The organism is Streptacidiphilus sp. EB129 (genome assembly GCF_041262645.1).
GTDB lineage: Bacteria > Actinomycetota > Actinomycetes > Streptomycetales > Streptomycetaceae > Streptacidiphilus.
Map to the genome: position 1 here is coordinate 55,820 of NZ_JBGCCS010000011.1, position 112,993 is coordinate 168,812.

General features: G+C 70.7%; 110 protein-coding genes and 3 tRNA genes (2 of these 113 cut by a window edge). 96 read left to right on the top strand and 17 right to left on the bottom strand.

Annotated elements, in window-relative coordinates; genetic code table 11:
• Positions 1-534: the 3' portion of a GNAT family N-acetyltransferase gene (locus ABH925_RS15960; protein ID WP_370148407.1), read on the top strand. The gene continues 3 nt to the left of window position 1, outside the view; 534 of the gene's 537 nt are visible here — the last part of the coding sequence; its start codon lies off the left edge, out of view; its stop codon occupies positions 532-534.
• Between the two features lie 62 nt (positions 535-596).
• On the opposite strand, the gene ABH925_RS15965 is transcribed toward ABH925_RS15960, so the two are convergent.
• On the bottom strand, positions 597-1,958 hold the full coding sequence (locus ABH925_RS15965; RefSeq protein WP_370148409.1) for a hydrolase: 1,362 nt from the start codon (positions 1,956-1,958) through the stop codon (positions 597-599).
• Positions 1,959-2,251: 293 nt separating this feature from the next.
• On the opposite strand from ABH925_RS15965, the gene ABH925_RS15970 reads away from it, so the two are divergent.
• The 8 genes from ABH925_RS15970 (at position 2,252) to ABH925_RS16005 (ending at position 7,086) form a co-directional block, all read left to right on the top strand.
• Positions 2,252-2,324: transfer RNA gene (locus ABH925_RS15970), tRNA-Thr, on the top strand.
• A gap of 44 nt (positions 2,325-2,368) precedes the next feature.
• Positions 2,369-2,444, top strand: a tRNA-Met gene (locus ABH925_RS15975).
• Positions 2,445-2,534: 90 nt separating this feature from the next.
• On the top strand, positions 2,535-2,699 hold the full coding sequence (gene rpmG / locus ABH925_RS15980) for a 50S ribosomal protein L33 (protein WP_004571794.1): 165 nt from the start codon (positions 2,535-2,537) through the stop codon (positions 2,697-2,699).
• A gap of 129 nt (positions 2,700-2,828) precedes the next feature.
• Positions 2,829-3,284, top strand: a complete 456-nt coding sequence (locus ABH925_RS15985; protein ID WP_370148411.1) for a MaoC family dehydratase N-terminal domain-containing protein — start codon at positions 2,829-2,831, stop codon at positions 3,282-3,284.
• Between the two features lie 2 nt (positions 3,285-3,286).
• Positions 3,287-3,715: a MaoC family dehydratase gene (locus ABH925_RS15990; RefSeq protein ID WP_370148413.1), complete on the top strand. Its 429-nt coding sequence runs from the start codon at positions 3,287-3,289 to the stop codon at positions 3,713-3,715.
• Positions 3,716-3,773: 58 nt separating this feature from the next.
• Complete coding sequence (locus ABH925_RS15995) at positions 3,774-4,331, top strand: TetR/AcrR family transcriptional regulator (protein WP_370148415.1); 558 nt, start codon at positions 3,774-3,776, stop codon at positions 4,329-4,331.
• Between the two features lie 161 nt (positions 4,332-4,492).
• Positions 4,493-5,935: a DHA2 family efflux MFS transporter permease subunit gene (locus tag ABH925_RS16000; RefSeq protein ID WP_370148417.1), complete on the top strand. Its 1,443-nt coding sequence runs from the start codon at positions 4,493-4,495 to the stop codon at positions 5,933-5,935.
• 92 nt (positions 5,936-6,027) lie between these two features.
• Positions 6,028-7,086, top strand: coding sequence for a UDP-N-acetylmuramate dehydrogenase (locus tag ABH925_RS16005; RefSeq protein ID WP_370148419.1), 1,059 nt, complete (start codon positions 6,028-6,030; stop codon positions 7,084-7,086).
• 56 nt (positions 7,087-7,142) lie between these two features.
• Here ABH925_RS16005 and ABH925_RS16010 read toward each other — a convergent pair whose 3' ends face one another.
• Both ABH925_RS16010 and ABH925_RS16015 read right to left on the bottom strand, forming a co-directional pair.
• Positions 7,143-8,180, bottom strand: coding sequence for an adenosine deaminase (locus ABH925_RS16010; protein WP_370148422.1), 1,038 nt, complete (start codon positions 8,178-8,180; stop codon positions 7,143-7,145).
• 178 nt (positions 8,181-8,358) lie between these two features.
• Complete coding sequence (locus ABH925_RS16015; protein WP_370148423.1) at positions 8,359-9,606, bottom strand: pyridoxal phosphate-dependent aminotransferase; 1,248 nt, start codon at positions 9,604-9,606, stop codon at positions 8,359-8,361.
• A gap of 240 nt (positions 9,607-9,846) precedes the next feature.
• Between ABH925_RS16015 and ABH925_RS16020 the strand changes: the two genes are divergently transcribed.
• The 9 genes from ABH925_RS16020 to ABH925_RS16060 all read left to right on the top strand — a co-directional run bounded on the left by ABH925_RS16020 (position 9,847) and on the right by ABH925_RS16060 (position 22,801).
• A tRNA-Trp gene (locus ABH925_RS16020) sits at positions 9,847-9,919 on the top strand.
• A 110-nt stretch (positions 9,920-10,029) separates the two neighbouring features.
• Positions 10,030-10,359, top strand: a complete 330-nt coding sequence (gene secE, locus ABH925_RS16025; protein WP_370148425.1) for a preprotein translocase subunit SecE — start codon at positions 10,030-10,032, stop codon at positions 10,357-10,359.
• Between the two features lie 217 nt (positions 10,360-10,576).
• Complete coding sequence (nusG, locus tag ABH925_RS16030) at positions 10,577-11,476, top strand: transcription termination/antitermination protein NusG (protein WP_370148427.1); 900 nt, start codon at positions 10,577-10,579, stop codon at positions 11,474-11,476.
• 262 nt (positions 11,477-11,738) lie between these two features.
• Positions 11,739-12,173, top strand: coding sequence for a 50S ribosomal protein L11 (gene rplK, locus ABH925_RS16035; RefSeq protein WP_370148429.1), 435 nt, complete (start codon positions 11,739-11,741; stop codon positions 12,171-12,173).
• Between the two features lie 88 nt (positions 12,174-12,261).
• A complete protein-coding gene (gene rplA / locus ABH925_RS16040) occupies positions 12,262-12,984 on the top strand; it encodes a 50S ribosomal protein L1 (protein WP_370148431.1) in 723 nt (240 codons plus the stop codon).
• A gap of 464 nt (positions 12,985-13,448) precedes the next feature.
• Positions 13,449-14,018, top strand: coding sequence for a 50S ribosomal protein L10 (rplJ, locus tag ABH925_RS16045; RefSeq protein ID WP_370148433.1), 570 nt, complete (start codon positions 13,449-13,451; stop codon positions 14,016-14,018).
• Between the two features lie 76 nt (positions 14,019-14,094).
• Positions 14,095-14,478 carry a 50S ribosomal protein L7/L12 gene (gene rplL, locus ABH925_RS16050; protein WP_370148434.1) on the top strand — a complete coding sequence of 128 codons (384 nt, stop codon included), beginning with the start codon at positions 14,095-14,097 and terminating at the stop codon, positions 14,476-14,478.
• An 845-nt stretch (positions 14,479-15,323) separates the two neighbouring features.
• Positions 15,324-18,797, top strand: a complete 3,474-nt coding sequence (gene rpoB / locus ABH925_RS16055; protein WP_370148436.1) for a DNA-directed RNA polymerase subunit beta — start codon at positions 15,324-15,326, stop codon at positions 18,795-18,797.
• Positions 18,798-18,901: 104 nt separating this feature from the next.
• Positions 18,902-22,801 (top strand): DNA-directed RNA polymerase subunit beta', encoded by a 3,900-nt coding sequence (locus ABH925_RS16060; protein ID WP_370148437.1) that lies wholly within the window; start codon positions 18,902-18,904, stop codon positions 22,799-22,801.
• A gap of 108 nt (positions 22,802-22,909) precedes the next feature.
• Here ABH925_RS16060 and ABH925_RS16065 read toward each other — a convergent pair whose 3' ends face one another.
• On the bottom strand, positions 22,910-24,157 hold the full coding sequence (locus ABH925_RS16065; protein ID WP_370148620.1) for a DUF2786 domain-containing protein: 1,248 nt from the start codon (positions 24,155-24,157) through the stop codon (positions 22,910-22,912).
• Positions 24,158-24,665: 508 nt separating this feature from the next.
• On the opposite strand from ABH925_RS16065, the gene ABH925_RS16070 reads away from it, so the two are divergent.
• From ABH925_RS16070 to tuf, 6 genes are all read left to right on the top strand, one after another.
• Positions 24,666-26,147 carry a DUF2637 domain-containing protein gene (locus ABH925_RS16070; protein WP_370148438.1) on the top strand — a complete coding sequence of 494 codons (1,482 nt, stop codon included), beginning with the start codon at positions 24,666-24,668 and terminating at the stop codon, positions 26,145-26,147.
• 245 nt (positions 26,148-26,392) lie between these two features.
• Positions 26,393-27,076, top strand: coding sequence for a DUF1707 and DUF4190 domain-containing protein (locus ABH925_RS16075; protein WP_370148441.1), 684 nt, complete (start codon positions 26,393-26,395; stop codon positions 27,074-27,076).
• A gap of 437 nt (positions 27,077-27,513) precedes the next feature.
• A complete protein-coding gene (gene rpsL, locus ABH925_RS16080; RefSeq protein ID WP_014144289.1) occupies positions 27,514-27,885 on the top strand; it encodes a 30S ribosomal protein S12 in 372 nt (123 codons plus the stop codon).
• A gap of 2 nt (positions 27,886-27,887) precedes the next feature.
• Positions 27,888-28,358 (top strand): 30S ribosomal protein S7, encoded by a 471-nt coding sequence (rpsG, locus tag ABH925_RS16085; RefSeq protein WP_123497064.1) that lies wholly within the window; start codon positions 27,888-27,890, stop codon positions 28,356-28,358.
• A 42-nt stretch (positions 28,359-28,400) separates the two neighbouring features.
• Positions 28,401-30,506 (top strand): elongation factor G, encoded by a 2,106-nt coding sequence (gene fusA, locus ABH925_RS16090; RefSeq protein ID WP_370148444.1) that lies wholly within the window; start codon positions 28,401-28,403, stop codon positions 30,504-30,506.
• A gap of 225 nt (positions 30,507-30,731) precedes the next feature.
• A complete protein-coding gene (tuf, locus tag ABH925_RS16095) occupies positions 30,732-31,925 on the top strand; it encodes an elongation factor Tu (RefSeq protein ID WP_370148445.1) in 1,194 nt (397 codons plus the stop codon).
• A gap of 182 nt (positions 31,926-32,107) precedes the next feature.
• Here tuf and ABH925_RS16100 read toward each other — a convergent pair whose 3' ends face one another.
• The 3 genes from ABH925_RS16100 to rfbA all read right to left on the bottom strand — a co-directional run bounded on the left by ABH925_RS16100 (position 32,108) and on the right by rfbA (position 34,295).
• Positions 32,108-32,731 carry a class I SAM-dependent methyltransferase gene (locus ABH925_RS16100; protein ID WP_370148446.1) on the bottom strand — a complete coding sequence of 208 codons (624 nt, stop codon included), beginning with the start codon at positions 32,729-32,731 and terminating at the stop codon, positions 32,108-32,110.
• A gap of 92 nt (positions 32,732-32,823) precedes the next feature.
• Entirely contained in the window at positions 32,824-33,423 is a 600-nt protein-coding gene (locus tag ABH925_RS16105) for a dTDP-4-dehydrorhamnose 3,5-epimerase family protein (RefSeq protein ID WP_370148449.1), read from the bottom strand.
• Complete coding sequence (rfbA, locus tag ABH925_RS16110) at positions 33,420-34,295, bottom strand: glucose-1-phosphate thymidylyltransferase RfbA (protein ID WP_370148450.1); 876 nt, start codon at positions 34,293-34,295, stop codon at positions 33,420-33,422. Before rfbA ends, ABH925_RS16105 begins: the two co-directional genes overlap by 4 nt.
• Positions 34,296-34,393: 98 nt before the next feature.
• On the opposite strand from rfbA, the gene rfbB reads away from it, so the two are divergent.
• The 7 genes from rfbB to ABH925_RS16145 all read left to right on the top strand — a co-directional run bounded on the left by rfbB (position 34,394) and on the right by ABH925_RS16145 (position 41,771).
• Positions 34,394-35,380, top strand: coding sequence for a dTDP-glucose 4,6-dehydratase (rfbB, locus tag ABH925_RS16115; RefSeq protein WP_370148452.1), 987 nt, complete (start codon positions 34,394-34,396; stop codon positions 35,378-35,380).
• Positions 35,377-36,318 (top strand): dTDP-4-dehydrorhamnose reductase, encoded by a 942-nt coding sequence (gene rfbD, locus ABH925_RS16120; RefSeq protein ID WP_370148453.1) that lies wholly within the window; start codon positions 35,377-35,379, stop codon positions 36,316-36,318. Before rfbB ends, rfbD begins: the two co-directional genes overlap by 4 nt.
• Positions 36,315-37,625, top strand: coding sequence for a lipopolysaccharide biosynthesis protein (locus ABH925_RS16125; RefSeq protein WP_370148454.1), 1,311 nt, complete (start codon positions 36,315-36,317; stop codon positions 37,623-37,625). The genes rfbD and ABH925_RS16125 overlap by 4 nt, the downstream gene beginning before the upstream one ends.
• A 29-nt stretch (positions 37,626-37,654) precedes the next feature.
• Positions 37,655-38,344 carry a glycosyltransferase family 2 protein gene (locus ABH925_RS16130; protein WP_370148457.1) on the top strand — a complete coding sequence of 230 codons (690 nt, stop codon included), beginning with the start codon at positions 37,655-37,657 and terminating at the stop codon, positions 38,342-38,344.
• Positions 38,341-38,784 (top strand): DUF2304 domain-containing protein, encoded by a 444-nt coding sequence (locus ABH925_RS16135; protein WP_370148459.1) that lies wholly within the window; start codon positions 38,341-38,343, stop codon positions 38,782-38,784. The genes ABH925_RS16130 and ABH925_RS16135 overlap by 4 nt, the downstream gene beginning before the upstream one ends.
• Before the next feature lie 54 nt (positions 38,785-38,838).
• Complete coding sequence (locus ABH925_RS16140; RefSeq protein ID WP_370148461.1) at positions 38,839-39,741, top strand: glycosyltransferase family 2 protein; 903 nt, start codon at positions 38,839-38,841, stop codon at positions 39,739-39,741.
• A gap of 221 nt (positions 39,742-39,962) precedes the next feature.
• Complete coding sequence (locus ABH925_RS16145; protein ID WP_370148463.1) at positions 39,963-41,771, top strand: hypothetical protein; 1,809 nt, start codon at positions 39,963-39,965, stop codon at positions 41,769-41,771.
• Positions 41,772-41,869: 98 nt separating this feature from the next.
• On the opposite strand, the gene ABH925_RS16150 is transcribed toward ABH925_RS16145, so the two are convergent.
• The 3 genes from ABH925_RS16150 to ABH925_RS16160 form a co-directional block, all read right to left on the bottom strand.
• On the bottom strand, positions 41,870-43,438 hold the full coding sequence (locus ABH925_RS16150; RefSeq protein WP_370148465.1) for a DUF2142 domain-containing protein: 1,569 nt from the start codon (positions 43,436-43,438) through the stop codon (positions 41,870-41,872).
• 22 nt (positions 43,439-43,460) lie between these two features.
• Complete coding sequence (locus tag ABH925_RS16155) at positions 43,461-45,083, bottom strand: hypothetical protein (protein WP_370148468.1); 1,623 nt, start codon at positions 45,081-45,083, stop codon at positions 43,461-43,463.
• 129 nt (positions 45,084-45,212) lie between these two features.
• The gene (locus ABH925_RS16160) at positions 45,213-47,081 is read right to left on the bottom strand and encodes a hypothetical protein (protein ID WP_370148470.1); all 1,869 of its coding nucleotides are present in this window, start codon (positions 47,079-47,081) and stop codon (positions 45,213-45,215) included.
• Positions 47,082-47,686: 605 nt separating this feature from the next.
• On the opposite strand from ABH925_RS16160, the gene rpsJ reads away from it, so the two are divergent.
• The 32 genes from rpsJ to truA all read left to right on the top strand — a co-directional run bounded on the left by rpsJ (position 47,687) and on the right by truA (position 65,645).
• On the top strand, positions 47,687-47,995 hold the full coding sequence (gene rpsJ / locus ABH925_RS16165; protein WP_020549238.1) for a 30S ribosomal protein S10: 309 nt from the start codon (positions 47,687-47,689) through the stop codon (positions 47,993-47,995).
• Positions 47,996-48,011: 16 nt separating this feature from the next.
• Complete coding sequence (gene rplC, locus ABH925_RS16170; protein WP_370148471.1) at positions 48,012-48,656, top strand: 50S ribosomal protein L3; 645 nt, start codon at positions 48,012-48,014, stop codon at positions 48,654-48,656.
• Positions 48,657-48,660: 4 nt separating this feature from the next.
• Positions 48,661-49,338 (top strand): 50S ribosomal protein L4, encoded by a 678-nt coding sequence (rplD, locus tag ABH925_RS16175; protein ID WP_370148474.1) that lies wholly within the window; start codon positions 48,661-48,663, stop codon positions 49,336-49,338.
• Entirely contained in the window at positions 49,338-49,667 is a 330-nt protein-coding gene (gene rplW, locus ABH925_RS16180) for a 50S ribosomal protein L23 (protein ID WP_123497040.1), read from the top strand. The genes rplD and rplW overlap by 1 nt, the downstream gene beginning before the upstream one ends.
• Positions 49,668-49,709: 42 nt before the next feature.
• Complete coding sequence (gene rplB / locus ABH925_RS16185; RefSeq protein WP_370148476.1) at positions 49,710-50,546, top strand: 50S ribosomal protein L2; 837 nt, start codon at positions 49,710-49,712, stop codon at positions 50,544-50,546.
• An 11-nt stretch (positions 50,547-50,557) separates the two neighbouring features.
• Positions 50,558-50,839: a 30S ribosomal protein S19 gene (rpsS, locus tag ABH925_RS16190; RefSeq protein WP_030251592.1), complete on the top strand. Its 282-nt coding sequence runs from the start codon at positions 50,558-50,560 to the stop codon at positions 50,837-50,839.
• 46 nt (positions 50,840-50,885) lie between these two features.
• Entirely contained in the window at positions 50,886-51,233 is a 348-nt protein-coding gene (gene rplV / locus ABH925_RS16195) for a 50S ribosomal protein L22 (protein WP_370148621.1), read from the top strand.
• A complete protein-coding gene (rpsC, locus tag ABH925_RS16200; RefSeq protein WP_370148477.1) occupies positions 51,233-52,072 on the top strand; it encodes a 30S ribosomal protein S3 in 840 nt (279 codons plus the stop codon). Before rplV ends, rpsC begins: the two co-directional genes overlap by 1 nt.
• A gap of 4 nt (positions 52,073-52,076) precedes the next feature.
• Positions 52,077-52,496 carry a 50S ribosomal protein L16 gene (gene rplP, locus ABH925_RS16205; protein WP_370076072.1) on the top strand — a complete coding sequence of 140 codons (420 nt, stop codon included), beginning with the start codon at positions 52,077-52,079 and terminating at the stop codon, positions 52,494-52,496.
• The gene (gene rpmC, locus ABH925_RS16210) at positions 52,496-52,720 is read left to right on the top strand and encodes a 50S ribosomal protein L29 (RefSeq protein WP_370148479.1); all 225 of its coding nucleotides are present in this window, start codon (positions 52,496-52,498) and stop codon (positions 52,718-52,720) included. Before rplP ends, rpmC begins: the two co-directional genes overlap by 1 nt.
• Complete coding sequence (gene rpsQ / locus ABH925_RS16215) at positions 52,720-52,995, top strand: 30S ribosomal protein S17 (RefSeq protein ID WP_370148480.1); 276 nt, start codon at positions 52,720-52,722, stop codon at positions 52,993-52,995. The genes rpmC and rpsQ overlap by 1 nt, the downstream gene beginning before the upstream one ends.
• 112 nt (positions 52,996-53,107) lie before the next feature.
• Complete coding sequence (gene rplN, locus ABH925_RS16220; RefSeq protein WP_030251577.1) at positions 53,108-53,479, top strand: 50S ribosomal protein L14; 372 nt, start codon at positions 53,108-53,110, stop codon at positions 53,477-53,479.
• Positions 53,480-53,493: 14 nt separating this feature from the next.
• Positions 53,494-53,817 carry a 50S ribosomal protein L24 gene (rplX, locus tag ABH925_RS16225; protein ID WP_030251573.1) on the top strand — a complete coding sequence of 108 codons (324 nt, stop codon included), beginning with the start codon at positions 53,494-53,496 and terminating at the stop codon, positions 53,815-53,817.
• Positions 53,817-54,386: a 50S ribosomal protein L5 gene (gene rplE / locus ABH925_RS16230; protein WP_030251571.1), complete on the top strand. Its 570-nt coding sequence runs from the start codon at positions 53,817-53,819 to the stop codon at positions 54,384-54,386. Before rplX ends, rplE begins: the two co-directional genes overlap by 1 nt.
• A 4-nt stretch (positions 54,387-54,390) precedes the next feature.
• Complete coding sequence (locus ABH925_RS16235) at positions 54,391-54,576, top strand: type Z 30S ribosomal protein S14 (RefSeq protein ID WP_057231320.1); 186 nt, start codon at positions 54,391-54,393, stop codon at positions 54,574-54,576.
• Positions 54,577-54,776: 200 nt separating this feature from the next.
• On the top strand, positions 54,777-55,184 hold the full coding sequence (gene rpsH / locus ABH925_RS16240) for a 30S ribosomal protein S8 (RefSeq protein ID WP_370148482.1): 408 nt from the start codon (positions 54,777-54,779) through the stop codon (positions 55,182-55,184).
• 23 nt (positions 55,185-55,207) lie between these two features.
• Positions 55,208-55,747: a 50S ribosomal protein L6 gene (rplF, locus tag ABH925_RS16245; protein ID WP_370148484.1), complete on the top strand. Its 540-nt coding sequence runs from the start codon at positions 55,208-55,210 to the stop codon at positions 55,745-55,747.
• Between the two features lie 3 nt (positions 55,748-55,750).
• Entirely contained in the window at positions 55,751-56,134 is a 384-nt protein-coding gene (gene rplR / locus ABH925_RS16250; RefSeq protein WP_370148486.1) for a 50S ribosomal protein L18, read from the top strand.
• Between the two features lie 45 nt (positions 56,135-56,179).
• Positions 56,180-56,806 (top strand): 30S ribosomal protein S5, encoded by a 627-nt coding sequence (rpsE, locus tag ABH925_RS16255; protein WP_030251561.1) that lies wholly within the window; start codon positions 56,180-56,182, stop codon positions 56,804-56,806.
• Entirely contained in the window at positions 56,806-56,988 is a 183-nt protein-coding gene (gene rpmD / locus ABH925_RS16260) for a 50S ribosomal protein L30 (protein WP_030251557.1), read from the top strand. Before rpsE ends, rpmD begins: the two co-directional genes overlap by 1 nt.
• A gap of 1 nt (position 56,989) precedes the next feature.
• Complete coding sequence (gene rplO, locus ABH925_RS16265; RefSeq protein ID WP_370148488.1) at positions 56,990-57,445, top strand: 50S ribosomal protein L15; 456 nt, start codon at positions 56,990-56,992, stop codon at positions 57,443-57,445.
• A 256-nt stretch (positions 57,446-57,701) separates the two neighbouring features.
• Positions 57,702-57,986, top strand: a complete 285-nt coding sequence (locus tag ABH925_RS16270; protein WP_370148490.1) for a hypothetical protein — start codon at positions 57,702-57,704, stop codon at positions 57,984-57,986.
• 244 nt (positions 57,987-58,230) lie between these two features.
• A complete protein-coding gene (secY, locus tag ABH925_RS16275) occupies positions 58,231-59,538 on the top strand; it encodes a preprotein translocase subunit SecY (protein WP_370148491.1) in 1,308 nt (435 codons plus the stop codon).
• Positions 59,538-60,200 (top strand): adenylate kinase, encoded by a 663-nt coding sequence (locus ABH925_RS16280; protein WP_370148493.1) that lies wholly within the window; start codon positions 59,538-59,540, stop codon positions 60,198-60,200. Before secY ends, ABH925_RS16280 begins: the two co-directional genes overlap by 1 nt.
• Before the next feature lie 195 nt (positions 60,201-60,395).
• On the top strand, positions 60,396-61,229 hold the full coding sequence (gene map, locus ABH925_RS16285; RefSeq protein ID WP_370148494.1) for a type I methionyl aminopeptidase: 834 nt from the start codon (positions 60,396-60,398) through the stop codon (positions 61,227-61,229).
• Between the two features lie 166 nt (positions 61,230-61,395).
• Positions 61,396-61,617: a translation initiation factor IF-1 gene (gene infA / locus ABH925_RS16290; protein WP_003956442.1), complete on the top strand. Its 222-nt coding sequence runs from the start codon at positions 61,396-61,398 to the stop codon at positions 61,615-61,617.
• Between the two features lie 33 nt (positions 61,618-61,650).
• On the top strand, positions 61,651-61,764 hold the full coding sequence (gene rpmJ, locus ABH925_RS16295; RefSeq protein ID WP_009740505.1) for a 50S ribosomal protein L36: 114 nt from the start codon (positions 61,651-61,653) through the stop codon (positions 61,762-61,764).
• Positions 61,765-61,951: 187 nt separating this feature from the next.
• A complete protein-coding gene (gene rpsM / locus ABH925_RS16300) occupies positions 61,952-62,332 on the top strand; it encodes a 30S ribosomal protein S13 (RefSeq protein WP_370148497.1) in 381 nt (126 codons plus the stop codon).
• A gap of 75 nt (positions 62,333-62,407) precedes the next feature.
• Positions 62,408-62,815 carry a 30S ribosomal protein S11 gene (rpsK, locus tag ABH925_RS16305; protein ID WP_030251538.1) on the top strand — a complete coding sequence of 136 codons (408 nt, stop codon included), beginning with the start codon at positions 62,408-62,410 and terminating at the stop codon, positions 62,813-62,815.
• Positions 62,816-62,973: 158 nt separating this feature from the next.
• The gene (locus ABH925_RS16310; protein ID WP_030251536.1) at positions 62,974-63,993 is read left to right on the top strand and encodes a DNA-directed RNA polymerase subunit alpha; all 1,020 of its coding nucleotides are present in this window, start codon (positions 62,974-62,976) and stop codon (positions 63,991-63,993) included.
• Between the two features lie 158 nt (positions 63,994-64,151).
• Complete coding sequence (rplQ, locus tag ABH925_RS16315) at positions 64,152-64,640, top strand: 50S ribosomal protein L17 (RefSeq protein ID WP_370148499.1); 489 nt, start codon at positions 64,152-64,154, stop codon at positions 64,638-64,640.
• A 105-nt stretch (positions 64,641-64,745) separates the two neighbouring features.
• Positions 64,746-65,645, top strand: coding sequence for a tRNA pseudouridine(38-40) synthase TruA (gene truA / locus ABH925_RS16320; RefSeq protein ID WP_370148500.1), 900 nt, complete (start codon positions 64,746-64,748; stop codon positions 65,643-65,645).
• 102 nt (positions 65,646-65,747) lie between these two features.
• Here the strand turns inward: truA and ABH925_RS16325 are convergent, their stop codons facing one another.
• On the bottom strand, positions 65,748-66,941 hold the full coding sequence (locus ABH925_RS16325) for a hypothetical protein (RefSeq protein WP_370148502.1): 1,194 nt from the start codon (positions 66,939-66,941) through the stop codon (positions 65,748-65,750).
• Between the two features lie 150 nt (positions 66,942-67,091).
• Between ABH925_RS16325 and ABH925_RS16330 the strand changes: the two genes are divergently transcribed.
• From ABH925_RS16330 to glmM, 4 genes are all read left to right on the top strand, one after another.
• The gene (locus ABH925_RS16330) at positions 67,092-68,765 is read left to right on the top strand and encodes an ABC-F family ATP-binding cassette domain-containing protein (RefSeq protein WP_370148504.1); all 1,674 of its coding nucleotides are present in this window, start codon (positions 67,092-67,094) and stop codon (positions 68,763-68,765) included.
• Between the two features lie 296 nt (positions 68,766-69,061).
• Entirely contained in the window at positions 69,062-69,505 is a 444-nt protein-coding gene (gene rplM, locus ABH925_RS16335) for a 50S ribosomal protein L13 (protein WP_370148506.1), read from the top strand.
• Between the two features lie 43 nt (positions 69,506-69,548).
• The gene (gene rpsI, locus ABH925_RS16340; protein ID WP_370148507.1) at positions 69,549-70,040 is read left to right on the top strand and encodes a 30S ribosomal protein S9; all 492 of its coding nucleotides are present in this window, start codon (positions 69,549-69,551) and stop codon (positions 70,038-70,040) included.
• A 154-nt stretch (positions 70,041-70,194) separates the two neighbouring features.
• On the top strand, positions 70,195-71,553 hold the full coding sequence (gene glmM, locus ABH925_RS16345; protein WP_370148508.1) for a phosphoglucosamine mutase: 1,359 nt from the start codon (positions 70,195-70,197) through the stop codon (positions 71,551-71,553).
• 98 nt (positions 71,554-71,651) lie between these two features.
• On the opposite strand, the gene coaA is transcribed toward glmM, so the two are convergent.
• Positions 71,652-72,632 (bottom strand): type I pantothenate kinase, encoded by a 981-nt coding sequence (gene coaA, locus ABH925_RS16350; RefSeq protein ID WP_370148510.1) that lies wholly within the window; start codon positions 72,630-72,632, stop codon positions 71,652-71,654.
• A 223-nt stretch (positions 72,633-72,855) separates the two neighbouring features.
• On the opposite strand from coaA, the gene ABH925_RS16355 reads away from it, so the two are divergent.
• The 7 genes from ABH925_RS16355 (at position 72,856) to ABH925_RS16385 (ending at position 79,408) form a co-directional block, all read left to right on the top strand.
• On the top strand, positions 72,856-73,224 hold the full coding sequence (locus ABH925_RS16355) for a holo-ACP synthase (RefSeq protein ID WP_370148512.1): 369 nt from the start codon (positions 72,856-72,858) through the stop codon (positions 73,222-73,224).
• A 10-nt stretch (positions 73,225-73,234) separates the two neighbouring features.
• Positions 73,235-74,863 carry an NAD(P)H-hydrate dehydratase gene (locus ABH925_RS16360; protein ID WP_370148513.1) on the top strand — a complete coding sequence of 543 codons (1,629 nt, stop codon included), beginning with the start codon at positions 73,235-73,237 and terminating at the stop codon, positions 74,861-74,863.
• A 68-nt stretch (positions 74,864-74,931) separates the two neighbouring features.
• Positions 74,932-75,609 carry a L,D-transpeptidase gene (locus ABH925_RS16365; RefSeq protein ID WP_370148514.1) on the top strand — a complete coding sequence of 226 codons (678 nt, stop codon included), beginning with the start codon at positions 74,932-74,934 and terminating at the stop codon, positions 75,607-75,609.
• Between the two features lie 174 nt (positions 75,610-75,783).
• Complete coding sequence (gene alr, locus ABH925_RS16370; RefSeq protein ID WP_370148516.1) at positions 75,784-76,944, top strand: alanine racemase; 1,161 nt, start codon at positions 75,784-75,786, stop codon at positions 76,942-76,944.
• A complete protein-coding gene (locus ABH925_RS16375; RefSeq protein ID WP_370148517.1) occupies positions 76,941-78,506 on the top strand; it encodes an alpha/beta fold hydrolase in 1,566 nt (521 codons plus the stop codon). The genes alr and ABH925_RS16375 overlap by 4 nt, the downstream gene beginning before the upstream one ends.
• A 44-nt stretch (positions 78,507-78,550) precedes the next feature.
• A complete protein-coding gene (gene tsaE, locus ABH925_RS16380) occupies positions 78,551-79,117 on the top strand; it encodes a tRNA (adenosine(37)-N6)-threonylcarbamoyltransferase complex ATPase subunit type 1 TsaE (RefSeq protein WP_370148519.1) in 567 nt (188 codons plus the stop codon).
• Between the two features lie 111 nt (positions 79,118-79,228).
• Positions 79,229-79,408 (top strand): hypothetical protein, encoded by a 180-nt coding sequence (locus ABH925_RS16385; RefSeq protein WP_370148521.1) that lies wholly within the window; start codon positions 79,229-79,231, stop codon positions 79,406-79,408.
• A gap of 44 nt (positions 79,409-79,452) precedes the next feature.
• On the opposite strand, the gene ABH925_RS16390 is transcribed toward ABH925_RS16385, so the two are convergent.
• Positions 79,453-80,031: a hypothetical protein gene (locus tag ABH925_RS16390; RefSeq protein ID WP_370148523.1), complete on the bottom strand. Its 579-nt coding sequence runs from the start codon at positions 80,029-80,031 to the stop codon at positions 79,453-79,455.
• A 76-nt stretch (positions 80,032-80,107) separates the two neighbouring features.
• Between ABH925_RS16390 and tsaB the strand changes: the two genes are divergently transcribed.
• The 4 genes from tsaB to ABH925_RS16410 all read left to right on the top strand — a co-directional run bounded on the left by tsaB (position 80,108) and on the right by ABH925_RS16410 (position 83,391).
• The gene (tsaB, locus tag ABH925_RS16395; RefSeq protein ID WP_370148525.1) at positions 80,108-80,782 is read left to right on the top strand and encodes a tRNA (adenosine(37)-N6)-threonylcarbamoyltransferase complex dimerization subunit type 1 TsaB; all 675 of its coding nucleotides are present in this window, start codon (positions 80,108-80,110) and stop codon (positions 80,780-80,782) included.
• Positions 80,779-81,303, top strand: a complete 525-nt coding sequence (gene rimI / locus ABH925_RS16400; protein ID WP_370148527.1) for a ribosomal protein S18-alanine N-acetyltransferase — start codon at positions 80,779-80,781, stop codon at positions 81,301-81,303. The genes tsaB and rimI overlap by 4 nt, the downstream gene beginning before the upstream one ends.
• Positions 81,296-82,405 carry a tRNA (adenosine(37)-N6)-threonylcarbamoyltransferase complex transferase subunit TsaD gene (gene tsaD, locus ABH925_RS16405; protein ID WP_370148529.1) on the top strand — a complete coding sequence of 370 codons (1,110 nt, stop codon included), beginning with the start codon at positions 81,296-81,298 and terminating at the stop codon, positions 82,403-82,405. The genes rimI and tsaD overlap by 8 nt, the downstream gene beginning before the upstream one ends.
• Before the next feature lie 95 nt (positions 82,406-82,500).
• Complete coding sequence (locus tag ABH925_RS16410; protein ID WP_370148531.1) at positions 82,501-83,391, top strand: polysaccharide deacetylase family protein; 891 nt, start codon at positions 82,501-82,503, stop codon at positions 83,389-83,391.
• 9 nt (positions 83,392-83,400) lie between these two features.
• Here ABH925_RS16410 and ABH925_RS16415 read toward each other — a convergent pair whose 3' ends face one another.
• Positions 83,401-84,576 carry an SAM-dependent methyltransferase gene (locus ABH925_RS16415; RefSeq protein WP_370148533.1) on the bottom strand — a complete coding sequence of 392 codons (1,176 nt, stop codon included), beginning with the start codon at positions 84,574-84,576 and terminating at the stop codon, positions 83,401-83,403.
• Between the two features lie 243 nt (positions 84,577-84,819).
• On the opposite strand from ABH925_RS16415, the gene groES reads away from it, so the two are divergent.
• Both groES and groL read left to right on the top strand, forming a co-directional pair.
• Positions 84,820-85,128, top strand: a complete 309-nt coding sequence (groES, locus tag ABH925_RS16420; RefSeq protein ID WP_182446158.1) for a co-chaperone GroES — start codon at positions 84,820-84,822, stop codon at positions 85,126-85,128.
• A 150-nt stretch (positions 85,129-85,278) separates the two neighbouring features.
• The gene (gene groL, locus ABH925_RS16425) at positions 85,279-86,916 is read left to right on the top strand and encodes a chaperonin GroEL (RefSeq protein WP_370148536.1); all 1,638 of its coding nucleotides are present in this window, start codon (positions 85,279-85,281) and stop codon (positions 86,914-86,916) included.
• Between the two features lie 174 nt (positions 86,917-87,090).
• Here the strand turns inward: groL and ABH925_RS16430 are convergent, their stop codons facing one another.
• Positions 87,091-87,423: a WhiB family transcriptional regulator gene (locus ABH925_RS16430; RefSeq protein WP_370148538.1), complete on the bottom strand. Its 333-nt coding sequence runs from the start codon at positions 87,421-87,423 to the stop codon at positions 87,091-87,093.
• Between the two features lie 566 nt (positions 87,424-87,989).
• On the opposite strand from ABH925_RS16430, the gene ABH925_RS16435 reads away from it, so the two are divergent.
• From ABH925_RS16435 to ABH925_RS16505, 15 genes are all read left to right on the top strand, one after another.
• Positions 87,990-88,601, top strand: a complete 612-nt coding sequence (locus ABH925_RS16435) for a response regulator transcription factor (protein WP_030251459.1) — start codon at positions 87,990-87,992, stop codon at positions 88,599-88,601.
• A 215-nt stretch (positions 88,602-88,816) separates the two neighbouring features.
• Positions 88,817-89,434, top strand: coding sequence for an RNA polymerase sigma factor ShbA (shbA, locus tag ABH925_RS16440; protein ID WP_370148541.1), 618 nt, complete (start codon positions 88,817-88,819; stop codon positions 89,432-89,434).
• Between the two features lie 329 nt (positions 89,435-89,763).
• Positions 89,764-91,266, top strand: coding sequence for an IMP dehydrogenase (gene guaB, locus ABH925_RS16445; RefSeq protein ID WP_370148543.1), 1,503 nt, complete (start codon positions 89,764-89,766; stop codon positions 91,264-91,266).
• Between the two features lie 102 nt (positions 91,267-91,368).
• The gene (locus ABH925_RS16450; RefSeq protein WP_370148622.1) at positions 91,369-92,496 is read left to right on the top strand and encodes a GuaB3 family IMP dehydrogenase-related protein; all 1,128 of its coding nucleotides are present in this window, start codon (positions 91,369-91,371) and stop codon (positions 92,494-92,496) included.
• Between the two features lie 170 nt (positions 92,497-92,666).
• Positions 92,667-94,376 (top strand): glycerol-3-phosphate dehydrogenase/oxidase, encoded by a 1,710-nt coding sequence (locus ABH925_RS16455; protein WP_370148545.1) that lies wholly within the window; start codon positions 92,667-92,669, stop codon positions 94,374-94,376.
• 52 nt (positions 94,377-94,428) lie between these two features.
• Positions 94,429-96,411: a serine/threonine-protein kinase gene (locus ABH925_RS16460; RefSeq protein ID WP_370148547.1), complete on the top strand. Its 1,983-nt coding sequence runs from the start codon at positions 94,429-94,431 to the stop codon at positions 96,409-96,411.
• A 46-nt stretch (positions 96,412-96,457) separates the two neighbouring features.
• On the top strand, positions 96,458-97,765 hold the full coding sequence (locus tag ABH925_RS16465; RefSeq protein WP_370148549.1) for a hypothetical protein: 1,308 nt from the start codon (positions 96,458-96,460) through the stop codon (positions 97,763-97,765).
• A gap of 151 nt (positions 97,766-97,916) precedes the next feature.
• A complete protein-coding gene (locus tag ABH925_RS16470; RefSeq protein WP_370148550.1) occupies positions 97,917-99,806 on the top strand; it encodes a serine/threonine-protein kinase in 1,890 nt (629 codons plus the stop codon).
• Between the two features lie 134 nt (positions 99,807-99,940).
• Positions 99,941-101,320, top strand: coding sequence for an NAD(P)/FAD-dependent oxidoreductase (locus tag ABH925_RS16475; protein ID WP_370148552.1), 1,380 nt, complete (start codon positions 99,941-99,943; stop codon positions 101,318-101,320).
• A gap of 93 nt (positions 101,321-101,413) precedes the next feature.
• Entirely contained in the window at positions 101,414-103,033 is a 1,620-nt protein-coding gene (locus tag ABH925_RS16480) for a succinic semialdehyde dehydrogenase (RefSeq protein ID WP_370148554.1), read from the top strand.
• A 62-nt stretch (positions 103,034-103,095) separates the two neighbouring features.
• Positions 103,096-104,952, top strand: a complete 1,857-nt coding sequence (locus ABH925_RS16485) for a GMC family oxidoreductase N-terminal domain-containing protein (RefSeq protein WP_370148556.1) — start codon at positions 103,096-103,098, stop codon at positions 104,950-104,952.
• A gap of 1,254 nt (positions 104,953-106,206) precedes the next feature.
• Positions 106,207-106,512: a chorismate mutase gene (locus tag ABH925_RS16490; RefSeq protein ID WP_370148557.1), complete on the top strand. Its 306-nt coding sequence runs from the start codon at positions 106,207-106,209 to the stop codon at positions 106,510-106,512.
• A 143-nt stretch (positions 106,513-106,655) separates the two neighbouring features.
• A complete protein-coding gene (gene guaA, locus ABH925_RS16495) occupies positions 106,656-108,260 on the top strand; it encodes a glutamine-hydrolyzing GMP synthase (protein WP_370148559.1) in 1,605 nt (534 codons plus the stop codon).
• 177 nt (positions 108,261-108,437) lie between these two features.
• Positions 108,438-109,229, top strand: a complete 792-nt coding sequence (locus ABH925_RS16500) for a class II aldolase/adducin family protein (RefSeq protein WP_370148561.1) — start codon at positions 108,438-108,440, stop codon at positions 109,227-109,229.
• A gap of 128 nt (positions 109,230-109,357) precedes the next feature.
• Positions 109,358-109,915, top strand: coding sequence for a DoxX family protein (locus ABH925_RS16505; RefSeq protein WP_370148563.1), 558 nt, complete (start codon positions 109,358-109,360; stop codon positions 109,913-109,915).
• On the opposite strand, the gene ABH925_RS16510 is transcribed toward ABH925_RS16505, so the two are convergent.
• Both ABH925_RS16510 and ABH925_RS16515 read right to left on the bottom strand, forming a co-directional pair.
• A complete protein-coding gene (locus tag ABH925_RS16510; RefSeq protein WP_370148565.1) occupies positions 109,855-110,082 on the bottom strand; it encodes a hypothetical protein in 228 nt (75 codons plus the stop codon). The two genes, ABH925_RS16505 and ABH925_RS16510, sit on opposite strands and share 61 nt — an antisense overlap.
• Positions 110,079-111,545 (bottom strand): PspC domain-containing protein, encoded by a 1,467-nt coding sequence (locus tag ABH925_RS16515; protein ID WP_370148567.1) that lies wholly within the window; start codon positions 111,543-111,545, stop codon positions 110,079-110,081. Before ABH925_RS16515 ends, ABH925_RS16510 begins: the two co-directional genes overlap by 4 nt.
• A gap of 286 nt (positions 111,546-111,831) precedes the next feature.
• Between ABH925_RS16515 and ABH925_RS16520 the strand changes: the two genes are divergently transcribed.
• Positions 111,832-112,993: the 5' portion of a PspC domain-containing protein gene (locus ABH925_RS16520; RefSeq protein WP_370148624.1), read on the top strand. Its footprint extends 197 nt past the window's final position; 1,162 of the gene's 1,359 nt are visible here — the first part of the coding sequence; it begins with the start codon at positions 111,832-111,834; the stop codon falls past the right edge of the window.

The following is a 112,993-nucleotide window of genomic DNA, read 5'->3' on the forward strand; positions in this document are numbered from 1 at the left end:
GGCGAAGCGGTGGAAGTGCGTGAGGCCGACATCGGCGATGTCGACGCGGCGGTGGAGATATGGACGCGGTCCCATGTCGCCCGGCGCAACGGCAGGGCGCTGCCGGAGGCCCACATCGCCACGGCGCACCGACGGATGGCCACACCTGGGGTGCTACTGCTGCTGGCCCGGGACGAGACGGCGGTGCCGGAGCAGACGGACGCCACGGGTGAGGCCGGGGTGATCGGGACGATTCTGGGCGTCCAGGGGCTTGCTGACGACGGCTCGGGTCCGCCGGTACCCGGGCTGCTGCACATCTCGCTGCTCAGCGTCGCCCCGGAGCGGTGGGGACAGCACGTCGGACGGCTGCTGGTGGAGGAGACCCTGGTCCGGGCCACCGCCCTGGGCTTCGGCCAGGCCCAGTTGTGGACCCACGCGGACAACCTCCGGGCGAACCGGCTCTACAAGGTGATGGGCTTCCGCCGCAGCGGGCGGGTCCGCGTGGACGAGTGGGGCGAACTCCTGGTCCACTACCGCCGCCCAATTGCCGCCTGACCGCCCCGCTCCGCGCCGCCTGCTCTGCACGCCCGCCGCTCCGCGCCCGCTCGGCGCCCCGCTCAGGGGCAGCGGCCCTGGCGGGGCACGGCCGCGGCCGTGGTCTCGGCGAACTCCCGCACCGCGCTGGTGCGGCTCACCACCCGGCCGCCGTAGAACACCACGCGGCTGTGACCGCCGGAGAGCACTCCGCGCAGACTGTCGCCGCGCACCGCGAGCAGGTCGGCCGGAAACCCCGGCGCGATCAGGACCGGCGGCAGCCCCAGCACGGTCCGGGCGACACCGCTGACCGTGCCGTAGGCGGCGTGCTCGTCCAACTCGCCCGAGGCCGCCAGCAGGAACGCGGCCTCCAGCGGATCGACCCGGCCCACCGGGTTCGCTGTGTCGCGCAGCGCCCCGCTGCCCGCCGCCACCAGAACGCCCGCGGCACTCAGCAATCCGACCGGCAGCGCCCGGCCGCCGGCCGGTCCCGCCGCGTCCGCCGCCGTGTACGGCCCGACCGTCCCGTTGCCGACGGTCCCGTTCCCGACCGCGCAGGGAAGCCCGTCCCCGGGTGCACCGTCCAGGCCTACGCAGCGGCTGCTCTGCGGCAGGGCCACCACCGCCACCCCGGCCTTGGCCAGCTCCTCGGCGCAGGCCCGCACCGCGCGCGGGGCCAGCCGGCCCAGCGCGGGGCAGGGGCCGAGCGACACCGGGCGCCCCAGTGGCGCCAGCGCCGTGGTCAGCCGGGCCAGCCGGTCGGGCTCGCCGACGTCCAGGTGCAGGTCGAGCGGGATCCCGCCCTTCTCGGCGACGGCGATCACGGTGCGCAGATGGCCCTCCGGGTCCGGGTCGCCGTCCGGGAAGCCGCCGACGGCATGCGCTCCCATCGCCACCGCCTCCCTGAGCAGGTCCAGCCCGGCCGCCCCGGGCCGCCCGGTCAACCGGCCCGGGAGCACCACCACCTGAAGTTCCATCAGTCCGTGCAGCGCCCGCCCCGCCTGCAGCGCCGCGGTGACCCCGGCCAGCCCGGCCCGGCCGCCGATCCGTACCTGGGTGCGCTGCACGACTGCGCCGTAGCCCAGTCCGCTGAGTGCGGCCTCGGTGATGCGGCGCTGCAACTGCTCGCCCAGTGGTTCGTCCTCCAGGGCGCCCTGGCCGACGGCGTCCGCGCCCGCCCCCGGCGCCCGGCCGGGCTGACGCGGGGTCGCGGTGAACGCCTCGTCCAGATGGGCATGCGCCTCGACCGGAGCCGGGAGCAGCAGGTAGCCGGTGAGGTCCAGCCGTTCGGGGGCGCTGAGCCGGCCCGCCGCGCCGACCGCCTCGATCCGGCCGCCGCTGATGCGTACGTCCACGGTGCGTCCGTCGGCCAGGCGGGGGCCGGAGAGCAGCAGCGCCGGCCCGCAGGGCGGCGACAGCTCGTCCGGGGACGGTTCGCTCGGCATCCTGCGCTCCTTCCCTGCGCGGCTCGCCGGTTCCCACCGCGACTGCCGGGACTGCCGGGACTGCCGGGACCACCGGTGACTACCGGGAGCCTAGGCCGTCGTCGCAGGCCCGGCGGGGAGGCGCGCACGGCGGCGCGCACACCCGCGGCGCGCGCAGGCGAACGTCTGAGCTGGGATGGGACGAGCGGACGGGGGATCAGGCCGTCGCGAAGGACCTGCCAGGACCTGGATCCGGGGGCGCCGAAACGGATTTCACGGATCGGCCGGGGACCGTGTAATGTCTTCCTCGGCCAGCCCCTATAGCTCAGTCGGTAGAGCGTCTCCATGGTAAGGAGAAGGTCTGCGGTTCGATTCCGCATGGGGGCTCGGATGAGAGGGTGCCCCGCTTCGGCGGGGCGCTCAATCGTCGTGGCGGTGTAGCTCAGTTGGTAGAGCAAGCGGCTCATAATCGCTGTGTCACCGGTTCAAGTCCGGTCACCGCTACCACGCCTGGTTGTAGCCGATTGTAGGGTAACCCTCCCGGTCGGCTACTCTTGTCTGTGTTCATAACGTTGTCTGTCCGAGGAAGGCACTCCTGTGGCCGCCACTGATGTCCGCCCGAAGATCACGCTGGCCTGCGTGGAGTGCAAGGAGCGGAACTACATCACCAAGAAGAACCGGCGTAACGACCCGGATCGTCTTGAGATGAAGAAGCACTGCCCCCGCTGCAACGCGCACACCGCGCACCGCGAGACCCGCTGACCTCTGCGTTTCACCACGCAGGGCCGGCGCTATCGTCCAGGCCGTCGGCGAAGGCCGTCCCCACCCGTGGGGGCGGCCTTCGTTGCGTTCTCTCCCCCTGACGCCGCACTCTCTGCTGAGGAGCTGCCCATGCCGTTGGATCCCTCCTTCATCGGGCGGACCTACCCGCCCACCACGCCGTACGAGGTGGGGCGCGAGAAGATCCGGGAGTTCGCCGAGGCGGTCGGTGACGCCAATCCCGCGTATCTCGACATCGAGGCCGCGAAGGCGCTGGGCTACCCGGACGTGATCGCTCCGCCCACCTTCCCCTTCGTGCTCGCCTACAAGGCCGCCGCCCAGGTGATCAACGACCCGGAGCTGGGCCTGGACTTCTCCCGGGTGGTCCACGGTGACCAGCGGTTCGTCTACACCCGCCCGGTCCGGGCCGGCGACCTGCTCACGGTGACCTGCGTCATCGAGTCCATCAAGTCGCTGGCCGGCAACGACATCCTCTCCGTGCGCGGCGAGGTCCACGACGAGGGCGGCGAGCATGTGGTCACCACCCACATGATGCTGGTGGCCCGCGCCGCCGCCGAGGGGGAGTGAGCATGACCGCGACTGTGAACTACGACGAGATCGAGGTCGGCGCGACGCTGCCGAGCGCTTCGTTCCCGGTGACCCGCGCCACTCTGGTCCAGTACGCCGGGGCCTCGGGGGACTTCAATCCGATCCACTGGAACGAGGCCTTCGCGACCTCGGTCGGCCTGCCTGACGTGATCGGGCACGGCATGTTCACCATGGCCGAGGCGATTCGCGTGGTCACCGACTGGGTCGGCGACCCGGGGGCCGTGGTCGAGTACGGGGTGCGCTTCACCAAGCCGGTGGTGGTCCCCAACGACGGTGTCGGCGCGGTGATCGAGGTCTCCGCCAAGGTCGCCGCCAAGCTCGACGACCGCCGGGTGCGGGTGGACCTGACCGCGACCAGTGCGGGCGACAAGGTCCTCGGCATGTCCCGCGCCGTGGTTCAGCTCGCCTGACGGACGGTCCGAGCTCTGCCTCTTGACGTAGTTAGTAATCAGCCACTAACTTTGAACCATGGCGAAGACGAGCATGCGGATGTCGGCGGAGGAGCGACGCGAAAGCGTCATCCGCGCCTCCATGATCGAGTTCGCCGAACGCGGCTACAACGGCACCTCGACCCAGGCGATCGCGACCCGGGTCGGGGTGTCGCAGCCCTATCTCTTCCGGCTCTTCCCCAACAAGCGCGCCCTCTTCGAGGCGGCGGTCCGCCGCTGCATGGAGGACGTGATGGAGGCCTTCCTGACCGCCGCCGACGGCCTGGAGGGCGAGGCGGCCCGTGATGCCATGGGCATGGCCTACTTCGATCTGATCGCCGACCGCAGTCGCCTGCTGATGCAGATGCAGATGTACGTCTCCACCGCCGCCGCCGAAGCCGCCGGTGACAGCGAGGTGGGGGAGGCGGTGCGGGAACTGTGGACCGAACTGTGGGACACCGTGGCCGCCGCCGCCGGCATGACCGAGCAGGAAGCCCTCGACTTCTTCGCCAGGGGCATGCTGATCAACGCACTGGTCGCCATGGGCTTTCCGCCGGAGCACCGGCTCTGGCGCGGCCTTGAGGCCGACGCCTCCTGACCGCGGGCCCGCCCGTCGGCTCGCGGTGCAACCGCTGCGGTTCCTGTTCCTGCTGCTTGCTTCGGGGTCGGATGTCGGCGGTGACGTCCGTCCGCAAAAGGTATTGATCAATCACTTATATGGTTCCCCCGAAAGCCGGGGGCTCTGCAAAGGGGACCGTCATGCGCAAGGACCGCACCGCCGGCACCGGCCGGCCAGCCGTCTGGGCCTTCGTGATCACCAGCACCGCCGGCTTCATGGCCGCGCTGGACAACCTCGTGGTCACCACCGCCCTCCCCTCCATCCGGGCCCACCTCGGTGGCGGCATCACCGACCTCGAATGGACCGTCAACGCCTACACCCTCACCTTCGCCGTGCTGCTGATGCTCGGCGCCGGACTCGGTGACCGGTTCGGCCGACGTCGCCTGTTCACCATCGGACTCACCCTCTTCACCCTCTCCTCCCTCGCCGCCGCCCTGGCCCCCGGGATCGGGGAGCTCATCGCGGCCCGCGCCGCCCAGGGCGTGGGTGCGGCACTGCTGACCCCGGTCAGCCTCACCCTGCTCACCTCCGCCGTCCCGCCGGCCAGGCGCGGGCTGGCCTTCGGCGCCTGGGGCGCGGTCAACGGCATGGCGATCGCGATGGGACCGCTGATCGGCGGGACCATCGTGGAGCACCTCTCCTGGCAGTGGATCTTCGCCCTCAACGTGCCCATCGGTCTGGCCCTGCTGCCGCTGGCCCGGCTGCGGCTGACCGAGAGCCACGGGCCCAACGGCCGACTCGACATCCCCGGTACCGTGCTCGCCAGCGTCGGCCTCTTCGGCATCGTCTACGCCCTGGTCCGTGGCAACTCCGACGGCTGGTCCAGCCCCGCCGTGGTCACCGGTCTCGCCGTGGGCGCCGCACTCCTGGTCGCCTTCGTCCTCTGGGAACTGCGCACCGACGCCCCGCTGCTGCCGATGCGGCTCTTCCGCAACCGCGCCTTCGCCGCCGTGAACAGCGCCTCGATCCTGATGTCGCTCGGCATGTTCGGGGCGATCTTCCTGCTCAGCCAGTTCCTGCAGACCGCCCAGGGCTACAGCCCGATGGAGGCCGGCGTCCGGATGCTGCCCTGGACGGCGATGCCCATGGTCGTCGCCCCTGTCGCGGGCATCCTCGCCGACCGCATCGGCGGACGGATCATCATCGCCACCGGACTCGCCCTGCAGGCCGCCGGGCTCACCTGGTTCGCCGTGATCGTCACCGCACACGTCAGCTACGGCTCCCAGGTGCCGGCATTGATCCTCTCCGGCGCCGGCATGGCACTCTTCTTCGCCCCGGTCACCACCGTGCTGATGGGCTCGGTCCGGCCCGAGGAGCAGGGCATCGCCTCCGGGGCCAACAACGCCCTCCGGGAGATCGGCGGGGCCCTCGGCGTCGCCGTCCTCACCTCCGTGTTCACCGCCAACGGCGACTTCAGCAGCCCGCAGCGGTTCGCCGACGGTCTGACCCCGGCGCTCTGGGTCGGTGCGGCGGCCATCGCGGCGGCCGCGGTCGCCGCCCTGATCGTCCCCCGGCGCGGCCGCGGTGCCGCCCGCGAGGACGCCGTCGAGGCCGCTCCGGCTCTCACCCCGGTCGCCTCCTGAGCGCGGCCGCCCGTTCGGCAGGCGGACTGCCGCCGGTCCCGGGGAGCGGGGCTCCGAATCACTCGGAGCCCCGCTCCCCGTAGGGTGGGGGAGTGCAGGAACTCCATGACGCTCCCCTCGCCCCGCTGACCACGTTCCGCCTCGGCGGCCCGGCCGGCCGACTGGTCACCGCCGAGACGGACGCCGAGATCGTCGACACCGTGCGCCGGGCCGACGCGGCGGGCGAACCGCTGCTGATCATCGGCGGTGGCAGCAACCTGGTCATCAGCGACAAGGGCTTCGACGGCACCGTCCTCCACATCGCCACCCGGGGCTACGAACTGCACGGCACGACCCTGGACGCCGCGGCCGGCGAGGTCTGGTCGGACCTGGTCGGCGCCATGGTGCTGGAGCAGGGGCTGGCCGGCATCGAGTTCCTGGCCGGCATCCCCGGCTCGGTCGGGGCGACCCCGGTCCAGAACGTCGGCGCCTACGGCCAGGAGGTCGCCTCCACCATCACCGAGGTGGTCGCCTACGACCGTCGCACCGGCCGTACGGTGACGCTGGCCAACGCCGACTGCGCGTTCTCCTACCGGCACAGCACCTTCAAGGCCCAGCCCGACCGCTACGTCGTGCTGCGGGTCCGCTTCGCCCTGGAGGACGCCGACGGGGCCTCCACCCCGGTGCGCTACGCCGAGATCGCCCGGGCGCTCGGCGTCGAGCAGGGCGAACGCACCGACCTCCGCGCCGCCCGGGACCAGGTCTGGCAGTTGCGTCGGGGCAAGGGCATGGTCCTCGACCCGGACGACCACGACACCTGGTCGGCCGGCTCCTTCTTCACCAATCCGGTCCTGGACCCGGAGCAGTACGCGCTGTTCCTGACCCGGGTCCGGGACCGGCTCGGCTCCGACGCCACGCCCCCCGCCTATCCCGCGAGCGACGGCGGCACCAAGACCTCCGCTGCCTGGCTCATCGACAGGGCGGGCTTCACCAAGGGCTACGGCGCCGGCCCGGCCCGCATCTCCGGCAAACACACCCTCGCACTCACCAACCGGGGCGGGGCCACCACCGACGATCTGCTGGCCCTCGCCCGCGAGGTCAGGGACGGCGTTCACGACGCCTTCGGCGTCACCCTCGTCAACGAACCCGTGCTGGTGGGCGTCGAACTCTGACCCGGCCAGGACCGCCGCCCGCATCGGCGCCGGCCTTCAGCCGGTCAGCCCGGCCTTCAGCCGGTCAGCCAGGCGTCGATCCCCGCCAGCAGTCCCTTCCGCACATCCTCCGGCGCCCGGGAGGCCCGTACCGACTGGCGGGCGAGCTCTGCCAGCTCCGCGTCGCCGAATCCGTGCACCGCCCGCGCCGACTCGTACTGTGCCGTCAGCCGGGAGCCGAAGAGCAGCGGATCGTCGGCTCCCAGCGCCAGCGGCACCCCCGCCTCGAACAGCGTCCGCAGCGGCACGTCCTCGGCCTTCTCGTAGACGCCCAGCGCCACGTTGGACGCCGGGCAGACCTCGCAGGTGATCTGACGGTCCGCCAGTCGCTGCATCAGTCGCGGGTCCTCCGCGGCGCGCACGCCGTGGCCGACCCGCCCGGCGCCCAGGTCGTCCACGCAGTCCCGGACACTTGCTGGTCCGGCGAGTTCCCCGCCGTGCGGGGCGGCCAGCAGCCCGCCCTCCCGCGCGATCGCGAAGGCACGGTCAAAGTCCCGTGCCATTCCCCGTCGTTCGTCATTGGACAGGCCGAAGCCGACCACGCCCCGGTCCGCATAGCGCACCGCCAGCCGGGCCAGCGTCCGGGCGTCCAGCGGATGCTTCATCCGGTTGGCGGCGACCAGCACACGTATCCCCACGCCGGTCGCCCGCTCCGCCTGTGCCACCGCGTCCAGAACCAGTTCGAGCGCCGGGATCAGCCCGCCGAGCCTGGGTGCGTAGGAGGTCGGGTCGACCTGGATCTCCAGCCAGCCGCTGCCCTCGGAACGCTCGTCCTCGGCGGCCTCCAGCACCAGCCGCCTGATGTCCTCGTCGTCGCGCAGTACCGATCGCGCCATGTCGTAGAGCCGCTGGAACCGGAACCAGCCTCGTTCGTCGGTCGCCCGGAGCTTCGGCGGTCTGCCGGAACTCAGCGCCTCGGGCAGGTGCACCCCGTGCTTGTCGGCCAGCTCCCGCAGGGTGGCCGGACGCATGGAGCCGGTGAAGTGCAGATGCAGGTGCGCTTTGGGCAGGAGGCGGACATCGCGGATGGACGGGGGCGTCGATACCTGTTCCATTCGCAGATCTTCGCGTACTCAGCCTGATGGCGGAAAACAACGAGGTCAAGACGCCCGATCGGGTGAACTCAAGCCCTCCGGGCCGGTCCCGTACGCGCGTCGGCCCGCCGTCGCAGCGGATGCGACGGCGGGCCGACCGAGGGTCCGGCAGGGCGGGGCCCCGCGTCAGTCCGGCGCGTCAGTCCTGCGCCTCGCCCAGCAGCTTCTGCATCCGGGCGACGCCCTCCACCAGGTCGTCATCGCCCAGCGCGTACGACAGCCGCAGGTAGCCGGGGGTCCCGAAGGCCTCGCCGGGCACCACGGCGACCTCGACCTCGTCCAGGATCAGCCCCGCCAGCTCCGCCGACGTGGCCGGGCGCCGCCCGCGGATCTCCTTGCCCAGCAGCGCCTTCACCGAGGGGTAGACGTAGAACGCGCCCTCGGGCTCGGGGCAGACCACGCCGGGGATCTCGTTGAGCATCCGCACGATGGTGCGCCGGCGCCGGTCGAACGCGACCTTCATCTCGTCCACCGCCGCCAGGTCTCCCGACACCGCGGCCAGCGCCGCCACCTGCGCGACGTTGCTCACGTTGGAGGTCGCGTGCGACTGCAGGTTGGTCGCGGCCTTGATCACGTCCTGCGGGCCGATCACCCAGCCGACCCGCCAGCCGGTCATCGCGTAGGTCTTGGCGACCCCGTTCACCACGATGCACTTGCCGACCAGCTCCGGCACGGCCACCGGCAGCGAGACGAACTCGGCGTCCCCGTACACCAGGTGCTCGTAGATCTCGTCGGTGAGCACCCAGAGCCCGTGCTCCGCCGCCCAGCGGCCGACCGCCTCGACCTCGGCGCGGGTGTAGACCGCACCGGTCGGGTTGGAGGGGGAGACGAACAGCAGCACCTTGGTGTTCTCGGTGCGGGCGGCCTCCAGCTGCTCCACGGTGACCTTGTAGCCGGTGGTCTCGTCCGCCACCACCTCGACGCTGACCCCGCCCGCGAGCTGGATCGACTCCGGGTAGGTGGTCCAGTACGGCGCGGGCACGATGACCTCGTCGCCCGGATCCAGGATCGCGGCGAAGGCCTCGTAGATCGCCTGCTTGCCGCCGTTGGTCACCAGTACCTGCGAGGCGTCCACGGCCCAGCCGGAGTCCCGCAGCGTCTTGGCGGCGATGGCGGCCTTGAGCTCGGGCAGACCGCCCGCGGGCGTGTAGCGGTGGTTCCTGGGGTCGCGGCAGGCGGCGACGGCCGCGTCCACGATGTAGCCCGGAGTCGGGAAGTCCGGCTCGCCGGCGCCGAAGCCGATCACCGGCCGGCCGGCCGCCTTGAGGGCCTTGGCCTTGGCGTCGACGGCCAGCGTCGCGGACTCGGCGATCGCGCCGATCCGGGCCGAGACGCGGCGGTCGGCGGGACGGATGCTGGGGTCAGGGTGGGGGGAGGCAGCGCTCATACCTGCATGGTCCCAGACAAGGCAACCGCAGGGCATCGATGTTTCACACCGTGAACCCCCGCGAGTGATTCCGGGCCGGTTCCGCAGTTCAGCGCGGCGAACCCATTCGACCAATCCGGGTCCGACCCCCTACACTCAACCCTCGATGGACCCGGCCGAACGCTGGGAGCGCCGCAGACACCACGCGGTGGTCCTCATACGGTAGGTTGGGCCTCGCGAGTCCGGCTGGTACGGATTCAAAGGGTCGTAGCTCAATTGGTAGAGCACCGGTCTCCAAAACCGGCGGTTGGGGGTTCAAGTCCCTCCGGCCCTGCTGTCCGTCCTGTTGCTGGGAGGCAACAGACGGTACCGTCAGCAGTGCATTAACGCGGGTTCGCAATCACTGCGACTCCCGACAGGTACCCGGATTCAGGTGAGGGACGAGTGACGGAGACCGTGGGCTCCACCGCGACACCTGATCGTGGTAGCGCGGAGGACGAACAGGGCGAGACCCTGTCGCGTCGCGACCGCAAGCGCGCCAACAAGGCCGCGGGCAAGGGCAGGCAGAAGCGTGACGGCCAGAAGAACATCTTCGCCAGGGCCGGGCTCTTCTACCGCCAGATCATCGCCGAGCTGCGCAAGGTTGTCTGGCCGAGCCGGAACGACCTCACCACCTACACGACGGTCGTCATCGTCTTCGTCGTGGTGATCATGGCTCTCGTGTACGGCCTGGACACCGGCTTCGTCCAGCTGTCCAAGCTCGTCTTCGGCTGATCCAGCCGGTCCGGCCACAGCGGGACACGCCGTCCCGAGCCGTACCAGGCTCCGTTTCACCGACCCATCACCCTCGCGGGAGATAACTGTCCGGGCGCTCCGTTACCGTTGTGTCGGTATCGTTGAGTCTCCGAGTCGTCCGCAGCCAAGCCCTGCTTCTCCCTGTGGACGGTTACGGAACCGTCCCACCCTTCATCTCCAGGAAGAAGCAGCCAACGTGTCTGAGTCCCACCTGTACGACGCCGCACAGGCCCCCGAGGCTGACGAAGCCGTCGAGTCGGCCGACGCGTCGGAGCAGGACGCGTCTGCGTGGGCCGAGGCCGACGACTCCGCCGAGCAGATCGTCGACAACGTCGATAGTGACGCCGACGAGGTCGAGGCTGCGGACCAGGACGCCGGGCGCTCCGCCGAGGAGGAGGCACTGACCGTGCTCACCGCCGAGGAGTCCGAGGCCCTCGAAGCCAGCGAAGAGGCCGAGGCCGAGGTCACCGAGGCGGACGAGGTCGAGATCGACCCGGTCGCCGCCTTCCGCGAGGAACTGCGCACCGCGGCCGGTGAGTGGTACGTCATCCACACCTACGCCGGCTACGAGAACCGGGTGAAGTCCAACCTGGAGCAGCGCGCCGTCTCGCTCAACGTCGAGGACTACATCTACCAGGCCGAGGTGCCGCAGGAAGAGGTCGTCCAGATCAAGAACGGCGACCGCAAGACCATCCGGCAGAACAAGCTCCCCGGCTACGTGCTGGTGCGCATGGACCTGACGAACGAGTCCTGGGGCGTCGTCCGCAACACCCCCGGTGTCACCGGCTTCGTCGGCAACGCCTACGACCCGTACCCGCTGACGCTGGACGAGGTCGTCAAGATGCTCGCCCCGGACGTGGAGCGCGCCGCGGCCAAGGAGGCCGGCAAGCCGAGCCCGGTCCGTCCGTCCGAGGTCCAGGTCCTCGACTTCGAGGTCGGCGACTCGGTCACGGTCACCGACGGCCCGTTCGCCACGCTCCAGGCGACCATCAACGAGATCAACCCGGACTCCAAGAAGGTCAAGGGCCTGGTGGAGATCTTCGGCCGGGAGACCCCGGTCGAGCTCTCCTTCGACCAGATCGCCAAGAACGACTGAGTCCCTCGCACGACTGAGTCCGCCGCACGACCGAGCAGCACCTCCGAGGGCCCCGCACCGCAGTCGCCGGTACGGGGCCCTCGGCCGTGTGGCGCCCGGCGCCGGAAGCGATTTAGGATCGCCGGTCCTTTCGGGCTATCCTGGTTCGATGTGTGCGCAGAGCCAGGCCGTCCGGCCGGCGAGCCACACGGAAACCCAAGGCCCCGCCGCCGCGCTTTCGCGCGCCGGTCGGGAACACCTCTCGTAAGGACCCGGAGAGAGCATGCCTCCCAAGAAGAAGAAGGTCACGGGGCTTATCAAGCTCCAGATCAACGCTGGTGCGGCCAACCCCGCGCCGCCCGTCGGCCCCGCACTGGGCCAGCACGGTGTCAACATCATGGAGTTCTGCAAGGCCTACAACGCCGCGACCGAGTCGCAGCGTGGCATGGTCGTGCCGGTGGAGATCACGGTCTACGACGACCGCTCCTTCACCTTCATCACCAAGACTCCGCCGGCCGCTCGCCTGATCCTCAAGGCCGCGGGCGTGGAGAAGGGCTCCGGCGAGCCGCACAAGACCAAGGTCGCCAAGATCACGGCTGCCCAGGTCCGCGAGATCGCCACCACCAAGCTGCCCGACCTGAACGCCAACTCCCTGGAGCAGGCCGACAAGATCATCGCCGGCACCGCCCGGTCGATGGGCATCACCGTCGAGGGCTGAGTTCCCCTCAGTACCTGTTCGGTAGTGGTAGGGCCGAGCGCGGCCCGCAGCCACCACAACTCCACGTCTTGAATCCACAGGAGCAGCAGTGAAGCGCAGCAAGGCTCTGAACGCCGCGGCGGAGAAGATCGACCGCGAGCGTCTGTACGCCCCCCTTGAGGCCATCCGCCTCGCCAAGGAGACCTCCACCTCCAAGTTCGACGGCACCGTCGAGGTCGCCATGCGTCTGGGTGTCGACCCGCGCAAGGCCGACCAGATGGTCCGCAGCACCGTCAACCTTCCGCACGGCACCGGCAAGACCGCCCGGGTCCTGGTCTTCGCGACCGGTGACCGTGCCGCGGCTGCGGAGGCTGCGGGTGCCGACATCGTCGGCGCCGACGAGCTGATCGACGAGGTCGCCAAGGGCCGCCTGGACTTCGACGCCGTCGTGTCCACCCCGGACCTGATGGGCAAGGTCGGTCGCCTGGGCCGCGTGCTCGGCCCCCGTGGCCTGATGCCGAACCCGAAGACCGGCACCGTGACCCCGGACGTGGCCAAGGCCGTGACCGAGATCAAGGGCGGCAAGATCGAGTTCCGCGTCGACAAGCACTCGAACCTGCACCTGATCATCGGCAAGGTGTCCTTCGACACCGAGAAGCTGGTCGAGAACTACGGTGCCGCCCTGGACGAGGTGCTTCGCGCCAAGCCGTCCGCCTCCAAGGGCCGCTACATCAAGCGGGTCTCGATCAGCACCACGATCGGCCCCGGCATCCAGGTCGACCCCAACCGCACCCGGAACCTCCTCGTCGAGGAGGACCCCGCGTCGGTCTGATCTCTGATCAGGCATTGACCAGGTTCTGAACGGGCCGGTATCCCCTTCCGCAAGGAAGGGGATACCGGCCCGTTCGCGTGGCCGGCAGGCCGTGGAGGGGCTTGGGATGGGCGATTTGCCCATTGGGCGCCTCGTCACGTACCTTGGGGACTGCCAAAGACCGCTGGTCGTTGCCGCGTGCCCCGCAAGGGGCAGTCCCTGAACAGGCTGAGCCTGAGAAGGGCGAGCGCGGTGGCCGAAGGATCCGCGAACAATGCGGACGACCCGCGCAGGATGGATGAGGAAGGACTCGCGCTCCGGTTGCGTGCCGAAAGGTATGCCGACTGTCGAGCGTGGCGAAGCCCCGTGCGCCTGCGCCGGGGCTGTTCTGTGTTTTCCGAGCACTTTCTTCCGGCGGTAGTGGGCGTAGCAGGTCGACTCAACGGTCGGCCACGCATCGACATCACGGAAGGAGGCGTAAGCCTATGGCAAGGCCCGACAAGGCTGCCGCCGTCGCCGAGCTCACGGACCAGTTCCGTGCCTCCAACGCGGCCGTGCTGACCGAGTACCGCGGTCTGACCGTGGCGCAGCTGAAGAAGCTGCGTCGCTCGCTCGGCGACAACGCCAATTACGCCGTGGTGAAGAACACGCTGACCAAGATCGCTGCCAATGAGGCCGGGATCTCTTCGCTTGACGACCTGTTCGCGGGTCCGACGGCTGTCGCCTTCGTCGCCGGTGACCCGGTGGAGTCGGCGAAGGCTCTGCGTGACTTCGCCAAGGAGAACCCCGCACTGATCATCAAGGGCGGTGTCCTTGATGGTAAGGCGCTGTCCGCCGATGACATCAAGAAGCTCGCGGACCTCGAGTCCCGCGAGGTGCTGCTCGCCAAGCTGGCGGGTGGCCTGAAGGCGTCGATGGCCAAGGCCGCCGCCACCTTCCAGGCTCCCCTCACGGAGTTCGTCCGCACTGCGGAGGCGCTCCGGGCCAAGGTCGAGCAGGGCGGTGCCGGTACGCCGGCTCCCGCCGTCGAGGACGCCGCTCCCGCCGCGGAGTAGCACCCCCTCGCAGCGGGCCCGTACGCCCGCCGTTCCGTACATCCGGCACCTGCCGAAATAGTGGAAGGACGCCATCATGGCGAAGCTGTCCCAGGAAGAGCTGCTCGAGCAGTTCGCCGAGCTGACCCTCATCGAGCTCTCCGAGTTCGTGAAGGCCTTCGAGGAGAAGTTCGACGTCAAGGCTGCCGCCCCGGTCGCCGTCGCCGCCGGTGGTGGCGCTGCCGCCGCCGCCGAAGAGGTCGAGGAGCAGGACGAGTTCGACGTCGTCCTGACCTCTGCCGGTGACAAGAAGATCCAGGTCATCAAGGAGGTGCGCTCCCTGACGTCCCTCGGCCTGAAGGAGGCGAAGGACCTCGTTGACGGCACCCCCGCCACCGTCCTGGAGAAGGTTGCCAAGGACGCCGCGGAGAAGGCCAAGGCTGCTCTCGAGGCTGCCGGCGCTTCCGTCACCGTCAAGTAATCTCGATTACCTGACTCGACCGAGGCAGTCACCCGCTTGGGTGGCTGCCTCGGTTTTTTGTTTGCCCTGTTCCACCTGCCGTACCCTGCCCGTTCTATGACGATTCGCCACTTCTGTCGCCCAGATGCTCCCCAGTGCGGGCCGAGGCGAGTATGGTGATCGTCGTCGCTGCGAGTACGACCTGCGCGCAGCGGGCGCCGCGGAGCGTCCGGGGTTCACCCCCGGAGCCGCACAGCGGTCGCCGTGCGGCCACCCCACCAGGGCAGTCGCCCGGCCCGACCGCTCCGCTCGATGCTCCCGAGGAGCGTCTCCCGAGGGGGCTCCCCGGGAACCCGCCCTTGACGAACCGGGCGCGGCGCGCAATTCTCAGGACGCGAGGTTGTGCCTCCGGGCCTCCGGTCGGAGGCGGCGGCGGGCAGCGCGACGACCGAACCACGATCGAAGCTGCGGCATCGAAGCTGCGACATCGAAAAGCTGGTTCGCAGGCATGGAACCAGGGTGTGGTGGGGAATACACACCCAGTAGGCAGTGACCGCCCCAGGGGGCGCCCTCGGCGAGGGTGGTTCCGCGAGGTAGGGAGTTCGACGATTCGGTCTCCGAATCCGGACTGGACAGCAGTGTGCCGTCTGGCTACACTGTCCCTTTGCGCTGCCTTTTAGCTGCTCCGTGACTCGACCCCCGGAGTACGCACTACCCCGACCAGGGGTGGCACCCCGCCCGCGCACTGGCTCTGAGCTGGAGTAATCCTCCGGCCGTGGAGTCCGTGCGAGAGCGCGGATGCTACCCGTGCGACGGGTGGGCCCGGTACGCGCGTAGTGAGTCCGAGCCCTCGGAAGGACCCCCTCTTGGCCGCCTCGCGCAACGCCTCGAACAACTCCGCATCCACCGCACCGCTCCGTATTTCCTTCGCGAAGATTCGTGAGCCCCTCGAGGTTCCCAACCTCCTCGCCCTGCAGACCGAGAGCTTCGACTGGCTCCTCGGCAATCAGGCGTGGAAGGACAGGGTCGAGGCGTCGCTCGCTGAAGGACACGACGTCCCGCAGAAGTCCGGCCTGGAGGAGATCTTCGAGGAGATCTCCCCGATCGAGGACTTCTCCGGTTCGATGTCGCTGACCTTCCGCGACCACCGCTTCGAGCCCCCCAAGAACTCGATCGACGAGTGCAAGGACCGCGACTTCACGTTCGCGGCCCCGCTCTTCGTCACGGCCGAGTTCACCAACAACGAGACCGGCGAGATCAAGTCGCAGACGGTCTTCATGGGCGACTTCCCGCTCATGACCCACAAGGGCACCTTCGTGATCAACGGCACCGAGCGTGTCGTTGTCTCGCAGCTGGTGCGCTCACCGGGCGTGTACTTCGACACCACCCTGGACAAGACGTCCGACAAGGACATCTACTCCGCCAAGGTCATCCCCTCCCGGGGTGCCTGGCTGGAGCTGGAGATCGACAAGCGCGACATGGTCGGTGTCCGCATCGACCGTAAGCGCAAGCAGTCGGTCACCGTGCTGCTGAAGGCGCTGGGCTGGACCTCCGAGCAGATCCTGGAGGAGTTCGGCCAGTACGAGTCGATGCGCGCCACCCTGGAGAAGGACCACACCCAGGGCCAGGACGACGCGCTGCTCGACATCTACCGCAAGCTGCGTCCGGGCGAGCCGCCCACCCGCGAGGCGGCGCAGACGCTTCTGGAGAACCTCTACTTCAACCCGAAGCGTTACGACCTGGCCAAGGTCGGCCGGTACAAGATCAACAAGAAGCTCGGTGTGGAGCAGCCGCTCGACGGCGGCGTGCTCACCACCGACGACATCCTTGCCACGATCAAGTACCTGGTCCAGCTGCACGCCGGTGAGACCGAGACGGTCGCCCCGAACGGCAGCACGATCGTCGTCGAGGACGACGACATCGACCACTTCGGAAACCGTCGTCTGCGCAACGTCGGCGAGCTGATCCAGAACCAGGTCCGTACCGGCCTGGCCCGGATGGAGCGCGTGGTCCGCGAGCGGATGACGACCCAGGACGTCGAGGCGATCACGCCGCAGACCCTGATCAACATCCGGCCGGTCGTCGCCTCCATCAAGGAGTTCTTCGGCACCAGCCAGCTGTCCCAGTTCATGGACCAGACGAACCCGCTGTCGGGGCTCACCCACAAGCGTCGTCTGTCCGCGCTGGGCCCCGGTGGTCTGTCCCGTGAGCGGGCCGGCTTCGAGGTCCGTGACGTGCACCCGTCCCACTACGGACGTATGTGCCCGATCGAGACCCCGGAAGGCCCGAACATCGGTCTGATCGGGTCGCTCGCCTCCTACGGCCGGGTCAACGCCTTCGGCTTCGTGGAGACCCCGTACCGCAAGGTCGTCGAGGGCATCGTCACCGATGACCTGGACTACCTCACCGCGGACGAGGAGGACCGGTTCGTCATCGCCCAGGCCAACGCGCCGCTGACCGATGACAACCACTTCGCCGAGGCCCGTGTGCTGGTCCGTCGCCGTGGCGGCGAGATCGACTACATCCCCGGTGTCGAGATCGACTACATGGACGTCTCGCCGCGCCAGATGGTGTCGGTCGCGACCGCCATGATCCCGTTCCTCGAGCACGACGACGCCAACCGCGCGCTCATGGGCTCGAACATGATGCGTCAGGCCGTCCCGCTGCTGAAGAGCGAGTCGCCGCTGGTCGGCACCGGCATGGAGTACCGCGCCGCGGTCGACGCCGCCGATGTCATCGCCGCCGAGAAGGCCGGCGTGGTCCAGGAGGTCTCTGCCGACTACGTCACCATCGCCAACGACGACGGCACCTACACCACGTACCGCGTGGCCAAGTTCACCCGCTCCAACCAGGGCACGGCCTTCAACCAGAAGGTCATCGTGGACGAGGGCGCGCGCATCGAGGTCGGCCAGGTCCTCGCCGACGGTCCCTGCACGGACCAGGGCGAGATGGCGCTCGGCAAGAACCTGCTGGTGGCGTTCATGCCGTGGGAGGGTCACAACTACGAGGACGCGATCATCCTGTCGCAGCGCCTCGTGCAGGACGACGTCCTCTCCTCGATCCACATCGAGGAGCACGAGGTCGACGCCCGTGACACCAAGCTCGGCCCCGAGGAGATCACCCGGGACATCCCGAACGTCTCCGAGGAGGTCCTGGCGGACCTGGACGAGCGCGGCATCATCCGCATCGGCGCCGATGTCACCACCGGTGACATCCTGGTCGGCAAGGTCACGCCCAAGGGTGAGACCGAGCTGACCCCGGAGGAGCGCCTGCTGCGCGCCATCTTCGGTGAGAAGGCCCGTGAGGTCCGCGACACCTCGCTGAAGGTGCCGCACGGTGAGTCCGGCAAGGTCATCGGCGTCCGCGTGTTCGACCGCGAGGAGGGCGACGAGCTTCCGCCCGGCGTCAACCAGCTGGTCCGGGTCTACGTGGCGCAGAAGCGCAAGATCACCAACGGTGACAAGCTGGCCGGCCGCCACGGCAACAAGGGTGTCATCTCCAAGATCCTTCCGGTCGAGGACATGCCGTTCCTTGAGGACGGCACCCCGGTCGACATCGTGCTCAACCCCCTCGGTGTGCCGTCCCGAATGAACCCGGGACAGGTACTGGAGACCCACCTCGGCTGGCTCGCCAAGACCGGCTGGGACGTCTCCGGACTCAGCGAGGAGTGGGCCCGCCGGCTGCAGAAGATCGGCGCCGACAAGGCGACCGGTGGCACCAACCTGGCCACCCCGGTCTTCGACGGCGCCCGCGAGGACGAGATCACCGGTCTGCTCGACCACACCACGCTCACCCGGGACGGCGACCGCCTGGTCGGCTCCTCCGGCAAGGCGCGGATGTTCGACGGCCGCTCCGGTGAGCCGTTCCCGATGCCGATCTCGGTCGGCTACATGTACATCCTCAAGCTGCACCACCTGGTCGACGACAAGCTCCACGCCCGTTCGACCGGCCCGTACTCCATGATCACGCAGCAGCCGCTGGGTGGTAAGGCGCAGTTCGGTGGTCAGCGGTTCGGTGAGATGGAGGTGTGGGCGCTGGAGGCGTACGGCGCCGCCTACGCCCTCCAGGAACTGCTCACCATCAAGTCCGACGACGTGCTCGGCCGCGTGAAGGTCTACGAGGCCATCGTCAAGGGCGAGAACATCCCCGAGCCCGGCATCCCCGAGTCCTTCAAGGTGCTCATCAAGGAGATGCAGTCGCTCTGCCTGAACGTGGAGGTGCTGTCCTCGGACGGCATGTCCATCGAGATGCGTGACTCCGACGAGGACGTGTTCCGCGCCGCGGAGGAGCTCGGTATCGACCTGTCCCGGCGCGAGCCGAGCAGCGTCGAAGAGGTCTGACGGAGGTTCCGGGTCGGCGCTGACCTCCAGCGCCGACCCGTCGCCCCCAGGACCCCCTCAGACCAGACGTAAGACTTCGACCCCGAAGGTGGGATTGACGACCCGTGCTCGACGTCAACTTCTTCGATGAGCTGCGAATCGGCCTGGCGACCGCTGACGACATCCGTCAGTGGTCCCACGGCGAGGTTAAGAAGCCCGAGACCATCAACTACCGCACCCTCAAGCCGGAAAAGGACGGACTCTTCTGCGAGAAGATCTTCGGCCCGACCCGCGACTGGGAGTGCTACTGCGGCAAGTACAAGCGCGTCCGCTTCAAGGGCATCATCTGTGAGCGCTGCGGCGTCGAGGTCACTCGCGCCAAGGTGCGTCGTGAGCGGATGGGCCACATCGAGCTGGCCGCCCCTGTCACGCACATCTGGTACTTCAAGGGCGTGCCCTCGCGCCTCGGCTACCTCCTGGACCTTGCCCCCAAGGACCTTGAGAAGGTCATCTACTTCGCCGCCTACATGATCACGTGGGTCGACGACGAGCGCCGCACCCGTGACCTGTCCTCGCTGGAGGCCCAGGTCTCCGTCGAGCGCCAGCAGATCGAGCAGCGCCGCGACGCCGACCTGGAGACCCGCGCCAAGAAGCTCGAGGGCGACCTCGCCGAGCTCGAGGCCGAGGGTGCCAAGGCCGACGTGCGCCGCAAGGTGCGCGAAGGCGCCGAGCGCGAGATGAAGCAGCTCCGCGACCGGGCCCAGCGCGAGCTGGACCGCCTGGACGAGGTGTGGGCCCGCTTCAAGTCCCTCAAGGTCCAGGACCTGGAGGGCGACGAGCTGCTCTACCGCGAGCTGCGCGACCGCTTCGGCACGTACTTCTCCGGTTCGATGGGTGCCGCGGCGCTGCAGAAGCGCCTGGAGACCTTCGACCTGGAGGAGGAGGCCGAGAAGCTCCGCGAGATCATCAAGACCGGCAAGGGCCAGAAGAAGACCCGTGCGCTCAAGCGCCTCAAGGTCGTCTCGGCGTTCCTGCAGACCACCAACAAGCCCAAGGGCATGGTGCTGGACTGCGTCCCGGTCATCCCGCCGGACCTGCGTCCGATGGTGCAGCTGGACGGTGGCCGCTTCGCGACCTCCGACCTGAACGACCTGTACCGCCGCGTGATCAACCGCAACAACCGCCTCAAGCGGCTCCTGGACCTCGGCGCGCCCGAGATCATCGTGAACAACGAGAAGCGCATGCTTCAGGAGGCCGTGGACGCGCTGTTCGACAACGGCCGTCGTGGCCGTCCGGTCACCGGTCCGGGCAACCGGCCGCTGAAGTCCCTGAGCGACATGCTCAAGGGCAAGCAGGGTCGTTTCCGTCAGAACCTGCTCGGCAAGCGTGTCGACTACTCGGCCCGTTCGGTCATCGTCGTCGGCCCGCAGCTCAAGCTGCACCAGTGCGGTCTGCCCAAGGCCATGGCGCTGGAGCTCTTCAAGCCGTTCGTGATGAAGCGCCTGGTGGACCTGAACCACGCGCAGAACATCAAGTCGGCCAAGCGCATGGTCGAGCGTGCCCGTCCGGTGGTCTGGGACGTCCTCGAAGAGGTCATCGCCGAGCACCCGGTGCTGCTGAACCGTGCGCCCACGCTGCACCGCCTCGGCATCCAGGCCTTCGAGCCGCAGCTGGTCGAGGGCAAGGCCATCCAGATCCACCCGCTCGTCTGCACCGCGTTCAACGCGGACTTCGACGGTGACCAGATGGCCGTGCACCTTCCGCTCTCCGCGGAGGCGCAGGCCGAGGCCCGCATCCTGATGCTGTCCTCCAACAACATCCTGAAGCCGGCCGACGGTCGCCCCGTCACCATGCCGACCCAGGACATGGTGCTGGGTCTGTTCTTCCTGACCTCGACCCGTGACCCGGAGACGCTCCGCGGCGTCGGCCGCGCCTTCGGCGCGACCTCGGAGGCCGTGATGGCCTTCGACGCCAAGGACCTGGACCTGCAGTCCGAGATCGACCTGCGCCTCCCGCTGGGCACCGTGCCCCCGCGTGGCTGGACCCCGCCGGTCGACGAGGACGGCAAGGCCACCTGGCAGGAGGGCGAGCAGATCCGTCTGCGGACCACCCTGGGCCGCGCGCTCTTCAACGAGCTGCTGCCCGAGGACTACCCGTTCGTCGAGGACGAGATCAACAAGAAGGCGCTCTCCTCGATCGTCAACGACCTCGCCGAGCGCTACCCCAAGGTCGTCGTCGCGGCGACGCTGGACAACCTCAAGGCGGCCGGTTTCCACTGGGCCACCCGCTCCGGTGTCACCGTCTCCATCTCGGACGTCGTGGTCCCGCCGAACAAGCCCCAGATCCTTGAGGGCTACGAGGCGCAGGCCGAGAAGGTCCAGAAGCAGTACGAGCGCGGCCTGATCACCAAGGACGAGCGCCAGCAGGAGCTCGTCGGCATCTGGACCAAGGCGACCGCCGAGGTCGCCGAGGCGATGAACGCGAACTTCCCGAAGACCAACCCCATCTTCATGATGGTGGACTCCGGGGCTCGCGGAAACATGATGCAGATGCGTCAGATCGCCGGTATGCGTGGTCTGGTGTCCAACGCGAAGAACGAGACCATCGCGCGACCCATCAAGGCGTCGTTCCGTGAGGGCCTCTCCGTGCTGGAGTACTTCATCTCCACCCACGGTGCCCGTAAGGGTCTCGCCGACACCGCCCTGCGTACCGCCGACTCCGGTTACCTCACCCGTCGTCTGGTCGACGTCTCCCAGGACGTCATCATTCGCGAGGAGGACTGCGGCACCGAGCGCGGCCTCAAGCTGCCGATCGGTGACGTGGGCGAGGACGGCGTGCTGCGCAAGCGGGACGACGTCGAGACCAGCGTCTACGCCCGTGCGCTCGCCGAGGACATCGTCGTGGACGGGCAGGTGCTGGCCCCGGCCAACACCGACCTGGGCGACGTCCTGATCGACGAGCTGATCCGTCTGGGCATCTCCGCGGTCAAGACCCGCTCCATCCTGACCTGCGAGTCCGCCGTCGGCACCTGCGCCATGTGCTACGGCCGCTCGCTGGCCACCGGCAAGCTGGTCGACATCGGTGAGGCGGTCGGCATCATCGCCGCCCAGTCCATCGGTGAGCCCGGTACCCAGCTGACGATGCGTACCTTCCACACCGGTGGTGTGGCCGGTGACGACATCACCCAGGGTCTGCCCCGTGTCGTCGAGCTCTTCGAGGCCCGTAACCCGCGTGGTGTGGCCCCGATCAGCGAGGCCGAGGGCCGGGTCCGGATCGAGGACACCGAGAAGACCCGTAAGCTCGTCATCACCCCCGACGACGGCAGCGAGGAGATCGCCTACCCGATCTCCAAGCGCATCAAGCTGCGGGTGTCCGAGGGTGAGCACGTCGAGGTCGGCCAGCAGCTGACCAACGGCACGGTCAACCCGCACGACGTGCTGCGCATCCTGGGCCAGCGTGCCGTCCAGATCCACCTGGTGGCCGAGGTCCAGAAGGTCTACAACTCGCAGGGTGTGTCGATCCACGACAAGCACATCGAGATCATCATCCGGCAGATGCTGCGCCGGGTCACGATCATCGAGTCCGGCGACGCCGAACTGCTGCCCGGCGAGCTGGTCGAGCGGGGTCGCTTCGAGACCGAGAACCGTCGTGTGGTGTCCGAGAGCGGCCAGCCCGCCTCCGGCCGTCCGCAGCTGATGGGTATCACCAAGGCCTCGCTGGCGACCGAGTCCTGGCTGTCGGCCGCCTCCTTCCAGGAGACGACCCGGGTGCTGACGGACGCGGCGATCCACGCCAAGTCCGACCCGCTGCTGGGCCTCAAGGAGAACGTCATCCTCGGAAAGCTCATCCCGGCCGGTACGGGTCTGCCCCGCTACCGCAACATCCGGGTGGAGCCGACGGAGGAGGCCAAGGCCGCGATGTACTCGGCCGTCGGCTACGACGACATCGACTACTCGCCCTTCGGCTCCGGCTCCGGCCAGGCCGTCCCGCTGGACGACTACGACTACGGCCCCTACACCGGCTGACAGTCACCGCAGAGACCGCAGGGCGGCCACCCCATCCGGGGTGACCGCCCTGCGGCGTATCCGGCAACTCCGGTGTTCAGCACCCGCGTGCTCGCGCAGGCGCCCGGGTCAGCGGGGGAGTGACTCGTGGCCGGTCAGCCGGGCGCGGTCGGCCGCGGCGCGGCCCTGGGTCCAGCCCTCGTAGTCGCTGGCCCGCATCGAACGCCCGGCCGTGGTGTTGGGGAACATCCGCTCCGCCGACTCCTGCACGGCCTCCTCGCGGGCCGCCAGGACCGGCAGCAGGGCGGACGCCGCCGAGCCGCCGCCCCGCGCCCGCAGCCCGTCCAGGGCCTCCTCCGTCGCCACCGCCGTGGCCTCGGACAGCCGCTCGCGGATCCGCGCCGCGTAGGCGATCAGGAAGGACTGGCGGAACGACTTGGTACGCGAGCTGCCGGCGCCGCCGCGCTGTGTCCCCGCGCTGTTCATCGCGCCGGTCGCCTGCACCAGCAGCGAGGTGTAGAGCAGCTCCACCGCCTCCAGGTCGGCCGGGAAGCCGACCACGGTGCAGAAGCCCAGGTCCTTCGTCCACACCGACCGGGACCGGTTGGCGCCGGCGACCGCGTCCAGCAGCAGCGCCTTGGGAGCCTCGTAGGGGTTGTCGACGCCGATCCGGCAGGCGCCCGGTTCGGTCCTGCCGCCGGCGGAGGCGGCGAGCAGTGCCTCGTCGATGCTGTGCTGCGCCATCAGCTGCTGTGCCTTGGCGGTCAGCGCCTCGGCCTCCTCCGGGTACTCGGTCGACTCGGCCTTGGCCAGCAGCGCCCGGATCCGGCCGAGCATCCTCGGCTCGCTGCCGGTCTTCGGGACGAAGGAGATCGACGAGGTCGAGCGCTCCGCGCCCGGCGGGGGAGTGAGCAGGGTGATCGGGGGCAGCCGTCCGATCAGCCGGACCAGTTCCAGCAGCAGGGTGGCGACGGTGAAACGGTCGGCGCGCTCGCGCTGGGCGACGCCGGGGAGCAGCAGGTCGTCCTCGCCCCACCAGGCCGAGGCCTCCAACTCCCGCAACTGCCCGGCCCAGCGCGGGTCCAGCGCGGCGGCGGCATAGCTCCGCGACTCGGCGGCGACCAGGTCGACCACCAGCCGGGCGTGACGTGGCGTCAGCTCCCGGCGCACCGCCCGGACCAGGTCGGCGGGCTGCCATCCGGCCCGCCACAGCCGTACCAGCAGGGCGCCGCTGGCCGGCAGCACGGTCCGGCTGGTCTGCGGCCAGCGCGCGGCCGGCTCGGACAGCGCGCTGGCACCGAGGTCCAGCGCCAGGTGGTAGTCCACGTCGGCGGCGTGCAGCACTCCGCCGAAGGCCGCGTCCACGGCCTCCCGCAGGGAGGGTTCGCGGGGCGGCGCACCGGCCGGCCCGCGACGGCCGCCGTTGTCGCGGGAGTCACCGCGTGAGCCGCCGGCGGGGCCGGTGCCGCCACCGCTGCCGGCGCGACGGTCGGCGGTACCGGGGTCGGCGCCGCCATGGGCGGCCTGGGACGGCCGCTCCGGGCGGCCCGCTTCCCGCGCCCGCCGGGCGGCCCCGCGGCGCTCCTGGTTGCGCTTGCCCATCACAGCCCTCCTGTCCTGTTCCCGAATGCGACCGACCCCATTGTCCCGGAGCGCGCCGCACCCGTCCGACATCGGCTGTTCACCGACCGTGTCATGGTGGCAGCAGGGTGTGACAATGCCTGTTCGGTGACCCAGGTGATGCCACGTCAATCCCCGCCGCAGGGCCCGGACGTGGGCGTGAGCCCGGCGGCGGACACCCGCGACGGGCGGCACAGCGCGTTGTGGCAAGCTGTCCTCCGCCTCACGAGCCCCGACGGGGGCACCGTGACCACACACTCCACGGATGGACGGCTCCATGGCAGGCCCCGCGATAACCCGAGCACACCGCGCCCTCATCGGCGTGGTCGCCGCCGGCGCCTTCATCATCGCCGGGATCGGCTTCGCCGGTTCCTACTCGGCGGTGCGCACCCTCGCCCTGCACAAGGGTTTCGGCGTCTTCTCCTATGTGTTCCCGATCGGCGTGGACGTCGGCATCGCCGTCCTGCTGGCCCTGGACCTGGTGCTCACCTGGCTGCGCATCCCCTTCCCGCTGCTGCGCCAGACCGCCTGGCTGCTCACCGGGGGGACGATCGTCTTCAATGCGGCGTCGTCCTGGGGCGACCCGCTGGCCATGGCCATGCACGCGATCATCCCGGTGCTGTTCGTGGTCGTGGTCGAGGCCGCGCGGCACGCCGTCGGGCGGATCGCGGACATCACCGCCGACCGGCACATGGAGTCGGTGCGGCTGATGCGCTGGATCCTGTCACCGGTGCCCACCTTCCGGCTGTGGCGCCGGATGAAGCTGTGGGAGCTGCGCTCCTACGACGAGGTGGTCCGGCTGGAGCAGAACCGGCTCGTCTACCGCACCCACCTGCGGGCCCGGTACGGGCGCGGCTGGCGCCGCCATGCGCCGATCGAGACGCTGCTGCCGCTGAAGCTGGCCAAGTACGGCGTCCCGCTGGATCTGGACGCGGTCCGCACCGCCCCCGCCATCGCACCGGCGGCCGCTCCCGGCTACGCCCAGCCCGGGGTTGCGACTGCAGCCCCGGCTGCGGCCCCGATCGCCGCTCCGCCCGCCGCCCCCGGGTTCGCCCAGCCCGCGCCCGCCGGGGTCGGCCAGGCCCCCGTCCAGCCCGCGCCGCAGCCCGCCGCAGGCCCTGGGTTCGCCCAGCCCGCGGCCGCCGGCTACGCCCAGGTTTCCGGGCCCGCGCCGGTGCCGTCCGCGGTCACCGGTCAGGTCCCCGGTCAAGCCCCTGGGCAGGCGCCCGGGCCGGCACCGGTCGTCGACCCGGTCGCCGTCGGCGTGCTCACCAAGCTCGCCCTGCACCGGCACCGCCGCCCGCTGCACGACCCGGACACCAGCGCCGCCGCCGACGACCCGCAGCACCAGTCCGGGGCCGGCGTGGCCGCGCCGCGCGGTGTGGCCTGGCTGCCGATGCAGCACCCGGCCGACGGCGCCGGCGACGACGGGCCGGAGGCCTGGTTCGCGCCCAAGGTGCTGCCGGAGCAGGAGGCGGAGACCGTGGTGCCGGCCTTCGCCCCGTCCTTCGAGCCGGTCCAGGGCGCGCAGGCGGGACAGGCCGCCGATCCGATCGACACCTACCTCGACGGTCTGCTGAGCTTCAGGGACGCGTACGACAAGGACCCCGACCCGGCCGAGCTCTCCCGCCACCTCTTCACCGCGCACGGCCTCAGCGGCAAGACCGCCGACCAGCCGATCGCCGCCGAGACCCTGCGACGGCACTGGCCCGAACTCCAGCAGCGCTACGCCGCCCGCTACGAGTGAGCGCCGAACGCGGGCGGGTCGAACGCGAGCACGGGCCGAACACGAGCAGCGGTCGAACACGAGTGACGGCGGAACACCTCTGAGCGACGGCTGCTGAGTTTGTGTCACAAGTCCTCGACATGCTTCCTGGGCACGATGCGCTTCTCCCGATCGTCTTGCACTATGGGAACGAGGTCGTGCCACTGCCGACTCGGCAGCGGGCGCATTCGGGGAGGTCGCCGTTGTCCACGCAGCCGAAGCACCCTATGCAGCAGTGGCCCGATCCGGTGCCGCTCCGGAAGACCACGCCGATGGACCGGCGGCAGCCCCCGACCGGCGCCGCTGTTCCGGCGGCGCCGGGAGCGGCCACCGCGATGCGCGCGTCCCACGCGGACCGCGAACGCACCGTGGACGTGCTCAAGGCGGCCTACGCGGAGGGCCGGCTGACCTCGGCGGAGTACGACGACCGGGTCGAGCTGGTCTACCGCTCGCTCACCTACGGCGAGCTGTCCGGTCTGGTGGCGGACCTGCCCAGCGGTCCGATACCGGTGCCGTACCTGACTCCGGCCCCGTTGCTGCCGGCCGCCTTCGTGCCGTACCCGCCGGTGTACCTGGGCGCGCCGCATCCGTACCCCGCCCCCTACGCCAACCCCTTCGCGGCGCCGCCGCGCCGGCGCCGGACGAACCAGCTGTCCGGGGTGGCGCTGGCGCTGGCCATCGCCGAGATACCGACCTTTGGCCTGACCGCCCTCCCGGCGTTGATCTGCGGCCATGTGGCGCGGCAGCAGATCAGGGAGCGGGACGAGGAGGGCGACGGCATGGCCACCACGGCCGTGGTGCTCGGCTGGCTCGGTGTGGCGCTGTGGGTGTTCGTGTTCCTGGTCGCGGTGCTGGCATCCCACGGCGACCCCGGATCCGCCGTCCCGGCCCCGCCGCCTCCCGGCGGCTGACGCCGGGGCCGGTTCCCGCGCGGCGCGGGAGCGCCACGGCGGAGCGGCGCGGCGCCGGCGCCACCTCGCGGCGGCGCCCGGCGGCGCCCGGCGACCCCGCTACCGTCGTGACGTCGATGCACACTCTCGCCGGGGCCGCAAATCGGGCCCCGGGCCTCTCTGCGGCACCACGCTGACCTGCGTCTCCCCATTTGTTTTGACCCGCGCCGATGCGCTAGGTACGCTCTGACCTTGTGCCTGGGGTGTCCCCGGGTCTCTTGTGCGTGCGTGCATTTTGCCAGCCGCCGCGTCATGGGAACCGCGCTTCCACACCGCTCCTCCGCGAGGAGTCGAGGGGAATGGAAAGCGCTCGACACACCCGACCGCGTGGGTCGGACGTCGGCGAGACACAACCAGGGTAGTTTCACCAGAGATGGCACAGAGAAGACGGAGAAACGGTGCCTACGATCCAGCAGCTGGTCCGAAAGGGCCGGCAGGACAAGGTCGAGAAGAACAAGACGCCCGCACTGAAGGGTTCCCCTCAGCGTCGCGGCGTCTGCACGCGTGTGTACACGACCACCCCGAAGAAGCCGAACTCGGCCCTTCGTAAGGTCGCCCGTGTGCGCCTCACCAGCGGGATCGAGGTCACCGCTTACATTCCGGGCGAGGGCCACAACCTGCAGGAGCACTCCATCGTGCTCGTTCGTGGCGGCCGTGTTAAGGACCTGCCGGGTGTGCGTTACAAGATCATCCGCGGCTCCCTTGACACCCAGGGTGTCAAGAACCGCAAGCAGGCCCGCAGCCGCTACGGCGCCAAGAAGGAGAAGTAAGAATGCCTCGTAAGGGCCCCGCCCCGAAGCGCCCGGTCATCATCGACCCGGTTTACGGCTCCCCTGTGGTGACGTCGCTCGTTAACAAGATCCTCCTGCACGGCAAGCGCTCCACCGCCGAGCGCATCGTGTACGGCGCCCTCGAGGGCGTCCGCGAGAAGACCAACGCAGACCCGGTCGTCGCGCTCAAGCGCGCGCTGGAGAACGTCAAGCCGACCCTTGAGGTCAAGTCCCGCCGTGTCGGTGGCGCGACCTACCAGGTGCCGGTCGAGGTCAAGCCCGGCCGTGCCAACACCCTGGCGCTGCGCTGGCTCGTCGGTTACTCCCGCGCCCGTCGCGAGAAGACCATGACCGAGCGTCTGCTCAACGAGATCCTGGACGCCAGCAACGGTCTGGGTGCCTCGGTGAAGCGTCGCGAGGACACGCACAAGATGGCCGAGTCCAACAAGGCCTTCGCGCACTACCGCTGGTAGTCCGAACCCCGTCAGAAATAAGAAAGAGAGAGACGAGCCACCATGGCTGCAACCTCCCTTGACCTTGCCAGGGTCCGCAACATCGGGATCATGGCGCACATCGACGCGGGCAAGACGACCACCACCGAGCGGATCCTGTTCTACACCGGTGTCTCGTACAAGATCGGTGAGGTCCATGATGGCGCAGCCACCATGGACTGGATGGAGCAGGAGCAGGAGCGCGGCATCACCATCACGTCTGCCGCGACGACCTGCCACTGGACCGTTGATGATGTGGACAACACCATCAACATCATCGACACCCCGGGTCACGTCGACTTCACCGTCGAGGTGGAGCGCTCGCTGCGCGTGCTCGACGGTGCCGTCACGGTGTTCGACGGTGTTGCCGGTGTCGAGCCCCAGTCCGAGACGGTGTGGCGTCAGGCTGACCGCTACAACGTCCCGCGTATCTGCTTCGTCAACAAGCTGGACCGCGTCGGCGCGGAGTTCTTCCGCTGCGTCGACTCGATCATCGACCGTCTGGGTGCGACCCCGCTGGTCATGCAGCTGCCCGTTGGCGCCGAGGCCGACTTCCTCGGTGTCATCGACCTGGTGAAGATGAAGGCCCTGCTCTGGTCGGCCGAGGCCGCCAAGGGCGAGATGTACGACACCGTCGACATCCCGGCCTCGCACGCCGAGATCGCCGAGGAGTGGCGGGCGAAGCTCATCGAGACCGCCGCCGAGGGCGACGACGAGCTGATGGAGCTGTTCCTGGAGGGCGAGGAGCCCACCGAGGAGCAGTTGATCGCGGGTATTCGCCGCGGCACCATCGCCGGTAACTTCACCCCGGTGTTCTGTGGCACCGCGTTCAAGAACAAGGGCGTCCAGCCCCTGCTCGACGCGGTCGTGAAGTACCTGCCTTCCCCGATCGACGTCGAGGGCGTCATGGGCCACAAGCCCGGTGACGAGTCGGTGGAGATCTTCCGCAAGGCCTCGGACGACGAGCCGCTGTCGGCGCTGGCGTTCAAGATCATGTCCGACCCGCACCTGGGCAAGCTCACCTTCATCCGGATCTACTCCGGGCGTCTTGAGGCCGGCACCGCCGTCCTCAACTCGGTGAAGGGCCGCAAGGAGCGCATCGGCAAGATCTACCGCATGCACGCCAACAAGCGTGAGGAGATCGACTCGGTGGGCGCCGGCGACATCGTCGCCGTCATGGGTCTGAAGCAGACCACCACCGGTGAGACCCTCAGCGACGACAAGAACCCGGTCATCCTGGAGTCCATGGACTTCCCGGCCCCGGTCATCCGCGTCGCGATCGAGCCGAAGTCGAAGGGCGACCAGGAGCGTCTGGGCGTCGCGATCCAGCGGCTGGCCGAGGAGGACCCGTCCTTCCAGGTCAACACCGACGAGGAGACCGGCCAGACCATCATCGCGGGTATGGGCGAGCTGCACCTTGAGGTGCTGGTCGACCGTATGAAGCGTGAGTTCCGGGTCGAGGCCAACGTCGGCAAGCCGCAGGTCGCCTACCGCGAGACGATCCGCAAGGCCGTCGAGCGCATCGACTACACGCACAAGAAGCAGACCGGTGGTTCCGGCCAGTTCGCGAAGATCCAGATCGCGATCGAGCCGCTGGAGACCGCCGAGGGCTACGAGTTCGTCAACAAGGTCACCGGTGGCCGCGTGCCGAAGGAGTACATCCCCTCGGTCGACGCCGGTGCGCAGGAGGCCATGGAGTTCGGCGTGCTCGCCGGTTACCCGCTCCAGGGCGTCCGCGTGATCCTGCTGGACGGTGCGTCGCACGACGTCGACTCCTCGGAGCTCGCGTTCAAGATCGCCGGCTCGATGGCGTTCAAGGAGGGTGCCCGCAAGGCGTCCCCCGTGCTGCTTGAGCCGATGATGGCCGTCGAGGTCACCACGCCCGAGGACTACATGGGCGATGTCATCGGCGACATCAACTCCCGTCGTGGCCAGATCCAGGCCATGGAGGAGCGCAGCGGCGCCCGGGTCGTCAAGGCTCTCGTCCCGCTGTCCGAGATGTTCGGCTACGTCGGCGACCTGCGCAGCAAGACGTCGGGCCGCGCCAGCTACTCGATGCAGTTCGACTCGTACGCCGAGGTTCCCCGGAACGTGGCGGAAGAGATCATCGCTAAGGCCAAGGGCGAGTAGTCACGGAGTCCGTCCGGCGCCGTGAGGTGCCCGGACATTCCGGGATCTATCACCCCTTAGGCTGTAGGAGGAGTCCCGGGGGCGTCGCGAACAGCGACGTCTCCGGGCCCCCTCCGGCCCCCACCCCAGGGCCGGCACCGCGCGCAGCCCAGCTGCCGGGACCGGCGCGAATCCAGACCACCTGACGTCGTACGGCGTACAGAACCAGTCCTCAGGAGGACCCCAGTGGCGAAGGCGAAGTTCGAGCGGACGAAGCCCCACGTCAACATCGGCACCATCGGTCACATCGACCACGGTAAGACGACCCTTACCGCGGCGATCACCAAGGTGCTGCACGACGCCTACCCGACCCTGAACGAGGCCTCGGCCTTCGACCAGATCGACAAGGCGCCGGAAGAGCGTCAGCGCGGTATCACCATCTCCATCGCGCACGTCGAGTACCAGACCGAGGCGCGTCACTACGCCCACGTCGACTGCCCCGGTCACGCGGACTACATCAAGAACATGATCACCGGTGCCGCCCAGATGGACGGCGCGATCCTGGTCGTGGCCGCCACCGACGGCCCGATGCCGCAGACCAAGGAGCACGTCCTCCTGGCCCGCCAGGTCGGCGTCCCCTACATCGTCGTCGCCCTGAACAAGGCTGACATGGTGGACGACGAGGAGATCCTGGAGCTCGTCGAGCTCGAGGTCCGCGAGCTGCTCTCCGAGTACGAGTTCCCGGGCGACGACCTTCCCGTCGTGCGCGTCTCGGCGCTCAAGGCGCTTGAGGGCGACAAGGAGTGGGGCGACAAGCTGCTCGGCCTGATGGCCGCTGTGGACGAGGCCATCCCCACCCCGGCCCGCGAGGTCGACCTGCCGTTCCTGATGCCGATCGAGGACGTCTTCACGATCACCGGTCGTGGCACCGTCGTCACCGGCCGCATCGAGCGTGGCGTGCTCAAGGTCAACGAGACTGTCGACATCATCGGCATCAAGGAGACCAAGACCACCACCACGGTCACCGGCATCGAGATGTTCCGCAAGCTGCTCGACGAGGGCCAGGCCGGTGAGAACGTCGGTCTGCTGCTCCGTGGCATCAAGCGCGAGGACGTCGAGCGCGGCCAGGTCATCATCAAGCCGGGTTCGGTCACGCCGCACACCGACTTCGAGGCCCAGGCCTACATCCTGTCGAAGGACGAGGGTGGCCGTCACACCCCCTTCTTCAACAACTACCGCCCGCAGTTCTACTTCCGCACCACGGACGTGACCGGCGTCGTGACCCTCCCCGAGGGCACCGAGATGGTCATGCCCGGTGACAACACCGCCATGACGGTCGCGCTGATCCAGCCGATCGCCATGGAGGAGGGCCTGAAGTTCGCCATCCGTGAGGGTGGCCGCACCGTCGGCGCCGGCCAGGTCACCAAGATCATCAAGTAATTGATGCTCTGACCTGCCTGCACCAGCAGCGCACCAGGGGGCCCCGCGGCATCATGTGATGCCGCGGGGCCCCCTGCGCGTTCCGCCCGGACATATGCGCCCGGACACACACGACAGCCCCCTGGGATGCGCCGTCGGCGCTCCCCCAGGGGGCTGTCGCGGTCCTGCCTGCCCTGCCCCGGCTACGCCTCGGGCTTGGCGCTCACGCAGACGAACTCGTTGTAGCGGAACAGCTTCCCGGCCAGCCGCGGCAGCGGGAACGAGTACGTCCTGCGCACGTCGATGCCCGCGTCGGCCGCGATCGCCCGCAGCACGTCGAAGTCGACCCAGCGGATGTGGGTGGCGTCGCTCGCGAAACCCGCCTCCTGCGGGGTGATCATGACCACCCGTCCGCCGGGGCGGACATAACGCAGGTAGTCCTGCAGCAGCGACTCGGTGCCGGCCTTGTCGATGTGCTCCAGCACATGCGAGATCAGCAGCGAGTCGAAGGACCCCGGCACCGCGTCCGCGCTGGCGGCGAACTCCTCGGGCGTGTACGCGGTGAGCCCCCGTGACCGGGCCGTGGCGACCGAGTGGGCGTTGTGGTCCACCCCGACGCCGATGCCCCGGTTGTGCAGCAGATTCCGTCCGAGGCCGCAGCCGATGTCGAGCATCCGGCCGAGCTTGAGCCGGCGCAGGTGTGCGCGGTACGGCGCCTGGGCAGGGATCAGGCGGCGCAGTCCGGAGCTCTCCAGGCTCAGCAGGCGGTCGGTGTACGACTCGTCTGCGGTCGAAGGTTCTTGCTGGATCGCGTCGGGCGACGTCATACCGAACTCCCGGAATAAGGGCTCTCACGCATAGCTGGTGAGAGAGTATGCACATAGACGCGCACAGGGGAGGGGGTTCCTGTTCCGTTTTTTCAGCGGGTGCGCAGGCCCTCGACGAACGAACGGCACTCCTGGTAGCGCGGCAGCAGCCCTGATTCGAGGGCCGAGGCCAGCGAGGGGGCGGCGGCGTCCCGTGCGGAGAGCTGCGGGGCGTCGGTCGGCCAGGCGATGGCCAGGTCCGGGTCCAGCGGGTGGATCCCGTGCTCACCGGTCGGGTTGAAGGTCTCCGAGACCAGGTAGCTCAGCGTGGCGTCGTCGCTGAGCGCGCAGAAGCCGTGACCGAGGCCCTCGGAGATGTAGACCGCGCGGCGGTCCACGTCGTCCAGCCGGACGGCCTCCCAGGTGCCGAAGCTCGGGGAGCCCACCCGGATGTCGACGATCACGTCCAGCACCGCGCCGCGGATGCAGCTGACGTACTTCGCCTGCCCGGGCGGCACGTCGGCGAAGTGGATCCCGCGGACCACGTCGGCGGCCGAGACCGACATGTTGGCCTGGGCCAGCCGGAGCGGGTGCCCCACGGCGTCGGCGAGATGATCGAAGCGGTACCACTCCATGAACATTCCGCGCGGGTCGCCGTGCTGCTGCGGGGTGATCTCCCAGGCGCCCTCGATGCTCAGCGGCCGGATCTTCATGCGTCTTCCTTCTCGCTCAGCAGGCCGAGCAGATACGTCCCGTACCCGCTCTTCAGCAGCGGTTGGGCCAGTTCCCGGAGCTGCTCGTCGGTGATCAGGCCCACCCGCCAGGCGACCTCCTCGACACAACCGACCTTGAGGCCCTGGCGTTGTTCGAGGACCCGGACGTACTCGGAGGCCTGCACCAGCGACTCGAAGGTGCCAGTGTCCAGCCAGGCGGTTCCCCGGTCCAGAACTGTCACCCGAAGTTCACCCTGCTTCAGGTAGACCTCGTTGACGGCGGTGATCTCCAGCTCGCCCCGGGCGCTGGGCTTCAGGTCGCGGGCGATGCCGACCACGCGGTTGTCGTAGAAGTAGAGGCCGGGGACGGCGAAACGGGACTTGGGCTTGGCCGGCTTCTCCTCGATGGAGAGCACCGTGCCGTCGGGGGCGAACTCCACCACACCCAGCGCGCTCGGGTCCGCCACCGGGTAGGCGAACACCCGGCCGCCGACCAGGCCGTCGTTCTCGGCCAGCCGCGTGCCCAGGCCGCTGCCGTGGAAGATGTTGTCGCCGAGCACCAGCGCCACGGACTCGTCGCCGATGAAGTCGGCGCCCAGCACGAAGGCCTGGGCGATCCCCTCGGGGCGCTCCTGGACCGCGTACTGGAGCCGCAGGCCCCACTGCGAACCGTCGCCGAGCAGGCGCTGGAACTGGTCCTGGTCCTGCGGTGTGGTGATGATGAGGATCTCGTTGATCCCCGCCATTATCAGAGTGGTGAGGGGGTAGTAGATCATTGGTTTGTCGAAGACCGGCATGAGCTGTTTGGACACGGCTCGGGTGAGGGGCCAGAGTCGCGAGCCGGTGCCGCCCGCCAGGAGGATGCCACGCATGGGCGTAACTCTAGGTCCCTGCGGAGGGGCGGCGCTCCCTGGGCCCGGCTAACCCTGCTGGGTCAGCGCCGGAGCGGGCCCGTATAGTGGCGGGCACTATGCGCATCCTTGTCACCGGTGGCGCCGGGTTCATCGGCTCCGAGTTCGTTCGTCAACTGCTGTCGTCGTCCCGCGTCGAGCCGGACCTGCGGGTCACGGTGCTGGACAAGCTGACCTACTCCGGCGTCGAGGCCAACCTCGCCGCGGTCGCAGACCACCCCGGCTACGCCTTCGTGCGTGGCGACATCTGCGACCCGGAGGTGGTCGACCAGGTCATGGCCGGGCAGGACGCGGTGGTGCACTTCGCCGCCGAGTCCCACGTCGACCGGTCCATCGCCGGGGCCGGCCCCTTCGTCACCACCAACGTGCTGGGCACCCAGGTACTGCTGGACGCCGCCCGCAAGCACGGCGTGGGCCGCTTCGTCCACGTGTCCACGGACGAGGTCTACGGGTCCATCAGCGAGGGCTCCTGGACCGAGGAGTGGCCGCTGCAGCCCAACTCCCCGTACTCCGCCTCCAAGGCCGGCTCCGACCTGCTGGCGCTGGCCTACCACCGCACCCACGGCATGGACGTGGTGGTCACCCGCTGCTCCAACAACTACGGGCACTACCAGTTCCCCGAGAAGGTCATCCCGCTGTTCACCACCAACCTGCTGGACGGGCAGAAGGTGCCGCTCTACGGCACCGGTGGCAACATCCGCGACTGGCTGCACGTCTCCGACCACTGCCGCGGCATCGAGCTGGCGCTGCGGAAGGGCCGGGCCGGCGAGGTCTACAACATCGGCGGCGGCACCGAGATCACCAACAAGGAGCTCACCGGCCTGCTGCTGGACGCGGCCGGGGCCGGCTGGGACATGGTGGTCCCGGTCGAGGACCGCAAGGGCCACGACCTGCGCTACTCCCTGGACATCAGCAAGATCAGCGAGGAGCTGGGCTACGCCCCGCAGGTCCGCTTCGAGGACGGTCTGGCCGCCACCATCGCCTGGTACCGGGACAACCGGGACTGGTGGGAGCCGCTGAAGCAGAAGGCGGCGCTGGCCCAGTGAGCACGCCGCAGCAGCCGAGCCGCTGGCTCGTGGTCGGCGCGGGCGGGATGCTCGGCCGGGACCTCGTCGAGGTGCTCTCCGCCGACCCCGCGATCGCCGACCCCGCGATCCGGGTGGAGCAGCGGACCCGGGCCGAGCTCGACATCACCGACCCGGCCGCGGTGAGCGCGGCGGTCGCCGGATGCGACGTCGTGGTGAACGCGGCGGCCTGGACCGACGTGGACGGCGCCGAGACGGCGGAGCCCGCCGCCACGGCCGTCAACGGCACCGGGGTCCGCAACCTCGCGGCCGCCTGCGCCGGCACCGGCTCGCGCCTGCTGCACCTCTCCACCGACTACGTCTTCCACGGCGACGGGACCCTCCCGTACCGCGAGGACGCGCCGACCGACCCGATCAACGCCTACGGCCGGAGCAAGCTGGCCGGCGAGCGGGCCGTGGCCGAACTGCTCCCCGAGCACGGCTACACCGTGCGGACCGCCTGGCTCTACGGCGAGCACGGCGCCAACTTCGTCGCCACCATGCTGAAGCTGGCCGCCCAGCGCGACACCCTGGACGTCGTCGAGGACCAGCACGGGCAGCCGACCTGGTCCTACGCTCTCGCCCAGCAGCTGCGCGAGCTGGGCCTGGCGGCCCTCGCCGGCACCGCGCCGGCCGGGGTCTACCACGGCACCGCCTCCGGCAGCACCACCTGGTTCGGTCTGGCCAGGGCCAGCTACGAGCTGGCCGGTCTGGATCCCGAGCGGATCCGGCCCACCGACTCCACCGCCTTCGTCCGCCCGGCGCCCAGGCCCGGGTACAGCGTGCTGGGTCACGACCGCTGGGCGGCGGCCGGACTGAAACCCCTGCCGCACTGGCGGGAGAGCCTCGACGAGGCCCTGCGCCGTCCCGCCTTCGCGGCACTGGCCCGGGCCGCACACAGTCCACAGAGCCCCGGATGACCAACCCGCTGGCGAAGCTGCTGAGGGTCATCCCGCCGGGCACCCACCTGGTCATCGGCGGCACGATGATCCTGGGTGCGGCGTCGTACATCCAGATCTCGGTCGCCGGCCACGCCCTCAGCGGCGATCCCCAGCAGGCGGTCTCCGAGCTCTGGTCGCTGGTGATGACGCTGAGCCTCGGGCTGTTCTTCCCGATCGAGCAGGAACTCACCCGGGTGGTCGCGGCCCGCGTGGTGCGGGGCGAGGGCGTCGCACCGGTACTGCGCCGGGCCGCAGCGCTGACGGTGGGGCTGCTGGCGCTGATCGGCCTGGCACTGGCCCTGGCCGCGGGTCCGCTCGCGGACACCTTCTTCGGCCGGGACCGCGCACTGGTCTGGGCCTTCGCGGCATCGCTGGCGGGCATGGCGCTGGTCTACCTGACCAGGGGCATCCTGGCCGGCCTGGGCCTCTTCGACGCCTACGGCGTCTCGCTGGGCCTGGACGGGCTGCTGCGCATCGTGCTGGCCGGTGCGCTGTTCCTGGCCGGCAGCCACTCCGCACTGGACTACGCGCTGGTGCTGGCCGCCGCCCCGCTGGTGGCGATGCTGGCGACGCTGCGGACCACGCTGCGCGGCTGCCGTCCCGGCCCGCCGATGCCCTGGCGCGAGCTGTTCCAGAACATGACGATGATGATCTGCGGCTCGGTGCTGGCGCAGGTGATCGTCAACGCCGCCGTGATCACCACCGCGCTGGTCACGGTGGACAAGAGCCTCACCTTCGCGCTGCTCAGCGCCGGTGTGCTGTGCCGGATCCCGCTGTTCGTGTTCGGCTCGCTGCAGCCGACCCTGATGACCGGCCTGTCGACCTCCGCCACGGCGGGGGACCGGGCCGGGTTCCGCCGGATGCTGCTGCAGACCTGCGCGGTGATCGGCGGTCTGGGCCTGCTCGGCGCGGTCCCCGCGGTGTTCGGCGGCTCCTGGCTGATCTCGGTCTTCCTCGGCGCCAAGGACATCCTCGGGCCGATGGACTTCTTCTGGTTCTCGGCCGGGACCATGTGCTACATGCTGGCGATGGTGCTGGGCCAGGCGCTGATGGCGCTGGGCCGGCACCGCTGGCAGATGATCGGCTGGCTGCTGGGGACCGCGGTTCTGGTCGCGGTCACGGTGGCCCCGGGTCCGGTTGCCACGAGAGTCGAGGTAGCCTATGCCACTGGTTCACTGGTGACTGCTCTCTGCATGCTGCTCGCCCTGGTCCGAGGCGTCGCCCAGCCGGCCTCCGGTCCGACGAACTACGGAAAAGCGGCAGCTTCGGCGCTGGAGAACGCATGACCCGGCCATTCCCTCACCTCGGAGACGCAGTGAACGATTACCACGACACATGGCTGGTGATCCCTGTCTACAACGAGGGACAGGTCATCGCCGACGTGGTCGAGCAGGCACTCAAGGTCTTCCCCAACATCGTCTGCGTGAACGACGGCAGTTCCGACGACTCGGCGGAGCGGATCCTCGGCACCGGCGCACACCTGGTCCAGCACCCGGTGAACCTCGGCCAGGGCGCGGCGCTGCAGACCGGTCTCGCCTACGCCCTGGCCCAGCCCGGGGCGGAGTTCTTCGTCACCTTCGACGCGGACGGCCAGCACCAGACCCCGGACGCCGAGACCATGGTCGCGCTGCTGCGTTCGGACGCCGCGGACGTGGTCCTCGGCTCCCGCTTCATCGAACAGACCGAGCAGGTGCCGATGCTGAAGCGGGTGGTGCTGCGCACCGCGGCCGCGGTCAGCCCCACGGCCCGCCGGCTGAAGCTCACCGACTCGCACAACGGACTGCGCTCGCTCAACCGCAAGGCGGCCTCGCAGCTCCGGATCACCATGAACGGCATGGCGCACGCCTCGGAGATCGTCGGTCTGCTGGCCCACTCCGACCTGCGCGTCACCGAGGTCCCGGTGGACATCCTCTACACGGACTACTCGCGGGCCAAGGGCCAGTCGCTGCTCAACGGCGTCAACATCCTCTTCGACATCTCTCTGAGGGAGCGTGGGCGCCGATGAAGGGCACCCTGCTGATCCAGCTGATCCTGCTCCTGGGCGCCGGGTCGATGCTGTTCCTGTTCATCTGGCGGTGGCACACGGCGCACACCCGCGCCTGGAAGCGGATCGCCTTCTTCGTCTTCGTGGTCGCCAACGTGTACGCGGTGCTGCGCCCGGACGACGTCACCTGGGTGGCCCACCACCTCGGCGTCGGCCGTGGCACCGACCTGGTGCTGTACCTGCTGGTGGTGGCGGTCTCCTTCTACGCGCTGAACACCTACATGCGGTTCCGCTCGCTGGAGAAGCAGGTCACCGACCTGGCCCGGGCGGTCGCGCTGCGCGACGCGATGCTGCTCAACAGCGAGCGCCTGAGCAGCGGTCAGCTGAGCGGCGGGCATCTCGTCACCGAAAGCCTCGACCCGCAGGCCGAGGTACGGAGCACCGCGTCCTCGTCGTCCTGACTATTGGCGTCCTGAACACCGTCGGCTGAAGCACCCACGAGGCGAGACATTCCCATGCCCCTGTTCGACATCATGTTGCCCTACTACGGGGATGTCGCCCTGATGCAGGGGGCGGTGCGCAGCGTCCTCGCCCAGAGCGATCCCGACTGGCGGCTCACCGTCATCGACGACGGCCGGGAGCCGGGCGTGCCGGAGTGGTTCGCCGCTCTCGGTGACGACCGGGTGCGCTACCAGCGCAACCCGGAGAACCTGGGGATCACCCGCAACTTCCAGAAGTGCGTGGATCTGCTGGAGCTGGAGCGCGCGGTCATCATGGGCTGCGACGACCTGCTGCATCCGCACTACCTGGCGACCGTGCGGTCGTTGCTGGAACGGCACCCGGGCATCGGCATGGTCCAGCCCGGGGTCGAGGTGATCGACGGCACCGGCCTGGTCGTCGACGGTCTGGCCGACAAGGTCAAGAAGCGCCTCTACGCACCCTCGGTCGACGGCAGCCGGGTGATGGGCGGTGAGGAGCTGGCGGCCAGCGTGCTGCGCGGCAACTGGCTCTACTTCCCCTCCATCTGCTGGCGCTCGGACGCGGTCAAGCCGGTCAACTTCCGCGACGGGCTGTCCGTGATCCAGGACCTCGCCCTGGTCATCGACCTGCTGCAGGCCGGCGAGCAGATGGTCGTCGACACCGAGGTGGTCTTCCAGTACCGCCGGCACGCGATCAGCGAGTCCTCGGTGCAGGCCTTCAGCGGCACCCGCTTCACCGAGGCCGAGCGCTACTTCCACGAGGTCGCCGAGCGCCTGGACGCCCAGGGCTGGCCCAAGGCGGCCCGTGCGGCCCGCTTCCACAGCGCCTCCCGGCTGCACGCCCTGACCATGCTGCCGGGCGCACTGCGCCGGGGCGGGGTCGACGGCGTCCGCACCCTCGCCTCCCACGCCTTCAGCTCCGGTTCGTCCACCGGCTGACGGGAGTTCACGGGGGAGTGCGGGGACGGGCTCGCGGCCGTCGCGGCCTGGAGATCACAGGTTAGGCACACAAGGGGGCTCTGCCGGACCGGTCACGGATCCTCCTGCAGGCTGTTGCTAAGTTACCCGAGCGGCAGGCCCGGCCGTTCACGGCAGCAGGACACCTGCCCCGTTCGATGGCCGGAGGTCGTGCACGCCCTCCCCAGCAGAGAGAAGTCGTTATGGAGACCCTGAGCCCGGGGCGGACGGACCGCCCGGAGGGGACGCCGCCGAAGGCGGCGCCGCGTGGCCGGGCGTCGTCGGCGATCGGCGGCAGGCCCCTTCCCGGATGGGCTCCGGCCGCGCTGGAGATCGCCGCGAGCTTCACGGTCGCCCTCGGCTTCCTGCTCTGGATCTACCTCACCGTCCGGGTGAACCCCATGATCCGGATCGGACAGGTGAGCGGTCTCGCCGAGCTCCAGCTCAAGGCGGCGTTCGTCGGTCTGCCGATTCTGGGCGTGCTGACCGCCACCGCCTTCCGCGGCCCGCTGCACCGCTTCGCCCTGGTGCGCCGGCTGGCGTGCGCCGCGCTGGCGGGCCTGGCCAGCGGGATGATCGCCGGTGGCGTCGCCATCATGCTCAACGGCACCCCGTGGGCGCTCGGCGCCCAGTCCGGGGACCCGGGCGGCGTCCAGGGCATGGCCCTGGAGATCATGCGCGGCCACCTGCCCAACATCTACCCGCCGGGCTTCCCGGCGGCGGTGGCCGGCTGGGCCGACCTGTTCCGCAACGGGCACGTCGGCTATGCGATGAAGGACCTGCAGCTGCTCTGCTCCGCGCTCGCGGGTCCGGTCACCTACGTGGTCTGGCGCAAGCTGCTCAGCCCGGTCTGGGCGCTGGTCATCTCCGCCACCGCGGTGGTGGTGTTCCTGGACCCGATCCGGCCGTACAGCCATCAGGTCATGTTCGTGCTGCTGCCGCTGGCGATCATCTTCCTGCGCGGCATCGGTCGGCTTCCGCAGTGGACGACCAGGGCCGCGCTGACCCGGGCCGGGCTGATCGGCGTGGCCTTCGGCCTGCTCTTCCTCTGGTACTCCGGCTGGTTCCTCTGGTCCCTGCCGGGCCTGGTCGTGCTGACCGGCTTCCTGATCCCCTGGCGCGCCGGCAAGCAGGCGCTGGTCCGGGTGGGCACCTACATAGGCGTCACCGCGCTCGCCGCGGTGGTCGTCGCCGCACCGCTGGTCTGGAACGTGCTGCGGGAGGGTGCCAGCACCCCGGACCGCTTCGCCTACTACGACGTCTACATGGATCCGGCGTACGTCATGGGCTGGCACACCGACCGGCCCGGCGTGATGGGCGCGGGGACCTGGATCGCCAACACCGACGGCAGCCTGGCGGGGCAGAGCGCCTTCACCCTGCTGCTGCTGTTCGCGGTGGCCCTCGCCGTCGCCCTGGGCCTGCGGCTGCTGCTGGTACGGGCGACCCTGACGGTGCTGGTCAGCGCCTGGCTGATGCGGTTCTGGTTCGCGGCGCACATGGCGCAGACCCAGAGCGTGCAGCTGTACCCGCGGACCACCTGGCTGATCATGTACTGCCTGATCATCCTCGGGGTCCTGGGGATCATGCTGACCGGACGGGCCGTGCTGCGGCTGCTGGAGCACCTGGGGCAGGACCGTCCCGAGGGCAGCCCGCTGCGCGTTCCCCGCACCCTCGGCCGCCGGCTCGCCGCCGCGGCGGTCTGCGTGACCGCCCTGTTCGGGACCATGGGCGCCTCCTGGTCGGTGAACCGCTACATGCCGGTCGACCCCAGCCTGTCCAGCGCGCAGAACATGGGCGTCGACGCCTGGCGTTCGCAGACCAAGCAGACCTGGGAGGGCACCTGCTCCCGGTTCGCGCCCGGGCACACGTGCACCAAGCCGTGGATCACCACCCCGCCGCCGCGGGTGGCGCCCAACCCGTTGCTGTACTGCTCGGGCATCACCACCGGCGAGTGGTGGGACACCTGCGGCCACTCGATGAAGGCCGCGACCGCCATCCCGAAGAAGAAGTAGGCAGGCGAGGAAGCCGGCTACGACCAACGCCCCCCGGGTCACCCGGGGGGCGTTCGTCGTAGCAGCGGGGCCCGCTCCGCGTGCTTCGTTCGTACGGGTCAGCCGGCGACCGGCTGCGGTGTGCTGGTCTGCAGTCCGTCCTGTCGTGCGACCCCGCCGGACCGCGTCGGCACGAACGCCATCACCAGCAGTGCCTGGCAGCCGAGCAGCAGCCCGTAGGCACAGACCCAGAGCACCCAGGTGCCCGGCGGCTGCCAGTGGGCGTGCAGCGGGATCAGCGACCCGTGGCTGCCGACCAGGTAGCGGCGCAGCGCCCAGAAGAACGCCATCAGGTCGGCGAAGGCGAGCACCACGATCGACACGCCCACCAGCCGGCCGAGGACCGCGGTGGCCAGCGGGTCGTACCTGGCGATGGTGAAGGCCGCGAGGATCGGCAGTCCCGCGGCGAAGGGCAGCAGATAGCGCCCCTGCCAGATCGGGCCGAGCTGGGCCTCGGCCGCGCCGGCGAGCATGGGCACCAGGAAGATCCCGATCGCGATCCCCAGCATCGCCAGGCCTTCACGCCACCGGCCGCAGGCCCAGGCCAGCAGCACCAGGCCGACGATCACGCCGGGCCAGAGCAGCATGGTCACCTCGGGGGAGGGCGCGTCGAGCCAGCCGAAATCGCCGACCATGTGGACGATGAAGCGCGGCGTGAGGTTGAAGGTCCATTTGGCGACCTGGCCCGCGGTCATCATCTTTCCGCCGGTGGACGAGTTGTCCGGGTGCGTCATGTTCCACACCTCGCCGCCGAGCAGCGCCGCACCGGCGATCGCGGACCAGAACCACAGGGCCCGGCGGCGGAGCACCGCCCGGAGGGTTCCGCGTTCGGCGACCAGCAGCGCGCAGGCCAGCGCGGCGGCGACCCAGGCCAGGCCCAGCGGGCGGATGCAGAACAGCGTCGCCGAGGCGATGCCGGCCCTGGCCAGCCGGTGCTTCAGCAGCAGGGGGTCGGGAGCCATGAAGACCGAGAGCAGCGAGGCCCAGGCGAGAATCCCGGCGGAGCACTCGACCGAGTTGGGATTGACCACCCCGCCGAGGAACAGCACCATCGGAGTGGCCGCGCCGCAGACTCCCAGCACCGCCGCCCCCGGGCGGCGCCACTCGCTGGCGGTGACGACCGCGCTCGCCAGCAGCGCGGCGCAGATCGCCGCGGTGAGCAGGCGCATCGCGTAGAGGCCGTCGAGGCCGTTGAGGAACAGCGTGGGCCAGCCGACGGCGAGGTAGTACAGCGGGTTGTAGCGGCCCGCCGCGGTGGTCATGTCGGTCAGCTGGCTGCCGCCGTGGAACGAGGAGGCGCAGCCTGCGGGGATCCACGACCGGTCGGAGTAGCAGTCGTGCATGGCGTTCAGCGACAGGTAGCGTTCGGGCAGCCGGATGCCGGTGACGATCTCCTCGCGGGGGATCCCCGCGACCGTCGTCTCGGAGCGCACGTCCGGGCCGTTGAACTCGCCCCGGACGACCGAGGCGGCGCGGGTGATGTGAGCGGGCTCGTCCGGTGCCGCGGTCATCGGCGAGGCGAAGCTCCAGCACGCCATCAGAGCGAAGAAGAGGGCGAAACCGGCGAGCCAGACGCGACGGCGACTCGCGGTTGCCCTCAGCCCGATGGCGCCGAGTAGCGAGGACATCTTGTACCAGTACCCCTTCGGTTCAGCCCGTGGGCCGGGTGTAGATCATGTTGAGCCAGGACTGGTCGCCGTCTTTCGAGCACTGCCCGTTCGGCGCGTACTTGGGACACTTCCCGTTGACCATGCGCACGGTCTGCGAGACCCAGGGAAGGATCTGGTAGGTGTTGGTCTTCTGCGGCATGTAGCGGTCCGACTGCGCCGAGCCCATGGAGCCGAGCAGCATCAGCAGGCCGCAGAAGACGCCGATCACGGCGGGTCCGCGCCGGGGCAGCCGGGCGCCCCAGCGGCGTACCGCGAGCCACACGGCCAGCCCGACGAAGACCAGGCCGCAGTAGAGCAGCTGGTTGTCGGTGCGGATCCAGAGCTGTACCTGGCCGGTGCTGAACATCTGCGAGGCGAAGTACATCCGCATCAGCCAGGCGCTGGTGAAGATGGCGACGCTGGCCACCACCACGGAGCGCCGCAGCCCCAGCCACAGGGCCACGCCGAGCGCGACGAAGAGCAGCGCGGTGAAGACGCTGACCCCGCCGATCTCGCCGGGTGGCGGCCACTGGCCCACCTGCCCCGGCATGTCGGTCCGCCACATGGAGAAGAAGGCCGGGTCCGTGTAGGCGTCGAAGCCGTAGTCGGTGTCGGCGGTGCCGGAGTTCTGCAGCAGCACCACCACGTACCAGCCGGCCGTCGCGAGGAAGACGGCGGTGGTGGTGCCGAGGAAGGCGAGGCTCCGCAGCCGGCCGGCGCGTCCGTGGGCGCGCCAGGGGAACAGTGCCAGTACCGCCGCGAAGGTCCCCAGGGCGCTCCAGACGAACCAGCCGGAGTAGGTCAGCAGCAGCAGGGCCATCAGCAGGCCGAGGCCCGCTCCGGAGAGCAGCAGCGGACGCCAGTCCCGGGTCGCCGAGCGCCGGAACGCCCGCAGGAAGGCCGCGAGCACCGGCAGCAGCAGGATCAGCACGGTCGCGCTGTAGGGCTTGTAGGAGTCGATCAGCGCCATCATCGGGACCAGGCCCACGACGACGGACCAGAGCGGGCTGAGGATCATCCGCCAGCACAGGTAGGCCAGCGGCCCGGTGATCGCCGCGCCGAGTATCTCCAGGTCCTTGAACGCGTAGCCGGCGTTGCCGCCGTGGAAGTACTTGGCGAACACCGCGAGGCTGTACAGCGGCACCGGCGGGTACAGCGGCTCCGGGTTGGCCTGCCCGTGCATGATCGTGGTCGCCCACTCGACGATTCGGCCGCTGTCGCCGTTCAGCCCGAACATCGGCCACGGAGTGCCCAGCAACGAGACGACGGCGCCCGCCGCCACGAAACCGCTGGCCATGCCGGCCAGCGCGGCGCAGCTCAGCCGGGTCGCCACGTCGAAGTGCCGGCCGCCCCGGAACCGCCTGGCCGCCAGCAGCAGGCCGATCAGCACGATGCCGAGCAGGGTGAACCGCAGCTGGATCGCGGCCAGGCCGCTGACCGCGCCGAGCCGCGACATCGGGTTCACCGCCATGCCGCGGGCGAGCGCCGGGAGCAGCAGGCAGGAGGCGAAGGCCACCACCGCCTCGGCCGCGGTCAGCCTCCAGGTGCGGCCGCGCGCGCCGCGCCACAGGGCCGTCAGGGACCCGGGGGTGACCGGAGCGGTCTGCATCGTCATCGTGCTCACGTGGGCGTCCCGGGGGATTCGCGGAGTGTGGACTCGGCGGAGGGGGCGCCGCACGGCGCCTGTGCATACCCAACCGCCGCGTCACCCTACCCCAGTTCGTCAACGGGGTACGGTCCGGCCGGGGGTCGGTCAGCCGCCGGCCGGGTGGACCTCGACGTCCATGTCGGGGTGGGTGCTCGCGTAGGCGAGGGCGTCCCGCCGGACCGTCGCGGAGTCGGTCACCACCAGCAGCGGGTGGTCGAGCGTCTCCAGCTGCGCGGGCAGCGTGTGCGGGACGGTGTTGACCCGCTCGATCGGGACGAAGCCCCAGCTGGCCAGCTGGCCGGCCGTCCCGGAGGTGCGGTTCAGCACGTTCACCCACAGCGTCGCGTAGTAGTTGCCCTGGACCTCCTGCTTCAGCGAGTCGAGGAGGATCAGCGTGGCGATGGGCCGGTGCGCGCTGTCGGTCGCGCCCGCCTCCCGCAGCGCGGTCCTGGCGACGGCGTCCTCGCCGCTGGTGCCGTACAGGTAGCCCGTGGCGCGGTCCATGGACGAGACCGCGGGCGAGCCGTCGGCCTGCGCGTTGTAGAAGAGCGTCAGCAGTACGCAACCGCAGGCCGCCAGCGAGAGCAGCGGCGCCCACATCCTGCTGCCCTCGGCCGCGCGGCCGAGTGGCCGGAGCACCGCCGCGGAGCCGGTGGCCACCAGCGCCGTCACCGTGAGCTGGTGCAGCATCTTCTCGTAGTAGTAGGAGCTGTGTCCGATGGTGTGGGTCTGGTAGGCCAGGACGGCGGCGGCCGCCAGCCCGGACGCGAGCAGCGCGAGGCAGGTCACCCGGGCGGCCCGCTCGCCGTGCGCCAGCGCCAGCAGCGACAGCACCGCGACCAGGGCCACCAGGGGGATCAGCAGGTGCCGGTTGACGAGGATGATGCCGCCGGGGATGTTCAGTGCCGCGCTGGAGTTCATCACCGACCAGTTGGCCGCCACCGGGACCACCGTCAGCACGGCGGTCACGCCGCCCAGGCACAGCAGCGCCAGCGGGTTGCGCCCGGTGAGCGACGCGCGCCGGTGCACCAGCAGTGAGGCGAGCACCACGGCGCCGCTGACCGGGACCCACAGGTAGTAGCTGAAGCTGATGCCCACCAGCAGCGCCGACAGCAGCAGCAGTTGCTCCCTGGGCCGCCCGACCGGGCGCACCGCGACCGCCAGCAGCACGGCGAAGAGCCCGAGGCCGAACATCTCGCTGAGGAAGCCGTCGTCCAGCATCGCGGTGCCCTCGACCAGGCAGAGGTAGGCCGAGGTGAGCACGGCGAGCGGCAGCGCGACGGCCCCGCCCAGCCGCGGCCCGGCCACCCGGCAGGCGGCCCAGCTCACCGCGACCACGAAGCCGGCGCAGGTCAGGGTGGTCAGCATCAGGAAGTGCGGCAGTTCGGTGACCGGTGTGCCGGCGCCGGGATTCAGGAAGCGGTCGAGCAGGGCCAGCTCGAAGTGGCTTCCCTGCGGGTAGGCCGCCATGCCCAGCTGCAGCACGTCGGCGTTCCGGCCGGTGTTCAGAAAGGCGAAGGAGCCGAAGTGGCGTATCGAGTCGAAGAGCTCGAAGTGCCGGGCCAGGTCCTCCGCGGTGATGTACGTCGAGAGCCGCGCGGTCGAATTCGCGCCCAGCAGCGGCCACAGGTAGAAACAGGTCACGGCCGCGGCCGTGACGGTCAGTACCAGGTCCCTGGCCGGGAAGCGGCGCGGCAGGGCGAAGTCGCGGCCGGTCGCGTACCCGGCCGCCAGCAGCACGCAGACCCCCAACTCGCCCACTGCCACCGGCTGCAGACCCCAGGGCCAGACCGACAGCAGCAGCCCGAAGGCCGGCAGCGCCCCGGCCACCAGCGCCGCGGACAGCAGCAGGCGGTCGAACAGGGTGTCACCGGCCCGCAGCAGTCCGGCGGTGCCGACCAGCAGCGCCAGCGGCACGACGGCGTCCGCGCCCAGCAGCGAGGCGATCGGCGGCAGCAGCAGGAGCGGGGACAACAACAGCCAGCCGGGGCGCCGGCGGTGCCGGGCGGTTCCAGCGGGAGCGGATCCGGCTACCGGCGCCGGTGGAGCGAACTCTTCCGTCGACCCGCCGTGCTGGGCAGGAGGCATGTCTGTCCTTGGTGATGTGAGAGATGGATGCCGTGCGCCGCCCGGGCGGAGTAACCCGCTCCGCAGCTGCTGACCGGGCGTACTATGATCCGCCGATTGGCGCCCCGTGTGTCCGGTATGGCACACTAGCCAAGTTGCTCGGTTGAGCGCCGATGCTGCGCGCCTCCCGTCGGGAGGACCAGAAGCGAGTCCCACAGTACTCGTCGTGCCCGTGATGGCCGTTGCCTAGTTGATTGTGACAAAGCGCGGCAGCTGCGGCACGGACGTACGGGAATCTTCCGGGAAGTGCAGGCAGGGCCTCGATCCGGCGTCTCGCCCCAGTGTGGCCGGGTGTTTCCGGCCGCTCGGGGCCCAGGAGTTCGACCAAGGCTTTTTTATGGCGGGCAGCGCGACACGCCCGACCGCGTGGGTCGAACGAGACGCCACCGGAGACTCCACCCGGAGGATTCGGTCGAAGAAGCAAACGACGACAGAAGGACTACGAAGTAGCCATGGCGGGACAGAAGATCCGCATCCGGCTCAAGGCCTACGACCACGAGGTCATCGACTCCTCGGCGAAGAAGATCGTCGAGACGGTGACGCGTACTGGTGCGCAGGTCGCGGGCCCGGTGCCGCTGCCCACTGAGAAGAACGTGTACTGCGTCATCCGCTCGCCGCACAAGTACAAGGACTCGCGCGAGCACTTCGAGATGCGCACGCACAAGCGTCTGATCGACATCCTCGACCCGACCCCCAAGACCGTTGACTCTCTGATGCGACTCGACCTGCCGGCCGGCGTCGACATCGAGATCAAGCTCTGAAGGGCGGGAGCTGAAGATGGCTAAGCAGATTAAGGGCATCCTGGGCGAGAAGCTCGGCATGACGCAGGTCTGGGACGAGAACAACCGGATCGTTCCGGTGACCGTCGTCAAGGCCGGCCCGAATGTCGTGACCCAGGTCCACACCGCCGACGGCACCGGCTACGACGCCGTGCAGTTCGGCTTCGGCGAGATCGACCCGCGCAAGGTGAACAAGCCCCTCGCGGGCCACTTCGCCAAGGCCGGTGTCACCCCCCGTCGCCACCTCGTCGAGCTGCGCACCAGCGACGCCGGCGAGTACACCCTGGGCCAGGAGATCACCGCTGAGGTGTTCGAGGCCGGTGTCAAGGTCGACGTGACCGGCACCAGCAAGGGCAAGGGCTTCGCGGGTGTCATGAAGCGCCACAACTTCCACGGTCTGGGCGCCGGCCACGGTGTGCAGCGCAAGCACCGTTCGCCCGGCTCGATCGGTGGCTGCGCCACCCCGGGTCGCGTGTTCAAGGGCATGAAGATGGCCGGTCGCATGGGCCACGTCCGTGTGACCACCCAGAACCTGACCATCCACGCCGTTGACGCGGAGAAGGGCCTGCTGCTCATCAAGGGCGCAATCCCCGGTCCGAACGGCGGCCTCATCCTGGTCCGCACTGCGGCAAAGGGGGCCTGAAGCAATGAGCACCATCAATGTTCTCTCCCCTGCGGGTGAGACCGTCGGCACCGTCGAGCTGCCGGCCGAGATCTTCGACGCGAAGGTCAGCATTCCGCTGATCCACCAGGTCGTCGTCGCCCAGCTGGCCGCGGCCCGCCAGGGTACGCACAAGACCAAGACCCGCGCCGAGGTCCGCGGTGGTGGGCGCAAGCCCTACCGCCAGAAGGGCACCGGTCGCGCCCGTCAGGGTTCGACCCGCGCTCCGCAGTTCGCCGGCGGTGGCGTCGTGCACGGCCCCCAGCCGCGCGACTACTCGCAGCGGACTCCCAAGAAGATGAAGGCCGCCGCTCTGCGTGGCGCCCTCACCGACCGGGCCCGCAACTCCCGCATTCACGTCATCACCGGCGTGACCGCGACCGAGGCGCCGTCCACCAAGGCTGCCCGCATCCTGATCGGCAAGATCAGCGAGCGCAAGAACGTCCTCCTCGTCGTCGAGCGCGACGACGAGCTGGCGATCAAGAGCGCCCGCAACCTGCCCGAGGTGCACATCCTGGACGCCGGTCAGCTGAACACCTACGACGTGCTCGTCTCCGACGATGTGGTCTTCACCCAGGCCGCCTTCGAGCGCTTCGTGACCGGCCCTGCCGCGTCCGCGAAGGCCGTTGCCTCTTCGAGCGAGCTCGAAGGGAGCGACGCCTGATGAGCGACGCGACGATCACCAGCAAGACGTTCACGGACCCCCGTGACGTGCTGCTCAAGCCGGTCATCTCGGAGAAGAGCTACGCGCTCCTCGATGAGGGCAAGTACACGTTCATCGTGGCGCCGGGCTCGAACAAGACCCAGATCAAGCAGGCCGTCGAGGCGGTCTTCGCGGTCAAGGTCGCCAACGTCAACACGATCAACCGGGTTGGCAAGCGCAAGCGCTCCAAGACCGGTTTCGGCAAGCGCAAGGACACCAAGCGCGCCATCGTGACGCTGGCAGAGGGCAGCAAGCCCATCGACATCTTCGGGGCTCCGACCACCGCCTGACGGCGAGTCGGATAACCGAAACGGACGAGGACAGAAGAAGCCATGGGCATCCGCAAGTACAAGCCGACAACGCCGGGCCGTCGTGGCTCCAGCGTTGCCGACTTCGTCGAGATCACGCGGTCCGAGCCGGAGAAGTCGCTGGTCCGCCCGCTGCACAGCAAGGGCGGTCGTAACAACGCCGGTCGCGTCACTGTCCGCCACCAGGGTGGCGGTCACAAGCGCGCGTACCGCGTCATCGACTTCCGTCGTCACGACAAGGACGGCGTTCCGGCCAAGGTCGCTCACATCGAGTACGACCCCAACCGCACCGCACGCATCGCGCTGCTGCACTACGCAGACGGCGAGAAGCGCTACATCATCGCTCCGGCCAAGCTGGGCCAGGGCGACCGGGTTGAGAACGGCCCCACGGCCGACATCAAGCCGGGCAACAACCTGCCGCTGCGCAACATCCCGGTCGGTACGGTCATCCACGCCATCGAGCTGCGGCCCGGTGGCGGCGCGAAGATCGCCCGTTCCGCGGGTTCCTCCGTGCAGCTGCTCGCGAAGGAGGGCGTCTACGCCCACCTCCGCATGCCTTCCGGCGAGGTCCGCCTGGTCGACGCCCGCTGCCGCGCCACGATTGGCGAGGTCGGCAACGCCGAGCAGTCGAACATCAACTGGGGCAAGGCCGGCCGTATGCGCTGGAAGGGCGTTCGCCCGACCGTGCGTGGTGTCGCCATGAACCCGATCGACCACCCGCACGGTGGTGGTGAGGGTAAGACCTCCGGTGGTCGCCACCCGGTTTCGCCGTGGGGTCAGAAGGAGGGTCGTACTCGTTCGCCGAAGAAGGCGTCCAACAAGTACATCGTCCGCCGCCGCAAGACGAACAAGAAGCGCTAGGAGCAGTCTCGATGCCGCGCAGCCTCAAGAAGGGGCCCTTCGTCGACGACCACCTCATGAAGAAGGTGGACGTCCAGAACGAAGCTGGTACCCAGAACGTCATCAAGACCTGGTCCCGGCGCTCGATGATCGTGCCGGCCATGCTGGGCCACACCCTCGCGGTGCACGACGGCCGCAAGCACATCCCGGTGTTCGTCACCGAGTCGATGGTCGGCCACAAGCTCGGCGAGTTCGCGCCGACCCGCACCTTCCGCGGCCACGTCAAGGACGACCGCAAGTCGAAGCGTCGCTGACGAGGCGGGTGCGAAGACCATGACAGACACCATCAAGGGGACAACCATGGAAGCCAGGGCACAGGCGCGGTACATCCGCGTGACGCCCATGAAGGCCCGCCGCGTGGTGGACCTTATCCGTGGCATGAATGCCACGGAGGCCCAGGCGGTCCTGCGATTCGCTCCGCAGGCCGCGAGCGTGCCGGTGGGCAAGGTGCTCGACAGCGCCATTGCCAACGCCGTGCACAACTACAACCACAACAACGTGGAGTCGCTGTACGTCGCTGAGGCGTTCGTCGACGAGGGCCCGACCCTGAAGCGTTTCCGTCCGCGGGCCCAGGGCCGCGCGTACCGGATCCGTAAGCGGACGAGCCACATCACCGTGGTTCTTGCTGCGAAGGAAGGGACCCGGTAATGGGCCAGAAGATCAACCCGAACGGGTTCCGGCTCGGCATCACCACGGACTTCAAGTCCCGCTGGTACGCCGACAAGCTGTACAAGGACTACGTCAAGGAAGACGTCGCCATCCGTCGGATGATGACGTCCGGCATGGAGCGCGCGGGCATCTCGAAGGTTGAGATCGAGCGCACCCGTGACCGCGTGCGGGTGGACATCCACACCGCGCGTCCCGGCATCGTCATCGGCCGTCGCGGCACCGAGGCCGACCGCATCCGCGGCGACCTCGAGAAGCTGACCGGCAAGCAGGTCCAGCTGAACATCCTCGAGGTCAAGAACCCCGAGATGGACGCTCAGCTGGTCGCTCAGGGTGTTGCGGAGCAGCTGTCCTCCCGCGTCTCCTTCCGTCGCGCCATGCGTAAGAGCATGCAGGGCACGATGAAGTCGGGCGCCAAGGGCATCAAGATCCAGTGCTCCGGTCGTCTCGGCGGCGCCGAGATGTCCCGCTCCGAGTTCTACCGCGAGGGCCGCGTGCCCCTGCACACCCTGCGTGCCAACGTGGACTACGGCTTCTTCGAGGCCAAGACCACCTTCGGTCGCATCGGCGTGAAGGTCTGGATCTACAAGGGCGACGTCAAGAACATCGCCGAGGTCCGTGCCGACAACGCAGCCGCCAAGGCCGGCAACCGTCCGCCCCGTGCGGGTGGCCCGGCCGAGCGCCCCCGTCGCGGTGGCGAGCGCCCCGCCGGTGGCGAGCGCGGTGGCCGTGGCCGTCGTCCCGCCACCGAGGCTCCGGCCGCGGTGACCGAGGCGCCGGCGGCGGAGGCCGCAGCACCTACCACTGGAACGGAGGCCTGACCCAATGCTGATCCCTCGCAGGGTCAAGCACCGCAAGCAGCACCACCCCAAGCGGCGTGGCATGGCTAAGGGCGGTACCGAGCTGGCGTTCGGCGAGTACGGCCTGCAGGCCGTCACGCCGGCGTACGTGACGAACCGGCAGATCGAGTCCGCTCGTATCTCCATCACTCGTCACATCAAGCGTGGCGGCAAGGTCTGGATCAACATCTACCCGGACCGTCCCCTCACCAAGAAGCCCGCCGAGACCCGCATGGGTTCCGGTAAGGGTTCGCCGGAGTGGTGGATTGCCAACGTGCACCCCGGACGCGTGATGTTCGAGTTGTCGTACCCGAATGAGAAGACTGCGCGCGAGGCGCTCACCCGCGCCGCGCACAAGCTTCCGATGAAGTGCCGGATTGTCCGGCGCGAGGCAGGTGAGAGCTGATGTCGGCCACCACCACGGCTGCAGAGCTTCGCGAGCTGGACAACGAGGGTCTCGTTGCCAAGCTCCGTGAGGCCAAGGAGGAGCTGTTCAACCTCCGCTTCCAGGCGGCGACCGGGCAGCTCGACAACCACGGACGGCTCAAGCTCGTCCGTAAGGACATCGCGCGGATCTACACCCTGATGCGCGAGCGCGAGCTGGGCATCGAGACGGTAGAGAAGGCCTGATGACTGAGAACAGCACCGAAGAAGCACGCGGCTTCCGTAAGACCCGTGAGGGTCTGGTCGTCAGCGACAAGATGGACAAGACCGTCGTCGTCGCCGTCGAGGACCGCGTCAAGCACGCGCTGTACGGCAAGGTCATCCGCCGTACGAACAAGCTGAAGGCGCACGACGAGGCCAACGCCGCGGGCGTCGGCGACCGTGTCCTCCTCATGGAGACCCGGCCGCTGTCCGCGACGAAGCGCTGGCGCGTCGTCGAGATCCTCGAGAAGGCCAAGTAGTAACGAACGCGATTGGGCGCGGCTCGTATGTGCCTGAGGTTCCCCTCCGGGGGAGCGCTCGGGTGAGCAGCGGGCCGGCCCGGTCCCGATCGTTGACGATCAGGAGAAAGCTGTGATCCAGCAGGAGTCGCGACTGCGTGTCGCCGACAACACTGGTGCGAAGGAGATCCTTTGCATCCGTGTTCTCGGTGGCTCCGGCCGACGCTACGCGGGTATCGGTGACGTCATCGTCGCCACCGTCAAGGACGCGATCCCCGGTGGCAACGTGAAGAAGGGCGACGTCGTCAAGGCGGTCATCGTCCGCACCGTGAAGGAGCGCCGTCGTCCGGACGGTTCCTACATCCGTTTCGACGAGAACGCCGCGGTCATCCTCAAGAACACCGATGGTGACCCGCGCGGAACGCGCATCTTCGGCCCGGTGGGCCGCGAGCTGCGCGACAAGAAGTTCATGAAGATCATCTCGCTTGCGCCGGAGGTGCTCTAATCATGGCGAACAGCATGAAGATCAAGAAGGGTGACCTGGTCCAGGTCATCACCGGCAAGGACAAGGGCAAGCAGGGCAAGGTCATTCAGGCCATCCCTACGGAGAACCGCGTCCTGGTCGAGGGTGTCAACCGGGTCAAGAAGCACACCAAGGTCGGCCAGACCGCCCGTGGTGCCCAGACCGGCGGCATCGTCACGACCGAGGCCCCGATCCACGTGAGCAACGTTCAGCTCGTCGTGGAGAAGGACGGCAAGAAGGTCGTCACCCGCGTCGGTTACCGCTTCGATGACGAGGGCAACAAGATCCGCGTTGCCAAGCGAACCGGTGAGGACATCTGATGACCGACACCTCTGTTGAGAAGGTGACCCCCCGTCTCAAGGAGCGCTACCGCTCCGAGATCAAGGGTCAGCTGCAGGAGCAGTTCTCGTACGAGAACGTCATGCTGATCCCCGGCCTGGTCAAGGTCGTGGTCAACATGGGTGTGGGCGACGCCGCCCGCGACTCCAAGCTGATCGACGGTGCGGTCAAGGACCTCACCGCGATCACCGGCCAGAAGCCGACCGTGACCAAGGCCCGCAAGTCCATCGCGCAGTTCAAGCTGCGTGAGGGCCAGCCGATCGGTACCCACGTCACCCTCCGCGGTGACCGCATGTGGGAGTTCCTGGACCGTCTGGTGTCGCTGGCGCTGCCGCGTATCCGTGACTTCCGCGGTCTGTCGCCGAAGCAGTTCGACGGCAAGGGCAACTACACCTTCGGTCTGACCGAGCAGGTCATGTTCCACGAGATCGACCAGGACAAGGTCGACCGTCAGCGGGGCATGGACATCACGGTGGTCACCACTGCCCAGACCGACGACGAGGGCCGGGCGCTGCTGCGTGCCCTTGGCTTCCCGTTCAAGGAGAACTGAGCACATGGCGAAGAAGTCCCTCATCGCGAAGGCCGAGCGCAAGCCGAAGTTCGCTGTCCGGGGTTACACCCGGTGCCAGCGCTGCGGCCGCCCGCACTCCGTGTACCGCAAGTTCGGCCTGTGCCGCGTGTGCCTTCGTGAGATGGCCCACCGCGGCGAGCTGCCGGGCGTCACCAAGAGCTCCTGGTAGTCCAGTAGTTCTGGGCAGGTAGGGTCTCCGGCCCGGCCACCGTTTTGGAACTCCTCCGGGAGTCCCGTAAGGTGGCTAGGTCGGGGCCCCGCGCCCCTGATTCGTCTTACTACACCGCAGGTCCCCGCGCCGCGCCCGCTCTGGTTCATCCCCGGGCTGCGCGCTTCGGGAAACCGCGGTGAGAGAGGCCACAGGCCATCATGACCATGACCGACCCGATCGCAGACATGCTGACGCGTCTGCGAAACGCGAACTCGGCCTACCACGACACTGTCGTGATGCCCCACAGCAAGATCAAGACTCACATCGCCGAGATCCTCCAGCAGGAGGGCTACATCACGGGATGGAAGGTCGAGGAGCCGAAGGAGGGCGAGGTCGGCAAGAAGCTGACGCTCGACCTCAAGTTCGGCCCGAACCGTGAGCGCTCGATCGCGGGCATCAAGCGGATCTCCAAGCCGGGTCTGCGGGTCTACACCAAGTCCACCGCTATGCCGAAGGTGCTCGGCGGCCTGGGAGTGGCGATCATCTCCACGTCCGCAGGTCTGCTCACCGGACAGCAGGCAGCCAAGAAGGGCGTGGGTGGGGAAGTCCTCGCCTACGTCTGGTAACTCAGGGAAACGGAGGTACAGCAATGTCTCGCATTGGACGGCTGCCCATCCCGGTTCCCGCCGGCGTGGACGTCACCATCGATGGCCGCACGGTCTCGGTCAAGGGTCCCAAGGGTTCCCTTAGCCACACCGTTGCCGCGCCGATCGACATCGCCAAGGGTGAGGACGGCACTCTGCTCGTCGCGCGCCCCAACGACGAGCGTATGTCTAAGGCCCTGCACGGCCTGACCCGCACGCTGGTGGCGAACATGATCACCGGCGTGACCGCGGGCTACCGCAAGTCGCTTGAGATCAGCGGTGTTGGCTACCGCGTCACGGCGAAGGGCTCCGACATGGAGTTCGCGCTGGGATACAGCCACCCGATTCTGGTCCCGGCCCCGGAGGGCATCTCCTTCGTTGTCGAGTCCCCCACCAAGTTCCACGTGGACGGGATCGACAAGCAGAAGGTCGGCGAGGTCGCGGCGAAGATCCGCAAGCTTCGCAAGCCCGACCCGTACAAGGCCAAGGGTGTCAAGTACGCCGGCGAGGTCATCCGCCGCAAGGTCGGAAAGAGTGGTAAGTAACCCATGAGTGTCGGTGTGAAGATCGGCAAGGGCAACGGTTACAAGGCCGCCGCCCGTAAGCGCCGCGCCATCCGCGTCCGCAAGCGCGTCTCCGGTACGCCGGTGCGTCCGCGCCTGGTCGTGTCTCGTTCCAACCGCCACATCGTGGCGCAGGTGATCGACGACCTCGCGGGCCACACGCTGGCTTCGGCGTCCACCCTGGATGTGTCCATCAAGGGCATCGAGGGTGACAAGACCGAGCAGGCCAAGAAGGTCGGTGCCCTGGTCGCTGAGCGCGCCAAGGCTGCCGGCATCGAGTCGGTCGTCTTCGACCGCGCGGGCAACCAGTACGCCGGGCGCATCGCCGCCCTGGCGGACGCCGCCCGTGAGTCCGGGCTCGACTTCTGACCCGCTCGCCCAAGCTGGCGGACGTAAACGAGAGAGGTAAATCCAATGGCTGGACCCCAGCGCCGCGGTAGCGGCGCCGGCGGCGGCACCGGCGGTGGCGAGCGGCGTGACCGTAAGCGGGATGGTCGTGACGGCGCTCCCGTCGTCGAGAAGACCGCGTACGTCGAGCGTGTTGTCGCGATCAACCGTGTCGCCAAGGTTGTCAAGGGTGGTCGTCGTTTCAGCTTCACCGCGCTGGTCGTGGTGGGCGACGGTGACGGCACCGTAGGTGTCGGTTACGGCAAGGCCAAGGAAGTTCCCGCGGCCATTGCCAAGGGTGTCGAGGAAGCGAAGAAGAACTTCTTCAAGGTTCCCCGCATCCAGGGCACCATCCCCCACCCGATCCAGGGTGAGAAGGCCGCGGGCGTCGTCCTGCTCAAGCCGGCTTCGCCGGGTACCGGTGTTATCGCCGGTGGTCCCGTGCGTGCCGTGCTCGAGTGCGCCGGCGTTCACGACATCCTGTCGAAGTCCCTGGGCTCCGACAACGCCATCAACATCGTGCACGCCACGGTCGCCGCTCTGAAGGGCCTCTCGCGCCCCGAGGAGATCGCCGCCCGTCGTGGCCTGCCGCTTGAGGACGTCGCTCCCGCAGCCCTGCTGCGTGCGCGTGCGGCTGGGCAGGGGGCTGCGTAATGGCTCGCCTGAAGATCACCCAGACCAAGTCCTACATCGGCAGCAAGCAGAACCACCGTGACACCCTGCGTTCGCTTGGTCTCAAGCGCATGCACGACGTGGTCGTGAAGGAGGACCGTCCCGAGATCCGCGGGATGGCCCAGACCGTCCGCCACCTCGTCACGGTCGAGGAGGTGGACTGAAATGGCGGAGCAGAACCCGCTGAAGATCCACAACCTGCGTCCCGCCCCGGGTGCCAAGACCGCCAAGACCCGTGTCGGTCGTGGTGAGGCATCCAAGGGTAAGACCGCCGGTCGTGGTACCAAGGGCACCAAGGCCCGTTACCAGGTTCCGCAGCGCTTCGAGGGTGGCCAGATGCCCCTTCACATGCGCCTGCCGAAGCTCAAGGGCTTCAAGAACCCGTTCCGCGTGGAGTTCCAGGTCGTGAACCTGGACAAGCTCGGTGCGCTCTACCCCGAGGGTGGCGAGGTCACCGTCGAGGACCTGGTCGCCAAGGGCGCGGTTCGCAAGAACTCGCTCGTCAAGGTGCTCGGCACCGGTGAGATCACGGTCGCGCTGCAGGTTTCGGTTGACGCCGTCTCCGGTTCCGCCGCCGAGAAGATCACCGCCGCCGGCGGCACCGTCACCGAGCTCATCTGAGACCCTTCCGGGTCTCGGCGCTCGCGCTGACAGCACGGCTCTTCGGACCCGTTCGCTCTTTGGAGCGAACGGGTCCGTCGGCGTTTCCGCCTCCGGCGGGTGGCGCTTGGCACGGTGTGGCGGAATGTGGCGGAGCATGGCAGTTCGCCGGCGGGCAGTGTCCGGAGGTGTCCGGAGCGGTTGGACACCGCGCGGAGGGACCGCGGCTGTGCGAGCGAAGGGGTGGGTAGAGTCGATGGTGGAGGAGGTCACTGCGATGGAACTGAAGCGGCTGGAGACCAAGGTCGACGCCGTCCGGGCGGACGTCAGCGTCGTCCGGGAGGACGTGGCGGTGCTGACACGCTCGTTTGACCTGATGGAACACCGGATCGGGGCCAACCACCAGACCGCCATGGGGCGGCTGAACCAGTTGGAGTCCACGATGGACGAGCAGTTCGGGCAGGTGAACGAGCGCTTGGACCGGCTGGAAGGCGAGGTGCGCAGCGGTAACGCGGCGATCATCGAGCTGCTGTCGAACCTGGCCGGGCAGCGCCCGGAGTAGTCGGCCGAGTAGTCGGAGCGGATGAACAGCGGGTGGTCCCGGAGCGAGATGGGGCCACTCGCTTCATTCGAGTGGCCACAGACTGTTAGAGTCCGTGGAGTCCACTTGTAGGTTGTCCGCAGGCTGTGTCCGCGCGGCGTCCATACCGGTGGCGGCAATCCCCGTCCGGCCCCGTCGCGATTCGTGCGGGCCCCAGAATCACCGTCCCTCCCGCCGCCCTCGGCAGGGAGCTGCAGGAGGCACCGTGCTCACCGCGTTCGCCCGGGCGTTCAAGACGCCCGACCTGCGCAAGAAGCTGCTCTTCACGCTGGGCATCATGGTTGTCTTCCGGATGGGTGCTCATATCCCTGTACCCGGGGTCAACTTCCATGCTGTCCAGGCATGCGTCACCGCGTCGCAGAAGAACGGCGCCGGGCTGCTCGGCCTGGTCAACCTGTTCAGCGGCGGTGCACTGCTGCAGATCACGGTCTTCGCGCTGGGCATCATGCCCTACATCACCTCCAGCATCATCCTCCAGCTGCTGACGGTGGTGATCCCGCGTCTGGACGCCCTCAAGAAGGAGGGCCAGGCCGGCCAGACCAAGATCACGCAGTACACCCGATACCTGACCATCGCCCTGGCCGTGCTGCAGGCGACCGGCATCGTGGCCACGGCCTCGAACGGTGCGCTGTTCAGCGGCGTCCAGTGCGACACCTCCCAGATCGTGCCGGACCACGGCTTCTTCCGGATCGCGACGATGGTCATCACGATGACCGCGGGCACCGTGGTCATCATGTGGCTGGGCGAGCTGATCACCGACCGCGGCATCGGCAACGGCATGTCGATCCTGATCTTCACCTCGGTCGCGGCCGGCTTCCCGTCCTCGCTGTGGCTGATCAAGACCAGCCACGGCTGGCTGACCTTCGCCTTCGTCATCATCATGGGCCTGGCGATGGTGGGCCTGGTGGTCTTCGTCGAGCAGGCGCAGCGCCGGATCCCGGTCCAGTACGCCAAGCGCATGATCGGCCGGCGTGCCTACGGCGGCACCTCGACCTACATCCCGCTCAAGGTCAACCAGGCGGGTGTGATCCCGGTCATCTTCGCCAGCTCGCTGCTGTACATCCCGCAGCTGGTCGTTCAGTTGAGCGGCAGCCACGGCGCCTGGGCCAACTGGGTGTCGGCAAACCTGGTCAAGAGCGACAAACCGCTCTACGCGGGGCTCTACTTCGTGCTGATCGTCTTCTTCGCCTTCTTCTATGTGGCCATCTCGTTCAACCCTGACGAAGTTGCCGACAACATGAAGAAGTATGGTGGCTTCGTCCCGGGTATCCGGGCCGGCCGCCCGACGGCCGAATACCTGAACTATGTGCTGACCAGGATCACTTGGCCGGGCTCCCTGTATCTGGGCCTGATCGCCATGGTGCCGCTGGTCGCACTCAGCGCGTTCGGTGCGTCTCAGAACTTCCCGTTCGGCGGTACGAGCATCCTGATCGTTGTCGGTGTCGGCCTTGAAACTGTGAAGCAGATCGAGAGCCAGCTCCAGCAGCGCAACTACGAAGGGTTCCTCCGCTGATGCGTATCGTCCTCGTCGGGCCGCCCGGGGCCGGGAAGGGTACTCAGGCGACACTGCTCGCCAAGACCCTGTCCATCCCGCACGTGTCCACCGGTGACCTGTTCCGCGCCAACATCAGCCAGGGCACGGAGCTCGGTCTCGCTGCCAAGAGCCTGATGGACGCCGGCAAGCTCGTCCCCGACGAGGTGACCATCGAGATGGCCAAGGACCGCCTGGCCCAGCCCGATGCCGCCCACGGGTTCCTGCTCGACGGTTTCCCCCGCAACGTGGCCCAGTCGGTCGCGCTGGACGGGATCCTGAAGGAGTGGGGCATCGAGCTCGACGGCGTGCTGGACCTGGAGGTGCCGGAGGACGAGGTGGTCCGCCGGATCGCCGGTCGCCGGATCTGCCGCAACGACGGTGGCCACGTCTACCACGTGGAGTCCCACCCCCCGGCGGCCGAGGGCATCTGCGACGTCTGCGGCGGGGAGCTGTACCAGCGCTCGGACGACACCGAGGACAAGGTGCGCACCCGGCTGGAGGTCTACCACACGGAGACCGAGCCGATCATCGAGTACTACCAGAAGCAGGGCCTGGTCACGACCATCGCCGCACTGGGCAGGGTCGACGAGGTGACGCAGCGCGCGATCGAGGCGCTGCGGAAGAACAAGGACGAGGGCTGATCCTCAGCCGGCAGTCCTGGAGTCAGTGAGCACACCGGCCGTGACGCCCTGACGGGTGTCACGGCCGACGCATGTTCCGGACGGGGCACGTACCCGCCGGGAGCCGTACCGTGGAACGGTCGGCAGCGACGTTGGGACCACTGGCAGCGAGACCAGTGGCCGCGAGACCAGTGGCAGTGGGAAGGCGAGAGCGCGATGGTGGAGATCAAGACCCCCGAGCAGATCCTGAAGATGCGGGAGGCGGGCCTGATCGTGGCCGAGGCGCACAAGGCCTGCCGGGAGGCGGTGGCGCCGGGCATCACCACCGGCGAGCTGAACGCGATCGCGGCCAAGGTGATCGAGAGCCACGGGGCGACCTCCAACTTCCTCGGTTACCACGGCTTCACCGGTGTGATCTGCGCCTCGGTCAACGACGAGGTGGTCCACGGCATCCCCGGTGACCGCGTGCTGGCCGAGGGCGACATCATCTCCATCGACTGCGGCGCGATCGTCGACGGCTGGCACGGCGACGCCGCGATCACCCTCTTCGTCGGCGAGGGCCACGCCCCCGAACTGCACCAGCTCAGCCAGGTCACCGAGGACTCGATGTGGGCCGGCATCGCGGCGGTGAAGAAGAACAACCGGCTCTCGGACATCAGCCGCGCCATCGAGACCTACATCCGCCGCCAGCCGCTCCCGCCCCGGGGCAAGTACGGCATCATCGAGGACTTCGGCGGCCACGGCATCGGCTCGGCCATGCACATGGACCCGCACCTGCTGAACTACGTGGACCGCAAGCGCGGGCGCGGCCTCAAGCTGGTGCCGGGCTTCTGCATCGCGATCGAGCCGATGGTCAGTCTGGGCACGCCCAAGACGCACACCCTGGCCGACGAATGGACCGTCAAGACCAACGACGGCACCTGGGCCGCGCACTGGGAGCACTCGATCGCGCTCACCGAGGAGGGCCCGCTGGTGCTCACCGCCTTCGACGGCGGCCGGGCCAAGCTGGCCGAGCTGGGCATCACCGCCGCCCCCGACCCGCTGGGCTGAGCGGGCGGATTTCGCTATCGCTTGCCTGCTGACGTAGACTGCTGTGTCGGCTCACTCGTAGCTTGCTCCCGCATGCCCCCGCACCTAGTGGCAGGGGTGGACTTAGCGGTCCCTGCGTGAGTGCCGACTACGGTAGTCGAACCCCGGAAGGCGATACCCGCAGGACATGGCCAAAAAGCAAGGCGCCATCGAGATCGAGGGCACCGTCATCGAGTCTCTGCCGAACGCCATGTTCAAGGTAGAGCTTCAGAACGGGCACAAAGTCCTCGCCCACATCAGCGGCAAGATGCGTATGCACTACATCCGCATCCTCCCGGACGACCGGGTCGTCGTCGAGCTAAGCCCGTACGACCTGACCCGTGGACGCATCGTCTACCGGTACAAGTAACCAGCAGATCCCGACCCGGAGAACCTGAATCCCATGAAGGTCAAGCCGAGCGTCAAGAAGATCTGCGACAAGTGCAAGGTGATCCGCCGTCACGGTCGGGTCATGGTGATCTGCGAGAACCTGCGCCACAAGCAGCGCCAGGGCTGAGCAGTCCCCCCGCACGGGTCGTAACTCTTCGCGCGACGCGAAAAACAACATGAAGCGGGATGCCCGATCCGATCGTTCTCGCGAATGATCGGACTGCCACCCTCGGTCCGGAGGCCGGGGCTCCCTCGACGAGAGTCGAAGGAGAGGCATCGCGCCAGACCTCCGAAGGAACACAGGAGCCACATTCATGGCACGCCTCGCCGGCGTTGATCTCCCCCGCGAAAAGCGGATCGAGATCGCCCTCACCTACGTGTACGGCATCGGCCGTACCCGCTCGCAGCAGGCTCTGGCCGAGACCGGTGTGAACCCGAACATCCGTGTTCGCGACATCACCGAGGAAGACCTCGTCAAGCTGCGTGAGTTCATCGACGCCAACTACAAGGTCGAGGGTGACCTCCGCCGTGAGGTCGCCGCTGACATCCGCCGCAAGGTCGAGATCGGCAGCTACCAGGGTCTGCGACACCGTCGCGGCCTGCCGGTCCGCGGTCAGCGCACCCACACCAACGCCCGTACCCGCAAGGGTCCGCGTCGCGCGATTGCCGGCAAGAAGAAGCCCGGCAAGAAGTAGTCCGCCCCAACACCGGACTTGAAATCCGGCCCGCTGGGCTAGCGGACCGATCACCTCAGTAGGAGAAACAGACTTATGCCCCCCAAGGGTCGTCAGGCTGCAGGCGCGAAGAAGATCCGCCGCAAGGAAAAGAAGAACGTCGCTCACGGCCACGCGCACATCAAGAGCACGTTCAACAACACCATCGTCTCGATCACGGACCCCTCGGGCAACGTGATCGCGTGGGCGTCCTCGGGCCACGTCGGCTTCAAGGGCTCCCGCAAGTCGACTCCGTTCGCCGCGCAGATGGCCGCCGAGGCCGCCGCGCGTCGCGCCCAGGAGCACGGCATGCGCAAGGTGGACGTCTTCGTGAAGGGTCCGGGCTCCGGCCGCGAGACCGCGATCCGCTCCATCCAGGCCACCGGCCTGGAGGTCGGCTCGATCCAGGACGTCACCCCCACCCCGCACAACGGCTGCCGCCCGCCGAAGCGCCGTCGCGTCTGACGTTCGCAGCGGACGCTTCGTCCATGCGAGTGTCACGCAGGCGCCGCGCTTGACGCGGTGGTGCACCGGATACGGCCCCCGTTCGCTCGGGGGCCGTATCCTTGCTTTCGTCGGCATCAAATAGTGGGTGCCGAAGATCTATCTGGAGGATTCACCTCATGCTGATCGCTCAGCGTCCGTCGCTGACCGAAGAGGTCGTCGACGAGTTCCGCTCCCGGTTCGTGATCGAGCCGCTGGAGCCGGGCTTCGGCTACACCCTCGGCAACTCGCTCCGCCGCACGCTCCTCTCCTCGATCCCCGGCGCTGCTGTCACCAGCATCCGGATCGACGGTGTCCTGCACGAGTTCACCACCGTGCCGGGCGTCAAGGAGGACGTCACCGACCTCATCCTCAACATCAAGCAGCTGGTCGTCTCCTCGGAGCACGACGAGCCGGTCGTGATGTACCTGCGCAAGCAGGGCCCGGGTCTGGTCACCGCCGCCGACATCGCGCCCCCGGCCGGTGTCGAGGTGCACAACCCCGAGCTGGTCCTGGCCACGCTCAACGGCAAGGGCAAGCTGGAGATGGAGCTGACCGTCGAGCGCGGTCGCGGCTACGTCTCCGCCGTCCAGAACAAGCAGTCGGGCCAGGAGATCGGCCGTATCCCGGTCGACTCCATCTACAGCCCGGTGCTCAAGGTCACCTACAAGGTCGAGGCGACCCGAGTCGAGCAGCGTACCGACTTCGACAAGCTCATCGTCGACGTCGAGACCAAGCCCGCCATGCGTCCCCGTGACGCCATGGCCTCGGCCGGTAAGACCCTGGTGGAGCTGTTCGGTCTCGCCCGCGAGCTGAACATCGACGCCGAGGGCATCGACATGGGCCCGTCCCCCACGGACGCCGCCCTGGCCGCCGACCTGGCGCTGCCGATCGAGGAGCTGGAGCTCACCGTTCGGTCGTACAACTGCCTCAAGCGCGAGGGCATCCACACCGTGGGTGAGCTCGTCGCCCGCTCCGAGGCCGACCTGCTCGACATCCGCAACTTCGGTGCGAAGTCGATCGACGAGGTCAAGGCGAAGCTGGCCGGCATGGGCCTGGCCCTCAAGGACAGCCCGCCCGGATTCGACCCGACCGCCGCCGCCGACGCCTTCGGCGCCGACGACGACGACCCGGGTTTCGCGGAGACCGAGCAGTACTGAGATTGATCGACTAGGGGATCGCCTCGGCGATCCCCTAGTCTTGTCAGCTGTGCTTTACTGTTCAGCTGTGCTTTGAAAGAAAGTCGTATCGGCAACCGCGCCGGTACGCCCGCCCCGGTACCTGATACGGCCGGGGGCCGGAGATCCAAGGAGACACCATGCCTCGCCCCGCCAAGGGTGCCCGCCTCGGTGGCGGCCCGGCCCACGAGCGTCTGCTGCTCGCCGGTCTGTGCCGTGAGCTCTTCCAGTACGGCCGCATCACCACGACCGAGGCCAAGGCCCGTCGGATGCGTCCGCTCGCGGAGAAGCTGATCACCAAGGCCAAGAAGGGTGACATCCACAACCGCCGTGAGGCCCGCAAGGTCATCACCGACGTGGCTGTGCTGCACACCCTCTTCACCGAGATCGCGCCTCGCTACGAGAACCGCCCCGGTGGCTACACCCGCATCACCAAGATCGGCCCCCGTCGTGGCGACAACGCCCCGATGGCCGTCATCGAGCTGGTCGAGGCCCTGACCGTGGCCCAGACCGCTGTCGGCGAGGCCGAGGCCGCGACGAAGCGCTCCGTCAAGGAGACCGAGGCTGCCGCTCCGGCCGCCGAGGTCGTCGAGGACGCCGCTCCGGTCGAGGAGACCGAGGAGGCCTGATCGCCTCCGCTGCGGGCCCGCCTTCCCCTCGGGGGAGGCGGGCCCGTTTCGCTTGTCAGGGTGCCCGTTCTCGCGGCCGGCCCGTTCTTGCAGGTGGAGAAAGACATGAGTGACTGCGTGGAACCGCCGGTCGGGCAGCACGGACCGGTGGCGGGACACCTGCGGGTGCGGCTGGACCTGTCGTACGACGGGACGGACTTCTCCGGCTGGGCCAAGCAGAAGGGCGGCCGCCGGACCGTCCAGGGCGAGCTGGAGGACGCGATCCGGGTGGTGCTGCGGCAGCCCGAGGTGTTCCCGCTGACGGTCGCCGGACGCACCGACGCGGGCGTGCACGCGCGCGGCCAGGTCGCGCACGTGGACCTGCCGGCGGAGGTCTGGGCCGCGGAGGGCGAGAAGCTGCGCCGGCGGCTGGCCGGGCGGCTGCCGGGGGACATCAGGGTGTGGCGGGTGGCCGAGGCCCCGGCGGGCTTCGACGCCCGCTTCTCGGCGATCTGGCGCCGCTACGCCTACCGCGTCTGCGACCACCCCGCCGGGGTGGACCCGCTGCGCCGGGCGCACGTCCTGTGGCACGACCGTCCGCTGGACGTGGACGCGATGAACCGGGCGGCCCGGCAGCTGGTGGGTGAGCACGACTTCGCCGCGTACTGCAAGAAGCGCGAGGGCGCGACGACCATCCGCGAGCTGCTGGACTTCCGCTGGGAGCGGGTGTCCGGCGACGACCTGCTCGGGCCGGAACTGCCCGGTCTGATCATCGGTACGGTCCGGGCCGACGCCTTCTGCCACAACATGGTCCGGGCCCTGGTCGGCTCGATGCTGCTGGTCGGTGACGGGCACCGACCGGTGGACTTCCCGGCCGAGGTGCTGGCCGGGGGCGTGCGCAACTCCGCGGTGAACGTGGTCCGCCCCTACGGGCTGACCCTGGAGGAGGTGGGCTACCCCGCCGACGCCGACCTGGCCACGCGCAGCAGAGCCGCCCGCAACCTGCGGGTTCTCATGCCGAAGTAGCTGCGCTTTCGGGGCGCGGGGCTCTGCTTGATCAACTTCCTGCGCTGCCAGCCCTCTACGGAGGTGCATGGTTGGCAGCGCAGTTCCCCGCGCCCCCAACGGCTAAGGCCTGCCGGCGAGTTCGGTGCGGGCGCGGGTGACCAGGTTCTCGAAGACCATGCTGCCCATGTCCGCGCCGGCCGCCAGCGCGCTGGTGTCCGTGGCGGGGACCGGCTTGCCGGTGGTGTAGCCGGACACGGTGAGGTAGGCGTAGCGGCCGAAGGCGTTGACGCTGAGCCGGCAGGCGACGGCGTGGCAGAAGACCGGGAGGGTGCCCCCGGCCAGCGGTTCGAGGTTGCCGGCGGTCCCCTGCAGCTTGACCGCCTGGGCCTGGGCGGCGGTGTCGAAGACCGCGACGCCGACGGTGACCGCGGTGGTGCCGCTGGCGTAGGTGGCCCGGAACAGCTCGCGGCAGCCGCTCCGGGTGAGCAGCGTGGCGAGAGGGGCGGTGGCGGCCGGTGCACAGGGCGTGGTGGCGGTGAGCACCCGGGTGTAGCCGTGCCCGCCAACGGTGACCGAGCTGCCTGGGAAGACGGTCGCCGCGGAGAGCGGCGCAGTGTCCGTGGCGGCGCTGGAGAGGACGGTGGCCGGGCCGGGCGCGGGCGCGGCGGTGGCCGACGGCGCGTCCGAGGGGGGGCCGAGCGGGCCGCCCGGGGGAGTGGGGCCGCCGGTGGCCGCGGTCGGTGCGGAGGGGCTGGCCGGGGCGGCCGAGGACGTCGTCGCGGCGTTGTGCGGGCGGGTCAGCAGTACGGCCCCGGCCCCGGCCAGGCAGAGCACGGCGGCCAGGGCGGCGCCCAGCCGGAGACGGCGTCGGCGGCGGTCCTCGGCATCCTTCTTGTCGGCTATCGCCGTGAAGATGTCCTCGGCCGGCGGCCGGGGGACGCCGGGCCTGATCGCGTAGCCGCCGCCCGCCGTCGCAGCCGCGGTGGTCGCCGCGGCGGTCTGGTTCGCCGTCCCCCCGGCCGCCCGGGCCGACCCGGATCCCCCGGCCGACCCCGCGCCCCGGCGCGGCTCGGATGCGACCAGGTCGGGTGCCGGTGGCTCCAAGGTCGAAAGCTCCGAGGCCGAAAGCTCCGAGTCCGCAAGCTCCGGTGCCGGCAGATCCGGAGACCCGGGGCGGATCCGGTACTGGTGCTCCGCCAGCCCTTCGCGTACCGGGTTGCCCGGACCGTACTGGGTGGGGATGCGGCCGGGTGTCCCCACGCCCCGGCGCGGGAGCGGATTGCCCGTGGTCTCCGTCTCATTCCCATGGCTCATGGGCGGCGAGCATAACGGGATTCACCGGGTCCGGTCCTGCCGTCCTGGTCCGCGGCCCGCACCCGCCCCGAGCCCGCCCCGGGCCGCCGATCCGGGCCGCCGAAAAAATGTGGTTGGGCGGGGGCCCGGGCCAGCGGAGAATTGCCCACCATGGGACACGTCGAGATTTCACACCTGGAGTACTACCTGCCGGACGGGCGGGTGCTGTTCGACGACGCGTCCTTCCGGGTCGGCGAGGGCGCCGCGGTCGCGCTGGTGGGCGCGAACGGCGCCGGCAAGACCACGCTGCTGAAGCTGGTCGCGGGCGATCTGCAGCCGCACGGCGGAACGGTCACGATCAGCGGCGGCCTCGGCGTCATGCGGCAGTTCGTGGGAACCACCGGCCGAGGCCCCCAGCCGGAGGGGGACGCGCGCGAGCAGGGCGGGCAGGGGCTGCCGGCCGACGCCTCGGTACGGGACCTGCTGGTGTCCGTCGCGCCGCCGCGGATCCGTACCGGCGCGCGGGCGGTGGACGCGGCCGAGCTGGCGATGATGGCGCAGGACGACGAGAAGGCCCAGCTGGCCTACGCCCAGGCGCTGGCCGACTGGGCCGACGTCGGCGGCTACGAGTACGAGACCACCTGGGACGTCTGCACCACGGCCGCCCTCGGCATGCCCTACGACAAGGCCCAGTGGCGCGGCCTGAACACCCTCTCCGGCGGCGAGCAGAAGCGCCTGGTGCTGGAGGCGCTGCTGCGCGGGCCCGATGAGGTGCTGCTGCTGGACGAGCCGGACAACTACCTGGACGTCCCCGGCAAGCGCTGGCTGGAGGAGCAGATCCGGACCACGCCCAAGACGGTGCTGTTCATCTCGCACGACCGGGAGCTGCTGGCGAACACCGCCGAGAAGATCATCAGCGTCGAGCCCGGACCGGCCGGCAGCCGGGTGTGGGTGCACGGCGAGGGCTTCGCCTCGTTCCACGAGGCGCGCGCCGCGCGCTTCGAGCGGCTGGAGGAGCTGCGCCGCCGCTGGGACGAGGAGCACGCCAAGCTGAAGCAGCTGGTGAACACCCTGAAGACCAAGGCGGCGTTCAACGACGGCCTGGCCTCCCGCTACCAGGCGGCGACCACCCGGCTGAAGAAGTTCGAGCTGGCCGGCCCGCCGGAGATCCCGCCGCGCGATCAGCAGATCACCATGCGGCTCAAGGGCGGCCGTACCGGTGTGCGGGCGGTGACCTGCGAGGGGCTGGAGTTGACCGGCCTGATGCGGCCGTTCGACCTGGAGCTGTACTACGGCGAACGGGTCGCGGTGCTGGGCTCCAACGGCTCGGGCAAGTCGCACTTCCTGCGGCTGCTGGCCGGTGAGCCGGTCGCGCACGGCGGCGCCTGGAGGCTCGGCGCGCGGGTGGTCCCAGGCCACTTCGCGCAGACCCACGCCCACCCGGAGCTGTTCGGCCGGACCACCCGGGAGATCCTGGAGTCCGAGCACGCGATGGACCGCAAGGCGGCGATGAGCGCGCTGCGCCGCTATGAGTTGCATCACCAGGAGGACAACCGCTTCCAGGACCTCTCCGGCGGCCAGCAGGCCCGGTTGATGATCCTGCGGCTGGAGCTGTCCGGCGCGACCGCGCTGCTGCTCGACGAGCCCACCGACAACCTGGACCTGGAGAGCGCGGAGGCGCTGCAGGAGGGGCTGGAGGGCTTCGAGGGCACGGTGCTCTCGGTGACCCACGACCGCTGGTTCGCCCGCTCCTTCGACCGCTTCGTGGTCTTCGGTTCGGACGGCAGGGTCTACGAGGCGCCGGAGCCGGTCTGGGACGAGTCCCGGGTGGTCCGGGACCGCTGAAACCCGTCGGCTGGCCGTGGGGCTCGTGGCGGGCGCGTAGACTGGGGGCGACTTGCGGGGTATCGCTGGTCCGCTACGGGCAATTTTGACCCGTACGGCTCCGTGCCGGTATCCTGCGAGTTCGTTGTGCGTATTGGCTCGCTCCATCTCACGTGAGAGGTCGGTACGCCGGTCCACCGGGCCGATAAGCAGCGACGTGCTCATCCGATTGCGTCCGGGGAAGCATGTCCTGGCTGCTTCTGATCGTCCGGGTGGTCCAGTCAGGACACACTCACTGAAAAGCGAAGGCTACGACCGTGCGTACGTACAGCCCCAAGCCCGGCGACGTCCAGCGTCAGTGGCTCGTCATCGACGCTCAAGACGTCGTTCTGGGCCGCCTGGCCTCTCAGGCCGCCAACCTCCTCCGGGGTAAGCACAAGCCGGTGTACGCGCCGCACGTTGACATGGGTGACTTCGTCATCATCATCAACGCGGACAAGGTGCACCTGTCCGGGAACAAGAAGACCCAGAAGCTGGCTTACCGCCACTCCGGCTACCCGGGTGGTCTGCGCTCCGTGCGCTACGACGACCTCCTGGCGAACAACCCGGAGAAGGCCGTCGAGAAGGCCATCAAGGGCATGATCCCCAAGAACTCCCTGGGTCGTCAGATGCTCTCGAAGCTGAAGGTCTACTCGGGCGACCAGCACCCGCACGCTGCCCAGCGTCCGGTGCCGTTCGAGATCACCCAGGTCGCGCAGTAATACCGGCCACCACCCCAATCAGAAGAAGTAGCTGAGGAGAACCGTGGCCGAGACCACTGCCGAGATCCCGCTCGAGGTCGAGGAGACCTTCGAGGTCGAGGAGACCGAGTACACCAGCGAGTCCCTGGCGGGCCGCTTCGTCGAGGCCGTTCCGGCCGCCGGCCTGGGCCGTCGCAAGGAGGCGATCGCCCGCGTGCGCATCGTCCCCGGCACGGGCCAGTGGAAGATCAACGGTCGCGCCCTGGAGGACTACCTCCCCAACAAGGTGCACCAGCAGATCGTCAACGAGCCCTTCAAGCTCCTGGAGCTGGACGGCCGTTACGACGTCATCGCCCGCATCAACGGCGGCGGCATCTCCGGCCAGGCGTACGCCCTGCGCCTGGGCGTCGCCCGTGCGCTGAACGAGGTCGACGTCGACGCCAACCGCCCGGCCCTGAAGAAGGCCGGCTTCCTCACCCGTGACCCGCGCGCCGTCGAGCGCAAGAAGGCCGGTCTGAAGAAGGCTCGCAAGGCGCCGCAGTACAGCAAGCGCTAAGCCTCCCCGCTTCGGCCTCCGTCGGAGCTGGACTGTCACGCCCCGGGAGCACACCATGTGCCCCGGGGCGTGCTGCGTTGTGTGCAGGACCTACGGGGGTAGGCAGGGGGCGGGACGTCCCCTCTTCATCGCGATCAGCCGCGGAGGACGATCAGTGGGACGACTCTTTGGGACGGACGGCGTACGCGGGCTCGCGAACGTGGACCTCACGGCCGAGCTGGCGCTGGGCCTCTCGGTCGCGGCGGCGCATGTGCTCGGTGACGCGGGAGCCTTCGAGGGACACCGGCCGGTCGCCGTGGTCGGCCGTGACCCGCGTGCCTCGGGCGAGTTCCTGGAGGCCGCGGTGATCGCCGGGCTGGCCAGCTCGGGCGTGGACGTGCTGAGGGTCGGCGTGCTGCCGACGCCCGCCGTCGCCTTCCTCACCGACGCCCTGGACGCGGACTTCGGCGTGATGCTGTCCGCGAGCCACAACCCGATGCCCGACAACGGCATCAAGTTCCTCGCGCGCGGCGGGCACAAGCTCGACGACGAGATCGAGGACGCCGTCGAGGCGAACTACGAGCGCTTCGGCGGTCACGACTGGACCCGGCCCACCGGTGCCGCCGTGGGCCGGGTACGGATGCACGAGGAGGGCTTCGAGCAGTACCTGGCACACCTGCTGTCGGTGCTGCCGAACCGCCTGGACGGGCTCAAGGTCGTCATCGACGGCGCGCACGGCGCGGCCTCCCGGGTCTCGCCCGAGGTGTTCCGGCGGGCCGGTGCCGAGGTGGTGCACACCATCGGCGACGCCCCCGACGGCCTCAACATCAACGACGGCATCGGCTCCACCCACCTGGCCCCGCTGCGGGCCGCCGTGCTGGAGCACGGCGCGGACCTGGGTATCGCCCACGACGGCGACGCCGACCGCTGCCTGGCCGTGGACGCCGACGGCAACGAGGTGGACGGCGACCAGATCCTGGCCGTGCTCGCCTGCGCGATGCGGGAGTCCGGGGCGCTGGGCAAGAACACCGTGGTCGGCACGGTGATGTCCAACCTGGGCTTCACGCTCGCCATGCAGCGCGAGGGCATCGACCTGGTGCAGACCGCGGTCGGCGACCGCTATGTGCTGGAGTCGATGAAGCAGCACGGCTACACCCTCGGCGGGGAGCAGTCCGGGCATGTGATCTTCCTGGACCACGCGACCACCGGCGACGGCACGCTGACCGGCCTGATGCTGGCGGCCCGGATGGCCGAGACCAAGCAGTCGCTGGCCGAGCTGGCCGCCGTGATGACCCGGCTGCCGCAGGTGCTGGTGAACGTCAAGGGCGTGGACAAGGCGCGGGCCGCGACGGACGAGGGCCTGCTGCTCGCGGTCGCCGAGGCGGAGGCCGAGCTGGGCGCGACCGGGCGGGTGCTGCTGCGGCCCTCCGGCACGGAGCCGCTGGTGCGGGTCATGGTCGAAGCAGCGGAGCTCGCGCAGGCGGAAGTTGTCGCGGAGCGGTTGGCCGGGGTCGTGCGCGAGCGGCTCGGGTAGCACAACAGGGGCGCGGGGAACCGCGCTGCCAACCATGCACCTCCGTAGTGGGTTGGCAGCGCAGTTCCCCGCGCCCCTTGTTGTTGCTGCTCGCTTGCCTAAAGCTTGCGGAGCCGCACCCTTTGGACCTTGTGGTCCGCGCCCTTGCGCAGTATCAGGGAGGCGCGGCCCCGGGTCGGGGCGACGTTCTCCAGCAGGTTGGGCCGGTTGATGGTGCGCCAGACCTGACGGCCGTAGTCCAGCGCCTCCTCCTCCGGCACCTCGGTGAACCGCTGGAAGTACGAGGAGGGGTCCTGGAACGCCGTCTGCCGCAGCTTGCGGAACCGCTCCAGGTACCAGCGCTCGATGTCGTCGGCCCGGGCGTCCACGTAGATCGAGAAGTCGAAGAAGTCGGCGAGCGCCACCCGGGTGCGCCCGTCCAGCCCGGGGAGGGCCGGCTGGAGCACGTTGAGGCCCTCCACGATGAGGATGTCGGGGCGGTGCACGGTCAGCCGCTCGTCCTCGACGATGTCGTAGACCAGGTGCGAGTAGACCGGGGCGGTCACCTCCTCCCGGCCCGACTTCACGTCGGCCACGAAGCGGGTGAGCGCGCGCCGGTCGTAGGACTCCGGGAAGCCCTTGCGGGCCATCAGCCCGCGCCGCCGCAGCTCGGCGTTGGGGAGCAGGAAGCCGTCGGTGGTGATCAGCTCCACCCGGGGGTGCTCCGGCCAGCGGGCCAGCATCGCCTGCAGCAGCCGGGCCGTCGTGGACTTGCCGACGGCGACGCTGCCGGCCACGCCGATCACGAACGGGGTGCCCGGCTGGGTGTGGGTGTGCTCGTTGCTGTCCAGGAAGGCGTTGAGCGCCCCGCGCAGCCGCCCGGTGGCCGTCACATAGAGGTTCAGCAGGCGCGAGAGCGGCAGGTAGACGTCCTGCACCTCCTGCAGGTCGATGACGTCGCCAAGGCCCCGCAGGCGCTCCAGTTCGTCGGCGCTGAGCGGTAGCGGGGTGCGCTGGTGCAGCGCGCTCCACTCCGCTCGGTCGAGGTCGACGAAGGGGGACGCGTCAGCGCGGCGTTGGGCTTCCAGCGTGGTCGGCACCCGTCCATTGTCGGGGCGGCCGGAACAGATGGGCGGGTCGGCGGCCTGCCAGTGGGGAGAGATTCGTCTCAGCGGCACCGCCGCGGCGGCCGGTGGCACGACGGCGGGCGCGGGGTGACTTGCCGGTCGAATATTGGGCATGTCCATGAAGTGGTGATGGCCGTGCCGCCCGGTCGCGGTGCGGCAGGATGAAGGCGGGCGCGCTGAGCGAGGGAGCGTAGGGATGATCATCGGCGTCGGTATCGACGTGGCGGCCATCGACCGGTTCGAGGCGTCGCTGTTGCGGACCCCGACCCTGGCCGACCGGCTGTTCACCGAGCGGGAACTGCACCTGCCGAGCGGGGAACGGCGCGGGACGGCGTCACTGGCGGCACGCTTCGCGGCGAAGGAGGCGCTGGCCAAGGCGCTGGGCGCGCCGGGCGGGCTGTCCTGGACGGACGTGGAGGTGCGCACCGAGCCGTCAGGGCGGCCGGTGCTGGAGGTACGCGGGACGGTCGCCGCGCGGGCGGCGGAGCTCGGGGTGCGCACGTGGCATCTCTCGCTGAGCCATGACGCGGGCGTAGCGTCGGCGGTGGTGATCGCCGAGGGCTGAGGAGTGGGCCATGCGCTACGCACACACGGTCGAACAGGTGCGGGAGGCAGAAGAGGCTGCTGCGCGAAGCGCAACGGACAAGGGTGGCGGCGGGCGACGGGAGGGCTCGTTGATGGCCCGTCTGCCGGACGGGGTGCTGATGCAGCGGGCTGCGGCCGGACTTGCCGCGACCTGTTCCGGCCTGCTCTCGGACGGCCGGCCCGGCCGGGTGTACGGCAGCCGGGTGGTGGTGCTGGCGGGCAGTGGCGACAACGGGGGTGACGCACTGTTCGCCGGCGCCCGGCTGGCCGCACGCGGCGCGCGGGTGCACGCGGTGCTGCTGGCCCCGGCGCGGGCGCACGGCGCGGGCCTCGCGGCGCTGCTGGACGCCGGCGGCAGGGCGCTCGCCCCCTCCGCCGACCGGACGGAGGATCAGCGCCGGGGCCTGGCCGAGATCGAGCGGGCGGACCTGGTGCTGGACGGGATCGTCGGCATCGGCGGCCGGGGCGGTCTGCGCGCCGGGGCGCTGCCGTACGTCCGGGCGGCGGAGCGGTCGGGCGTGCCGCTGGTCGCGGTGGACCTGCCCAGCGGGGTGGACGCGGACACCGGCGAGGTCCCGGGCGAGGCGGTGCGGGCGACGGTGACGGTGACCTTCGGGACGCACAAGCCGGGGCTGCTGGTCGACCCCGGCGCGGGGTACGCGGGGGTGGTGCGCCTGGTCGACATCGGCATCGAACCGCCGGCCCCGGTGCTGACGGTGCTGCAGCACGCCGATGTCGCGGCGCTGCTGCCGCGCCCGGCGGCGGAGAGCGACAAGTACCGGCGCGGGGTGGTCGGCGTGGCCGCCGGCTCCGAGCGGTACCCGGGGGCCGCGGTGCTCGCGGTGGCGGCCGCGCTGCACGGTGGCGCGGGCGCGGTCCGCTATGCGGGCTCGGCGGCGCGCGAGGTGGTCCGGGCGCACCCGGAGGTGCTGGTGACCGAGGCCGGTCCCAAGCACGCGGGCCGGGTGCAGGCATGGGTGGTCGGTCCGGGGCTGTCCGACGGCGCCGAGGCCGAGCAGACCCTGGAGCAGGCGATCGCGGCCGGTGTGCCGCTGCTGGTGGACGCGGACGGGCTGCGGCTGCTGGCCCGGCGCGGCGGCACGGCCCACCCCGGGATGCTGCTGACGCCGCACGCCGGGGAGGCGGTGGCGCTGTTCGCCGGTGCGGGCGAAGAGGTGACCCGGGATCAGGTCGAGGCGGCGCGGTTGGAGCATGTCCGGCGGCTGGCCGCGCTGTACCGGTGCACGGTGCTGCTCAAGGGCTCGACCACGGTGGTCGCCGGGCCGGAGGGCCCGGCCCGGGTCAACCCCACCGGCACCTCCTGGCTGGCCACGGCGGGCAGCGGCGACGTGCTGTCCGGGCTGGCCGGAGCGCTGCTCGCGGCGGGCCTGGCACCGCTGGACGCGGGCTCGGTGGCGGCGTACCTGCACGGCCTGGCGGCCAGGATCGCGGCGGCCGGGGCGGCGGGCCGGGCCGGGGCGCGGATCACGGCCGTCCCGGGGGCCGTCTCCGGGGCGCCGGTGACCGCGACGGAGGTGGTGGCGGCGCTTCCTGCGGCGTGGCGGAGTGTGAGCGGCGGGCAGGAAACCGTACTGTCCGATTTGGACCGCTTTCGCTGACGTGCTGTCAGATCGGGAGCGGCTCCCCGAAGCGGACCACAAGGCGGCAGACGGAGGTCAGGGTGCAGGTGGAGCAGACGGAACCGGCGACGATGTCGGACGGGGCGGGAGACCGCCGGACGCGGCGGGTGCTGCGGCGGACGGCGGTGCTGCTGGCGACGGCAGGCCTCGCCCTCACCGGGGCGGCCCAGCCGCAGGCGAACGCGCAGGCCCGCCCGAAGGCGACGCCGGCGCACGGACGGGTCGAGGCGCGCGGGCGGGTCGAGGCGCACGGCAGAGCCGAGGCGCACGGGCGGACCGCTGGGCACGGGCGGGCGCAGTGGCACGGGCGCATGTCGGCGCACACCGCGCCCGCCAGGCCCACGGCGGCGTTCTGCCCGACCGACGCCGGGCGGGTCGCCTGCGTCGACCTCACCCACCAGCGGATGTGGGTGCAGAGCGGCGCGAAGGTCGTCTTCGGCCCGGTCCCGATCCGCAGCGGCCGCCACGGCTACATCACCCGGACCGGCCTCTTCCACGTCTACTGGCGCGACCGGCACCACTGGTCCACGCTCTACCACGTCGCCATGCCCTACAGCCAGTTCTTCTCCGGAGGCGAGGCGTTCCACAGCGTCAACGATCCGCTCTCGGGGACGCCCGGCTCCCGGGGCTGCGTCAACATGACCCGCTCCGACGCCCGCGCCCTGTGGAGCGTGCTGCAGCTGCACGACTCGGTCCGGGTCTTCGGCCACAGGTCGGGGAGCTGATCCGGCGCGGCCGCCGCGCCGCACGCGCAGTCGCGTGACCGGTCCCGCAGCAGGGTTCCGGTCGACCCCCGGCGCCCGCGCCGGGGGTCCCGGCCGCTGTGACCGACCCGCCCGGGCCCGGGGTTGTCCCCGGCCCTGCGGCGTCTGGGAGAATCAGCGGCAATGGAGACTGCTATGCGTGTCGATATGCGTGCCGAAGCCGTGGTGGACCTGGCGGCGCTGCGAGCGAACATCCGCTCGCTGCGGGCCAGGACCGGCTCGGCCGCCGTCATGTCCGTGGTGAAGGCCGACGGCTACGGGCACGGCGGGGTGCCCTGCGCCCGGGCGGCGCTGGAGGCCGGGGCGACCTGGCTCGGCACCGCCACGCCCGAGGAGGCGCTGGCCCTGCGCGCCGCCGGGATCACCGCCGAGCAGGCCCGGGTGCTCTGCTGGCTGTGGACCCCGGGCGGGCCCTGGGAGCAGGTGGTCCTCGCCGACATCGACATCTCGGTGAGCGGCGAGTGGGCGCTGCGCCATGTGCTGGACGCGGTCCGCGCGACCGGCCGCCCGGCCAGGGTCCACCTCAAGGCCGACACCGGCCTGGGTCGCAACGGCGCGCAGCCGCACGACTGGCCGGACCTGGTCGCCGCCGCGCGGGCCGCCGAGGCGGAGGGCCTGATCGCGGTCACCGGCCTCTGGTCGCACTTCGCCTGCGCCGACGAGCCGGGACACCCCGCCAACGCGGCCCAGCTGGCCGCCTTCCGGACGGCTCTGGCGGTGGCCGAGGCGGCGGGCCTGCGCCCGGAGGTCCGGCACCTCGCCAACTCCCCGGCCACCCTGCTGCTGCCGGAGGCGCACTTCGACCTGGTGCGGGCCGGCCTCGCCCAGTACGGCCTGTCGCCGGTGCCCGACCTGGGCGGCCCGGCGGACTTCGGCCTGCGCCCGGTGATGACCCTTCAGGCGCAGATCGCGCAGGTGAAGCGGGTCCCGGCCGGACACGGCGTCAGTTACGGCCATACCTACACCGTTCCGGGCGACACCACGCTCGCCCTGGTCCCGGTCGGCTACGCCGACGGCGTGCCCCGGCACGCCAGCGGCACCGGTCCGGTGTGGCTGGCCGGGAAGTGGCGCACGGTCGCCGGTCGGGTCGCCATGGACCAGTTCGTGGTGGACCTGGGCGGGGACCACGCCGAGGTCGGCGACCTCGCAATCCTGTTCGGCCCCGGGGACCGGGGCGAGCCGACGGCCGAGGACTGGGCCCGCGCCGCCGGGACCATCTCCTACGAGATCGTCACCAGGATCGGCGCACGCGTCCCGCGGAGGTATCTGGGCGCCGGGCAGGGCGACGGGGGATGAGCGAGGCGAGCAGCTCCGGCGCCGCCGAGGCGGTCAAGCAGGTACGGGCGGTGGCCGGCTCGGTGGTCGACGACGTGGCCTCCGGCCGCTGGCGCCGGGTGGGCCTGGTCGGCGTGTCCCTCGGCGTGGTCGCGGTGGGCGCGGCGGCCGGCATCGCGGCGGAGCGGCTCACCCTCGGCCGTGAAATGCGCCGCAGGGCCGGCGCGGAGATCGAGGCCGCGGCCCCGTTCGGCTCGCTGCACGGCACCCCGCGCACGGTGGCCGCCCCCGACGGGACCGAGCTGTACGTGGAACTGGACGGCAGCGGCTGGCCGGAGACGGTGCGCAGCCCCGTCCCGGCGGAGTCCGGCGCCGACGCGCCGACGCCCGGGCCGGCCACCGCCGGACCGTGGCCGGCCCGGGGCGACGCCGAGGCCCAAGCCCAGAACCGGGCCCAGGCCGCAGCCCAGGCCCAGCCTCCAGCCCAGCTCCAGGCCCAGAACCGGGCCCGGGGTCAGGACCAGGCCCGCACCGGACCGGCGCCGGCGCCGGCCGGACCGGCCCCCGCCCCGGCCCCCCGGGCCGCGCGGAAGGGGTGGCTCGGGCTGTTCCGGGGGACGGCCGCGCAGACCGCGGACGAGGCGGCGGACGAGGCGGAGGCCGGTCGGCCCGCGGCGGTCGAGCCGTTGCCGCTGACCGTGGTCTTCTGCCACGGCTACTGCCTCAGCCAGGACTCCTGGCACTTCCAGCGGGCCGCCTTCCGGGACGGCCTGCGGCTGGTGTTCTGGGACCAGCGCAGCCACGGGCGCTCGGAGCGCAGCCGCAGCCATCTCGCCGGGGAGCCGGCCGGCATCGACCAGCTCGGCGGTGACCTGAAGGCCGTCCTGGACGCGGTCGCCCCGGAGGGGCCGCTGGTGCTGGTCGGCCACTCGATGGGCGGAATGACCGTGATGGCGCTGGCCGACCGGTACCCGGAGCTGATCCGGGACCGGGTCGCCGCCGTCGCGCTGTTCGGCACCACGGCGGGCAGCTGGTCCGGCGTCACCCTCGGGCTGCCCGCGTACGGGGCGAAGGTGCTGCACCGGGTGGCCCCCGGGGTGCTCCGGGCCCTGGGGCGGCAGCGCGACCTGGTGGAGCGCAGCCGGCGCCTCGGCAGCGACCTGACCTCGGTGCTGTACCGGAAGTTCTCCTTCGGCTCCGACGACGTGGACCCGGCGGTCGAGCGCTTCGCCCAGCGCCTGCTCGAAGCCACCCCGATCGACGTGGTGGCGGAGTTCTTCCCGGCCTTCCCGCAGCACGAGAAGACCGCCGCGCTGGCCGCCTTCCGGGACATCCCGGTCCTGGTCATGGCCGGCGACCGGGACCTGCTCACCCCGCCCGCCCACAGCGAGGCCATCGCCGCCGAACTGCCCGACGCCGAGCTGGTCATAGTCCCGGAGACCGGGCACCTGGTCATGCTGGAGCGCCCCGCCCTGGTCGACGCCGCGCTGGCCCGGCTGCTCGAACAGGCAGCCGGGCGCACCGGTGCCCCGCTGCCGCAGTCCGTACGCGACCTCGCCCTCGGCGAGGTGCTGACCTCCTAGCCCCGCCCCGCCCGTACCGCCTCCGGAGAGGACCGCCCCGCACCATGGGCAACGCCACCACCGTCACCGTTCCCGCCGCCGCGGCCATGCAGCAGCTCGGCCGCGCCCTCGCCGCGCTGCTGCGCCCGGGCGACCTGGTCCTGCTCTCCGGCGAACTGGGCGCCGGCAAGACCACGCTGACCCGGGGCCTGGGCGAGGGCCTGGGCGTGCGCGGCGCGGTGACCTCGCCGACCTTCGTCATCGCCCGGGTGCACCCCTCGCTCGGGGCCGGTCCGGCCCTGGTCCACGTGGACGCCTACCGCCTCGGCGGCGGCCTGGACCAGATGGAGGACCTGGACCTGGACGTGTCGCTGCCGGACTCCGTGGTGGTGGTGGAGTGGGGCGAGGGCAAGGTCGAGGAGCTGTCCGACTCCCGGCTGGAGGTCAGGATCGAGCGGGCGCTCGGCGGAGCGGAGCTCGCCGGCGAGGGAAGGGCGGGCGAGGGAAAGCCGGGCGAGGAAACGGCGGACGCGTCGGCGTACCCCCAGGAGGGTGACGACCCGCGACTCGTCACCCTTACGGGTCTGGGTGACCGCTGGCACGGCGTGGACTGGACGGCGCTGGCGGCCTGACCGAGGGTGACGGTTGTTATTCCGACGCGCTGTCGGGAAGATGTTGCGTGCCGCGCGGTGTCATGGTCACATGGTGCCGAGGGTTAGGTATGCCTAACTACGGGAGGCGACATGTCCGGCACGACCCCCCGCGACGGGGACCCGCCCACCAGCCCGGTGAGCATGACCGACCTGCTGGCCGCGACTCGGGCCGCCAGGGCCGTGTGCACGCCGCCGACCTCGGCCGACGACGGGACGGACGAGACCGGGCCCGCCGTACCGCCCCACCTGGACGCGCCGGCCGCCGCCTGACGCGCCCGGCCGTCGGAGTCGCGGTGGCTCAGGGACGCAGTGGCTCAGGGGATGACGACGACCTTGGTGCCCTTGGGGGCGAAGGCGAACAGCGCCTGGCCGTCGCCCAGGGCTTCCCGGATGCCGCCGGTGCGCAGCGTCGGGTCCGGGCTCGGCATGGTGCCGTCCACGGCCGCGCTGAAGCCGATGCGGACGCCGGTGCGGGTGGCGAAGAGCACGCCGTCCTTGATCTTCACGCCGTCCGACCCGGTGTAGGGCGAGGCGATGGTGGTGTCCACGGTGTAGGTCGCCGCGAGCGGGCTGACCGGGCTGGGCATCACCGCGAAGGTCCGGTCGCCGCCGGGGTTGCCCGGGTCGACCAGCCAGACCCGCTTCGCCTTGAGCGAGTACACCACCCGCTTCCCCGAGCCGGAGTCGGCGGGGACCGCGGGCGGCTTGGGCGCCGCGCTGGGCTGCCCCTGACCCGGCGTGGAGCCGGACGCGCTGGCCGAGGCGCCGGGCTTGGCACCGGCCGTCGTGGTGGTCGACGCGGAGCTCTTCGCCTGCAGCGCGAGCATCGTGACCAGTGCGAGCGCGGACGCGGTCAGCACGGTGACGACGGCGCCGGACCCGAACCGTGCCACATCTCCTCCAGAGCTCGGCAAGCGTGTGAATACTCAGCTTCTCATCCCGCACCCCGGATCCGACTAACCTGGTGGGGTGCTTCTGCTTGCGTTCGACACCGCGACCCCCGCCGTCACCGCGGCCCTCCACGACACCGACAGCGGTGAGACCCTCGCCACCGCCGACGCGGTCGACGCCCGGCGGCACGGTGAGCTGCTGCTCCCGGCCGTGGACCGGGTGCTGCGCGAGGCGGGTGTCGGCAAGGAGCAGCTCGGCGCGGTGGTCGTCGGCGTCGGGCCCGGCCCCTACACCGGGCTGCGGGTGGGCCTGGTCACGGCGGCCGCGCTGGGCCACGCGCTGGGCATCCCGGTGCACGGCGTCTGCACCCTGGACGGCATCGCCCACGCGGCCCGGTCCGCCGGGCTGACCGGGCCGTTCACCGCCGCCACCGACGCCCGCCGCAAGGAGGTCTACTGGGCCCGCTACGACGCCTCGGGCGCCCGCGTGGACGGGCCGGCGGTGGACCGTCCGGCGGAGCTGCCGGAGGGGCTCGGGGACCTGCCGGCCGTCGGCGCCGGCGCCGTGCTCTACCCGGAGACCTTCCGCGCCCTGGTGCCGGGGATGCCGGAGCACCAGTCGGCCGCCGCGCTGGCCGCCTTCGCCGCGGCCGAGCTCGCGGCCGGGCGGGAGCTGCTCGCCCCGACGCCGCTGTACCTGCGGCGGCCGGACGCCGAGGTGCCGAAGAACTACAAGACGGTCCTGCCCGCATGACCGGTACCGCCGCGCGGGTGGACCTGCGTGAGATGCGCTGGTGGGACATCGAGCCCGTGCTGGCCCTGGAGGCCGAGCTGTTCCCCGAGGACGCCTGGTCGGCCGGCATGTTCTGGTCCGAGCTGGCCGACGCGCGCCACCCGCGCGCCACCCGCTGGTACACCGTCGCCGAGGACGCCGAGGGCCGGCTCGTCGGCTACGCGGGCCTGATGGCGGTGGCCGGCAGCGGCGACGTGCAGACCATCGCGGTGGCGCGGGAGCACTGGGGCACCGGCCTCGGCGCCCGGCTGCTGACCACCCTGGTCCGCCAGGCCGCCGACGCGGGCTGCACCGAGCTGCTGCTGGAGGTCCGCGTCGACAACGGCCGCGCCCAGCGCCTCTACGAGCGCTTCGGCTTCCAGCCGATCGGCCTGCGCCGCAACTACTACCAGCCCTCCGGGGTCGACGCCCTGGTCATGCGGCTCGACGACCCCGGCCACAGTGAAGCGAACAACGTAGGAGCAATGAGCCACGATGGCTGACGAACCGCTGGTCCTCGGCATCGAGACGTCCTGCGACGAGACCGGCGTCGGCATCGTCCGGGGCACCACCCTGCTCGCGGACGCCGTCGCCACCAGCGTCGAGGAGCACGGCCGCTTCGGCGGGGTCGTCCCGGAGATCGCCAGCCGGGCCCACCTGGAGGCCATGGTCCCCACCGTCCAGCGCGCCCTGGACGAGGCCGGGATCAAGGCGAGCGACCTGGACGGCATCGCGGTCACCGCCGGCCCCGGCCTGGCCGGCGCGCTGCTGGTCGGCGTCTCCGCCGCCAAGGCCTACGCCTATGCGCTGGACAAGCCGCTGTACGGGGTGAACCACCTGGCCTCGCACATCTGCGTGGACCAGCTGGAGCACGGGCGGCTGCCCGAACCCACCATGGCGCTGCTGGTCTCCGGCGGGCACTCGTCGCTGCTGCTGACCTCCGACATCACCAGTGACGTCCGCTCGCTGGGCGCGACCATCGACGACGCGGCCGGTGAGGCCTTCGACAAGGTCGCCCGGGTGCTCGGCCTCGGCTTCCCCGGCGGCCCGGTGATCGACCGCTACGCCGCCGAGGGCGACCCGTCCGCGATCGCCTTCCCGCGCGGGCTGAGCGGGCCGCGCGACGCCGCCTACGACTTCTCCTTCTCCGGCCTGAAGACCGCGGTCGCCCGCTGGATCGAGGCGAAGCGGCGGGCCGGCGAGGAGGTGCCGGTGCGGGACGTCGCCGCGTCCTTCCAGGAGGCGGTCACCGACGTGCTGACCCGCAAGGCGATCCGGGCCTGCCGGGACCACGGTGTGGAGCACCTGATGATCGGCGGCGGCGTCGCGGCGAACTCGCGGCTGCGGGCGATGGCGCGCGAGCGCTGCGAGCGCGCCGGGATCGAGCTGCGGGTGCCCCGGATGAAGCTGTGCACGGACAACGGGGCGATGGTGGCCGCGCTGGGCGCCGAGATGGTGTGGCGGAACCGCACGCCGTCCTCCTTCGACCTCTCCGCCGACTCCTCGCTGCCGGTGACCGAGACCCACGTCCCGGGCACCGTTCCCGACGCCGGCCCTGACGCCGTCCCGGTCTCGCACGACGAGCTGCACCGGCTCTCGGAGTGACATCCCCGGGTTCCCGCTGGGCGATGGCTGGGAACCGGCTGTGAGGCGGTAGCGTCCCCAGCAGCAATCGGCACGAGCGCGGGGAGCACGGCACAGTGAAGCGGTACGGCAGGACCCTGGCAACGACGGCTGGGGCCCTGGCCCTCGCGGCGCTGGCCGCCGGCTGCGGCGGCAGCGCCACCGGCGCGGCCCCGCAGAGCGCACCCTCCGGCCCGGCGACCGGCACGGCCCCGGGTTCGGGCGCGGGCTCGGACGCCACCGCGGGTGCGGGCTCGGGGATGGCGACGGACCCGGCGGTGTGGGCGAAGTGGGGGCTGACCCCGCTGCCACCGACGCCGGCCGCGCCGAGCGACAAGCCGGTCAAGCTCACCAGGACCGGCAAGGTCCCGGTGTTCCGCAACATCCCGACCGACCAGAAGGTCGTGTTCATCACCCTGGACGACGGCGCCGAGAAGGACCCCCGGTTCGTGCAGATGATGCAGGACCTGCGGATCCCTTTCACGATGTTCCTGATGAACGACACCATCAAGTCGGACTACGGCTACTTCAAGCCGTTGCAGGCGCTGGGCAACAGCATCCAGAACCACACCCTGCACCACCCGGCGATGAGCACCATCTCCGAGGCCCGGCAGCAGAACGAGATCTGCGGCGACCAGAAGATCATCACCACCCAGTACGGCACCGCGCCGTTCCTGTTCCGCCCGCCCTACGGTGACGGCGCCTACTCGGCGAACCTCAACACCGCGGTCCAGGCCTGCGGCCCGCGCGCCGTCGTGTACTGGAAGGAGACCATGCAGATCACCGGTTTCCAGTACCAGGGTCCTGACCACAGACTCCAGAACGGGGACATCATCCTGGCCCACTTCCGGGGCCCCTCGGAGCTCAAGGGCGAGTCGATGACGGCGATGTTCGCCAACATGGTCAAGCGGATCCAGGAGCAGGGTTTCACCGTCGCCCGCCTCGACGACTACATCCAGCAGCCGTAGCCGCCGCCGTCAGCCCTCGGCCGGGTGCCCCAGCAGCATGCTCGGGGCGCCGTCCACCCGGGTCAGGAAGACGGTGCAGGAGTTCACCCCTTCGGGTCGGAGCTTGCGCCGCAGCTCCTCCGGCTCGATCGCCGAGCCGCGCTTCTTGATGACCACGGTGCCGACGCCGCGCTCGCGCAGCAGCGCCTTCAGCCTCTTCAGCCCGAACGGGAGCACGTCGGTGATCTCGTAGGGCGTGGCGAACGGGGTGGGCCGCAGCTCGGCGGCGGTGAGGTAGGCGATGGTCGGGTCGATCAGGGTCGCGTCCAGCTGCTGCGCCACCTCGGCGACCAGGTGCGCGCGGATCACCGCGCCGTCCGGCTCGTAGAGGTAGCGGCGCACCGGGCCGACCGCGGGGTCGGCCAGCCGGCCGCCGGTGAGGCTGTGCCCGTACGGCAGCAGGGTGGCCCGGTGCGGCTGGTCCGGCTCGGCGCCGAACCAGAGCACGGCCTCCTTGACGTCGCCGCCGTCGGACACCCACTCGGCCTCGGCGCCCTCGGGGACCGCCTCGTGCGGGATGCCGGGCGCCACCTTCAGGGCCGCGTGCGGGGCCTGCCGCGCGGCGGCCACGGCCCAGCTCAGCGGCGGCGAGTAGGCCTCGGGGTCGAAGATCCGGCCCCGCCCGCCGCGCCGCGCGGGGTCCACGAAGACCGCGTCGAAGCCGCCGAGGTCCACCTCGTCGACCGAGGCGCAGCGCTGTTCGATCAGCTCCCGCAGCCCCAGCGCGGCGGCGTTGGCCTCCGCCACCGCGCAGGTCAGCGGGTCGCGGTCGACGGCGAGCACCGAGATCCCGGCGCGGGCCAGGGCGATGGCGTCGCCGCCGACGCCGGAGCAGAGGTCGGCCAGCCGCCGTACCCCGAGCCCGGCGAAGCGCCGCGCGCGCCACTCGGCGACGCTGGTCCTGGTCGCCTGCTCCACGCCGTCCGGGGTGAAGTACATCCGGGCCGCGTCCGCCGCGCCGAACTTCGGCACCGCGCGCTGCCGCAGCCGGGCCTGCCCGATCGCCGCCGACACCAGCTCCGCGGGGTGGTCCCGGCGCAGCCGGGTGGCCAGGGCCAGCTCCTGTCCGGGCGAGTAGTCGGCCAGCTCGGCCAGCAGGGTCCGGCCCTCGTCGGTCAGCAGGGCCAGGAACGATTCGATCTCCACGGCACCATCATCCCGGCTGCGCGGGGCTGCGGCCGCACGGCTGTCTGCCACGGCCATTAGGGGACGCGTTGGCACTCTGGTTGACTGAGTGCTAACGGCGGCCTAGTGTCGTCGTTGGCACTCTCCAGGTGAGAGCGCTAACCGCGAAGAGGCGCGTCCGGCACCGCGACGGCGGCCGTGCCACAGATCTTCGCGACCCAAGACATGAATCACCCCGTGATCTCCGAAGGGGGAGGTCGGAACGTGACGACCACCAGCTCCAAGGTTGCCATCAAGCCGCTTGAGGACCGCATTGTGGTCCAGCCGCTCGAAGCCGAGCAGACCACGGCCTCTGGCCTGGTCATCCCGGACACCGCGAAGGAGAAGCCCCAGGAGGGCGTCGTCCTGGCCGTGGGCCCGGGTCGCTTCGAGGACGGCCAGCGCCTGCCGCTCGACGTCGCCGTCGGCGACGTCGTGCTGTACAGCAAGTACGGCGGCACCGAGGTCAAGTACAACGGCGAGGAGTACCTCGTCCTCTCGGCGCGCGACGTCCTCGCGATCGTCCAGAAGTAACACCCAGCTGTTCGCAGCTGCGACGCTGACCGCAGAGTCGTGACCCGCCCGGACCCCCGGCCGCCACTCAGTGAGTGCTGCACTGAGTGCAGTTCTCACTGAGTGGCGACGGGGGCCCGGGCTCGGTTGTTTGAGAGGGAATCCCTAAGCATGGCGAAGATCCTGCAGTTCGACGAGGACGCCCGCCGCTCGCTCGAGCGCGGCGTCAACAAGCTTGCCGACACCGTGAAGGTGACGATCGGTCCCAAGGGCCGCAACGTCGTCATCGACAAGAAGTTCGGCGCGCCCACCATCACCAACGACGGCGTCACCATCGCCCGCGAGGTGGAGCTGGACGACCCGTACGAGAACCTTGGCGCGCAGCTCGTCAAGGAGGTCGCCACCAAGACCAACGACATCGCGGGTGACGGCACCACCACCGCGACCGTGCTGGCCCAGGCCCTGGTCAACGAGGGTCTGCGCAACGTCGCCGCCGGCGCCGGCCCGGCCGGGCTGAAGAAGGGCATCGACGCCGCCGTCAAGGCCGTGTCGGACCACCTGCTCTCGGTCGCCCGCGAGATCGACGGCAAGGAGGACATCGCCGCCGTCGCCGCGCTGTCCGCCCAGGACCCGCAGGTCGGCGACCTGATCGCCGAGGCCATGGACAAGGTCGGCAAGGACGGTGTGATCACCGTCGAGGAGTCGAACACCTTCGGCCTGGAGCTCGAGTTCACCGAGGGCATGCAGTTCGACAAGGGCTACCTGTCGCCCTACATGGTCACCGACCAGGAGCGGATGGAGGCCGTCCTCGACGACCCGTACATCCTGATCCACCAGGGCAAGATCTCCTCGATCCAGGACCTGCTCCCGCTGCTGGAGAAGATCCTGCAGGGTGGCGCCAGCAAGCCGCTCCTGATCATCGCCGAGGACGTCGACGGCGAGGCGCTGTCCACCCTCGTGGTGAACAAGATCCGCGGCACCTTCAACGCCGTCGCGGTGAAGGCCCCCGGCTTCGGCGACCGCCGCAAGGCCATGCTCGGCGACCTGGCCACCCTCACCGGTGCCACCGTCATCGCCGAGGAGGTCGGCCTCAAGCTCGACCAGGCCGGTCTGGACGTGCTGGGCACCGCCCGCCGGGTGACCGTCTCCAAGGACAACACCACCGTCGTCGACGGCGCCGGTGAGTCCTCCGAGGTCGCCGGGCGCGTCGCGCAGATCAAGGCCGAGATCGAGAACACCGACTCGGACTGGGACCGCGAGAAGCTGCAGGAGCGCCTGGCCAAGCTGGCCGGCGGGGTCTGCGTGATCAAGGTCGGCGCGGCCACCGAGGTCGAGCTCAAGGAGAAGAAGCACCGCCTTGAGGACGCCATCTCGGCGACCCGCGCGGCTGTCGAGGAGGGCATCGTCGCCGGTGGCGGCGCCTCCCTCGTGCACGCGCAGAAGGTCCTCGACGGCGGCCTCGGCCTGTCCGGCGACGAGGCCGTCGGCGTGCGGGTGGTCCGTCGCGCGCTCGTCGAGCCGCTGCGCTGGATCGCCCAGAACGCGGGCCTTGAGGGCTACGTCATCACCACCAAGGTGGCGGAGCTGGAAGAGGGCCAGGGCTTCAACGCCGCGACCGGCGAGTACGGCGACCTGATCAAGGCCGGCGTCATCGACCCGGTCAAGGTCACCCGCTCCGCGCTGCAGAACGCCGCGTCGATCGCGTCGCTGCTGCTCACCACGGAGACGCTGGTCGTCGAGAAGCCCGCCGACGAGGACGCGGCTGCCGCCGCGGGCCACTCGCACGGCGGCCACGGCCACTCGCACTGAGGCCACGCACGACCGACGCACCACGCTGAGGCCCGCCCGCACCGACTCCGGTGCGGGCGGGCCTTTGGCGTGTCTGCTCCACGCCCGCCCGAGGGCGGGCCCGCGATGCAGGACCGCCGCAGGGTGGCGTGGAGAAACGATTTTTCAGATGGCTCCTCGGTCGTGCGCGACTCCTCAGCCGTGGACCAGGGTGCTGGCCTCGATGGCGGCCACGACGTCGACAGGGCGGTGCCGGGCCCGGCCCAGCAGTTCCTCGCGGTCGTCCTCGGTCAGCCCGCCCCAGACGCCGTAGGGCTCACGTACGGCCAGTGCGTGGGCTGCGCACTCGGTCCGCACCGGGCAGCGCATGCACACTTCCTTGGCCGACTGCTCGCGCGAGCTGCGCGCGGCTCCGCGCTCTCCCTCGGGGTGGAAGAAGAGCGAACTGTCGACGCCGCGGCAGGCGGCGGAAAGCTGCCAGTCCCAGAGGTCCGCGTTGGGGCCGGGGAGGCGGGAGAAGTCTGCCATTGCTCATTCCCTCGGTCGTTCGGGAGCGGAGACCGGCGCGGCGCTGACCGAACCGGTCTGAGTAGATGGAAATATGACCCATGTAGATGTAATCGGACAAGAGGCCAACCGCGTTGCATATAGGCCATAAGTCCTGAAAATCTCACAAATCGGACGAAGTGGGGCAGTGCAGGGCCGTCGGAGGCGTCCGAATGGATCAGCTCGAACGGATCAGCTCGGGGAGGTGGCGTGTCCTGCGTGTGGGGGTACTCGTTGGGACTAGAGGCAAGCGCGGTGTCCGCGCGCCGCCCCGCGCTCGACCCCCGGAGTTCCCGCGTGCACGACGCGCGAGCGGCGCATATGCGCCGGAGTGCACCGCGGGGTGGATGATCTGTAGCGGGTCAACCACGTAGAGTGGTGGAGGCGGCTGCCGACCCCGTAACTCATTCGAGTGACGGTCGTTGGGAGTGCGGAGGCGGTGTACGGCACGGGCGTCGGGGAAGACGTCGGTCGCCGGGCCCGTGTCGGTGACGATTCGTACCAGCCAGGAGGCTCAACGTGACGCGGATCAGCTGCGGAGGACGGTCATGACATCCGTTCTCGTCTGTGATGATTCACCGCTTGCCCGGGAGGCGCTCCGCCGCGCGGTCGCGACCGTGCCCGGAGTCGATCGGGTGACCACGGCGACGAACGGTGAGGAGGTGCTCCGCCGCTGGGTGGCCGACCGGTCCGACCTGGTCCTCATGGACGTGCGGATGCCCGGCCTCGGCGGCGTCGAGACCGTGCGCCGACTGCTGTCGGCCGATCCCGGTGCCCGCATCATCATGCTCACCGTCGCCGAGGACCTCGACGGCGTCGCCCTCGCCGTGGCCGCCGGTGCGCGGGGCTACCTGCACAAGGACGCCTCGCGGGCGGAGCTGCGGGCCACGGTCACCCAGGCGCTGGCCGACCCGACCTGGCGGCTCGCGCCGCGTCGGCTGCGCTGTGCCGAGATGGGCGCCGCGCCGACGCTGACCGCCCGGGAGATCCAGGTGCTGGAGGGCATGAGCCACGGCCGCAGCAACGCCGAGATCGGCCGTGAGCTGTTCCTCTCCGAGGACACGGTGAAGACCCACGCCCGGCGCCTGTTCAAGAAGCTCGGCGCCTCCGACCGCGCGCACGCGGTCGCCCTGGGCTTCCGCTGGGGCCTGGTGCGGTAGCGCCCGCGCACAGAGCGGGGGCACCCCCGCCCGCTGGGCGGGGGTGGGTGTGGCCTGTTTCCCGGCCGAGGACGCACCATGGGAGGTATGGACCTTCAGAACGGTGCGTCGCGGCGCGCCGCGGGCGGGAGGGGTGGACGGTGGCGCATAACGTTCCGATGCACAAGTCGGGGTGCGGTGCCACGTTTTCCGTGGCGACCAGGCACCATGGACCGGTGCGTGACGACGAAGTGACTGCGACCGCAGGGGCTCCTGTGCCCATCGGTGCGCTCGTGGTCCGCGCGGTCGCCGGGGAGACCGAGGCCACGGACGAGCTGCTGGCCCGGGTCCACCCGCTGGTGCTGCGGTACTGCCGGGCCCGGCTGATGCGACTGCCCGGGGGCGCGCGGCACCACGTGGACGACGTGGCGCAAGAGGTCTGCCTCGCCGTGCTGTGCGCGCTGCCGCGCTACCGCGACGAGGGCCGGCCGTTCGAGGCCTTCGTCTACGGCATCGCCGCGCACAAGATCGCCGACCTGCAGCGGGCCGCGATGAAGGGCCCCGGCCATGCGGTGTTCCTGGCCGAGGAGCTGCCGGAGACCCCCGATGACGCGCTGGGCCCCGAGGAGCGCGCGCTGCTGAGCAGCGACGCCGCCTGGGCCCGGGAGCTGCTGGCCTGCCTGCCGGCCCGGCAGCGGGAGCTGGTGCTGCTGCGGGTCGCCGCCGGGCTGACCGCGGAGGAGACCGGCGAGGTGCTCGGGATGTCCGCCGGCGCGGTCCGGGTCGCCCAGCACCGTGCGCTCAGCCGGCTGCGGGCCCTGGCGAGCAACGGCCCCGAAGACCTCTCGGCGTAGCCCGCCACAACAAGGGGCGCGGGGCTCAGCTTGATCAACTGCGTGCGCTGCCAGCCCTCTACGATCTGCATGGTTGGCAGCGCACGGTGTTCATCCAACAGAGCCCCGCGCCCCCCAGGCCCGGCACGGCGCGCGCGGAGCGCGGTGTGGCGCGGGGCACATGGGGGCTTTGCGGCGCAAGGGTTGCGGTTGTGAGCCGGTAGTCTTAAGTATCGGTGCCGAGCTGCCTCGTCTGCGGCCCCCGGTGGCGCCGTGTTGCGCGGGCGGGAGCGGTCGGAAGTCTTCCCCCGTCCGGAGATCCATCGGGATGGTACGGGAAGGTGCCCCTCATGTCTTTGAATGCCGCAGGTGTACCCGAGAAGTTCGCGATGCTCGGGCTCACCTACGACGACGTCCTGCTGCTTCCGGGTGCCTCCGAGGTTCTGCCGAACATGGTGGACACCTCCTCACGGGTGTCCCGGAACGTGCGCGTCAACATTCCGCTGCTCTCCGCCGCCATGGACAAGGTCACCGAGGCGCGGATGGCGATCGCCATGGCCCGCCAGGGCGGTGTCGGCGTGCTGCACCGCAACCTCTCCATCGAGGACCAGGTCAACCAGGTCGACCTGGTGAAGCGGTCCGAGTCCGGCATGGTCACCGACCCGATCACGGTCGGCCCCGAGGCCACCCTGGCCGAGGCCGACGCCCTCTGCGCCAAGTTCCGGATCTCCGGCGTCCCGGTCACCGACGCCGAGGGGCGGCTGCTGGGCATCGTCACCAACCGCGACATGGCCTTCGAGTCGGACCGGAACCGTCAGGTCCGCGAGGTCATGACGCCGATGCCGCTGATCACCGGCGAGGTCGGGATAAGCGGTGAGGACGCCATCGCGCGGCTGCGTCGGCACAAGATCGAGAAGCTGCCGCTGGTCGACGCCGACGGCCGGCTCAAGGGTCTGATCACGGTCAAGGACTTCGTCAAGGCCGAGAAGTACCCGCTGGCCGCCAAGGACGCCGAGGGCCGGCTGCTGGTCGGCGCGGCCGTCGGCGCCAGCGCGGAGTCGCTGGAGCGGGCCCAGGCGCTGGCCGCCGTCGGCGTGGACTTCCTGGTCGTCGACACCTCGCACGGCCACAACAGCAACGCGCTGAGCTGGATGGCCAAGATCAAGTCGGCCGTCGGCGTCGACGTGGTCGGCGGCAACGTCGCCACCCGGGACGGCGCCCAGGCGCTGATCGACGCCGGTGTCGACGGCGTCAAGGTCGGCGTGGGCCCCGGCTCCATCTGCACCACCCGGGTGGTCGCCGGCATCGGCGTCCCCCAGGTCACCGCGATCTACGAGGCCGCCCTGGCCTGCCGCGAGGCCGGGGTTCCGGTCATCGGCGACGGCGGGCTGCAGTACTCCGGCGACATCGGCAAGGCGCTGGCCGCCGGCGCCGACACGGTGATGCTGGGCAGCCTGCTCGCGGGCTGCGAGGAGTCGCCGGGCGAGCTGCTGTTCATCAACGGCAAGCAGTTCAAGTCCTACCGGGGCATGGGCTCGCTGGGCGCGATGCAGTCGCGCGGCCAGGCGAGGTCCTTCTCCAAGGACCGCTACTTCCAGGGCGACGTCAGCTCCGACGAGAAGCTGATCGCCGAGGGTATCGAGGGCCAGGTGCCCTACCGCGGCCCGCTCTCCGCGGTGCTGTACCAGCTGGTCGGCGGCCTGCGGCAGACCATGGGCTACGTCGGTGCGGCCACCGTCGCCGAGATGGAGTCCAAGGGCCGGTTCGTCCGGATCACCTCGGCGGGCCTCAAGGAGAGCCACCCGCACGACATTCAGATGACCGTCGAGGCGCCGAACTACCACAGTAAGTAACCGCACGTTCCACGGAAGGGCCGCCTCGGCGGCCCTTTCCGCGTTGTACGGGATACTGGTGCACGGCAGTGGAGCAGTGACAGGTTGAGCGAAGGGCTGGACGTGACCGAGATCGAGATCGGGCGGGGCAAGCGGGGCCGACGGGCGTACGCCTTCGACGACATCGCCGTCGTACCGAGCCGCCGGACCCGGGACCCGAAGGAGGTCTCGATCGCCTGGCAGATCGACGCCTACCGCTTCGAGCTCCCATTCCTGGCCGCGCCGATGGACAGCGTGGTCTCCCCGGAGCAGGCCATCGCCTTCGGCCGGCACGGCGGCCTCGGCGTCCTCAACCTCGAAGGCCTGTGGACCCGGTACGAGGACCCGACCCCGCTGCTGCAGGAGATCACCGAGGTCAAGGACGAGGCGGTGGCGACCCGCCGGCTCCAGGAGATCTACCGCGAGCCGATCAAGGCCGACCTGATCGGCCGGCGCCTCAAGGAGATCCGCGACTCCGGTGTGGTCACCGCCGCCGCGCTGTCGCCGCAGCGCACCGCCGAGTTCTCCAAGGTGGTCGTGGACGCCGGGGTCGACATCTTCGTGATCCGGGGCACCACGGTCTCCGCCGAGCACGTCTCCGGCGCGGCCGAGCCGCTGAACCTCAAGCAGTTCATCTACGAGCTGGACGTCCCGGTGATCGTCGGCGGCTGCGCGACCTACACCGCGGCGCTGCACCTGATGCGGACCGGCGCGGCCGGCGTGCTGGTCGGCTTCGGCGGCGGCGCGGCGCACACCACCCGCACCGTGCTCGGCATCCAGGTGCCGATGGCGACCGCGGTCGCCGACGTGGCGGCGGCCCGCCGCGACTACATGGACGAGTCCGGCGGCCGGTACGTGCACGTCATCGCGGACGGCGGGGTCGGCTACAGCGGCGACCTGGCCAAGGCGGTGGCCTGCGGCGCGGACGCGGTGATGATCGGCGCGGCGCTGGCGCGGGCCCACGACGCCCCGGGCAGGGGCTTCCACTGGGGCATGGAGGCCGTGCACGAGGAGCTGCCGCGGGGCAAGCGGGTGGACCTTGGGACGGTCGGTAGCACGGAGGAGATCCTGCACGGCCCGTCGCACACGCCGGACGGCACCATGAACCTCTTCGGGGCGCTGCGGCGGGCGATGGCCACGACGGGGTACTCCGAGCTCAAGGAGTTCCAGCGGGTCGAGGTCACCGTCGCGCCCACCGCTGCGCACCGCTGAGGGTTCTGTTTCTCAGGGGCGCGGGGAACGGCGCTGCCAGTAGTGCACGGAGGTGCACGGTTGGCAGCGCAGTTCCTCGCGCCCCTTTGTTGTGGCTGAGCGGGCGGCGGGGATTCCCGGCAGACTGGGGGCGAGGGTTCAGCCGGAGAGAACCATGTGCGGAGGCAGCCTTGCGGAGCACGAAACTGGGGCCGACCGAGAGGGTGGAGTCCCTCGCCCGGATGGCCGAGCGGGAACTGGACGTGCTGGTGGTCGGCGGAGGGGTGGTCGGCGCCGGAACCGCGCTGGACGCCGCGACCAGGGGTCTGACGACCGGTCTGGTCGATGCGCGGGACTGGGCGTCGGGCACGTCGAGCCGGTCCAGCAAACTGATCCACGGTGGCCTGCGGTATCTGGAGATGCTGGACTTCGCGCTGGTCAAGGAGGCGCTGAAGGAACGCGGGCTGCTGCTGCAGACGCTGGCGCCGCATCTGGTGAAACCGGTGCCGTTCCTGTATCCGCTGCAGCACCGGGGCTGGGAGCGCCCGTACGTAGGGTCGGGCGTGGCGCTGTACGACGCCATGTCGGTGGCCGGCGGCCATGGCCGGGGCCTGCCCGTGCACCGGCACCTGTCGCGGCGTCAGGCCCTGCAGCAGGCCCCCTGCCTGCGGAAGGACGCGCTGGTCGGGGCGGTGCAGTACTACGACGCGCAGATGGACGACGCGCGCTTCGTCACCACGCTGGTGCGCACCGCCGCCTCGTACGGGGCGTTCGCCGCGAACCGGGCCCGGGTGGTCGGGTTCCTGCGAGAGGGCGAGCGGGTGGTCGGCGCCCGGGTGCACGACCTGGAGCAGGGCGGCGAGTTCGAGGTACGCGCCCGGCAGGTCGTCAACGCGACCGGCGTGTGGACCGACGAGACCCAGGCGCTGGTGGGCGAGCGCGGGCAGTTCCATGTGCGGGCCTCGAAGGGCATCCATCTGGTGGTGCCGCGCGACCGGATCCACTCGTCGACCGGCCTGATCCTGCGGACCGAGAAGAGCGTGCTCTTCGTCATCCCGTGGGGGCGGCACTGGATCGTGGGCACCACGGACACCGAGTGGAATCTGGACAAGGACCACCCGGCGGCCAGCAGCGCCGACATCGAGTACCTGCTCGACCATGTGAACTCGGTCCTGGCGGTGCCGCTGACCAGGGAGGACGTCGAGGGCGTCTACGCCGGCCTGCGTCCGCTGCTGGCCGGGGAGTCGGAGGCGACGTCCAGACTCAGCCGTGAGCACGTGGTGCAGCACGCGGTGCCGGGCCTGGTGGTGGTCGCCGGCGGCAAGTACACCACCTACCGGGTGATGGCCAGGGACGCCGTGGACGAGGTGGTGCACGGGCTGGACCAGCGGGTGCCGGTCAGTTGCACCGAACGGGTGCCGCTGGCGGGCGCGGAGGGCTACCAGGCGCTGTGGAACGGGCGGGCCGAGCTGGCCAGGCGCAGCGGGCTGCACGTGGCCCGGATCGAGCACCTGCTCAACCGTTTCGGGTCGATGGCCGAGGAGGTGCTGGAGCTGATCGCCCAGGACCCGTCCCTGGCCGACCCGCTGACGGGCGCCGAGGACTACCTGCGGGCCGAGGTGGTCTATGCGGCGCGCTACGAGGGCGCCCGGCACCTGGACGACGTGCTGGCGCGGCGGACCCGGATCTCCATCGAGACTTTCGATCGCGGAACGGAGTCGATGCGGGAGGCGGCGGAACTGATGTCCGCCGAACTGGCGTGGGACAAGGGGCAGGTGGACCGCGAGGTCGAGCACTACCGCAAGCGCGTCGAGGCGGAGCGGGAGTCGCAGCAGCAGCCGGACGACCTGACCGCCGACGCCGCGAGACTGGGGGCACAGGACATCGTCCCGCTGCGGTAAGGGACGATGGGGGTGCGCGCTCGCACCACAGTTCGGAGGGGACGTCATCAGCATGACCAGTGACCTGGACAGTGACCGGGATCTGACGGAGCGGCTGCTCGCCGGGCGCTACCGGCTCCGCTCGGTTCTCGGCCAGGGCGGCATGGGCACGGTATGGCGGGCCAAGGACGAGATGCTCGGCCGCGACGTCGCGGTCAAGCAACTGCGCTTCGAGGCCGGGGTCAGCGAGGACGAGCGGCGCCGGCGGGTCGCCCGTACGCTCACCGAGGCCAAGGCGATCGCCCGGATCCGGCACACCGCCGCGGTCACGGTGTTCGACGTGGTCGAGGAGGACGACCGGCCCTGGATCGTGATGGAGCTGGTGGAGTCCCGGTCGCTGAGCGAGGTCATCCGGGCGGAGGGGGTGCTGCCGCCGCGACGGGCCGCCGAGATCGGCCTGGACCTGCTGGGCGTGCTGGCCGAGGCGCACCGCTCCGGCATCCTGCACCGGGACGTCAAGCCGTCCAACGTGCTGATCGGGCATGACGGGCGGGTGGTGCTCACCGACTTCGGCATAGCCCGGGTCGAGGGCGACCCCTCGGTGACCTCCACCGGGATGCTGGTCGGCGCGCCCTCGTACATCTCACCGGAACGGGCCCGGGGCCGGATACCCGGCGCCGCGGCCGACCTGTGGTCGCTCGGCGCGACGCTGTACGCGATGGTGCAGGGGCGTCCGCCGTACGACAAGGGCTCGGCGCTGGCCACGCTGACGGCGGTGATGACGGAGGACCTGGAGCCGCCGGCCAACGCCGGGCCGCTGAGGCCGGTGATCGAGGGGCTGCTGCGGAAGGAGCCGGAGGACCGCTACGACGAGGCCACTACGCGACGGATGCTGCGCGCGGTGCTCGCCGAGCTGGACGCGGAGCCGGAGCCGGGGGCACAGCCCGAGCGCGGGGCGGAGCCGGGGACGGATCGGGCGGAGCGGGCCCCGGGTCGGGGTCCATCGGGTTCGTCGGGTTCGGGTTCGTCGGGCTCGGCTTCGTTGGGCTCGGAGCGGGAGCCCGGGTCCGGGTCGGGTGCGGAAGCGGGGTCTGGGGCGCCGTCGGCGGCCTCGGGGCGTGCGGCGGGCGCGGCGGCGGAGATCGTCGCGATGACGTCCGTGCGGCAGGCCTCGCCGAAGTCGTCGAAGCCTGCCCCGGAGGCGACGGCGCAGCCGCAGCCGCAGCCGCAGCCGCAGGCGTCGTCCGTGCCGCCGCTGCTGCCGTCGTCCGGGGCGGGCGCGGGCGCGGGGGCGCCGGTCCCGGTGGTGCAGCGGGCGCCGGGACGGCGCAGCCGGGTGCTGCTGGCGGCGGTACTGCTGGTGCTGCTGGTGGCGGGTGCCGGGGTGTGGCTGGCGCTGGCCTCGCAGGGCGGGTCGGCCGCGAGTGCGGGCCACTCCGGCACCTCCGGGGGCCGGGCCTCGGCGTCCGGCTCCGCTTCCGCTTCCGCTTCCGCTTCGGCTTCGGCTTCGCGTTCGGGCTCGGCTTCGGGCCCGTCGTCCGGCTCCGCGTCGCAGGGGCCGGTGGCGTCGTCGGCGCCGGGATCCGCCGCGCCGTCGGCGTCGGGGGCGGGCTCGGTGGTGGGCGCGTACCACGTGGTCCAGGGGCCGGGCGGGGCCACGATCGAGGTTCCGGCCGGGCTGGTCCTGGTCAGCCAGAGCAGTTCCAGCTGGAAGTACCGGGGCCCGGACGGCACCCTGCAGATCGACTGGACCGGCACCCCGGGCCCGAGCGCGGTGGGCGCCTGGCGGCAGAGCGAGCAGCAGGTCTCCGGCACCTTCCCCGGGTACCGGCGGGTGACGCTGGCGACCGTCGCGTACCGGGGCTGGGACGCCGCCGACTGGGAGTGGACCTACGACTCCGGCAGCGGCCGCCAGCACGCGCTGAACCGGGGCTTCGTGACGGACCCGCAGCACGGCTACGCGATCTACTGGACCGCCGCCGACGCGACCTGGGCCGGTGCCAGGAACCAGGAGCTGGTCAGCCACTTCCTCGCAAGCTTCCGGCCTGCGGGCTGATCGTCCCCGGGGACGTACGCTGGGGCCGACGGGGAAGGGAGGCAGGGTGGCCCGATCAACGGGATCGCCGCGCAGAGGCGCGCGATCCGCCGGACCCGCGCCCGGCGTCCCCGCCGCCGGCGGCCGACTGCTGGCGGAGCGTTACCGGCTGACGGGGCGTCCGCTGGGTACCGGCGTGTCCGGTACCGACGTGCGCAGTGGCGCGGGGGTACAGCTCGACGCGGTGCCGCTGCCGGAGCTGGTGGTCGCCGCGGCCGAGCCGTTCGACCAGGTGGAGCTGGCGGCGGCGCGTACCGACGGGACCAGCGGCCGGGCGCTGCGGCAGGCCGCCTATGTGGCCGCCGGGGTTCCGGACCATCCCCGGCTGAGCCAGGTGTTCCAGGTCTTCGAGGAGAACGGCTACCTGTGGGTGGCCGGTGAGGCCCTGCCGGGGATCTCGCTGGCCGCGCTGCTGGAGCACGGGCCGCTGTCCCCGTACCGGGCGGCCGAGGTGGTGCACGACCTGGTCGCGGCGCTCGGCGCGGTGCACGCGGGCGGCCTGGTGCACGGCAACGTCACCGCCGACACGGTGATGGTCTGTGAGGACGGGACGGCGCTGCTGGGCGGGCTGGTCGCCGGGGTCGCCCAGGAGGCGCTGTGCGGGGGGCCGGGGGCCGAGCGACCGGGCGCGGAGACGCCGGCCGGGCCGTGGTCCCCGGCGCGGATCCGGGCCAGGGACGCCCGTGCGGTCATCGTCGGCCCGGTGCCGGAGCGGTGGGCGCCCGAGCAGCTGGGTCCGGGCGAGGGCGGAGCGGTCGACGCCGCCGCCGGCCGGGCCGCCGGTCCGGCGTCGGACATCCCCGGGGGCGGTCTCGCGGCGGCCGGTCCGCCCGTCGGCCCGGCCGTGGACAGCTGGGCCCTGGGGGTGCTGCTGTACCGGGTGCTGACGGGCGCTCCGCCGTTCCCGCAGACGGACACCGAGGCGCTGTTCGCCGCTGTGCGGGCGGTCGGGGCGGCGCCGGACACGACGGGTTGCGGTCCGCTGGCCCCGCTGGTCGGACGGCTGCTGCGGTCCGATCCGGCCGAGCGCCCCGGACTGCCCGAGATCGCGGCCGGGGTACGGGCGTTGCTGCACCGCGCGCCGGAGCCGATCGAGCAGGACGAGGTGCTCGCGGTCGCCGCGCTGCTGCCGGCCCAGCGCCGCCGCGGGGAGCTGCTGGAGCACCCGGACTTCCCGCACCACCACGCCGCGCCGCGCCGCGGCCGGCTGTGGCGCGGACGTTCGTCCGGGCCGCTGCTGGTCGGCGGAGTGCTGCTGGCAGTGGTGTTGGCGCTGGTCGTCGCGGTGCTCACGGCCGGCCCGGGATCGCACTGAGGATCACAGCCCGGTCACGTGAGCGGCCCTCCGGTTCCGGTGCGCCGGGGCAGTGCATAGGCTGTGCTGCAAACCAGGGTGTTTTATCGTGCGGTCCGGGTTCCTGCCACAGCCGCGGGTCTCCACGGCAGGCGTAGGCGAGGGGGAGCACGTGGGTACGGACGAGGAGCAGCCGGTGGGTTCGGCTCGGGGTGAGGGAGCCGGTCCGGGCGCGGGCGCGCGGGGACCGGCGACGCAGGTGGACGCCCAGGCGCCGCGGATGCTGGCGGGGCGCTACCTGCTGGGCGCGCGGCTCGGCCGGGGCGGCATGGGCACCGTGTGGCGGGCCCAGGACCAGATGCTGGACCGCGAGGTCGCGGTGAAGGAACTCTCGGTCGGGCATCTGGCCGAGGAGGACCTGGCGATCGTCCAGTCCCGGATGAAGCAGGAGGCCCGCGCCGCCGCGCGGATCAAGCACCCCGGCGTGATCACCATCCACGACGTGCTGGAGCAGGACGGCAAGCCGTGGATCGTGATGGAGCTGATCGACGGCCGCTCGCTGGCCGAACTGGTCGAGCAGGAAGGCACCCTGAACCCGCGTGAGGCGGCCGGGATCGGCGCGCAGGTGCTCGCGGCGCTGCACCGGGGCCATCTGGCCGGGGTCATCCACCGCGACGTCAAACCGGCGAACGTGCTGCTGGAGCGCGGCAGCGGACGGGTCGTCCTGACCGATTTCGGTATCGCCACCTTCGAGGGCGACTCCGCGCTCACCCGTACCGGCGACCTGATCGGATCGCCCGACTACCTCGCCCCCGAGCGGGTGCACGGCTCCCGTCCGGGGCCGGAGTCGGACCTGTGGGGCCTGGGCGCGACCCTGTACGCGGCGGTGGAGGGCCAGTCGCCGTTCCGCCGCGAGTCGCCGCTGACGACGCTCGCGGCGGTGGTCGCCGACCCGCTGCCGGAGCCGCGCAACGCGGGCGCGCTGGCGCCGGTGCTGCATGCGCTGATGTCCAAGGACCCGGCCGAACGGCCGTCCGCGCCCGAGGCGATCCGGATGCTGGAGCGGGTCGCGGCCGGCGAGACCACGAACATCAGCGTTCCGCCGAGCACGCTGCGCAGCCCCACCGAGGCGGTGCCGGTGGTCGACCGCAGCGAGCCGGACCAGCGCGACGCGGACGGCGGGAGCGGCCGCGACGGCGGTCGCGGCCGGAAGCGCTGGGAGGCCCGCACGGTGCGGAACACCGCCGCTCCGGCCGCCGAGCGCGGGGACGGGCGGCCGGCGGAGCACGCGCACGCGCCGACGGTGAAGTCCGAGCCGATCCGTCCCACCTTCGTCGAGCACGAGTACCGCCACCCCGGCCCGCCGCCGGGCTCCGGCGGCGCCGGTCAGCGGCCCGCGCCGGGCGGGTCGCGGCGCAGACTCTGGCCCTGGCTGACGGTCGCCGCGCTGCTCGCCGCCCTGGCCGGGGGCGGCGCCGCGTACGAGCTCAGCCGGCGGCACTCGACGGGGTCGGCCGGTCCGGCCCAGCATTCCCTGACGTCCGCGCCGTCCGCGTCGGCCACCCCGAACGGCACCACGCAGGGCGGCTACAGCCGTACCATCCCGACCGGCTACTCGGCGCAGCACGACCCGGCCGGCTTCACCTTCCCGCTGCCGAATCCGACGCCGGGCTTCACCTGGGTCAACATCGCCCACACCAGCCTGGGCGCCATCGACTACAGCCCGGACAGCGGGAGACACCTGCTGCGCTTCGCGGTGACCGCCGGCCAGGGGATCACCCCGTTGGAGCACGCCAAGGAGATGGAGAAGAGCGTCATCTCCTTCGACGCCAGCTACCAGCTGCAGAGCATGGAGCCGGACCAGCTCGACGGATTCGTCGGCGCGCGCTGGGAGTACACCTTCGTCCGCAAGGCGGACGGGGTACCGCACCACGCCATGGAGCAGTTGTTCAAGGACGACAAGGGGACCGAGTACGACATCCTGGTCGACTACCCCCAGTCCGACTGGCAGACCGGCTACCAGCGCTTCCTGGACATCGTCAACGGTTTCAGCACGCCCTGACGGTCCGGCGCGCCCGTCGGCGACGGTCGTCGGCATCATCCCCGGCGCCGGTCCCGCCGACCACAGGACGCCGGGCAGCCCGCCGAGTACGGTGGAACGACACAGGCCTCCACCCACAACGCTGGGAGCCGATCATGGTTGCCCCCGCAGTTCTCGCACCGGATGCCGTCGTCATCGGAATGGGCCCCGCCGGGGAGGAAGTGGCAGGCCGGCTCGCCGACGCCGGGTGGGACGTGGTCGGAGTGGACGAGCGCCTGGTCGGTGGGGAGTGCCCGTACTGGGGCTGCATTCCTTCCAAGATCATCGTGCGGGCCGGGAACCTGGTCAGCGAGGCGCACCGGATCCCCGGCAGCGCGGGGATCAGCCGGGTGCACAGCGACTGGCGGCCGGTCGCGCGCCGGCTCAGGGAGGCCACCGACGAGTGGGACGACAAGGTCGCGGTGGACCGCTTCACCACCCGCGGCGGCCGTTTCCTGCGCGGCACCGGGCGGCTGACCGGCCCCAGCGAGGTGACCGTGGCCGGTCCCGACGCCAGCGAGACGCTGCTGCGCCCGAGGGCCGCGGTGGTACTCGCGACCGGGTCGCAGCCGAGCGCCCCGCCGGTGCCGGGGCTGGCCGGGACGCCGTACTGGACCAACCGGGAGCTGATCGAGGCCCCGGAACTGCCCGAGTCGCTGCTGGTACTGGGCGGCGGCGCGGTGGGGCTGGAGCTGGGGCAGGCGCTGCAGCGGCTGGGCTGTGCGGTCACCGTGATCGAGGCGCAGTCGCGGCTGCTCGGGCGGGAGGAGCCGGAGGCCGCCGACCTGCTGATGCGGGTGCTGACCACCGAGGGCCTGTCCATCCACACCGGGGCGGAGCTGGTCGGGATCGGCTACGACGGGGAGCGGTTCACCGCGCAGTGCCGTCGCGGCGAGCGCTTCAGCGCGGAGCGGCTGCTGGTCTCCGCGGGCCGTCGCATCGACCTGAACCGGCTGGGCGCGGCGGCGCTGGGGGTGCCCGACGAGGCGCGGGCGCTTCCGGTGGACGATCGGCTGCGAGTGCTCGGCGCGCCGGGAGTGTGGGCGGTCGGCGACGTCACCGGCAAGGGCGCCTTCACGCACATGGCGATGTATCAGGCCGATGTCGCGGTCCGGGCGTTGCTGGGGCTGGGCGGCCGTCCGGCCGAGTACCACGCGGTGCCCCGGGTGACCTTCACCGACCCGGAGATCGGCGCCGTGGGCCTGACCGAGGCTCAGGCCCGGGCCCAGGGCCTGGCGGTACGGACCGGCAGCACCGATCTGGCGACCAGCAGCCGCGGCTTCGTCCACGGTCCGGGCCACGACGGCTTCGTCAAGCTCGTTGCCGCCGACGGCGTCCTGGTCGGCGCCACCGCGGCCGGCCCGACCGGCGGCGAGATCCTCGGCCTGCTCACCCTCGCCGTCCAGGCCCGCCTCCCGCTGGCCGACCTCGGGGCCACCATCTGGGCCTACCCCACCTTCCACCGCGCCGTCGGAGACGCCCTGCGGGAGCTGTGAACGAGGGGCCTTCGGAGGCGATTGCTCGGTGACAGATATTTTCTTGTTACCGATGGGTACCCAAGCGGGCCGGAACGGCCTACGCTGCACGTCATGACGGACACCAGCACTGACAAGGTCATCGGCGAGCGCAACCCTGTGGCGGCGCCCGGTTCCCGGACCGCGGCGGACGCCGTGACCGCGGAGCTGGTCGCCCGGCTTGTGCGGGGGATCACCACCGGCGAGCAGCCCACGCTGACCCGCAGCATCTGCCCGTTCACCGGGGAGACGCTGGCGGAGCTGCCCGAGTCCTCGCCCGAGGACGTGGCGCGGGCCTTCGAGACCGCCCGGGGCGCGCAGCGGGCCTGGGCCGCGCGGCCGGTGCGGGAGCGCGCGGCGGTGCTGCTGCGGTTCCACGACCTGCTGTTCGGCGCGCAGGCCGAACTGCTCGACCTGGTGCAGGTGGAGACCGGCAAGACCCGGGCGCATGCCTTCGAGGAGGTCACCGCCGCCGCCGTGGAGGCGCGCCACTACGGGCGGGCCGCGGCCGGCTACCTGAAGCCGCGGCGCCGGGGCGGGGCCTTCCCCGTCCTCACCCAGGTGCACGAGGTCCGTCAGCCGAAGGGCGTGATCGGGCAGATCTCGCCGTGGAACTACCCGCTGGCGCTGTTCGTCGGCGACGCGCTGCCGGCCTTCGTGGCCGGGAACGCCGTGGTCACCAAGCCCGACTCGCAGACCGCGCTGACCGCGCTGCGGGCCCGTGAGCTGCTGGTCGAGGCCGGGCTTCCGGCCGAGCTGTGGCAGATCGTCATCGGCGAGGGGCCGGTGGTCGGCCCCGAGGTGGTGGCGCACGCCGACTACGTCTCCTTCACCGGCTCCACCCGCACCGGACGGGACGTCGCCCAGCGCGCGGCGGCCCGGCTGATCGGCGCGTCGATGGAGCTCGGCGGCAAGAACGCGATGATCGTGCTGGCCGACGCGGACCTGGACAAGGCCGCCGAGGGCGCGGTCCGCGCCTGCTTCTCCTCCGCCGGACAGCTCTGCATCTCGATCGAGCGGCTCTACGTCGCGCGCCCGGTCGCCGACGCCTTCCTGGAGAAGTTCGCCGCCCGCACCCGGGCGATGCGCCTGGGCAACACCCTGGCCTGGGGCGCCGACATGGGCTCGCTGGTCGCGCCGCGGCAGCTGGAGACGGTGACCCGGCATGTCGAGGAGGCCGTCAAGAACGGCGCCAGGGTGGTGGCCGGCGGGAAGCCGCGGCCCGACGTCGGCCCGCTGTTCTTCGAGCCGACCATTCTGGACGGGGTCACCGAGGACAGCGCGGTGTGCACCGAGGAGACCTTCGGCCCGGTCGTCTCGATCTACCGCTTCGACGGCGAGGACGAGGCGGTCGACCGCGCCAACGGCACCCCGTACGGGCTCAACTCCAGTGTCTGGAGCGGCAGTACCCGGCACGGCGCGGCGGTCGCCGCCCGGCTGCACTCCGGCACGGTCAACGTCAACGAGGGCTACGCCCCCGCGTACGCCAGTGTCGCCGCGCCGATGGGTGGGATGGGCGACTCGGGCATCGGCCGCCGCCACGGCTCCGAGGGCCTGCTCAAGTACACCGAGCCGCAGACCATCGCGGTGCAGCGGGTGCTCAGCATGGCGCCGTCGTTCGGGATGGACGACGAGGGCTACGCCAAGCTGCTCACCCGCGCGCTGGGCGCGATGAAGGCGCTGCGGCTCAAGTAGCCGTTGCCGCCGATCGATTCCGCACCGGTCCTCCCGGGCCGGCCGAACCTTACGGAGCAGCGTTGAAGGCGAGTGAAGAGGGTGCCGCGGCCGAGCCCGGCTTTGACTACGACGTGGTCATCGTCGGCTCGGGCTTCGGCGGGTCGGTCTCCGCGCTGCGGCTGACCGAGAAGGGCTACCGGGTCGCGGTGCTGGAGGCCGGGCGCCGCTTCACCCCGGAGACGCTGCCGAAGAACTCCTGGGACCACAAGAACTACCTGTGGGCGCCGCCGCTCGGCCTGTACGGCATCCAGCGCTTCCACGTGCTCAAGGACGTGATGGTGCTCGGCGGGGCCGGCGTCGGCGGCGGTTCGCTCAACTACGCCAACACCCTCTACGTGCCGCCGAAGGCGTTCTTCCAAGACCCGCAGTGGAAGGACATCACCGACTGGTCGGCCGAGCTCGCCCCGTTCTACGACCAGGCGCAGCGGATGCTGGGGGTGCGCACCAACCCCACCGTCACCCCCTCGGACGTGCACCTGCGGGACGCGGCCGACAAGCTCGGCTACGGCGACACCTTCCACCTGGCGCCGGTCGGCGTGTTCTTCGGCGACGGGAACGACGTCGGCGGCGAGGGCGCGAAGGTTGCTCCGGGGACCTCGGTCGAGGACCCGTACTTCGGCGGCGAGGGGCCGCGCCGCAAGTCCTGCACCGAGTGCGGCGAGTGCATGACCGGCTGCCGGCACGGGGCCAAGAACACCCTCACCGAGAACTACCTCTACCTGGCCGAGAAGAACGGCGCGCAGATCCTGCCGATGACCACGGTCACCCGGATCCGCGAGGACGGCGACGGCTACGCGGTGGACGTACGCGCCACCGACTCGCGGTCCAAGAACCCGGCGAAGAACGGCTTCCGGACCATCCGTGCCCCCAAGGTGGTCGTCTCGGCGGGGACCTACAGCACCCAGAAGCTGCTGCACGAGATGCGTGACGACGGCCACCTGCCGCGGATCTCGGCGAAGCTGGGCGAGCTGACCCGGACCAACTCGGAGGCCCTGGTCGGGTCGATGACCACGGACAAGCGCTACGGCAAGCGGGTCGACTTCACCCAGGGCGTGGCGATCACCTCGTCGGTGCACCCGGACGAGCACACCCACATCGAGCCGGTGCGCTACGGCAAGGGCTCCAACGCGATGAGCCTGATGTCGATCATGCAGGTGCCGGGCGGCAGCAAGGTGCCGCTGCTGCGCTTCGCGAAGATCGCGGCGACCAGGCCGCATCTGCTGGTGCAGGCGATGAACAAGCACCGCTGGTCGGAGCGGGTCATCATCGGCCTGGTGATGCAGTCGCTGGACAACTCCATCATCGTGTCGCGGAAGAAGAGCGGTCCGGGCAAGGGTCAGCTGACCTCGCGTCAGGGCCACGGCGCGCCCAACCCCAAGTGGATCCCGGCGGCGGAGGAGTCCGCGCGGGCGGTGGCCGGGGAGATCAACGGCTATGCCGGCAGCGGCGTCAGCGACCTGCTCGGCCGCACCCTGACCGCGCACTTCCTCGGCGGCTGCGTGATCGGGGACTCGCCCGAACGCGGCGTGATCGACCCGTACCAGCGGCTCTTCGGCTACCCGGGGATCAGCATCGCGGACGGGTCGACGGTCTCGGCCAACCTGGGTGTGAACCCCTCGCTGACGATCACGGCGCAGGCGGAGCGGGCCATGTCGATGTGGCCCAACAAGGGCGAGGAGGACCCGCGTCCGGCGCAGGGCGAGGCGTACCGGCCGGTGGCCCCCGTCGCGCCGCTGCACCCGACGGTGCCCGCCGGGGCGTACGGCGAGCTGCGGCTGCCGCTGCTGGCGATCCCGGTCGTGCCGCCGAAGGCTGCCCCGGCGGCAGTTGAGGACGCTGCTGAGGCCGCGGTTGAGGCGGCCGCCGAGGCGGAGTGAGCGATCTGGGTCACATTTGATCGAACGAGCACCGAGGCCCTGCCGGGGCCAGTAAGTTCTCCGATCAGAACCCGCCCGCGCCGACGGATCAACCGTCGCCGCGGGCGGCGTCATTGGCGGGGCAATGACGGAGGGCCCCGCGGGGGAAGACGGGGCCCTCTGTCTGCGGCATCGGCGTCAGGGCTACGCCGGTGCCGCCGGAACGGCACCGGGGGAGGGTGCCGTCAGTCGGTTGGTCTGTTGGGCTGAATCAACGGCGGGGCAGCGGTGGAACGTTTGGGGCGCACGCCGGGACAGTGCGCCGCTCGCAGCGAACGGCCAGCCGGGTCGGCTGTCCTCTGGCGTGGATCAGTCACGCCGAGTGACGGCGTCGGGCTCACCACCGAAGGGATTCAGCCTGGCAGGGCCGGCAATTGACTGATCGTCCGGATGCCGATGGTCCACCCCCTCACCAGCATCGTGGGGGATGGAACCCCTCCTACGCAACCAATTCGGCAGACATCGGCATAGTCGTTTTTTGCGAATGGATGTATGGAGGGGGGTGCGGAGTGGCGCAGGGTAGCCGGTCACGCTCCGCGAGGGAGTCGGGGCAGAGTCGTGGGGGCGTGAGCCGAGAGCGGTGCGCCGCCAGGAGTGAGCCGCGGTGCGCGAACCGCGACGCGGGCGCGGGGTGGTGCGGGGCTGTTCGAAGCCGGGGTGGGCCGGGGTGGGGCGTTCGGCGGCCGGAGCGGGGCGTTCGGGGTGAGATCAGGGGCGGCCGGTCCGGGCGTCCCCGGCGCCGACCGCCCCGTCTCTCAGTCGCGACCGGGCCGCTGTCCCCTGCTGACCGGTCACAGCGTCGACGCGAGGTCCCACGACGGGCCCCCGAGGGGGCGCGTCTCATCGCGCCGGCGGACTGCGGTGACACTCCACGCGTGGTCCTGCTGCCGCACACGTCCCCCGGACGGGGGCTGGGAGCACGTCCCTGGCGGAGACGTGAACCCGGTACGGTCACGAGGGACAACGATTCTCCTGACGGGTGGTCACGCGGGTTGGTCCATGGCGAACGGGTGATGCCGCTACCATGGGGCCCATGTTCATCACGGCATTCGTCTTTAGCTATGGCACCGGAGGCTCCGGTCGCCATGGTGATGCCGTCTGATCCAGTACAGACAGACTTCGCACAGGCGCCCCGGGCCATCTGGCCCGGGGCGCCTGTCGTCTCCCCGGTGCCGTCGGCCCGAAGCGCCACCACCCTTCGAGGAGACGATCACCATGACCAGCACCACCACCACTGTCACCACCGCCCCCACCGCCCCCGCGCTCACCGCCGCCGAGGCGCAGCAGGTCATCGCCGGCGCGCGGGAGCGGATCGACGCCCTGGACGGCCGGATCCTGGCGCTGATCCAGGAGCGGATGGGGGTCTCGGCCGAGGTCCAGCAGGCCCGGATCGCGTCCGGCGGCCCCCGGCTGGCCCTCTCCCGGGAGATGGAGATCCTCTCCCGCTACCGCGCGGCCCTCGGCCCCCAGGGCACCGAGGTCGCCCTGCAGCTTCTGGAGCTGTGCCGGGGACGCGCCTGAACGGCCCCCACGCCGGAGGGCCGTTCCGCCGGCCGTTCGGGGGGCGTGCCACCCGGCACGGGCGGTCCACCGAGGAGGGGTAGTGGCTGGTCGGCCGGTACGATGGGGGTCCGACCCCCATCGCACCGCCGGAAGGCCGCCCTGTGGCATCAGCGTCCCCCGACCACCAGTCGACGACTCCGGAGTCGAAAGGCGCCGTCCTCGTCGTCGACTTCGGCGCCCAGTACGCCCAGCTCATCGCTCGCCGGGTCCGTGAGGCCCGGGTCTACAGCGAGATCGTTCCGTCCAGCATGCCGGTGGACGAGATGCTCGCCAAGAACCCCAGCGCGATCATCCTCTCCGGCGGTCCGTCCTCGGTCTACGCCGAGAACGCGCCCACGCTCGACCGCAGCCTGTTCGAGGCCGGGGTACCGGTCTTCGGCATGTGCTACGGCTTCCAGCTGATGTCCGTCGCCCTGGGCGGCACCGTCGACAACAGCGGGGCGCGTGAGTACGGCCGCACGCCGCTGGTCGTCTCCAAGCCGGGCTCCACCCTCTTCGAGGGCACCCCCGTCGAGCAGTCCGTGTGGATGTCGCACGGCGACGCCTGCTCGGCCGCGCCGGCCGGGTTCACCGTCACCGCCTCGACCGACGTGGTTCCGGTCGCCGCCTTCGAGGACGACGCCCGGAAGCTCTACGGCGTGCAGTACCACCCCGAGGTGATGCACACCACGCACGGCCAGCAGATCCTGGAGCACTTCCTCTACCGCGGTGCCGGGATCGCCCCCTCGTGGACCACCATCAACGTGGTCGACGAGCAGATCGAGCTGATCCGCGCCCAGGTCGGCACCAAGCGCGCGATCTGCGGGCTCTCCGGCGGGGTTGACTCGGCGGTGGCCGCCGCGCTGGTGCAGAAGGCCATCGGCAACCAGCTGACCTGCGTCTACGTCGACCACGGGCTGATGCGCAAGGGCGAGACGGAGCAGGTCGAGAAGGACTTCGTCGCGGCCACCGGCGTGCAGCTGAAGGTCGTCGACGCGGAGGAGCGCTTCCTCTCCGCGCTGGCCGGGGTGAGCGACCCGGAGGAGAAGCGGAAGATCATCGGCCGGGAGTTCATCCGGGTCTTCGAGCAGGCCCAGGCCGAGATCGTCGCCGAGGCCGGCGCGGCCGGTGAGCCGGTAGAGTTCCTGGTCCAGGGCACCCTGTACCCGGACGTGGTCGAGTCCGGCGGCGGCACCGGCACCGCCAACATCAAGTCGCACCACAACGTCGGCGGCCTCCCGGAGGACCTGCAGTTCCAGCTGGTCGAGCCGCTGCGCAAGCTGTTCAAGGACGAGGTCCGGATGGTCGGCGCGGAGCTCGGCCTGCCCGAGGAGATCGTCCAGCGGCAGCCCTTCCCCGGCCCCGGTCTGGGCATCCGCATCGTCGGCGAGGTCACCAAGGAGCGGCTCGACCTGCTTCGCGAGGCCGACGCCATCGCCCGTGAGGAGCTGACCGCGGCCGGCCTGGACCGGTCCATCTGGCAGTGCCCGGTGGTGCTGCTCGCGGACGTCCGCAGCGTCGGTGTCCAGGGCGACGGCCGCACCTACGGCCACCCCATCGTGCTGCGCCCGGTCTCCTCCGAGGACGCCATGACGGCCGACTGGTCCCGCGTCCCCTACGAGGTGCTGGCGAAGATCTCGACGCGGATCACCAACGAGGTCCCGGACGTCAACCGGGTCGTGCTGGACGTCACCAGCAAGCCGCCGGGCACCATCGAGTGGGAGTAGCCGACGGCCGCTGAACGGCAACTGTCGAAGGGCGCGGGGCGCGGGGCTGATGAGCCCCGCGCCCCGCGTCGTGTCCGCCCGCGGTGCCGTCCGGGCGGAGCCTGGTTGCTCTGGTCAACGACCGTACTCGGAGGTAGCTTCCAGGGAACGACACCCGCCGCTTCCTGGAGAGCCGAGATGACGAATCCTCCGCCCGCGCCCGTCCCCATGGACCAGCTGCAGTTCGCGCTGCCCACGACGTTCGAGTCGGTCGAGGAGGAGCGGAAGCACCGGAAGGAGCGGCTGGTCGTCGCGCTCCGGCTGTTCGGGAAGTTCGGCTTCGAGGAGGGCGTCGCCGGGCACATCACCGCGCGCGACCCCGAGTGGACCGACCACTTCTGGGTGAACCCGTTCGGGATGTCCTTCAAGCAGATCACCGTCAGCGACCTGATCCTGGTCAACCACGAGGGCCAGGTCGTCCAGGGCCGGCACCACGTCAACGCCGCCGCGTTCGCGATCCACTCGCAGGTCCACGCGGCCCGCCCGGACGTCGTCGCGGCCGCACACAGCCACTCCGTCTACGGCAAGACGCTGTCCTCGCTGGGCGAACTGCTGGAACCGCTGACCCAGGACGTCTGCGCCTTCTACGAGAGCCACGCCCTGTTCGACGACTACACCGGCGTGGTGCTGGACCAGGAGGAGGGCCGCCGGATCGCCGCGGCGCTGGGCGGCCACAAGGCGGTGATCCTGCGGAACCACGGGCTGCTGACCGTGGGCGACTCGGTGGACGCGGCCGCCTGGTGGTTCATCACCATGGAGCGGTCCTGCCAGGTGCAGCTGATGGCCAAGGCGGCCGGCAAGCCGGTGCTGATCGACCACGACAACGCGGTGGTGACCCGGGACCAGCTCGGCAACGACCTGGTCGCCTGGATCAACTACCAGCCGCTGGTGGCCGGCCACGCCGACGCCCTCGACGGCGCTTTCGCCTGACCGCGCCCGACTGACCGCGCCCGGCCGTCCCGTTGTACGGCGAACCTTTGTGCGGCAGCCTGCGTAGTAACAGGACGGCAGGGGTGGCAGCGGAGGGCTGCCGCGGCGGTCGGCGGAAGGTGCGGGTCATGGTGGAGCAGACGACGTCCGGAGTGCGGGCGCTGGCGCAGCGGTACGCGTTGCTGCCGCTCCGGGTCTTCCTGGGCGTCACGTTCGTCTACGCGGGCCTGGACAAGCTCACCGACCCGCACTACCTGGGCGGGCTCGCCGACCCGGTGTCGTTCGCGGCGACCACCCAGGCGGTCAAGGGCGTCAGCCCGATCGAGCCGCTGCTGAACCTGGCGCTGAAGGCGCCGACCGGCTTCGCCCTGGCCGTCGCCATCGGCGAACTCGCGGTCGGGCTGGGCATCCTGAGCGGACTGTTCGGGCGGGTGGCCGCGCTCGGCGGGGCGCTGCTGAACCTGAGCTTCTTCCTGACCGTCAGCTGGCAGGTGTCCCCGTACTACCTGGGCAACGACCTGATCTACCTGATGGCGTGGATCCCGCTGATCCTGGCCGGGACGCCGTACCTGTCCCTGGACGGGTGGCTGGCGTCCCGGCGGCGCGGCGCGGGGCCGGTCGCCGCTCAGCGGTCGGAGGCCGAGTCCGGGGGCTCCGACGCGGCCGAGCCGCGCGCCATCCGGTAGAGCGCGCCGGCCAGCCCGCCCACGCCCAGGGCGATCAGCAGCAGCGGGACCACCAGCCGGGCGTCGACGTGGAGCCGGCCGATCGAGTCGAACAGGTAGAACACGGCGACGGCCACGAAGGACACCCCCGCGACCAGCGAGAACAGATCGAGCTGATGGCGCTTCACCGGTTGACCCTGACCTCTCCGGCCCCGACGTTGAGGTCGAGGTCGATCGTTCCTGACGTGGCCGCCGCGGCGCCGTTGACCAGCATGGTGCTGTCCACGCCGAGGCCGCCGCTGCTGTGCTCCGCGGGCAGTCGTACGTCGCCCACACCGGCGTGGGCGCGGATCCGGTCCGCCGGGGGCAGCGGCAGGATCACCCGCAACTGCCCCACGCCCAGCTGGACCCGGGTGCTGACGGTCTGCCCCGGGGCGAGGGCGAGCCGGCTCAGGTCCAGGGTGGCCTGGCCCGCGTTCAGGCTGTACGAGGGCTGCAGCGCGGCCACGCTGGCCGGCGCCCAGGTGACGGTCTGCGAGCGGGTGCTCAGCCGGACCGGGCTGGCGCCGAGGGCCGCTGCGGCGAGGGTGAGCAGGGTCGCCCACACCACCAGGCTGCGGGTGCGCCCCCAGAACGCGCCGATCATCAGGCCGACGCCGAGCACGAGCAGCGGGACGGCGACCAGCGCCAGCAGGTTGACGCCGTGGTGCTGCTTCTCGGCGACCGCCCAGACCACGCCACCGGCGATCATGGCCAGGAAGAAGAACACCGAGCCCAGGACGGAGCGGTCCCGTCGGCGCCGGGCCGGCGGCTGCGGGGGCGCCGACCAGACCGGCGGAGCCGGGGGCGGCGTTCCGCCGAAAAGCGCTCCGTCGAATGCTGTCGAGCCGAACGGTGTCGCATCGGCCGGCGCGGCGGACTCCGTGCCGCCGTCGGACTCGCCGGCGTCCGACTCGTCGTCGGGGTCGGCCGGGCGCTCGGGCTTGAGCAGCGGATCCGGGCGCTGCCACCAGGCCGGCGCGGGTGCCGGCACCGGGGCCGAGGCCTGGGCCGGGGGCGCGTCGACGGGCGGCGCGGCGCGGCGCAGCCAGCCGCCGGTGGCGTCGGCGGGCAGTCCCGGACCACCCGCCGGAACGCCCGGCGGCGGGGTCTCGGCGGAGGGGGCCGGCGGGGCCGCCGCCGCGTACTGGGTGCGGCGCGCGGTGTGCCGGTCCGGGTCGTAGCGGAGCGCGGCGAACGCCAGCAGGGCGATCAGCAGCAGCGGGAAGATGTGTCCGCTGTCGCCCATGTAGGTGAAGAAGATCCCGGTGCCCAGCACGGTCACCAGCACCGCCCCCAGGGACTGGCTGTCGACCCGCCCGGAGAGCAGCCGCTGCAGCTCGTTGCGGCCGGTCTCGGCGACCGGCATGACCAGCCAGGCCAGGCCGTAGATGAACAGCCCCACCCCGCCGGAGAGGCAGAGCACCGCGATCACCACCCGGAACACGACCGGGTCGATGTCGGTGTGCCGGCCGAGGCCGGCACAGACCCCGGCGACGACCCTGCGGTCCCGGCTGCGCTCCAGCGGGGGCCGGGTCGCGCGGGTCGGCCGGTCGCCGCCGGTGCCGGTGCCGGTGGTCCGGGGTGGGGGTGGGGGCGCGTCTGCGGTCATGCCACCATCCTCCGGCCACGGTGGCGTCGCGCCCATCCGTCATCTCCCTGGTCCGACCCTGACATCAACCCCTGGCACAACCCTGACACAGCCGCGGGCAGGTTCCTGGCAGACCCTGATGCCCGGCGTACCCCGGACATGTGACGATCGGGGTGTGTCCACCGACTTCAGCACCGATCCCGCCCCGGCACCGGCTCCCGCGCCGGCCCCGCCGCCACCCGCCGGGCCCGCCGGCCCTGCCGGGCATACCGGTCCGGGCGGTGCCGGCGCTGCGGGCGGCACGCCGGTGCGCAAGCTGTACCGGATCCCGGACGGCCGGATGCTCGGCGGGGTGGCCAACGGGCTGGCCGCGCATCTGGGCATCGCGACGATCTGGGTGCGGGCCGCGTTCGTGCTGCTGCTGCTCGGGAACGGCCTGGGCGCACTGCTCTACGCCGCGTTCTGGTTCGCCGTGCCGATGGGCCTGCGGGCCGGCGACGTGCCGGCGGCGCCCTGGCAGCAGGGCGGGGTGGGCCCGTACTCGCTGGAGAAGAAGCCGCGCGGCTGGCGCGGCTTCCGGCACGCGCTGCAGCAGACCATCCAGGGCGAGACCCCGGCGGGTGGCCCCGGCTCCGGCGGCCCCGGCTTCGGAGAAGCTGCGCCCGGCGAGCGCCGTCCGCGCTCCGCGGACGCCGAGGACCGCGGGCCGCTGATCGCCCTGATCGCGCTGGTCGCGGGGCTGCTGGTGTTCCTGGACACGGTGACCAAGCAGGCCACCTCGCCGTACGTCTGGCCGATAGTGGTGACCGGTCTGGGCGTCGCGCTGGTCTGGCGGCAGGCCGACGACGCGCGCTGGGCCCGGTGGTTCTCGCTCGGCGAGAGCAAGCGCGGCAACGCGGTGATGCGGCTCGCGGCCGGGATACTCCTGGTCGGCGCCGGAGTGATCGGCTTCCTCTACGTCTCGGGGTCGCTGTCCGACCTGGCCAAGGTCGCGCAGGCGGTGCTCGCGGTGTTCGCCGGCCTGCTGCTGCTGGCCGGTCCGTACCTGCTCCGGCTCTGGCAGGACCTGGGCACCGAGCGCGGCGAGCGGATCCGGGCCCAGGAGCGGGCCGAGGTGGCCGCGCACATCCACGACTCGGTGCTGCACACCCTGACGCTGATCCTCAAGCACGCCGACGACCCCAAGGAGGTCTCCCGGCTGGCCCGCGCGCAGGAACGCGACCTGCGGCAGTGGCTCTACCGCCCGAGCGGCCGGGATGCGGCCGAGGAGCAGCCGGACACCCTGGCCGAGTGCGTGCGCGCGGTCGCGGCCGAGGTCGAGGACCTGCACGGGGTGCCGGTGGAGGTCATCTGCGTCGGCGACTGCCCGATGGACGACCGGCTCGCGGCACAGTTGCAGGCCGCAAGGGAGGCGCTGGTCAACGCGGCCAAGTACGGTGGCGGCGAGCCCGTCTCGGTGTACGCCGAGG

Coding starts and splice junctions, on each gene's coding strand:
- rplW (WP_123497040.1), top strand. CDS start 49,338: ATGAGCGACGCGACGATCACCAGCAAGACGTTCACGGACCCCCGTGAC.
- groL (WP_370148536.1), top strand. CDS start 85,279: ATGGCGAAGATCCTGCAGTTCGACGAGGACGCCCGCCGCTCGCTCGAG.
- ABH925_RS16490 (WP_370148557.1), top strand. CDS start 106,207: ATGACCAGCACCACCACCACTGTCACCACCGCCCCCACCGCCCCCGCG.
- rplC (WP_370148471.1), top strand. CDS start 48,012: ATGGCTAAGCAGATTAAGGGCATCCTGGGCGAGAAGCTCGGCATGACG.
- rplO (WP_370148488.1), top strand. CDS start 56,990: ATGGCGGAGCAGAACCCGCTGAAGATCCACAACCTGCGTCCCGCCCCG.
- ABH925_RS16270 (WP_370148490.1), top strand. CDS start 57,702: ATGGAACTGAAGCGGCTGGAGACCAAGGTCGACGCCGTCCGGGCGGAC.
- truA (WP_370148500.1), top strand. CDS start 64,746: ATGAGTGACTGCGTGGAACCGCCGGTCGGGCAGCACGGACCGGTGGCG.
- tsaD (WP_370148529.1), top strand. CDS start 81,296: ATGGCTGACGAACCGCTGGTCCTCGGCATCGAGACGTCCTGCGACGAG.
- ABH925_RS16235 (WP_057231320.1), top strand. CDS start 54,391: ATGGCGAAGAAGTCCCTCATCGCGAAGGCCGAGCGCAAGCCGAAGTTC.
- rfbA (WP_370148450.1), bottom strand. CDS start 34,295: ATGCGTGGCATCCTCCTGGCGGGCGGCACCGGCTCGCGACTCTGGCCC.
- ABH925_RS16475 (WP_370148552.1), top strand. CDS start 99,941: ATGGTTGCCCCCGCAGTTCTCGCACCGGATGCCGTCGTCATCGGAATG.
- rplL (WP_370148434.1), top strand. CDS start 14,095: ATGGCGAAGCTGTCCCAGGAAGAGCTGCTCGAGCAGTTCGCCGAGCTG.
- tsaE (WP_370148519.1), top strand. CDS start 78,551: ATGGGCAACGCCACCACCGTCACCGTTCCCGCCGCCGCGGCCATGCAG.
- ABH925_RS15965 (WP_370148409.1), bottom strand. CDS start 1,958: ATGCCGAGCGAACCGTCCCCGGACGAGCTGTCGCCGCCCTGCGGGCCG.
- infA (WP_003956442.1), top strand. CDS start 61,396: ATGGCCAAAAAGCAAGGCGCCATCGAGATCGAGGGCACCGTCATCGAG.
- fusA (WP_370148444.1), top strand. CDS start 28,401: ATGGCTGCAACCTCCCTTGACCTTGCCAGGGTCCGCAACATCGGGATC.
- ABH925_RS16505 (WP_370148563.1), top strand. CDS start 109,358: ATGGTGGAGCAGACGACGTCCGGAGTGCGGGCGCTGGCGCAGCGGTAC.
- map (WP_370148494.1), top strand. CDS start 60,396: ATGGTGGAGATCAAGACCCCCGAGCAGATCCTGAAGATGCGGGAGGCG.
- ABH925_RS16000 (WP_370148417.1), top strand. CDS start 4,493: ATGCGCAAGGACCGCACCGCCGGCACCGGCCGGCCAGCCGTCTGGGCC.
- rimI (WP_370148527.1), top strand. CDS start 80,779: ATGACCGGTACCGCCGCGCGGGTGGACCTGCGTGAGATGCGCTGGTGG.
- rpsS (WP_030251592.1), top strand. CDS start 50,558: ATGCCGCGCAGCCTCAAGAAGGGGCCCTTCGTCGACGACCACCTCATG.
- ABH925_RS16325 (WP_370148502.1), bottom strand. CDS start 66,941: ATGAGCCATGGGAATGAGACGGAGACCACGGGCAATCCGCTCCCGCGC.
- guaB (WP_370148543.1), top strand. CDS start 89,764: ATGTCTTTGAATGCCGCAGGTGTACCCGAGAAGTTCGCGATGCTCGGG.
- rplV (WP_370148621.1), top strand. CDS start 50,886: ATGGAAGCCAGGGCACAGGCGCGGTACATCCGCGTGACGCCCATGAAG.
- rpsK (WP_030251538.1), top strand. CDS start 62,408: ATGCCCCCCAAGGGTCGTCAGGCTGCAGGCGCGAAGAAGATCCGCCGC.
- rpsC (WP_370148477.1), top strand. CDS start 51,233: ATGGGCCAGAAGATCAACCCGAACGGGTTCCGGCTCGGCATCACCACG.
- ABH925_RS16435 (WP_030251459.1), top strand. CDS start 87,990: ATGACATCCGTTCTCGTCTGTGATGATTCACCGCTTGCCCGGGAGGCG.
- rplD (WP_370148474.1), top strand. CDS start 48,661: ATGAGCACCATCAATGTTCTCTCCCCTGCGGGTGAGACCGTCGGCACC.
- rplE (WP_030251571.1), top strand. CDS start 53,817: ATGACCGACACCTCTGTTGAGAAGGTGACCCCCCGTCTCAAGGAGCGC.
- rplB (WP_370148476.1), top strand. CDS start 49,710: ATGGGCATCCGCAAGTACAAGCCGACAACGCCGGGCCGTCGTGGCTCC.
- rplR (WP_370148486.1), top strand. CDS start 55,751: ATGAGTGTCGGTGTGAAGATCGGCAAGGGCAACGGTTACAAGGCCGCC.
- ABH925_RS16330 (WP_370148504.1), top strand. CDS start 67,092: ATGGGACACGTCGAGATTTCACACCTGGAGTACTACCTGCCGGACGGG.
- rpsH (WP_370148482.1), top strand. CDS start 54,777: ATGACCATGACCGACCCGATCGCAGACATGCTGACGCGTCTGCGAAAC.
- ABH925_RS16140 (WP_370148461.1), top strand. CDS start 38,839: ATGCCCCTGTTCGACATCATGTTGCCCTACTACGGGGATGTCGCCCTG.
- rplQ (WP_370148499.1), top strand. CDS start 64,152: ATGCCTCGCCCCGCCAAGGGTGCCCGCCTCGGTGGCGGCCCGGCCCAC.
- ABH925_RS16010 (WP_370148422.1), bottom strand. CDS start 8,180: ATGGAACAGGTATCGACGCCCCCGTCCATCCGCGATGTCCGCCTCCTG.
- rpmD (WP_030251557.1), top strand. CDS start 56,806: ATGGCTCGCCTGAAGATCACCCAGACCAAGTCCTACATCGGCAGCAAG.
- rpsJ (WP_020549238.1), top strand. CDS start 47,687: ATGGCGGGACAGAAGATCCGCATCCGGCTCAAGGCCTACGACCACGAG.
- rpsE (WP_030251561.1), top strand. CDS start 56,180: ATGGCTGGACCCCAGCGCCGCGGTAGCGGCGCCGGCGGCGGCACCGGC.
- ABH925_RS16070 (WP_370148438.1), top strand. CDS start 24,666: ATGGACGGCTCCATGGCAGGCCCCGCGATAACCCGAGCACACCGCGCC.
- rpmC (WP_370148479.1), top strand. CDS start 52,496: ATGTCGGCCACCACCACGGCTGCAGAGCTTCGCGAGCTGGACAACGAG.
- ABH925_RS16125 (WP_370148454.1), top strand. CDS start 36,315: ATGACCAACCCGCTGGCGAAGCTGCTGAGGGTCATCCCGCCGGGCACC.
- ABH925_RS16015 (WP_370148423.1), bottom strand. CDS start 9,606: ATGAGCGCTGCCTCCCCCCACCCTGACCCCAGCATCCGTCCCGCCGAC.
- ABH925_RS15990 (WP_370148413.1), top strand. CDS start 3,287: ATGACCGCGACTGTGAACTACGACGAGATCGAGGTCGGCGCGACGCTG.
- ABH925_RS16500 (WP_370148561.1), top strand. CDS start 108,438: ATGACGAATCCTCCGCCCGCGCCCGTCCCCATGGACCAGCTGCAGTTC.
- ABH925_RS16430 (WP_370148538.1), bottom strand. CDS start 87,423: ATGGCAGACTTCTCCCGCCTCCCCGGCCCCAACGCGGACCTCTGGGAC.
- rpsQ (WP_370148480.1), top strand. CDS start 52,720: ATGACTGAGAACAGCACCGAAGAAGCACGCGGCTTCCGTAAGACCCGT.
- rplX (WP_030251573.1), top strand. CDS start 53,494: ATGAAGATCAAGAAGGGTGACCTGGTCCAGGTCATCACCGGCAAGGAC.
- ABH925_RS16075 (WP_370148441.1), top strand. CDS start 26,393: ATGCAGCAGTGGCCCGATCCGGTGCCGCTCCGGAAGACCACGCCGATG.
- rfbB (WP_370148452.1), top strand. CDS start 34,394: ATGCGCATCCTTGTCACCGGTGGCGCCGGGTTCATCGGCTCCGAGTTC.
- rplF (WP_370148484.1), top strand. CDS start 55,208: ATGTCTCGCATTGGACGGCTGCCCATCCCGGTTCCCGCCGGCGTGGAC.
- rpsM (WP_370148497.1), top strand. CDS start 61,952: ATGGCACGCCTCGCCGGCGTTGATCTCCCCCGCGAAAAGCGGATCGAG.
- ABH925_RS16355 (WP_370148512.1), top strand. CDS start 72,856: ATGATCATCGGCGTCGGTATCGACGTGGCGGCCATCGACCGGTTCGAG.
- ABH925_RS16375 (WP_370148517.1), top strand. CDS start 76,941: ATGAGCGAGGCGAGCAGCTCCGGCGCCGCCGAGGCGGTCAAGCAGGTA.
- alr (WP_370148516.1), top strand. CDS start 75,784: ATGCGTGTCGATATGCGTGCCGAAGCCGTGGTGGACCTGGCGGCGCTG.
- rplJ (WP_370148433.1), top strand. CDS start 13,449: ATGGCAAGGCCCGACAAGGCTGCCGCCGTCGCCGAGCTCACGGACCAG.
- ABH925_RS16150 (WP_370148465.1), bottom strand. CDS start 43,438: ATGTCCTCGCTACTCGGCGCCATCGGGCTGAGGGCAACCGCGAGTCGC.
- ABH925_RS16135 (WP_370148459.1), top strand. CDS start 38,341: ATGAAGGGCACCCTGCTGATCCAGCTGATCCTGCTCCTGGGCGCCGGG.
- rpsG (WP_123497064.1), top strand. CDS start 27,888: ATGCCTCGTAAGGGCCCCGCCCCGAAGCGCCCGGTCATCATCGACCCG.
- ABH925_RS16460 (WP_370148547.1), top strand. CDS start 94,429: ATGACCAGTGACCTGGACAGTGACCGGGATCTGACGGAGCGGCTGCTC.
- ABH925_RS16145 (WP_370148463.1), top strand. CDS start 39,963: ATGGAGACCCTGAGCCCGGGGCGGACGGACCGCCCGGAGGGGACGCCG.
- ABH925_RS16360 (WP_370148513.1), top strand. CDS start 73,235: ATGCGCTACGCACACACGGTCGAACAGGTGCGGGAGGCAGAAGAGGCT.
- ABH925_RS16310 (WP_030251536.1), top strand. CDS start 62,974: ATGCTGATCGCTCAGCGTCCGTCGCTGACCGAAGAGGTCGTCGACGAG.
- ABH925_RS16515 (WP_370148567.1), bottom strand. CDS start 111,545: ATGACCGCAGACGCGCCCCCACCCCCACCCCGGACCACCGGCACCGGC.
- ABH925_RS16480 (WP_370148554.1), top strand. CDS start 101,414: ATGACGGACACCAGCACTGACAAGGTCATCGGCGAGCGCAACCCTGTG.
- ABH925_RS15985 (WP_370148411.1), top strand. CDS start 2,829: ATGCCGTTGGATCCCTCCTTCATCGGGCGGACCTACCCGCCCACCACG.
- ABH925_RS16100 (WP_370148446.1), bottom strand. CDS start 32,731: ATGACGTCGCCCGACGCGATCCAGCAAGAACCTTCGACCGCAGACGAG.
- ABH925_RS16280 (WP_370148493.1), top strand. CDS start 59,538: ATGCGTATCGTCCTCGTCGGGCCGCCCGGGGCCGGGAAGGGTACTCAG.
- rplP (WP_370076072.1), top strand. CDS start 52,077: ATGCTGATCCCTCGCAGGGTCAAGCACCGCAAGCAGCACCACCCCAAG.
- ABH925_RS15995 (WP_370148415.1), top strand. CDS start 3,774: ATGGCGAAGACGAGCATGCGGATGTCGGCGGAGGAGCGACGCGAAAGC.
- ABH925_RS16385 (WP_370148521.1), top strand. CDS start 79,229: ATGTCCGGCACGACCCCCCGCGACGGGGACCCGCCCACCAGCCCGGTG.
- rplK (WP_370148429.1), top strand. CDS start 11,739: ATGCCTCCCAAGAAGAAGAAGGTCACGGGGCTTATCAAGCTCCAGATC.
- rpmJ (WP_009740505.1), top strand. CDS start 61,651: ATGAAGGTCAAGCCGAGCGTCAAGAAGATCTGCGACAAGTGCAAGGTG.
- ABH925_RS16105 (WP_370148449.1), bottom strand. CDS start 33,423: ATGAAGATCCGGCCGCTGAGCATCGAGGGCGCCTGGGAGATCACCCCG.